The organism is Phenylobacterium sp., assembly GCF_036563385.1.
GTDB lineage: Bacteria > Pseudomonadota > Alphaproteobacteria > Caulobacterales > Caulobacteraceae > Phenylobacterium.
On sequence record NZ_DATCML010000016.1, the window covers coordinates 55,061 to 161,824 of the forward strand.

Annotated in this window: 116 protein-coding genes, 1 tRNA gene, 1 other RNA gene and 1 pseudogene (1 of these 119 running past the window's edge); 73 read left to right on the top strand and 46 right to left on the bottom strand. The window is 70.6% G+C overall.

Going from position 1 to position 106,764, the window contains the following annotated elements; translation table 11 throughout:
* Positions 1 to 154 precede the first annotated feature (154 nt).
* Both VIL67_RS17850 and VIL67_RS17855 read right to left on the bottom strand, forming a co-directional pair.
* Positions 155 to 802 (bottom strand): alpha/beta fold hydrolase, encoded by a 648-nt coding sequence (locus tag VIL67_RS17850; protein WP_332050419.1) that lies wholly within the window; start codon positions 800 to 802, stop codon positions 155 to 157.
* A gap of 262 nt (positions 803 to 1,064) precedes the next feature.
* The gene (locus tag VIL67_RS17855; RefSeq protein ID WP_332050420.1) at positions 1,065 to 1,841 is read right to left on the bottom strand and encodes a glycosyltransferase; all 777 of its coding nucleotides are present in this window, start codon (positions 1,839 to 1,841) and stop codon (positions 1,065 to 1,067) included.
* Positions 1,842 to 1,852: 11 nt separating this feature from the next.
* Here VIL67_RS17855 and VIL67_RS17860 point away from each other — a divergent pair, with 11 nt between their 5' ends.
* Positions 1,853 to 2,320 carry an ABC transporter permease gene (locus tag VIL67_RS17860; RefSeq protein ID WP_332050272.1) on the top strand — a complete coding sequence of 156 codons (468 nt, stop codon included), beginning with the start codon at positions 1,853 to 1,855 and terminating at the stop codon, positions 2,318 to 2,320.
* Complete coding sequence (locus VIL67_RS17865; RefSeq protein ID WP_332050273.1) at positions 2,317 to 3,066, top strand: ABC transporter ATP-binding protein; 750 nt, start codon at positions 2,317 to 2,319, stop codon at positions 3,064 to 3,066. Before VIL67_RS17860 ends, VIL67_RS17865 begins: the two co-directional genes overlap by 4 nt.
* On the opposite strand, the gene VIL67_RS17870 is transcribed toward VIL67_RS17865, so the two are convergent.
* Both VIL67_RS17870 and VIL67_RS17875 read right to left on the bottom strand, forming a co-directional pair.
* Entirely contained in the window at positions 3,063 to 4,283 is a 1,221-nt protein-coding gene (locus tag VIL67_RS17870) for a glycosyltransferase (RefSeq protein ID WP_332050274.1), read from the bottom strand. The two genes, VIL67_RS17865 and VIL67_RS17870, sit on opposite strands and share 4 nt — an antisense overlap.
* A complete protein-coding gene (locus VIL67_RS17875; RefSeq protein ID WP_332050275.1) occupies positions 4,283 to 5,776 on the bottom strand; it encodes a glycosyltransferase family 2 protein in 1,494 nt (497 codons plus the stop codon). The genes VIL67_RS17870 and VIL67_RS17875 overlap by 1 nt, the downstream gene beginning before the upstream one ends.
* Positions 5,777 to 6,070: 294 nt before the next feature.
* Here VIL67_RS17875 and VIL67_RS17880 point away from each other — a divergent pair, with 294 nt between their 5' ends.
* Together VIL67_RS17880 and VIL67_RS17885 are read left to right on the top strand one after the other, a co-directional pair.
* On the top strand, positions 6,071 to 6,493 hold the full coding sequence (locus VIL67_RS17880; protein WP_332050276.1) for a DUF3597 domain-containing protein: 423 nt from the start codon (positions 6,071 to 6,073) through the stop codon (positions 6,491 to 6,493).
* Between the two features lie 280 nt (positions 6,494 to 6,773).
* Entirely contained in the window at positions 6,774 to 7,211 is a 438-nt protein-coding gene (locus tag VIL67_RS17885; protein WP_332050277.1) for a response regulator, read from the top strand.
* 2 nt (positions 7,212 to 7,213) lie between these two features.
* Here the strand turns inward: VIL67_RS17885 and VIL67_RS17890 are convergent, their stop codons facing one another.
* The gene (locus VIL67_RS17890; protein ID WP_332050278.1) at positions 7,214 to 7,411 is read right to left on the bottom strand and encodes a hypothetical protein; all 198 of its coding nucleotides are present in this window, start codon (positions 7,409 to 7,411) and stop codon (positions 7,214 to 7,216) included.
* Positions 7,412 to 7,721: 310 nt separating this feature from the next.
* Here VIL67_RS17890 and VIL67_RS17895 point away from each other — a divergent pair, with 310 nt between their 5' ends.
* Positions 7,722 to 8,066 (top strand): P-II family nitrogen regulator, encoded by a 345-nt coding sequence (locus tag VIL67_RS17895; protein ID WP_332050279.1) that lies wholly within the window; start codon positions 7,722 to 7,724, stop codon positions 8,064 to 8,066.
* Between the two features lie 3 nt (positions 8,067 to 8,069).
* Here VIL67_RS17895 and metW read toward each other — a convergent pair whose 3' ends face one another.
* Both metW and metX read right to left on the bottom strand, forming a co-directional pair.
* On the bottom strand, positions 8,070 to 8,783 hold the full coding sequence (gene metW, locus VIL67_RS17900; protein ID WP_332050280.1) for a methionine biosynthesis protein MetW: 714 nt from the start codon (positions 8,781 to 8,783) through the stop codon (positions 8,070 to 8,072).
* Complete coding sequence (gene metX, locus VIL67_RS17905) at positions 8,780 to 9,937, bottom strand: homoserine O-acetyltransferase MetX (protein ID WP_332050281.1); 1,158 nt, start codon at positions 9,935 to 9,937, stop codon at positions 8,780 to 8,782. Before metX ends, metW begins: the two co-directional genes overlap by 4 nt.
* 92 nt (positions 9,938 to 10,029) lie before the next feature.
* Between metX and VIL67_RS17910 the strand changes: the two genes are divergently transcribed.
* The 4 genes from VIL67_RS17910 to VIL67_RS17925 all read left to right on the top strand — a co-directional run bounded on the left by VIL67_RS17910 (position 10,030) and on the right by VIL67_RS17925 (position 13,468).
* Entirely contained in the window at positions 10,030 to 10,527 is a 498-nt protein-coding gene (locus VIL67_RS17910; protein ID WP_332050282.1) for a SixA phosphatase family protein, read from the top strand.
* Positions 10,524 to 10,865 (top strand): DUF952 domain-containing protein, encoded by a 342-nt coding sequence (locus VIL67_RS17915; protein ID WP_332050283.1) that lies wholly within the window; start codon positions 10,524 to 10,526, stop codon positions 10,863 to 10,865. Before VIL67_RS17910 ends, VIL67_RS17915 begins: the two co-directional genes overlap by 4 nt.
* Positions 10,862 to 11,905 (top strand): quinone-dependent dihydroorotate dehydrogenase, encoded by a 1,044-nt coding sequence (locus VIL67_RS17920; protein WP_332050284.1) that lies wholly within the window; start codon positions 10,862 to 10,864, stop codon positions 11,903 to 11,905. The genes VIL67_RS17915 and VIL67_RS17920 overlap by 4 nt, the downstream gene beginning before the upstream one ends.
* A gap of 75 nt (positions 11,906 to 11,980) precedes the next feature.
* On the top strand, positions 11,981 to 13,468 hold the full coding sequence (locus VIL67_RS17925) for a sensor histidine kinase (RefSeq protein WP_332050285.1): 1,488 nt from the start codon (positions 11,981 to 11,983) through the stop codon (positions 13,466 to 13,468).
* Here the strand turns inward: VIL67_RS17925 and VIL67_RS17930 are convergent.
* Entirely contained in the window at positions 13,462 to 15,189 is a 1,728-nt protein-coding gene (locus VIL67_RS17930; RefSeq protein ID WP_414696222.1) for a gamma-glutamyltransferase family protein, read from the bottom strand. The genes VIL67_RS17925 and VIL67_RS17930 overlap by 7 nt on opposite strands.
* Before the next feature lie 96 nt (positions 15,190 to 15,285).
* Between VIL67_RS17930 and VIL67_RS17935 the strand changes: the two genes are divergently transcribed.
* From VIL67_RS17935 to VIL67_RS17950, 4 genes are all read left to right on the top strand, one after another.
* Positions 15,286 to 16,308 (top strand): P1 family peptidase, encoded by a 1,023-nt coding sequence (locus VIL67_RS17935; RefSeq protein WP_332050287.1) that lies wholly within the window; start codon positions 15,286 to 15,288, stop codon positions 16,306 to 16,308.
* 48 nt (positions 16,309 to 16,356) lie between these two features.
* Positions 16,357 to 17,625 (top strand): hypothetical protein, encoded by a 1,269-nt coding sequence (locus VIL67_RS17940; RefSeq protein ID WP_332050288.1) that lies wholly within the window; start codon positions 16,357 to 16,359, stop codon positions 17,623 to 17,625.
* Between the two features lie 289 nt (positions 17,626 to 17,914).
* Positions 17,915 to 17,991, top strand: a tRNA-Arg gene (locus VIL67_RS17945).
* Positions 17,992 to 18,248: 257 nt separating this feature from the next.
* Positions 18,249 to 18,515, top strand: a complete 267-nt coding sequence (locus VIL67_RS17950; protein ID WP_332050289.1) for a glycosyltransferase family 61 protein — start codon at positions 18,249 to 18,251, stop codon at positions 18,513 to 18,515.
* Between the two features lie 3 nt (positions 18,516 to 18,518).
* Here VIL67_RS17950 and VIL67_RS17955 read toward each other — a convergent pair whose 3' ends face one another.
* The gene (locus VIL67_RS17955; RefSeq protein WP_332050290.1) at positions 18,519 to 19,313 is read right to left on the bottom strand and encodes a crotonase/enoyl-CoA hydratase family protein; all 795 of its coding nucleotides are present in this window, start codon (positions 19,311 to 19,313) and stop codon (positions 18,519 to 18,521) included.
* Between the two features lie 98 nt (positions 19,314 to 19,411).
* Positions 19,412 to 19,870, bottom strand: coding sequence for a MarR family winged helix-turn-helix transcriptional regulator (locus tag VIL67_RS17960; protein ID WP_332050291.1), 459 nt, complete (start codon positions 19,868 to 19,870; stop codon positions 19,412 to 19,414).
* Between the two features lie 349 nt (positions 19,871 to 20,219).
* Between VIL67_RS17960 and VIL67_RS17965 the strand changes: the two genes are divergently transcribed.
* From VIL67_RS17965 to VIL67_RS18040, 16 genes are all read left to right on the top strand, one after another.
* On the top strand, positions 20,220 to 20,456 hold the full coding sequence (locus tag VIL67_RS17965; RefSeq protein ID WP_332050292.1) for a hypothetical protein: 237 nt from the start codon (positions 20,220 to 20,222) through the stop codon (positions 20,454 to 20,456).
* 3 nt (positions 20,457 to 20,459) lie between these two features.
* A complete protein-coding gene (locus tag VIL67_RS17970) occupies positions 20,460 to 20,765 on the top strand; it encodes an STAS domain-containing protein (protein ID WP_332050293.1) in 306 nt (101 codons plus the stop codon).
* A complete protein-coding gene (locus VIL67_RS17975; protein ID WP_332050294.1) occupies positions 20,762 to 21,127 on the top strand; it encodes a response regulator in 366 nt (121 codons plus the stop codon). Before VIL67_RS17970 ends, VIL67_RS17975 begins: the two co-directional genes overlap by 4 nt.
* A 14-nt stretch (positions 21,128 to 21,141) precedes the next feature.
* Complete coding sequence (locus tag VIL67_RS17980) at positions 21,142 to 23,319, top strand: chemotaxis protein CheA (RefSeq protein WP_332050295.1); 2,178 nt, start codon at positions 21,142 to 21,144, stop codon at positions 23,317 to 23,319.
* A gap of 5 nt (positions 23,320 to 23,324) precedes the next feature.
* Positions 23,325 to 23,792 carry a chemotaxis protein CheW gene (locus VIL67_RS17985; protein ID WP_332050296.1) on the top strand — a complete coding sequence of 156 codons (468 nt, stop codon included), beginning with the start codon at positions 23,325 to 23,327 and terminating at the stop codon, positions 23,790 to 23,792.
* On the top strand, positions 23,789 to 24,676 hold the full coding sequence (locus tag VIL67_RS17990; protein ID WP_332050297.1) for a CheR family methyltransferase: 888 nt from the start codon (positions 23,789 to 23,791) through the stop codon (positions 24,674 to 24,676). The genes VIL67_RS17985 and VIL67_RS17990 overlap by 4 nt, the downstream gene beginning before the upstream one ends.
* On the top strand, positions 24,673 to 25,692 hold the full coding sequence (locus VIL67_RS17995) for a protein-glutamate methylesterase/protein-glutamine glutaminase (RefSeq protein ID WP_332050298.1): 1,020 nt from the start codon (positions 24,673 to 24,675) through the stop codon (positions 25,690 to 25,692). Before VIL67_RS17990 ends, VIL67_RS17995 begins: the two co-directional genes overlap by 4 nt.
* Positions 25,692 to 26,081 (top strand): response regulator, encoded by a 390-nt coding sequence (locus tag VIL67_RS18000; protein ID WP_332050299.1) that lies wholly within the window; start codon positions 25,692 to 25,694, stop codon positions 26,079 to 26,081. The genes VIL67_RS17995 and VIL67_RS18000 overlap by 1 nt, the downstream gene beginning before the upstream one ends.
* Complete coding sequence (locus VIL67_RS18005) at positions 26,078 to 26,647, top strand: chemotaxis protein CheD (protein WP_332050300.1); 570 nt, start codon at positions 26,078 to 26,080, stop codon at positions 26,645 to 26,647. Before VIL67_RS18000 ends, VIL67_RS18005 begins: the two co-directional genes overlap by 4 nt.
* The gene (locus tag VIL67_RS18010; protein WP_332050301.1) at positions 26,647 to 26,979 is read left to right on the top strand and encodes a hypothetical protein; all 333 of its coding nucleotides are present in this window, start codon (positions 26,647 to 26,649) and stop codon (positions 26,977 to 26,979) included. The genes VIL67_RS18005 and VIL67_RS18010 overlap by 1 nt, the downstream gene beginning before the upstream one ends.
* A 3-nt stretch (positions 26,980 to 26,982) precedes the next feature.
* A complete protein-coding gene (locus VIL67_RS18015; protein WP_332050302.1) occupies positions 26,983 to 27,570 on the top strand; it encodes a response regulator in 588 nt (195 codons plus the stop codon).
* A complete protein-coding gene (locus tag VIL67_RS18020; protein WP_332050303.1) occupies positions 27,567 to 28,025 on the top strand; it encodes a hypothetical protein in 459 nt (152 codons plus the stop codon). Before VIL67_RS18015 ends, VIL67_RS18020 begins: the two co-directional genes overlap by 4 nt.
* 46 nt (positions 28,026 to 28,071) lie before the next feature.
* Entirely contained in the window at positions 28,072 to 29,016 is a 945-nt protein-coding gene (locus VIL67_RS18025; RefSeq protein ID WP_332050304.1) for an alginate O-acetyltransferase AlgX-related protein, read from the top strand.
* A gap of 62 nt (positions 29,017 to 29,078) precedes the next feature.
* Positions 29,079 to 29,294 carry a WxcM-like domain-containing protein gene (locus VIL67_RS18030; protein ID WP_332050305.1) on the top strand — a complete coding sequence of 72 codons (216 nt, stop codon included), beginning with the start codon at positions 29,079 to 29,081 and terminating at the stop codon, positions 29,292 to 29,294.
* 86 nt (positions 29,295 to 29,380) lie between these two features.
* Positions 29,381 to 29,770, top strand: coding sequence for a glycine zipper 2TM domain-containing protein (locus VIL67_RS18035; RefSeq protein ID WP_332050306.1), 390 nt, complete (start codon positions 29,381 to 29,383; stop codon positions 29,768 to 29,770).
* 6 nt (positions 29,771 to 29,776) lie between these two features.
* Positions 29,777 to 30,301 carry a hypothetical protein gene (locus VIL67_RS18040; protein ID WP_332050307.1) on the top strand — a complete coding sequence of 175 codons (525 nt, stop codon included), beginning with the start codon at positions 29,777 to 29,779 and terminating at the stop codon, positions 30,299 to 30,301.
* 9 nt (positions 30,302 to 30,310) lie between these two features.
* On the opposite strand, the gene VIL67_RS18045 is transcribed toward VIL67_RS18040, so the two are convergent.
* Together VIL67_RS18045 and VIL67_RS18050 are read right to left on the bottom strand one after the other, a co-directional pair.
* The gene (locus tag VIL67_RS18045) at positions 30,311 to 30,496 is read right to left on the bottom strand and encodes a DUF3606 domain-containing protein (protein ID WP_332050308.1); all 186 of its coding nucleotides are present in this window, start codon (positions 30,494 to 30,496) and stop codon (positions 30,311 to 30,313) included.
* 39 nt (positions 30,497 to 30,535) lie between these two features.
* Positions 30,536 to 31,291 (bottom strand): class I SAM-dependent methyltransferase, encoded by a 756-nt coding sequence (locus tag VIL67_RS18050; RefSeq protein ID WP_332050309.1) that lies wholly within the window; start codon positions 31,289 to 31,291, stop codon positions 30,536 to 30,538.
* A 78-nt stretch (positions 31,292 to 31,369) separates the two neighbouring features.
* Between VIL67_RS18050 and gloB the strand changes: the two genes are divergently transcribed.
* Positions 31,370 to 32,131, top strand: coding sequence for a hydroxyacylglutathione hydrolase (gene gloB / locus VIL67_RS18055; protein ID WP_332050310.1), 762 nt, complete (start codon positions 31,370 to 31,372; stop codon positions 32,129 to 32,131).
* A gap of 7 nt (positions 32,132 to 32,138) precedes the next feature.
* Here gloB and VIL67_RS18060 read toward each other — a convergent pair whose 3' ends face one another.
* The 3 genes from VIL67_RS18060 to VIL67_RS18070 form a co-directional block, all read right to left on the bottom strand.
* The gene (locus VIL67_RS18060) at positions 32,139 to 32,882 is read right to left on the bottom strand and encodes a DUF4908 domain-containing protein (protein WP_332050311.1); all 744 of its coding nucleotides are present in this window, start codon (positions 32,880 to 32,882) and stop codon (positions 32,139 to 32,141) included.
* Between the two features lie 89 nt (positions 32,883 to 32,971).
* Complete coding sequence (gene phbB, locus VIL67_RS18065) at positions 32,972 to 33,694, bottom strand: acetoacetyl-CoA reductase (RefSeq protein ID WP_332050312.1); 723 nt, start codon at positions 33,692 to 33,694, stop codon at positions 32,972 to 32,974.
* Positions 33,695 to 33,751: 57 nt separating this feature from the next.
* Positions 33,752 to 34,927, bottom strand: coding sequence for an acetyl-CoA C-acetyltransferase (locus VIL67_RS18070; protein WP_332050313.1), 1,176 nt, complete (start codon positions 34,925 to 34,927; stop codon positions 33,752 to 33,754).
* Positions 34,928 to 35,101: 174 nt separating this feature from the next.
* Here VIL67_RS18070 and phaR point away from each other — a divergent pair, with 174 nt between their 5' ends.
* The 4 genes from phaR (at position 35,102) to VIL67_RS18090 (ending at position 39,364) form a co-directional block, all read left to right on the top strand.
* Entirely contained in the window at positions 35,102 to 35,713 is a 612-nt protein-coding gene (gene phaR / locus VIL67_RS18075; RefSeq protein ID WP_332050314.1) for a polyhydroxyalkanoate synthesis repressor PhaR, read from the top strand.
* A 30-nt stretch (positions 35,714 to 35,743) separates the two neighbouring features.
* Complete coding sequence (locus VIL67_RS18080; RefSeq protein ID WP_332050315.1) at positions 35,744 to 36,076, top strand: hypothetical protein; 333 nt, start codon at positions 35,744 to 35,746, stop codon at positions 36,074 to 36,076.
* A gap of 118 nt (positions 36,077 to 36,194) precedes the next feature.
* Complete coding sequence (locus VIL67_RS18085) at positions 36,195 to 37,391, top strand: glycosyltransferase family 2 protein (protein WP_332050316.1); 1,197 nt, start codon at positions 36,195 to 36,197, stop codon at positions 37,389 to 37,391.
* Positions 37,388 to 39,364: a hypothetical protein gene (locus VIL67_RS18090; protein WP_332050317.1), complete on the top strand. Its 1,977-nt coding sequence runs from the start codon at positions 37,388 to 37,390 to the stop codon at positions 39,362 to 39,364. The genes VIL67_RS18085 and VIL67_RS18090 overlap by 4 nt, the downstream gene beginning before the upstream one ends.
* On the opposite strand, the gene VIL67_RS18095 is transcribed toward VIL67_RS18090, so the two are convergent.
* Positions 39,361 to 39,678 carry a DNA-binding protein gene (locus VIL67_RS18095; RefSeq protein WP_332050318.1) on the bottom strand — a complete coding sequence of 106 codons (318 nt, stop codon included), beginning with the start codon at positions 39,676 to 39,678 and terminating at the stop codon, positions 39,361 to 39,363. The two genes, VIL67_RS18090 and VIL67_RS18095, sit on opposite strands and share 4 nt — an antisense overlap.
* Positions 39,679 to 39,894: 216 nt before the next feature.
* Here VIL67_RS18095 and VIL67_RS18100 point away from each other — a divergent pair, with 216 nt between their 5' ends.
* Entirely contained in the window at positions 39,895 to 40,296 is a 402-nt protein-coding gene (locus tag VIL67_RS18100) for an SRPBCC family protein (protein ID WP_332050319.1), read from the top strand.
* Here the strand turns inward: VIL67_RS18100 and VIL67_RS18105 are convergent.
* Positions 40,293 to 41,018 carry a glycosyltransferase family 2 protein gene (locus VIL67_RS18105; protein WP_332050320.1) on the bottom strand — a complete coding sequence of 242 codons (726 nt, stop codon included), beginning with the start codon at positions 41,016 to 41,018 and terminating at the stop codon, positions 40,293 to 40,295. The two genes, VIL67_RS18100 and VIL67_RS18105, sit on opposite strands and share 4 nt — an antisense overlap.
* 55 nt (positions 41,019 to 41,073) lie before the next feature.
* Here VIL67_RS18105 and VIL67_RS18110 point away from each other — a divergent pair, with 55 nt between their 5' ends.
* Together VIL67_RS18110 and VIL67_RS18115 are read left to right on the top strand one after the other, a co-directional pair.
* On the top strand, positions 41,074 to 42,765 hold the full coding sequence (locus VIL67_RS18110) for an ArnT family glycosyltransferase (RefSeq protein ID WP_332050321.1): 1,692 nt from the start codon (positions 41,074 to 41,076) through the stop codon (positions 42,763 to 42,765).
* Positions 42,740 to 43,657, top strand: coding sequence for a hydroxymethylglutaryl-CoA lyase (locus VIL67_RS18115; protein WP_332050322.1), 918 nt, complete (start codon positions 42,740 to 42,742; stop codon positions 43,655 to 43,657). The genes VIL67_RS18110 and VIL67_RS18115 overlap by 26 nt, the downstream gene beginning before the upstream one ends.
* On the opposite strand, the gene VIL67_RS18120 is transcribed toward VIL67_RS18115, so the two are convergent.
* The 5 genes from VIL67_RS18120 to VIL67_RS18140 form a co-directional block, all read right to left on the bottom strand.
* Positions 43,658 to 44,593, bottom strand: a complete 936-nt coding sequence (locus VIL67_RS18120; protein ID WP_332050323.1) for a glycosyltransferase family 2 protein — start codon at positions 44,591 to 44,593, stop codon at positions 43,658 to 43,660.
* Positions 44,590 to 46,566 (bottom strand): threonine--tRNA ligase, encoded by a 1,977-nt coding sequence (gene thrS, locus VIL67_RS18125; protein ID WP_332050324.1) that lies wholly within the window; start codon positions 46,564 to 46,566, stop codon positions 44,590 to 44,592. The genes VIL67_RS18120 and thrS overlap by 4 nt, the downstream gene beginning before the upstream one ends.
* On the bottom strand, positions 46,563 to 46,808 hold the full coding sequence (gene yidD, locus VIL67_RS18130) for a membrane protein insertion efficiency factor YidD (protein ID WP_332050325.1): 246 nt from the start codon (positions 46,806 to 46,808) through the stop codon (positions 46,563 to 46,565). The genes thrS and yidD overlap by 4 nt, the downstream gene beginning before the upstream one ends.
* 58 nt (positions 46,809 to 46,866) lie before the next feature.
* A complete protein-coding gene (locus tag VIL67_RS18135) occupies positions 46,867 to 47,331 on the bottom strand; it encodes an iron-sulfur cluster assembly scaffold protein (protein WP_332050326.1) in 465 nt (154 codons plus the stop codon).
* Positions 47,332 to 47,763: 432 nt separating this feature from the next.
* Positions 47,764 to 48,342, bottom strand: coding sequence for a hypothetical protein (locus VIL67_RS18140; protein WP_332050327.1), 579 nt, complete (start codon positions 48,340 to 48,342; stop codon positions 47,764 to 47,766).
* A 195-nt stretch (positions 48,343 to 48,537) separates the two neighbouring features.
* Here VIL67_RS18140 and VIL67_RS18145 point away from each other — a divergent pair, with 195 nt between their 5' ends.
* A complete protein-coding gene (locus tag VIL67_RS18145; RefSeq protein ID WP_332050328.1) occupies positions 48,538 to 48,720 on the top strand; it encodes a hypothetical protein in 183 nt (60 codons plus the stop codon).
* On the opposite strand, the gene VIL67_RS18150 is transcribed toward VIL67_RS18145, so the two are convergent.
* Positions 48,717 to 49,118 carry a response regulator transcription factor gene (locus VIL67_RS18150; protein ID WP_332050329.1) on the bottom strand — a complete coding sequence of 134 codons (402 nt, stop codon included), beginning with the start codon at positions 49,116 to 49,118 and terminating at the stop codon, positions 48,717 to 48,719. The genes VIL67_RS18145 and VIL67_RS18150 overlap by 4 nt on opposite strands.
* 180 nt (positions 49,119 to 49,298) lie before the next feature.
* Between VIL67_RS18150 and VIL67_RS18155 the strand changes: the two genes are divergently transcribed.
* The 4 genes from VIL67_RS18155 (at position 49,299) to VIL67_RS18170 (ending at position 52,685) form a co-directional block, all read left to right on the top strand.
* Complete coding sequence (locus VIL67_RS18155) at positions 49,299 to 50,198, top strand: sulfurtransferase (RefSeq protein ID WP_332050330.1); 900 nt, start codon at positions 49,299 to 49,301, stop codon at positions 50,196 to 50,198.
* Positions 50,199 to 50,327: 129 nt separating this feature from the next.
* Positions 50,328 to 50,687 (top strand): response regulator, encoded by a 360-nt coding sequence (locus VIL67_RS18160; protein ID WP_332050331.1) that lies wholly within the window; start codon positions 50,328 to 50,330, stop codon positions 50,685 to 50,687.
* 130 nt (positions 50,688 to 50,817) lie between these two features.
* On the top strand, positions 50,818 to 51,984 hold the full coding sequence (locus VIL67_RS18165; RefSeq protein WP_332050332.1) for a sensor histidine kinase: 1,167 nt from the start codon (positions 50,818 to 50,820) through the stop codon (positions 51,982 to 51,984).
* 113 nt (positions 51,985 to 52,097) lie between these two features.
* Positions 52,098 to 52,685 carry a hypothetical protein gene (locus VIL67_RS18170; protein WP_332050333.1) on the top strand — a complete coding sequence of 196 codons (588 nt, stop codon included), beginning with the start codon at positions 52,098 to 52,100 and terminating at the stop codon, positions 52,683 to 52,685.
* On the opposite strand, the gene VIL67_RS18175 is transcribed toward VIL67_RS18170, so the two are convergent.
* Positions 52,675 to 52,896, bottom strand: a complete 222-nt coding sequence (locus VIL67_RS18175; RefSeq protein ID WP_332050334.1) for a hypothetical protein — start codon at positions 52,894 to 52,896, stop codon at positions 52,675 to 52,677. The genes VIL67_RS18170 and VIL67_RS18175 overlap by 11 nt on opposite strands.
* A 135-nt stretch (positions 52,897 to 53,031) precedes the next feature.
* On the opposite strand from VIL67_RS18175, the gene VIL67_RS18180 reads away from it, so the two are divergent.
* From VIL67_RS18180 to VIL67_RS18190, 3 genes are all read left to right on the top strand, one after another.
* Positions 53,032 to 54,180 carry a zinc-dependent alcohol dehydrogenase gene (locus tag VIL67_RS18180; RefSeq protein WP_332050335.1) on the top strand — a complete coding sequence of 383 codons (1,149 nt, stop codon included), beginning with the start codon at positions 53,032 to 53,034 and terminating at the stop codon, positions 54,178 to 54,180.
* Positions 54,181 to 54,193: 13 nt separating this feature from the next.
* A complete protein-coding gene (locus VIL67_RS18185; protein WP_332050336.1) occupies positions 54,194 to 54,754 on the top strand; it encodes a hypothetical protein in 561 nt (186 codons plus the stop codon).
* A gap of 94 nt (positions 54,755 to 54,848) precedes the next feature.
* Entirely contained in the window at positions 54,849 to 56,309 is a 1,461-nt protein-coding gene (locus VIL67_RS18190; RefSeq protein WP_332050337.1) for a glycoside hydrolase 5 family protein, read from the top strand.
* Positions 56,310 to 56,442: 133 nt separating this feature from the next.
* Here the strand turns inward: VIL67_RS18190 and VIL67_RS18195 are convergent, their stop codons facing one another.
* Together VIL67_RS18195 and cysS are read right to left on the bottom strand one after the other, a co-directional pair.
* Complete coding sequence (locus VIL67_RS18195) at positions 56,443 to 57,009, bottom strand: SRPBCC domain-containing protein (RefSeq protein ID WP_332050338.1); 567 nt, start codon at positions 57,007 to 57,009, stop codon at positions 56,443 to 56,445.
* Positions 57,009 to 58,442, bottom strand: coding sequence for a cysteine--tRNA ligase (gene cysS, locus VIL67_RS18200; protein ID WP_332050339.1), 1,434 nt, complete (start codon positions 58,440 to 58,442; stop codon positions 57,009 to 57,011). Before cysS ends, VIL67_RS18195 begins: the two co-directional genes overlap by 1 nt.
* Positions 58,443 to 58,613: 171 nt before the next feature.
* Here cysS and folE point away from each other — a divergent pair, with 171 nt between their 5' ends.
* Positions 58,614 to 59,240 (top strand): GTP cyclohydrolase I FolE, encoded by a 627-nt coding sequence (folE, locus tag VIL67_RS18205; RefSeq protein WP_332050340.1) that lies wholly within the window; start codon positions 58,614 to 58,616, stop codon positions 59,238 to 59,240.
* Positions 59,241 to 59,381: 141 nt separating this feature from the next.
* On the opposite strand, the gene VIL67_RS18210 is transcribed toward folE, so the two are convergent.
* Complete coding sequence (locus tag VIL67_RS18210; protein WP_332050341.1) at positions 59,382 to 60,386, bottom strand: helix-turn-helix transcriptional regulator; 1,005 nt, start codon at positions 60,384 to 60,386, stop codon at positions 59,382 to 59,384.
* A gap of 84 nt (positions 60,387 to 60,470) precedes the next feature.
* On the opposite strand from VIL67_RS18210, the gene VIL67_RS18215 reads away from it, so the two are divergent.
* Positions 60,471 to 61,046 (top strand): DUF1579 domain-containing protein, encoded by a 576-nt coding sequence (locus tag VIL67_RS18215; RefSeq protein ID WP_332050342.1) that lies wholly within the window; start codon positions 60,471 to 60,473, stop codon positions 61,044 to 61,046.
* A gap of 43 nt (positions 61,047 to 61,089) precedes the next feature.
* The gene (gene hisI / locus VIL67_RS18220) at positions 61,090 to 61,482 is read left to right on the top strand and encodes a phosphoribosyl-AMP cyclohydrolase (RefSeq protein WP_332050343.1); all 393 of its coding nucleotides are present in this window, start codon (positions 61,090 to 61,092) and stop codon (positions 61,480 to 61,482) included.
* Between the two features lie 52 nt (positions 61,483 to 61,534).
* Here hisI and VIL67_RS18225 read toward each other — a convergent pair whose 3' ends face one another.
* Positions 61,535 to 63,145, bottom strand: a complete 1,611-nt coding sequence (locus VIL67_RS18225) for an alkaline phosphatase D family protein (RefSeq protein ID WP_332050344.1) — start codon at positions 63,143 to 63,145, stop codon at positions 61,535 to 61,537.
* Positions 63,146 to 63,209: 64 nt separating this feature from the next.
* Between VIL67_RS18225 and VIL67_RS18230 the strand changes: the two genes are divergently transcribed.
* Positions 63,210 to 63,527, top strand: a complete 318-nt coding sequence (locus VIL67_RS18230) for a ferritin family protein (protein WP_332050345.1) — start codon at positions 63,210 to 63,212, stop codon at positions 63,525 to 63,527.
* A complete protein-coding gene (locus tag VIL67_RS18235) occupies positions 63,517 to 64,521 on the top strand; it encodes an RluA family pseudouridine synthase (protein ID WP_332050346.1) in 1,005 nt (334 codons plus the stop codon). The genes VIL67_RS18230 and VIL67_RS18235 overlap by 11 nt, the downstream gene beginning before the upstream one ends.
* A 182-nt stretch (positions 64,522 to 64,703) precedes the next feature.
* Here VIL67_RS18235 and VIL67_RS18240 read toward each other — a convergent pair whose 3' ends face one another.
* Entirely contained in the window at positions 64,704 to 65,177 is a 474-nt protein-coding gene (locus VIL67_RS18240; protein WP_332050347.1) for a VOC family protein, read from the bottom strand.
* A 303-nt stretch (positions 65,178 to 65,480) separates the two neighbouring features.
* Here VIL67_RS18240 and rpoH point away from each other — a divergent pair, with 303 nt between their 5' ends.
* Positions 65,481 to 66,368 (top strand): RNA polymerase sigma factor RpoH, encoded by an 888-nt coding sequence (gene rpoH / locus VIL67_RS18245; RefSeq protein ID WP_332050348.1) that lies wholly within the window; start codon positions 65,481 to 65,483, stop codon positions 66,366 to 66,368.
* Between the two features lie 408 nt (positions 66,369 to 66,776).
* Here the strand turns inward: rpoH and VIL67_RS18250 are convergent, their stop codons facing one another.
* Together VIL67_RS18250 and VIL67_RS18255 are read right to left on the bottom strand one after the other, a co-directional pair.
* Positions 66,777 to 67,598, bottom strand: a complete 822-nt coding sequence (locus tag VIL67_RS18250; protein WP_332050349.1) for a response regulator — start codon at positions 67,596 to 67,598, stop codon at positions 66,777 to 66,779.
* 234 nt (positions 67,599 to 67,832) lie between these two features.
* Positions 67,833 to 69,119, bottom strand: a complete 1,287-nt coding sequence (locus VIL67_RS18255; protein ID WP_332050350.1) for an adenylosuccinate synthase — start codon at positions 69,117 to 69,119, stop codon at positions 67,833 to 67,835.
* A 156-nt stretch (positions 69,120 to 69,275) separates the two neighbouring features.
* Here VIL67_RS18255 and VIL67_RS18260 point away from each other — a divergent pair, with 156 nt between their 5' ends.
* Complete coding sequence (locus VIL67_RS18260; protein WP_332050351.1) at positions 69,276 to 69,695, top strand: VOC family protein; 420 nt, start codon at positions 69,276 to 69,278, stop codon at positions 69,693 to 69,695.
* Entirely contained in the window at positions 69,692 to 70,690 is a 999-nt protein-coding gene (locus VIL67_RS18265) for a threonine ammonia-lyase (protein WP_332050352.1), read from the top strand. The genes VIL67_RS18260 and VIL67_RS18265 overlap by 4 nt, the downstream gene beginning before the upstream one ends.
* A gap of 32 nt (positions 70,691 to 70,722) precedes the next feature.
* Here VIL67_RS18265 and VIL67_RS18270 read toward each other — a convergent pair whose 3' ends face one another.
* From VIL67_RS18270 to VIL67_RS18280, 3 genes are read right to left on the bottom strand one after another with little or no spacing between them, the layout of a single operon-like run.
* Complete coding sequence (locus VIL67_RS18270; protein WP_332050353.1) at positions 70,723 to 73,857, bottom strand: efflux RND transporter permease subunit; 3,135 nt, start codon at positions 73,855 to 73,857, stop codon at positions 70,723 to 70,725.
* Positions 73,854 to 74,951 carry an efflux RND transporter periplasmic adaptor subunit gene (locus VIL67_RS18275; protein ID WP_332050354.1) on the bottom strand — a complete coding sequence of 366 codons (1,098 nt, stop codon included), beginning with the start codon at positions 74,949 to 74,951 and terminating at the stop codon, positions 73,854 to 73,856. The genes VIL67_RS18270 and VIL67_RS18275 overlap by 4 nt, the downstream gene beginning before the upstream one ends.
* A 7-nt stretch (positions 74,952 to 74,958) precedes the next feature.
* Positions 74,959 to 76,380 (bottom strand): TolC family protein, encoded by a 1,422-nt coding sequence (locus tag VIL67_RS18280; RefSeq protein ID WP_332050355.1) that lies wholly within the window; start codon positions 76,378 to 76,380, stop codon positions 74,959 to 74,961.
* Between the two features lie 197 nt (positions 76,381 to 76,577).
* Here VIL67_RS18280 and VIL67_RS18285 point away from each other — a divergent pair, with 197 nt between their 5' ends.
* The 4 genes from VIL67_RS18285 (at position 76,578) to VIL67_RS18300 (ending at position 81,183) form a co-directional block, all read left to right on the top strand.
* On the top strand, positions 76,578 to 77,345 hold the full coding sequence (locus VIL67_RS18285; protein WP_332050356.1) for a TetR/AcrR family transcriptional regulator: 768 nt from the start codon (positions 76,578 to 76,580) through the stop codon (positions 77,343 to 77,345).
* A gap of 250 nt (positions 77,346 to 77,595) precedes the next feature.
* Positions 77,596 to 79,248, top strand: a complete 1,653-nt coding sequence (locus tag VIL67_RS18290) for a M28 family metallopeptidase (RefSeq protein ID WP_332050357.1) — start codon at positions 77,596 to 77,598, stop codon at positions 79,246 to 79,248.
* Positions 79,249 to 79,252: 4 nt separating this feature from the next.
* The gene (locus VIL67_RS18295; protein ID WP_332050358.1) at positions 79,253 to 80,074 is read left to right on the top strand and encodes a DUF72 domain-containing protein; all 822 of its coding nucleotides are present in this window, start codon (positions 79,253 to 79,255) and stop codon (positions 80,072 to 80,074) included.
* A gap of 275 nt (positions 80,075 to 80,349) precedes the next feature.
* Positions 80,350 to 81,183: a flagellin gene (locus VIL67_RS18300; RefSeq protein ID WP_332050359.1), complete on the top strand. Its 834-nt coding sequence runs from the start codon at positions 80,350 to 80,352 to the stop codon at positions 81,181 to 81,183.
* Positions 81,184 to 81,219: 36 nt separating this feature from the next.
* Here VIL67_RS18300 and VIL67_RS18305 read toward each other — a convergent pair whose 3' ends face one another.
* Both VIL67_RS18305 and VIL67_RS18310 read right to left on the bottom strand, forming a co-directional pair.
* A complete protein-coding gene (locus VIL67_RS18305) occupies positions 81,220 to 81,639 on the bottom strand; it encodes a DUF6491 family protein (protein ID WP_332050360.1) in 420 nt (139 codons plus the stop codon).
* A gap of 99 nt (positions 81,640 to 81,738) precedes the next feature.
* Complete coding sequence (locus VIL67_RS18310; protein WP_332050361.1) at positions 81,739 to 81,993, bottom strand: DUF378 domain-containing protein; 255 nt, start codon at positions 81,991 to 81,993, stop codon at positions 81,739 to 81,741.
* A 238-nt stretch (positions 81,994 to 82,231) separates the two neighbouring features.
* Here VIL67_RS18310 and VIL67_RS18315 point away from each other — a divergent pair, with 238 nt between their 5' ends.
* The 10 genes from VIL67_RS18315 to VIL67_RS18360 all read left to right on the top strand — a co-directional run bounded on the left by VIL67_RS18315 (position 82,232) and on the right by VIL67_RS18360 (position 91,716).
* Positions 82,232 to 83,149, top strand: a complete 918-nt coding sequence (locus VIL67_RS18315) for an SDR family oxidoreductase (RefSeq protein WP_332050362.1) — start codon at positions 82,232 to 82,234, stop codon at positions 83,147 to 83,149.
* Between the two features lie 90 nt (positions 83,150 to 83,239).
* Positions 83,240 to 83,863, top strand: coding sequence for a TetR/AcrR family transcriptional regulator (locus tag VIL67_RS18320; RefSeq protein WP_332050363.1), 624 nt, complete (start codon positions 83,240 to 83,242; stop codon positions 83,861 to 83,863).
* A gap of 71 nt (positions 83,864 to 83,934) precedes the next feature.
* Positions 83,935 to 84,915, top strand: coding sequence for an NADPH:quinone oxidoreductase family protein (locus VIL67_RS18325; RefSeq protein ID WP_332050364.1), 981 nt, complete (start codon positions 83,935 to 83,937; stop codon positions 84,913 to 84,915).
* A 73-nt stretch (positions 84,916 to 84,988) separates the two neighbouring features.
* Positions 84,989 to 85,738 carry a type I methionyl aminopeptidase gene (gene map / locus VIL67_RS18330; protein ID WP_332050365.1) on the top strand — a complete coding sequence of 250 codons (750 nt, stop codon included), beginning with the start codon at positions 84,989 to 84,991 and terminating at the stop codon, positions 85,736 to 85,738.
* A 142-nt stretch (positions 85,739 to 85,880) separates the two neighbouring features.
* On the top strand, positions 85,881 to 86,015 hold the full coding sequence (rpmH, locus tag VIL67_RS18335; protein WP_068877158.1) for a 50S ribosomal protein L34: 135 nt from the start codon (positions 85,881 to 85,883) through the stop codon (positions 86,013 to 86,015).
* 126 nt (positions 86,016 to 86,141) lie between these two features.
* On the top strand, positions 86,142 to 86,552 hold the full coding sequence (gene rnpA, locus VIL67_RS18340; RefSeq protein ID WP_414696223.1) for a ribonuclease P protein component: 411 nt from the start codon (positions 86,142 to 86,144) through the stop codon (positions 86,550 to 86,552).
* Positions 86,553 to 88,367, top strand: a complete 1,815-nt coding sequence (yidC, locus tag VIL67_RS18345; RefSeq protein WP_332050367.1) for a membrane protein insertase YidC — start codon at positions 86,553 to 86,555, stop codon at positions 88,365 to 88,367.
* Positions 88,364 to 89,017 carry a ribosome biogenesis GTP-binding protein YihA/YsxC gene (gene yihA / locus VIL67_RS18350; RefSeq protein ID WP_332050368.1) on the top strand — a complete coding sequence of 218 codons (654 nt, stop codon included), beginning with the start codon at positions 88,364 to 88,366 and terminating at the stop codon, positions 89,015 to 89,017. Before yidC ends, yihA begins: the two co-directional genes overlap by 4 nt.
* A complete protein-coding gene (locus VIL67_RS18355; RefSeq protein WP_332050369.1) occupies positions 89,014 to 90,516 on the top strand; it encodes a tetratricopeptide repeat protein in 1,503 nt (500 codons plus the stop codon). Before yihA ends, VIL67_RS18355 begins: the two co-directional genes overlap by 4 nt.
* A 57-nt stretch (positions 90,517 to 90,573) precedes the next feature.
* Entirely contained in the window at positions 90,574 to 91,716 is a 1,143-nt protein-coding gene (locus VIL67_RS18360; protein WP_332050370.1) for an acyl-CoA dehydrogenase family protein, read from the top strand.
* A 173-nt stretch (positions 91,717 to 91,889) separates the two neighbouring features.
* On the opposite strand, the gene VIL67_RS18365 is transcribed toward VIL67_RS18360, so the two are convergent.
* Positions 91,890 to 93,155 carry a Xaa-Pro dipeptidase gene (locus VIL67_RS18365; protein ID WP_332050371.1) on the bottom strand — a complete coding sequence of 422 codons (1,266 nt, stop codon included), beginning with the start codon at positions 93,153 to 93,155 and terminating at the stop codon, positions 91,890 to 91,892.
* A gap of 111 nt (positions 93,156 to 93,266) precedes the next feature.
* On the opposite strand from VIL67_RS18365, the gene argB reads away from it, so the two are divergent.
* The 3 genes from argB to dapD are packed head-to-tail and all read left to right on the top strand — an operon-like array spanning position 93,267 to position 95,685.
* Complete coding sequence (argB, locus tag VIL67_RS18370) at positions 93,267 to 94,181, top strand: acetylglutamate kinase (protein ID WP_332050372.1); 915 nt, start codon at positions 93,267 to 93,269, stop codon at positions 94,179 to 94,181.
* Complete coding sequence (locus VIL67_RS18375) at positions 94,178 to 94,846, top strand: pyrimidine 5'-nucleotidase (RefSeq protein ID WP_332050373.1); 669 nt, start codon at positions 94,178 to 94,180, stop codon at positions 94,844 to 94,846. The genes argB and VIL67_RS18375 overlap by 4 nt, the downstream gene beginning before the upstream one ends.
* Positions 94,843 to 95,685, top strand: a complete 843-nt coding sequence (gene dapD, locus VIL67_RS18380) for a 2,3,4,5-tetrahydropyridine-2,6-dicarboxylate N-succinyltransferase (protein ID WP_332050374.1) — start codon at positions 94,843 to 94,845, stop codon at positions 95,683 to 95,685. The genes VIL67_RS18375 and dapD overlap by 4 nt, the downstream gene beginning before the upstream one ends.
* A 13-nt stretch (positions 95,686 to 95,698) precedes the next feature.
* On the opposite strand, the pseudogene VIL67_RS18385 reads toward dapD, so the two are convergent.
* Positions 95,699 to 96,161: pseudogene (locus VIL67_RS18385) on the bottom strand (cupin domain-containing protein).
* A gap of 44 nt (positions 96,162 to 96,205) precedes the next feature.
* Between VIL67_RS18385 and dapE the strand changes: the two are divergent.
* Entirely contained in the window at positions 96,206 to 97,360 is a 1,155-nt protein-coding gene (dapE, locus tag VIL67_RS18390; RefSeq protein WP_332050375.1) for a succinyl-diaminopimelate desuccinylase, read from the top strand.
* A 28-nt stretch (positions 97,361 to 97,388) separates the two neighbouring features.
* Here dapE and truA read toward each other — a convergent pair whose 3' ends face one another.
* The gene (gene truA, locus VIL67_RS18395; protein WP_332050376.1) at positions 97,389 to 98,126 is read right to left on the bottom strand and encodes a tRNA pseudouridine(38-40) synthase TruA; all 738 of its coding nucleotides are present in this window, start codon (positions 98,124 to 98,126) and stop codon (positions 97,389 to 97,391) included.
* Entirely contained in the window at positions 98,126 to 99,052 is a 927-nt protein-coding gene (fmt, locus tag VIL67_RS18400; protein ID WP_332050377.1) for a methionyl-tRNA formyltransferase, read from the bottom strand. Before fmt ends, truA begins: the two co-directional genes overlap by 1 nt.
* Positions 99,053 to 99,140: 88 nt before the next feature.
* On the opposite strand from fmt, the gene VIL67_RS18405 reads away from it, so the two are divergent.
* Positions 99,141 to 99,443, top strand: a complete 303-nt coding sequence (locus VIL67_RS18405) for a hypothetical protein (RefSeq protein WP_332050378.1) — start codon at positions 99,141 to 99,143, stop codon at positions 99,441 to 99,443.
* Between the two features lie 71 nt (positions 99,444 to 99,514).
* On the opposite strand, the gene def is transcribed toward VIL67_RS18405, so the two are convergent.
* From def to ffs, 6 genes are all read right to left on the bottom strand, one after another.
* On the bottom strand, positions 99,515 to 100,024 hold the full coding sequence (gene def / locus VIL67_RS18410) for a peptide deformylase (protein WP_332050379.1): 510 nt from the start codon (positions 100,022 to 100,024) through the stop codon (positions 99,515 to 99,517).
* A gap of 52 nt (positions 100,025 to 100,076) precedes the next feature.
* Positions 100,077 to 101,306 carry a DNA recombination protein RmuC gene (locus VIL67_RS18415; protein WP_332050380.1) on the bottom strand — a complete coding sequence of 410 codons (1,230 nt, stop codon included), beginning with the start codon at positions 101,304 to 101,306 and terminating at the stop codon, positions 100,077 to 100,079.
* 67 nt (positions 101,307 to 101,373) lie between these two features.
* Complete coding sequence (recR, locus tag VIL67_RS18420; RefSeq protein ID WP_332050381.1) at positions 101,374 to 101,976, bottom strand: recombination mediator RecR; 603 nt, start codon at positions 101,974 to 101,976, stop codon at positions 101,374 to 101,376.
* Position 101,977: 1 nt separating this feature from the next.
* Positions 101,978 to 102,304, bottom strand: coding sequence for a YbaB/EbfC family nucleoid-associated protein (locus VIL67_RS18425; protein WP_332050382.1), 327 nt, complete (start codon positions 102,302 to 102,304; stop codon positions 101,978 to 101,980).
* 141 nt (positions 102,305 to 102,445) lie between these two features.
* Positions 102,446 to 104,263, bottom strand: coding sequence for a DNA polymerase III subunit gamma/tau (locus tag VIL67_RS18430; protein ID WP_332050383.1), 1,818 nt, complete (start codon positions 104,261 to 104,263; stop codon positions 102,446 to 102,448).
* Between the two features lie 66 nt (positions 104,264 to 104,329).
* An RNA gene (gene ffs, locus VIL67_RS18435) (signal recognition particle sRNA small type) lies at positions 104,330 to 104,428 on the bottom strand.
* Positions 104,429 to 104,607: 179 nt separating this feature from the next.
* On the opposite strand from ffs, the gene VIL67_RS18440 reads away from it, so the two are divergent.
* Positions 104,608 to 106,764, top strand: partial view of a glycoside hydrolase family 3 protein gene (locus VIL67_RS18440; RefSeq protein WP_332050384.1) — the 5' portion only. It continues 492 nt past the right edge of the window; the window shows 2,157 of its 2,649 coding nt (coding positions 1-2,157); it begins with the start codon at positions 104,608 to 104,610; its stop codon lies off the right edge, out of view.

Sequence of the window (106,764 nt, forward strand, 5' to 3'; positions counted from 1 at the left end):
GGACGCGCCTTGCCGCTGGCTTGTGGCAGCACCTTGCGCAGCACGGCCAGCGCGGCTTCGTACAGACCGGCGCGGATGAGGCCATCGCTGACCGCCAGCCCATGCTCCGCGGAAAGGTCTTTGATGACGAGGTCTGGCAGGTCGCCTCCGGCCGCTAGGGGTTTGCGGACGCCGCTTCGGCGCAGGCCTGCTGCATGGCGCGCAGGAAATCCATCGGCGCTTGTCTCGGAATGTTGTGACCAACTCCCGGCAGCACCTGGGTTCGAATGCTTGGATGGGACATCAGCAGCGCGCGCGCTTCATCATCCACCAGGCTCGGTAGATGCGACAGCTCTCGCCGCGGCCACAGAGGCTCGTCTCCCAGCATGAGAATTGTCGGCGTGGTGAGACCCGCGACGAGAGCGGAGTAGTCGCGGCCCTCGATCTGGTCGCCGCGGAAACCCAGCACCTGCCAAACGAAGTTCTTCTGCATCTCGGTGAGCGGCATCTGGCCGAAGCCCTCCGCCAGAGGCCACAGATGACGCGTGAAAATGGGCGGTTCGATCGCCACGATCCGGCGGACGTTCGGGTGGCGCAGCCCAAGGGCCACAAGCGCACCGACCGACAATCCTACCACCACGATCGGCCGAGCGCCGAAAAGCTGCGTGATGGCCTCTCTAAGGGCGGCGGAGAACGCGCCGACCGAGGTGGTGATCAATGGGGGGCAGTGATTGCCCGGGAGGTGCGTTCGCAGAACGTCGCAGCCCGGGAGGAACGGAGCCGCATGCGACAGGACGTCGGCCTCCGCAAAGGTGCCGGTCACAACGATCAAGACGGGCCGCGTGGAGGACCCGGTGAGCTCCCCATGAAGCCAAATCGGCCCCAGGCTCGTGACGGTTTCTATCCTCAAACTCACTCCCCGAACCGGCGCGGTTCAAGGCCTCCAACTTATTTGTCCAGTGGCGAGGGTTTCCGTTTCGCGTGGTAGCGCTTTGGGTTAGAGTGTCGTGTCAGCCTAGCTCTCCATGGCTGTGTCGCTTTGGCCGGGCGGTGAACTGCGAGGTTCGCCGCCCGGCCGTTGGATTTCAGGAGCCTGGCTCCACGGCCGGTTCCGCTGGCGAGCGGAGGGTCACGATCCCGTAGCGCGCCAGCCAGAGCACGCCGCGGATCATGTGTGAGCGCCGGCTCGGGCTTGCCACGGCTGCGGCCAGTTCCGCGACGGTGGCGCTGGAGCGCTCGCTCAGCCACGCCACCGACTTCTTGGCTTCCTCCACGTTGGGACGGTTGAAGGCGCTGTAGCTCGCCAGGGGGCTGGTGAGGATCGGCTCCGCCATCGCCCAGTCCATCCCGGGCGCGAGTTCCACGATGTCGTGCCCGCTGGAATAGGCGGTCGGGTAGGATTTGAAGAGCGTGAACGGGTCCGGACGGAACGGATTTATCGTCGACGGCGGCTGGGGGGCGGAGGCGCGGCGCCGGGCGTTCAGTTCCTCCCAAAGCGCCTGGTACTGCGGGATGATCGCCGCCCAATCGAACACTTCCCGCGCCCGGGCCTTGGCCTGGGCGCCCATGCGCTGTCGGAGGTCGGGATTGGACACGAGGGCGAGGATGGCCGTCGTCGCCGCCCCGTAATCGATGGCCGTGAACTGGCCGGTGGCCCCCACGTAGTTGTCGTAATTGACCCAGGCGTTCGAGTACCAGTAGGCGAGGTCCGCCCCATTGCCGGGACCGGGCGCCCGGGTGGCGATGCGGAAGCCATCCTCGCCGTCCCGCACCGTGTCCTTGTACCCGTTCCAGTCGGTGACCACGCAGGGCAGGCCCGCGGCCATCGCCTCGATGGGCGTGAGCCCGAAGGTTTCCTGGATGTTGTCTGCCGATGTTCACCTTCCTCTGGCGCACGGTGCTGCGCAACGTGATCAACCTTGGCCACCACCTGGTGATCGTGGTGGCGGTCCTGCTGTGGTTCGGCGCCTGGAAGCAGGCCAACCCCGCGGTGGCGCTGGTCGGCGTCGTCTTCCTGGCGCTGAACGTCTCGTGGATGAGCATGCTGGCGGCCATCGCCTCGGCGCGCTTTCGGGACATCCCCCAGATCGTCGCCTCGGTGATGCAGTTCGCCTTCTTCATGACGCCGGTCTTCTGGCAGGCGAGCAAGTTCGGCGACAAGCACGCCTTCCTGACCCTGAACCCGTTCTACCACATGCTCGAGGCCGTCCGGGCCCCGCTGCTGGGCGCGCCCGTCTCGACGCTCAGCTACACTGTCCTGGCCGTGATGGCGCTGGGCGGCTGGGCCCTGACCTTCAGCGTCTTTGCGGTCACCCGCCGCCGGATCGTGCACTACCTATGAAGGCTCCCCCCGTCACCGTCTCCTGCCGGGAGCTGACCATCCGGTTCCCGGTCTATGGCGTCGACGCCAAGTCGCTGAAGAAGCACCTGGCGAACATCACCGTGGGCGGTCGGCTGGGCCAGCACCACGGCTCCACCGACGTCACGGCCCTGCAGAACCTGAACCTCGAGCTCAAGGCGGGCGACCGCCTCGGGCTGATCGGCCACAACGGCTCGGGCAAAACCACCCTGCTGCGGGCGCTCTCGGGGGCCTACGAGCCCGACGAGGGCCAGATCGAGGTGCGCGGCCGCATCGCCGCCCTTCTCGACCTCGGCCTGGGCATCGACCCGACCGCCACCGGCTACGACAATATCCGCCTGCGCGGCCGCATCGCCGGCCTCTCGTCCAAGGAGATCGAGGAGCGGATGGGCGAGATCGCCGAGTTCACCGGCCTCGGTCCCTTCCTGGCCATGCCGGTGAAGACCTATTCGGCGGGGATGCAGGCCCGGCTGGCCTTCGCCGCCGCCACCGCCGTGGAGGCCGACGTCCTGCTGATGGACGAGTGGATCGCGGTAGGCGACGCCGACTTCCAGAAGATGGCCCACAAGCGGCTGCTCAAGCTGGTGGAGCACGCCGGCATCCTCGTGCTGGCCAGCCACGACCACGAGATCCTGCGGCGCTACTGCAACAAGGTCATGCGCCTGGAGGGCGGCGTCGCCTCCCCCGTCACCGACATCCGCAAGCTCGACGAGCTGCTGGCGGCCTAGGCCGCCGCGGGCGACCGGAGCTGAGCCAGACCGCGGTAGAGCTGGCTATAGAAGAAGGCTTCCTCCTCGCTGCGCAGCGGCAGCGGCAGGGCCTCGCGCCAGCCGTCGAGCGCCTTCGGGCGGGCCGCGGTGTCGCCGATCGCTTCGGCCCAGGACTCCAGGCTGGAGGCCGGCGCCACGACGCGGCCGCAGCCGTGCCGGGCGACCACCTGCCCGATGTTGCCGAGATCGGAGACCAGGGCCGGCAGGCCCGCGGCGAAGCCCTCGTGCAGGGCCAGCGAGAACGACTCCGGCACCTGACTGGGGACGCAGAGCACATCGAAACCCGTCAGCACCGCCGGCACCGCGTCCGCCGCCACCGGCCCCTCCAGCGAGATCGCCGGGCCGAAGCCGCGAATCTTTTCGGCGAGCGCGTCGTCGTAGCAGGGGCCGACGATGCGCAGCACCGCACCCTGCGGCGCGGCGTGGGCGAAGGCGGCGGCCAGCAGGTCGGCGCCCTTGGCCTCCGAAACCGTGCCCAGGTAGCCGAAGGTCAGCGGGCGGTCGGCGGCGCGCGGCTGCGGCGGTCCGAATTTGAGCAGGTCGACGCCGTTGCCGACGACCAGCACCTTGAGGCCCGGAACCTGCTCCCGATAGCGCTCCGCCACGTACTCCGACACCGCAACCACCGCGGAGGCCTGGCGCAGCAGTCCCGCCAGCCGCTCGTAGCGCTCGCCGTAGGCGTCCTCCTCGACCAGGGGGATGCGGCAGTAGTTCGCGCAGGCCGCGCCGCGCTCGGGGCCGGGGCAGAGCTCGCCGTTCAGGCGGACCAGGTTGATGCGGTGGCAGATCGTGAAGAAGTCGGTCAGCGTCACGGCGTAGGGGATGCGGCGCCTCGCCAGCACCTCCACCGCCTCCACGAGCCGGAACGCGTGCATCACATGGACGGCGTCGAACCCGGGGCGGCTGTCCAGGTAGCGCTCCACGCGCTCGGTAAGGCTGCCCTCCTGGCCATACCCGAGCTGCAGCGGGGCGTCGCCGACCGCCTGGCCGATGGCGAACACCGGCACGCCTTCCACCGTGTAGCCGGGCTTCGCCGGCGCCTCGCCCACGGTGATGGTGAGCACCTCCGCGTAATGGCCGTCGCGCTGCGCCGCCTTGGCGAGGTTCAGGGTGACGTGCTCGGTTCCGCCCCCGTATTCCGGGAAGAACTGATGGACGACATAGAGGATACGCATCAGACGCCCGCGAGCATGAGGTCGTAGAGGACGCGCATGCGCTCCGGGCGGGCGCGCTCCGAGTGGCCGGCGTAGAGGTAGGCGAGCAAAGCCCCCACGGTGGACGCCAGCGTCTTCTCGACCGCCGCGCGCATTTCCACGGCCAGCGCCTCATCGGCCACGCCGTAGACGCGGCCGGCGAAGACGGCGAGGCCTTCGAGCCGGTCGGCGAACATGTTGCGGGTCAGTTCGGCGTCCCAGCGCGCGGGCTTCGCATCCTCGGCGATCGCCTCTTCGAGCCAAGGGCCGAGCGGCTCGAACCCGAAGTGGACGATGGCCGGATGCGCCTCGTCCACGTGCGCCCGACGAGCGCGGCGGGCGAACTCGGCGATCTGCTCGCCCGCGAGCTCGCCGGCGACGGGCGTCCAGCGGGCGTAGAGGGCATGCAGGGCTGCGGCCGCGGCGACGATCCCGCGCACCGACTCGACGATCGGCTGGCCGAAGTCGGGAAACACGTCGCGCAGGAACAGCACGTCCACGAAGGTGCGCTTCAGGTGATAGCGCGCAGGACGGTTGTGCGAGTGGATGATCTTCGCCGAGGAGACCATCGCCAGGCGGTGGCCTTCGCGGATCATCCGCACGCCCAGGATCAGGTCCTCGGCGTAACGCCCCTCGTACCGATAGGACTGGAAGGTCTCGGCCGGGATCAGGCAGGCCACGTCGCTGAGCTGCCCCTGCGAGCGCAGGGCCATGTGGTCGCGGCCGGTCATCTCGCCCAGCCGGTCGGAGTCGCGGCACCCCAGGAAGGCGTAGTGGGTGTCCACGCCGGCGTTGTAGAGCAGCTCGCTGTCGCGCCGCGGGAACTCCGTGCAGGAGAGCGCGGACACCCGCTCCTCCTCCGTCGCCGGCCGCAGCAGCGCGCGCGCCAGGGTGTAGAGCCAGGTGTCGCTCGACGGATAGGCGTCCTGGACGGTGAACAGGTAGAGGTCGCCGCTGGCGTTGTCGGCGCCGAGGTTGCGCGCGTGGCTGTGCGAGAACTCGCTGTTCGGGATCCGCACGACGGTGCAGCCGTGCGCTTCGGCCAGGGTGTCAGTGCCGTCGCTCGAGCCCGAATCGACGACGACGATCTCGACCCCGGCAAGGCCCCGCTGGGCCTTGAGCTTGCGCAGCAGCCAGTAGAACTCGGCGCCTGCGTTGTAGGTCGGGATGATCACTGAGACGGTGGCGTCCAGCGGCTCCAGCGCCTCTCCCGTCAGCTCCGGCAGCCATGTCAGGTTCCCCGGCAGCGGGAACTGCAGCGAACGCAGCGGCGGCAGGCTCGCCGCCGGCGTCGCAGCCAGCGATTCCCCCGGCAAGGGCCCGGGGTCGGCCGGCCAGGCGACCGGCTCCGGACGGGCGGCTTCGCGGCGCCGCAGGCCGAGCCGGGCGAAGATGTCGGCGAAGGTGATCTCGCCGCGCAACAGCAGCACCAGCGCGCGCAGCGGCCGGGTGAGCCGCCACGACGTGGAGCGCATGATCGATGCGCAGCGCCTGCTCCCGCCGGACTTCCTGCAGGATTGCGATCTCCTCGCGCAGGGCCTCGATGTGCCGCTCGGCGGCTTCGAGCCGCCGGCGCAGGAGCTCGGACTCGCTCGGACCGGTCGCGCGGGACGCGCGGCGAGCCGGGGTCGGTCGCTTCTGAGGGGAGGGGGCGGGCATGGGGCCGCTTAGCAGACGCACGCCCCTCCGCAAAGGCGGCGAACCGCCCTCCGTGGCGCCAATCCGCGGCGCGCGCGTTTCCCCGACCCCAGACTCGAATGGAGCGTCAGATGAGCGTCTTCGGCTCGATCATGTCCAAGATCTTCAAGCGCGGCGAAGCCCACGCGGCGACCCGGCCGTCCGCCGCGCCCACCACCCAGCCGCAGGTGGCTCAGCAGCCGCAGGCGCAGGCCCAGGTCGCGCAGCCCACGCCGGCCGCCGCGCCGCCCCCGATGGGCGCGGTCGATGTGGAGGCCGTGCTCAACGTGATGGCCCAGGACAATCCGCAGAAGCTGGATTGGCGCCACTCCATCGTCGACCTGATGAAGCTGCTGTCGATCGACTCCAGCCTGGATAACCGCAAGGCTCTGGCGCAGGAGCTCGGCTACACCGGCGACATGGGCGACTCCGCCACGATGAACGTTTGGTTGCACAAGGCGGTGATGCGCAAGCTCTCCGAGAACGGCGGCCTCGTTCCGGATTCCCTTCGCTAGCTTCACTGTAAAGCCCCGCGATCTGGCAAAGCTGCGCCGTATTTACGGCTCAGCTTTGCTTGCGCCGGGACGCTGCGTTACTTCCGGCGATCCCGGCTTGCTCCACGCCTACGTCTTTCCCGCGGGCAGGCGTGTTGGTGGATATGCGCGATTTGTTCTCCTCAACTGCGCAGCTGCGCCATTCTGCCGCACCGTAGGTCGCGCTGCAGTTCTGGATCGCACCCGCTGGTTGCGCCATCAATGACCGCTCGGGGGCGGTTCGTGATGCGGAGGCGGGCTGGTGCTTGTTCTCGTCGTTGAAGACGAACCCATGATTGCGGCGTCCATCGAGTGGGAGCTCTTGGACGCGGGCTATGACGTGCTAGGGCCGGCGAGCAGTGTCGCCGAGGCCGAACGCCTGGCGGCGGAGCACCGGCCGGATTTGGCCCTGGTGGACATCAATCTGGCCGGACACGACGAAGGCGTAGCCCTGGCGCGTGACCTCAAGGCGCGGCTCGGCGTGCCGTCCGTCTTCGTCACAGGTCAGCTGGCGCAGGCTCGGCAGGCCAGCGATGCGGCGCTGGGCGTGCTCACGAAGCCGTTCCACTTCGACGCCCTGGTGGAGACCGTTCCCGTCGCTGCGGCGCTCGCCCGCGGGCGCCGGCCGGCCCGGCTGCCGAGGGGCCTCGAGGTGTTCGGGGACTGGACCAGCGATCGAACCCTGGCCGCCGCGGGCTAGTCCTAATCGGGTTTGAACGTCCGGCGTTCGCCCTTCACCACGACCTTCGACTCGCCGCCGCTGGCTCGCAGGATCTTGGCGGCCTCGCCCGCCAGGCGCCGCGCGTCCCGCTTTGTTTCGGCCACCGCCAGCAGCTCACGGCCGGCGCTGACGCCCCATCGCTCGCCGGCGCGGGCCACGATAAGGTCGTTGCGGCTCACCGGCGCGCTTCGGCCTGAGCCAGGGCGGAACGCGCGGCCTTGAAGTTCCAGGAAGCCACCAGCGGAACGTATAGCCTCGCGCCGCTGGGAAGGGTGTAGACCTCCACCCGCGTCCCATCGGTCGTCCGCTTCACCTGCACGGCGCGCGCCCTTGGCGACAAGGATCTCGTCCTCTGCTTCACCCGGGGCCACCATGGCTCGGGGGACGGCTGACAACCCGGGGGAACCGGCGCGGGTTCCAGCGGGACCACTAGGCGCGGCGGCGGGAAGGCCTTAGCTTCCGAGGCGCCGAAGACTGGAGTGCCAGCGCATGAAGATGATCATCGCGATCATCAAGCCCAGCCGCCTGGATGCGGTGCTCGAAGCCGTGACGGAGGCAGGAGCCTCGGGCCTGACCGTGACCGAAGTGAGGGGTTATGGCCGCCAACGCGGCAAGACCGAGGTCTACCGTGGCGCCGAGTACGAGGTGAAGCTGCTGCCGAAGGTGAAGCTGGAGATCGCTGCGCCCTCGGACATCGTGGAGGCGGTCATCGAGGCGATCCAGCGCTCGGCCAACACCGGCAAGATCGGCGACGGCAAGGTCTTCGTCCTGGACCTGGAGCAGGCGCTGCGGATCCGCACCGGCGACCGCGACGCCGCGGCCATCGCGGGCTGACGCTCAAGCCCTCGCCTTCCGCCGCGCCCGAGCCTTCGCCGGCGCCTCCGCCTTCGGCACGGCCACCTCGCCGAACAGGTCGGTGGGAGTGGCTTCGGGCCGCGCCTCCGCGCGCCGGCTCAGCAGGAAGAGCGCCGACTCGCTGCGCCAGTTCTCCAGGGCCTTCTCGGGGTTGATGCCCCGCGCGGGCTTGCCGCTGGTGAGGGCGGCGCAGGCGTCGATCCGTAGATCAAGGTCGCGGCAGAGGTCCGTGAAGTCGCGCAGGGTGCAGAGATGGATGTTCGGCGTCGACCACCAGGGATCCGGCAGGGCGCGGGTCTCCGGCATGCGGCCGCGGGTCATCAGCGACACCCGCATGCGCCAGTGGCCGAAGTTCGGCACCGACACGATCGCCTGGTCGGCGATGCGCAGCAGCTCGTTCAGGACGTGCTTCGGCTCGCGCATCTGCTGCAGGGTCTTGGACAGGATGGCGTAGTCGAAACTGCGGGTCGGGAAGTGGTCGAGATCGCGGTCGCCGTCCCCCTGCACGACGGCGAGGCCCTTCGCCAGGCAGGCCGCCACGCCCTGCGGGCTGATCTCCAGCCCCTGGCCGTCCACCTGCTTCTCGCGGGTGAGCAGCTCCAGCAGCCCGCCGTCCTCGCAGCCCACGTCGAGCACCCGCGAGCCGGGCCGCACCAGGCGCAGGATCTCGCGGAAATCCTCACGCACGGCGCTCAAACCAGCCCTCGCGCCTGGGCCGTCGAGCTGATGAAGCCGCGCAGGGTGGCGTCAAGCTGCGGCTCGTCGAGGAAGAAGGCGTCGTGGCCCTTGTCGGTCTCGATCTCGACGAAGCTCGCTCGGCAACCGGCGGCGTTCAGGGCGCGCACGATGTCGCGGCTCTCCGCGGTCGAGTAGAGCCAGTCCGACGAGAACGACAGCACCATGAACCGCACGCCGCGCGCCTTCTGGAACGCCTGGGCCAGCACGCCCCCGTGGCTGCCGGCCAGGTCGAAGTAGTCGAGCGCCCGGGTGATGTAGAGGTAGGAGTTGGCGTCGAACCGATCCACGAAGCTGGCGCCCTGGTGGCGCAGGTAGCTCTCCACCTGGAAATCCGCGTCGAAGCCCCAGGAAAGCCCGTCCTTGCGCAGCTCGCGCCCGAATTTCCGCTGCAGGGCGGCCTCGGAAAGGTAGGTGATGTGCGCGGCCATGCGGGCCACGGCCAGGCCTTTCGATGGGCTGACGCCGGCCTTTTCGTAGTCGCCGCCCCGCCAGTCGGGATCGGCCATGATCGCCTGGCGGCCAACCTCGTGGAAGGCGATGTTCTGGGCCGAGTGACGCGCTGCCGAAGCGATGCAGACGGCGCTGAACAGCTTCTCCGGATAGTCCGCCGCCCACTGCAGAACCTGCATGCCGCCCATCGAGCCGCCGACCACCGCGAACAGCGTCTCGATCCCCATGGCGTCGACCAGCATGGCCTGGGCGCGCACCATGTCGGCGATGGTGATCATCGGGAAGCTTAGGGCGTAGGGGGCGCCGGTCTCCGGGTTGATGGAGGCGGGGCCGCTGGACCCCATGCAGCCGCCCACCACATTGGTGGCGATCACGAAGTAGCGGTCGGTGTCGAGCGGCAGGCCGGGCCCGATCACCCGGTCCCACCAGCCCGGCTTGCCGGTGATCGGATGCGGGGAGGCGGCGTGCTGGTCCCCCGTCAGGGCATGGCAGACCAGGACGGCGTTGGTCTTCGTCTCGTTCAACCGACCGTAGGTCTTGTAGGCCACCTCCAGCGGGGCCAGCGTGGCGCCGGAGTCCAGGCGCAGTGGACGGCTGGCGGGGAACTTCCAGGTTCCGCCGCCGACCTCGATCGCCGGACTCAGGGGCGAGGTGTCGTCCATGGGCTTTCAAGACGGCCAACCCCTTTCACTGTCAATGGCTTCGCAGGCGCGGCGCAGCCCGCTATGAGGACCGCCCAAGGGCTCGAATCTTCATGGACCGTCTGATCCTCCTGCGGCACGGCAAGGCCGAACCGGACTCCGCCAGCGGAGACGACTTCGACCGCCGGCTGGCCGCGCGCGGCGTCCGCGAATCGGCCGCCATGGGCGAGAACCTGGCCGACCTGGGCATGAAGCCCGACCTGGCGCTGGTCTCCCCCGCCGCCCGCACCCGCGAGACCTGGGCCGCCGCCCAGCCGGTCTTCGCCGGGGCCGAGGTGCGGTTCGAGAAAGAGCTTTACCTCGCCGACGCGGGCTCCATCCGCCAGGCGGCCGAGAAGGCTGGCAAGGCGTGCCGCACGGTGATGGTCGTCGGGCACAATCCCGGCCTGCAGGAGCTCGCCGTCGACCTGCTGACGGAAGGCCAGGCGCCCGCCGCGCTGATCGCCCGGGCCGCCCGCCACTTCCCGCCGGCGGCGGCGGCCGTCTTCCTGATCGACGCCAACGGCCGCCCGGCCTTCGACGGCCTCTTCTATCCGGAGCGTGGGGATTGAGCCGGATCTACAAGATCCTCGCCCGCGCAGAGTGGGCCGCCGCCGAAGCCGCCGGGCGGTTCGAAGGCTCCGCGGTCGACCTGAAGGACGGCTTCATCCACTTCTCCACCGCCGCCCAGGCGCAGGAGACCGCCCGCCGCCACTTCGCCGGCCAGTCGGACCTCGTGGTGCTCGAGGTCGAGGCCGGGGATCTCGGCGAGGGACTGCGCTGGGAGCCCTCCCGGGGCGGCGACCTCTTCCCGCACCTCTACGGCGCCCTGGACACCGCCCTCGTCCGCAGCGTCGCCGCCGCGCCCCTGGGCGCAGACGGCGCGCCCGTCCTGCCGGCGCTCGCATGAGCCTGCTGCACGGCCTCGCCACCCGCGCCCTTCACCGGCTCGACCCCGAGGACGCGCACGGCGCCGCCATCGCCAGCCTCAAGGCGGGGCTCGGCCCCAGGGCCGGCCGAGACGACCCGATCCTCGCCACCGAACTCGCCGGCCTGAAGCTGCCGAATCCTGTCGGCCTCGCGCCCGGCTTCGACAAGAACGCCGAGGTGTTCGCGCCGATGCTGCGGGCCGGCTTCGGCTTCGTGGAGTGCGGCACCGTCACCCCCCTCCCCCAGGTCGGCAACCCGCGCCCGCGGCTCTTCCGGCTCAGCGAAGACCGCGCGGTGATCAACCGCATGGGCTTCAACAACCAGGGCCTCGAGCCGTTCGCCGCCCGCCTGGCGCGCCGCGGCCCGGGCGTGGTGGGCGCCAACATCGGCGCGAACAAGGACTCCGCGGACCGCGTCGCCGATTACGTGAGCTGCCTGCGCCGGCTTTGGGGCCTGGCCAGCTACTTCACCATCAACATCTCGTCGCCGAACACGCCGGGCCTGCGGGCCCTGCAGACCCGGGCGGCGCTGGAGGAGTTGCTCGGGCGCCTGGCCGAGGCGCGCGACGCCCTGCCCGCGGAGGGGCGGGCGCCGATGTTCCTCAAGGTCGCGCCCGACCTCGCCGACGGCGAGGCCGAAGCCATCGTCGAGACGGTGCTGGGCGCCGGCCTCCAGGGGATCATCGTGTCCAACACCACGATCGGCCGGCCGGAGCTGCGCTCGCCCTTCCGGGACGAAACCGGCGGCCTCTCCGGGGCCCCGCTCCAGGCGCTCTCCACCGGCATGCTGGCGCGCTTCTCGGCGATCGCAGACGGCCGGCTCGTGCTGATCGGCGCGGGCGGCGTCGACAGCGGCCAGGCGGCGTACGCCAAGCTGCGGGCCGGCGCGGCCGCGGTGCAGCTCTATTCCGCCCTGGTCTACGAGGGCCCAGGCCTGGTCGCCCGCATCAAGCGCGAGCTCGCCCAGATCCTGCGCGCCGAGGGATTTCGCGCGGTGGGCGAAGCCGTGGGCGCAAACTGAGCAATCGGCTAAGAGCCAACCAACCCAGCCGGGGCGCGTTGCCCAAGCTAGTCCAGTGATTTAACGGGAGTGTCCATGGCGGACGCGCCCACGCCGCAGGAACTTCCCAGGCCGGACAGGCGCCGCCTCTTCTGGCCGGGCGGCCTGTCGGCGCGCCTGCTCACGCTCACCTTCCTGTTCGTGGCCGCCGGCGGCATGATGGCGCTGCCCCCCGCCCTGGCGGCCTACCAGGAGAGCTGGCTGTTGGACCGGGTGCGCGCCGCCGAGACCATCTCGCGCATCTCCGACATCGCGCCCGAGCGCATGACCCTTCGCCAGCGCGAGCAGCTGCTCCAGGGGGCCGGGGTGGAGTGGGTGGCGATCTCCACGCCGGACGTGGGCCTCAGGCTGGTCCTGCAGGGCGCACGCCGGCCCCAGCGCCCCTACCTGATCGACCTGCGCCAGCAGGGTCCGGGCCCCTGGCTGGTCGGCCCGTTCAACACCCTGTTCGGCGGCGAGGGCCGCTACGTGCGGGTGCGCGCCCGGCCGCGCTTCATCCAGGCCGAATACGTCGAGGTCGTCGCCCCGGACGCCGAGCTGAAGCAGGAGCTGTGGGGCTATCTCTGGCGGCTGATCATCATCGTCGCCTTCGTGTCCACCCTGGCGGGCGTGCTGGTCTACCTGTCGCTGAACCTGTTCCTGGTGCGGCCGATGCAGCGGATCACCCGGGCCATGGAGCGGTTCCGCGCCGATCCGGACGACCCGCAGGCCCGGGTGGAGCCCTCCGGCCGTCGCGACGAGATCGGCCGCGCCGAGGCCGAGCTCGACCGCATGCAGGCCGACCTGCGGGCCGCCCTGAACTCCCGGGCCCGGCTGGCCGCCCTGGGCGAGGCGGTGGCCAAGATCAACCACGACCTGCGCAACATGCTGACCAGCGCCCAGATCGCGTCCGAGCGTCTCGCCGCTCTCAAGGACCCGAAGGTCAGCCAGGCCCTGCCCCGCCTGGAGCGCGCCCTGGACCGGGCCGTGAAGCTGGCGTCCGACGTGCTGACCTACGGCAAGACCCAGGAGGCCGCGCCCGAGGCGCGGCCGGTGCGCCTGGTGGAGGCCCTGGAGGCGGCCGCCGAGGAGGCCCGCCTCTCCGACGACGGCGTGCGGCTGGTCTGCGAGGTGGCCGGCGGCGAGCAGGTCATCGCCGACCCCGACCAGCTGCACCGCATCCTGGTGAACCTGCTGCGCAATGGCCGGGAGGCCATCGAGCACCAGGCCGGCCGCACCGAGCCCGGCCGCATCCGGGTGAGCCTTGAACAAGCCGAGGCGGCGAGCCTCGTGCGCATCGCCGACAACGGCCCGGGCATTCCGGCCAGGGCCCGCGACCGCCTCTTCCTGCCCTTCGCCGGCTCGACCCGCCCCGAAGGCGCCGGCCTCGGCCTGGCGATCGCCCGGGAGCTGGCCCATGGCCATGGGGGCGACCTGTCGCTGCTCGAGACCGGCGAGGCGGGCTCGACCTTCGAGCTGCGCCTCCCGGGCGCGCCGCCGCGGGCGCCGGCCCGCAGCCGGGCCGCCCGCAGCCAGCCTCAGTAGCCCAGCGCCACCCCCTCGCGCCGCGGATCGGCCCCGCCGCGCAGCGAGCCGTCCGGCAGGCGCTCGATCCCGTGCAGGCCTGAGCCCTCGGCCCCGGCTCCGGACCGCAGCTGCACGCCGCGGGCCGCCAGCCCGGCGGCCACCTCCGGCGCGAACTTGTCCACCTCGGCGGCGTAGAAGGAGCCGGAGGCGATGAGGTTCGGCAGGTCGATCGCCGACTGCACGGGCAGCTTCCAGTCCAGCATCCCCACCATGGTCTTCAGGTTGTACGCCAGGATCGCCGGACCGCCGGGCGAACCCGCCGCGGCCACGAACCGGCCCTGCCGGTCCAGCACGATGGCCGGCGCCATGGACGACCTGGGCCGCTTGCCGCCCGCCACCGCATTGGCCGCGGGCGTGCGGTCGGCGTTCACCGGCTGGAAGGAGAAGTCGGTGAGCTGGTTGTTGAGGAAGAAGCCGGCCACCATCCGGCCGGAGCCGAAGATGCTCTCGACGGTGGTCGTCATGGAGACGGCGTTGCCCCAGGCGTCGACGATGGCGAAGTGGGTGGTGCCCGCCACCTCGGCCGTGCGGTCCGGCGCGCGAACCCCCGCGCCGCGGGGGCTTCCCGGCGGCGGCGGCGGACCGGCCTTCGCGGGGTCGATCAGCTTGGCGCGCGCGTCGAGGTAGGCGGGCTCCAGCAGCCCTTCCACCGGCACATCCACGAACGCCGGGTCGCCGATGTAGCGGTCGCGATCGGCGTACATCAGCCGGCTCGCCTGGCTGAACAGGTACCAGCCCTGCGGGTCCTGTGGCCCGCGGGACGCCACCTCGGTGCGCTCTAGCAGGCCCAGCCCCTGCAGCACCGCCGGGCCGCCGGACGGCGCGCCCGGCGTGCAGACCACATAGACCCGGTACGGCCGGCACAGGGCGGGACCCTTCTTCGGCCGGTAGGACCTGAGGTCGGCCAGCGTCATGGCGCCCGGCAGCGGGTCGCGCGCCAGCCGAGCCACGATCGCCTCGGCGATCTCGCCCTCCAAAATCGCCTTGGGACCTTCGGCTGCGATCCTGCGTACGGTGGCGGCGTAGGCAGGATTGCGGAAGGTGTCGCCGGGCCGGATCCGCGTTCCGTCCGGCTTGGTGAAGTAGGCGACGGCGTCCGGCGCCTGGGCTTGGGGGGCGCGGGAGTTGGCGGCCTCGCCCATCCGGCGCGGGACCACGAAGCCTTGGTCGGCCAGCCGCTCGGCGTCGCCGAACAGCCGGTTCCACGGCAGCCGGCCGTGCTCGGCCTGAGCCATAGCCAGCATGGCCACCGCGCCCGGCACGCCCGTGGAGCGACCGGACAGGATCGCCTCGGTGCGGTTCAGAGGCTTGCCGTCCGGGCCCAGGAACAGCTCGGGGGTGGCGGCCCGGGGCGCCGTCTCCCGCCCGTCGTAAGCGGTCACCGAACGGGTCCTGGCGTCGTAGTAGGTGAGAAAGGCGCCGCCGCCGAGCCCCGAGCTCTGCGGCTCCACCAGCCCGAGGACCGCCTGCACCGCCACCGCTGCGTCCACCGCCGAGCCGCCGGCGCGCAGGACCTTCAGCCCGGCTTCGACCGCCATCGGGTTCGCCGCGGCGACCATGGCGTGACGCGCCGCGCCCTGGGTGGCGGGCAGGCTCGCGGCGGGCGCATCAGGGGACGTCGGGTTGGTGCTGCAGGCGGCGAGCGCGCCCACGAGGGCGAGGACGGCGAGACGCTTCAGGATCGGCACTGGCAGGCGGGCTCCGGGCGTTGGGACCGCCACCTTTAAGGCCGCCTTGCGTGGACAACAAACGCCAAGCCGTGCGAGCCCTTGCCCATGCAGCTTCCAGGCCCCGGCGCCCGCAACCTGATCACCGACGTCCCCGGCCTCAAGGTGGGGCAGGCGCAGGACGCCCGCGCTCGCACCGGGGTGACGGTCATCCTTCCCGACGCGCGGGCGGTCTGCGCGGTGGATGTGCGAGGCGGGGCCCCGGGCACCCGCGAGACCGACGCCCTCGCCCCCGAGAACCTCGTGGAGGCGGTGGACGCCGTCGTGCTCTCCGGCGGCTCGGTCTACGGCCTGGCCGCGGCCGACGGCGTGGTGGCGTGGCTCGGTGCGCGCGGTCGCGGCTATGCGCTCGCCGCCCAGCCGGACGTGCCGCCCTCGCCCGTCGTGCCGGCGGCGATCCTCTTCGACATGGCCAATGGCGGCGACAAGGCTTGGGGCGAGCAGCCGCCGCACCGCGAGCTTGGCCGCGCGGCCGTCGCCGCGGCCGGAGCGGATTTCGAGCTCGGCACCGCCGGCGCGGGGTACGGCGCTATGGCCGGAGCGCTCAAGGGCGGCGTCGGCTCGGCGTCGGTGGTGAGCGCCGAGGGCGTCACCGTCGGCGCGCTCGCCGCGGTGAACTGCTTCGGCTCGGTGGTGGCCCCGGGTGGACGCACCTTCTGGGCCGGCCCCTACGAGATTGGCGACGAGTTCGGCGGCCTGGGGGGCGGCGGCCTCCGTGCGGCCCCTGACGACTGGGGGCTGTCGAAAGGCGCGGCGGCGCTGCGGAACACCACCATCGCCTGCGTCGCCACGGACGCTGCGCTCACGCCCGCTCAGGCGAAGCGGCTGGCGGTGATGGCGCAGGACGGGCTGGCCCGCGCCATCCGCCCCGTGCACGCACCGTTCGACGGCGACGTGGTGTTCGCCCTCTCCACCGGCGCGCGGGCCCTGGCCGACCCGGTCAACTTCACCTTGGCGCGCCTGGGCGCCCTGGCGGCCGACTGCCTGGCGCGCGCGGTGGCGCGGGGCGTCTACGCGGCGACGGCTTGGCCCGGCGTGACCCCGGTCACCTGGCGCGACCTTCCGGGCTGACCCGACTGCTGCTAAGCGGCGCCGTTTCCAAGGTTCGGGAGTGGCGAGATGCGGACGGGTTTGAAGGTGGTGCTGCTGGGCGGCGCGGCGGTGCTGGCGGGCGGGGCCGCCCCACAGCCGCAGCAGAAGGTGACGGGTCCCGTCGCCACCTACTGGATGAGCGCCCAGACCCACACCGGCTTCGGCATGCCCGGCGCCGGCGGCGCTCCGTCCCCCATGCAGATGATGCAGATGCTGCGCGGCGGCTCGGTCACCCGGACGCTCAGCCTGCAGCTCGGCTCGTCGTCCAAGCCGGCGGGTGAAGCCTCGGCCGAGCACCTGCCGCCTGCGGGGCTCAAGGTGGGCGCCAGCCTGCCCCTGGTCACCCCGAAGCGCCAACCGGCCCAGAAGACTGAAGACACGCCGCCGACCCCGCAGGACTTCCAGCGGCCCAAGGGCAAGATGCTGATCTTCTGGGGCTGCGCGGAACGGGCCAAGGCCGGTCAGCCGATCGTCATCGATTTCGCCAAGATGGAGCCGGGCAAGCTTCCGCCGGGCTTCGAGGCGCTGAGCCGCGGCCTGAACCTCACCGCCATGCAGCCCCCCTCCCCTGGCCGCAACGCAACCTACGGCGAATGGCCGAACGAGAAGACCCGCACCCAGGTGCCGGGCGACGGCTCGCTGGTGGGCGACCACACGGTCCGCGGCAACTACAGCCCGGAGATCCGCTTCGCGCTCAGCCAGGCGCAGGATTTCCTGGCGCCCCTGACCCTCACCACCAACGCCAAGAACCCGACGGGGTCCGGCCAGCTCGGCTGGAACGCCGTGCCCAACGCTCAGGCCTACCTGGCCACGGCCATTGGGGGCGGCCAGGACACGGTCGTCCTGTGGACGTCGTCCGAGGTGCAGTCGTCCGCCTTCAGCCTGCCCGACTATATCGCGCCGGGCGACGTGACCCGCCTCGTGGCCGCCAAGGCCCTGATAGGGCCGCAGACCACCAGCTGCACCGTCCCGAAGGAGGTGCTGGACGCCGCACCGCAGGCGATGGTGCAGCTCGCCGCCTACGGGCCGGAGGCCAACTTCGTCTATCCCCCCCGTCCGTCCGACCCGAAGGCCCCCTGGGACCGGCAATGGGCCGTGAAGGTGCGCTACCGGTCCGACACCGGGGGCCTGCTCGGCCAGCCCATGCCCGGAATGGGCGCCGGGGATGAGGATGCGGCGCGCCCCGGCCGCCGCAGCCAGCCGGCCCAGGAACAGCCGCCGTCCAAGGCCGATCGCCGCCGCCAGATCATGAAGGGTCTGGGCGGGGCGCTCGGCGTCCCGGTGCCGATCCCCTGAGGCGCGACTACAGCCCGACCCAGGCGAGTCCATCGTCGTACCCGAATGGGCCGAGCCCGGGATCCAACTCAAGTTCATCGATCCCGCTTCGCGACGAGACCGACCCCTACGCGTTGGGTCGAGGGCTCCCCATCCTGGATGTCCTGACGTGGAATTCGCCGGAGAGCCTGCGCGCACACCTCTACGGCGCCCTGGCGGCTCGATCCGGGATTCGTGACGATGGCGCGGATATGGGTTGAACGGCCCACGATCCGACGCTAGATAGCCGCCTCTCGCCGAAAGGCGGTGCGCGCCCGTAGCTCAGCTGGATAGAGCATCAGACTACGAATCTGAGGGTCGGACGTTCGAATCGTTCCGGGCGCGCCATTTCTTTCCCCTTTTCCATTGTGGCGTTCTCGGCGCGAAGGGTGCGGACGGCGGCCCCAGTTCCAGCTCGCTCGCGCGCCCGACCTCATCGCCCACCTGCAGCAGGACGGCGTCCCGATGAACCTGCTGTACCCGCCAACTACTTCCACTTTCTGCAACTTCAGCTTCAACGCCGAACACATTGCCTGCTGCGGCGGACGTTTGAAGCCCTGCAACTACCCCCCGACACCCCGCGCCGGAAGCTGTTCATCCGGCGTGTGTCCTGGGGCCGCAACCTGAGCAACGAGGACGCCGGCGCATGGTGTGCGAACCTGGTGTTCATGCGCGACGACGCCCGCGCCACCGTGCTCTATCCGGTCACCGCCCGCGCCGAGCGCTGCGCCTGGAACAGCCTTGGATCGATCTTCGGCCTGCCGGTCCAGGACGTCTACGGCGAGATCACCGCCCGGACGGCGCACCGGGCGATCCACTGGGACTTCTCGGTCCCCGAAGACGAGTTCCGCGCGCTGCTGGACTGGAGCTGAGCCTCAGTCCGCGAAACGGGGCTTCCGCTTCTCAAGGATGGCGTTGACCCCCTCCATATGGTCTTCGGTCAGGTGGCTGATCGCCTGCGCGGCGGCGCTCATCTCCATCAGGGTGTCGTAGCTGGCCGTCTGTCCCTGCTTGAGCAGGGTCTTGGCCAGCCGTAGTGCATGTGGCGGTTGCTCGGCGATGCGCGCGGCCAGTCCGAGCGCCGCGTCCATGAGGCCGTCCCGCGGCACGACCTTGGAGACCAGGCCCCAGTCGCACGCCGTGCGGGCGTCGATCACATCGCCGGTGAACAGCAGCTCGGCCGCGCGGCTCATGCCGATCGTCCGTGGCAGCAGCCAGGCGCCTCCGTCACCCGGGATCAAACCCAGCTTCAGGAAGGTGACCCCAAACTTCGCCTCCTCCGCCGCGATCCGGATGTCCGTCATGCAGGCGACATCGCAGCCCAGTCCGATCGCGGGTCCGTTAACCGCGGCGATAGAGGGGACCTCCAGGCCGTAGATCGCCCGCACGACCCGGTGGATGTTGTTGCGGTAGCCCTCGCGGATCTCCACCGCCGAGCCTGCGAACGCGCCCGTGCGGGCCTGCATCGCCTTCACGTCGCCGCCGGCGGAGAACGCCCGTCCGGCGCCGGTGAGCACGACGCAGCGGACCGAGGGGTCGGCGTTGATGCTGGCGCAGGCCGCGGCCACCTGCTCGCCGTCGCCCGGAGCGCCCAGAGCGTTCATCGCGTCCGGACGATTCAAGGTCAGCACCGCGACCTTGCCGTGTCGCTCGACGGTGATCAGCTCCATCCCTCGCTCCTGTCCTCTGCGGGCTTTTTCAGAGGCCAAATGCGACGCGAGCGCCGGAGCATCCAGCGATTTCTGCGGCGGCCCGAAGGTTGGGCGCGTCAGTCGCGGTCGAGACGCTCGGAGAGCTGGCCGAGAACGCGCAGGCAGGCGTCCAGGTCGGCGGGGTTCATGTCGGCGAACAGCTCTTCCTGCAGATCGGCGACGATCTCCTGGGCCTGCTCGATGACCGGGGCCGCCGACGGCTTGATCCGGACCACCTTGGCCCTGCGGTCGCCATGGTGGGCGCGCCGCTCCACCCAATCCTGCGCCTCCAGCGCGTCGATGAGGCGAACCACGGTGGGCTCCTCCACCCCCAGGCGCTGCGAGAGTTCGCGCTGAACGACGCCGTCCTGAGCTCCGGCGATCTCGGCCAGGGCGGCGCATCGGGCGTCGGTCTGGCCGATCACCTTCAGTCGCTCGTTGAGCCGAGCACGCCACCGGCGGCCCGCGAGCAGGAGCCCCTGAGCGAGCGCCGTGCGGATGTCGGCGTCGGAAGGAACTCGGTGACTAATGGACATCAAATGGGCTCCACCAAGAGCGACGAATGGGAGATCCGACAATCCGTGATCTGAGTAATCGTATGCCAGGTGAAGCTATACTGCGTCGTCAATGCCACAATGCGACAATGTGTCCAAACCTTGGCGTGTGAGGCTTTGAGCCCGCCACCACCGGCCGCAACACGACTTTGAGAAGCATTTTCTCCCGCTAATTCAGCAGCTACTCAGCACCTTATCTTGCTAATAATCTGCACAGTAAGCGGTTATACGCGGGTGTACTGAATGGATCAGTAATCATTTTTCAAGGACCGACCGATCAAAAGTCCAGCGTTGGCCTTTTCACGTCTTGGCCGACAGGGGGCTTCGTGCGGTGCTGCTGAACAACCTGAGGATTTCCCGAAAGATCCCGGCTGTCGCCGCGGCGGGCGTCAACTGTGCGCCGCCTGGCCAAGACCCCGCCGCCACCACCGCCGCAAAGCCGGCGGCTCGCCTTGCGGGCGCCGCGACGCCGCCGCCCGCCATGAAGACCGCCTCCGCCGACGCCGCCCCGCTGTGCTGGACGGGCCCCGCGATCGGTGCGGATGCGGACAACTGGAAAGAATTCTAGGCCATGGGCACACCCGAAGACGCAAACTCCGCCAGCTTGGAGCTGGCCCCAGTCCTTGACCTGAAGGCGGCGACCCCGCTGGCCCAGGCGCTCATGGCGCTGCGCGGTCGCGACGTCACTTTGAACGCTTCGGCCGTCCAGCGACTGGGCGCCCAGTGCCTGCAGGTGCTGCTCTCCGCCCGCAACACCTGGGCCGAAGACGGCGCGCAGTTCGCGGTCAGCGAGCCCTCGGAGCCCTTCATCGAAACCCTCGCGCTGCTTGGCGCGCCCTACCCCACCTACTTCCAACCCGCGGAGCTTGCGGCATGAGCCTGACCATCCTCACGGTCGACGATTCACGCACGATGCGGGACATGCTCCGCCTGGCCCTGGTGCAGGCGGGCTACACCGTTCTGCAGGCCGAGGACGGCCAGCATGGGCTGGAGGTGCTGGACGACGCCACGCCGGACGTCATCGTCACCGACATCAACATGCCGCGCCTGGACGGCTACGGCTTCATCGAGGGCGTCCGCGCCGACGACCGGCACCGCACCGTGCCGATCCTTGTGCTGACCACCGAGAGCAGCCCTGAGAAGAAGCAGCGCGCCCGCGACGCGGGCGCGACGGGCTGGATCGTGAAGCCCTTCAACCCCGAGAAGCTGGTGGACGCGATCCGCCGCGTCGCCGCCTAAGAGGAGTCGGTCGCTTGGACCCGATGGCGGAAATCAAGGCCACGTTCTTCCAGGAGTGCGAGGAGCAGCTCGCCGAACTGGAGTCCGGCCTGCTGGCGATGGAAGGCGGCGATGACGGCTCTGAGACCGTCAATGCGGTGTTCCGGGCCGTGCACTCGGTCAAGGGCGGGGCCGGCGCATTCGGCCTCGACGACCTGGTGCGGTTCGCCCACGTCTTCGAGACCACGCTCGACCAGGTGCGCAGCGAGAAGCTGGCGCCCACGCCTGAGCTGCTGAAGGTGATGCTGCGCGCCGCCGACGTGCTGACCGATCTGGTCCGCGCCGGGCGGGACGGCGGGACGGTCGACGAGGCGCGCACGGAGGCGATCGCTGCCGAGCTGAATGCGTTCTCGGGCGGCGAAGCCGATGCCGTGGCCGACGACGACGACGGCATGGGCGAGCTCGACTTCCAGCCGCTGGCGGTGGGCGTCCCCGCCGCGCCGCCGGCGCCTGAGGGCGGCGGATGGACCGTGCTGTTCAAGCCGAGGGCCGATCTTTACGCCAAGGCGAACGAGACCGTGCTGCTGCTGCGGGAGCTGTCTCGCCTCGGGCAGGTGGAAGTCGAGCTGGACGCCTCGGCCCTGCCGCTGCTGCCCCATCTCGATCCGGAAGGCTCCTACCTCTCCTGGACGGTGCGCCTCACGGGCGACGCCACGGAGGGCGCGGTCCGCGAGGTGTTCGAGTGGGTGGACGGCGACTGCGAGCTGCAGGTGCAGCCGGCCAGCGGCGCTGACGTCCCGGAAAAGTCGGACGCAGCGACCGCCCTGCCCGGCCCGGAGGCCGGCGGCGAGCTCGACATCGCCTCACTCATCGCCAAAGCCCAGGAAGCCGCGGTCGCGGACCCTCCCCCGGCGGCTGAGCCCACGACTGCGGACGCGCCCGGCGCGCCCGCCTCGGCCGCGGCGACGCCGGCCAAGGCGTCGGCGAACGCCCCGGCGGCCGCGGCTCAGGCCGCTCCGACCATCCGCGTCGACCTGGATCGCGTCGATCGCCTGATCGACCTGGTCGGCGAGCTGGTGATCAACCAGGCCATGCTGGCCCAGCGGGTGACCGAGGCCGGTCTCGCACGGGCCTCGAGCGTGGCCATGGGGCTGGACGAGCTGGAGCAGCTGACCCGCGAGATCCAGGACAGCGTCATGGCCATCCGCGCGCAGCCGGTGAAATCCGTCTTCCAGCGGATGCCGCGTCTGGCCCGCGAAGTGGCCAGCGCCACTGGAAAACAGGTGCGGCTGATCACCGACGGCGAAGGCACCGAGGTGGACAAGACGGTGATCGAGCGGCTCGCCGATCCCCTCACCCACATGATCCGCAACGCCATCGACCACGGCCTCGAGAAGCCGGAGAAGCGCAAGGAAGCCGGCAAGGACCCGGAAGGCGTCGTGCGGCTGTCAGCCCTCCACCGGTCGGGCCGCATCGTGATCGAAGTCGCTGACGACGGCGCCGGCATCAACCGCGAGCGGGTGAAGCAGATCGCAATCGACAAAGGCCTCATCGCACCGGAGGCGGCGCTCACCGACGAAGAGATCGACAACCTGATCTTCATGCCGGGCTTCTCCACGGCCAGCGAGATCTCCGACATCTCCGGTCGCGGCGTGGGCATGGACGTGGTCAAGCGCTCGATCCAGGAGCTCGGCGGGCGCATCTCGATCACCTCTCGTCCTGGACTGGGCTCGACCTTCACCATGAGCCTGCCGCTGACGCTGGCGGTGCTGGACGGCATGGTGGTGTCCTCCGGCGACCAGACCCTGGTCGCGCCGCTCACCGCCATCGTCGAGACGCTCCAGCCCCGCTCGTCGGAGGTGCACGGCCTGGGCGGCGGCGCACGGGTGATCTCGATCCGCGGCAGCTACGTGCCCCTCGTGGACGTGGGGGTGTCGCTCGGCTACCGGACCGAGCCGCTGGAGCCGGAAGCCGGCGTCGCCTTGCTCATCGAAGGCGAAGGCGGCGCCCGCGCGGTGCTGCTGGTGGACGCCATTCAGGGCCAGCGCCAAGTCGTCATCAAGAGCCTGGAAGCCAACTACCGCCGCGTGCCGGGCATCGCCGCGGCCACCATCCTGGGCGACGGCCGCGTCGCCTTGATCCTCGATATCGACGCCCTGGTCGCCGCCTCCCGCGCGAACGAGGCGCCGCGCCTCATGCAAGCAGCTGGATGAACCCGATGAGCGAGTCCCCCACCGGCGGCGGCCTGGGCCGCGAGCTGATCTCCTTCCGCATCGGCGCGCAGGAGTTCTGCGTGGATATCATGTCCGTGCGCGAGATCCGCGGCTGGACGCCCGCCACCGCCCTGCCGCAGGCGCCGCCCTTCGTGCGCGGTGTGATCAACCTGCGCGGCGCTGTCCTTCCGATCGTCGACCTGGGGGCTCGTCTGGGCCTGGGCGCGGCCGACCCGACGGCGCGGCACGTGATCATCGTGGCCCAGGTCGAGAAGCAGATCGTGGGCCTGCTGGTGGATGCGGTGTCCGACATCCTCACGGTCAGCGACGACATGATCCAGCCGACGCCTGACGTCGCCTCGGAGATGGTCCGCAACTTCGTCCGCGGCCTGCTCGCCATCGACGGCCGCATGGTTTCCTTCATCTCGCTCGACCGGGTGCTGCCCGAGAGCGAGCTCGAAGCTGCGGCATGAGCCAGGCCACCCTCCAGATGACCCCAGGCCAGAGCCGTAGCGAGCAGATCGTCGACGGCGAGTTCACCTTTACGTCCGAGGACTTCCGGCTGATCGCCCAGACGCTGCACGCTGCAGCTGGGATCGCTTTGCCCGACTCCAAGGCGACCCTCGTCTACTCCCGCCTGGCTAAGCGGCTGCGTGCGCTCGGCTTGGAAAGCTTCCGCGACTACTGCGCCCTGGTCTCCGGCAAGGACGGGCTCGACGAGCGTCAGCAGATGATCGTGGCGCTGACCACCAATGTGACGCGGTTCTTCCGGGAGCCGCACCACTTCGAGCACCTGAAGACGCAGGTGCTGCCCAAGCATCTGCCGGAGGTCCGCCGCGGCGGGTCGCTGCGGATCTGGTCGGCGGGATCTTCGAACGGCCAGGAAGCCTATTCGATCGCGCTGACCATCCTGTCGCTGATGCCGGATGCGCCGGAGTACGACATCCGCATCCTGGCGAGCGACATCGACACCAAGATGCTGGCGGAGGGCCGTGAGGGCCTTTACGGCAGCTCCGCCATGGCGCCGGTGCCCGGCGAACTGCGCGCCCGCTGGTTCGAGCGCGAGGGGGACCAGTGGCGCGCCTCGGAGCCGCTGCGCCGCCTGGTCGTCTTCAACGAACTCAACCTGATCGGCGAGTGGCCGATGAAGCGCCAGTTCCAGGCCGTCTTCTGCCGCAACGTGCTGATCTACTTCGAGGAAGCCACCCAGGAGCGGATCTTCAGCCGGTTCGTCCCGCTGATGGCCCCGAACGCCTCCTTGTACATCGGCCACTCCGAGCGGGTCTGCGGACCCGACGCGCATCGCTTCGCGACCGATGGGGTGACCACCTACCGCTTCACGGGGACCGGCCGATGATCCGCGTGCTCATCGTCGACGACAGCGCCACCATGCGCAGCCTGATCGCGGCCACCCTGCGCCGCGATCCCGAGATCGAGGTGGTCGGCCAAGCCGGCGACCCGCTCGAGGCGCGCGACGCGATCAAGGCGCTGAACCCCGACGTCATCACCCTCGATGTCGAGATGCCGAACATGAACGGCCTCGACTTCCTCGAGAAGATCATGCGGCTGCGCCCGATGCCGGTGGTCATGGTCTCCACCCTGACGGTGCGCGGGGCGGAGGCGACCCTCGAGGCCCTGGCCCTGGGCGCCATCGACTGCGTGGCCAAGCCGTCCACCGGCGGGCCAGATTCCTTCGACGATCTGCCCGCCAAGGTGAAAGCCGCCGCCCGTGCGCGCGTGCGCTCGACCGCCACCACCTCCGGCAGGGCGGTGGACCGGCTGGAGCACGTGGCGGACGGGCGAGTGATCGCCATCGGCTCCTCCACCGGGGGCGTCGAGGCGCTGATCACCGTGCTGTCGCGCTTCCCCGCCAACTGCCCGCCGACCGTGATCACCCAGCATATGCCAGGGACCTTCACCAAGAGCTTCGCCGAGCGGCTCGACCGCCTCTGCGCGCCGAAGTGCGAGGAGGCCCGCGACGGCGCGCCCCTGGAGCCGGGCCGCGTCTACCTCGCCCCGGGCGGCGAAGCCCACCTCGAGGTGACCGAGCAGCGCTGCCGGATCGTGCAGGGCGACCGGGTCAACGGCCATCGCCCCTCGGTGGATGTCCTCTTCCACTCCATGGCCAAGGCTTTTGGCCGCCGGGGCGTGGGCGCGATCCTGACCGGTATGGGTCGGGACGGGGCCCAAGGCCTGCTGGCCATGCGCCAGGCAGGAGCCCGCACCCTCGGCCAGGACGAGGCCACCTCGGTGGTCTACGGCATGCCCAAGGCCGCCTTTGAAATCGGAGCCGTCGAGCGCCAAGCGCCGCTCGAGCGTCTCGCCGCCGAGATGCTGAAAGCGCCCGCTACCTCTTCAGTCGAGAGAACCTGATGCCTTCCGCCGCCTCAATTAAGGTCCTCATCGTCGACGACCAGCAGACGATGCGCTCTCTTGTCCGCAACGGGCTGGAGCAGCTTGGCTTCCGCGAGTTCACCGAAGCCGGCGACGGCGAAGCCGGCCTCCGCTCGATGCTGACCGCGCCGCCAAACCTGGTCATCTCGGACTTCAACATGCCGAAGCTCGACGGGCTGGGGCTCCTGCGCGCGATCCGCAGCCACGAGCCGATCCGCAGCACAGCCTTCATCATGCTGACCGGCCGGGCGGACAAGGAACTGGTGCAGCGCGCCGTCCAGTTCGGCGTCAACAACTACCTTGTGAAGCCCTTCACGGTCGCGACCTTGAAGGGGAAGATCGAAGCGGTCTTCGGCGCCCTGACATGAGTGGCGTCGGCGCCGGCCGCTATACCGATCTGGTGAAGCGCCCCATCCACGTGGTGCAGGGCGAGCACGCCATCAGCGACGATCCGGACGCCGTGCTCACGACGATCCTCGGAAGCTGCGTGGCGGCTTGCATGCGCGATCCGGTGGCCGGCGTCGGGGGCATGAACCACTTCCTGCTGCCGGGCGGGCCGAAGACGGGCGAGACCGACGCCGAATCCATGCGCTACGGCGTGCACGCCATGGAGTTGCTCGTGAACAGCCTGCTGGCCCGGGGGGCGCGGCGCGACCGGCTGGAAGTCAAGCTGTTCGGCGGCGGCCGCCTGGTGAAGGGCCTCACCGACGTGGGCGCCTCGAACGCCAAGTTCGCCGAGGACTTCATCGCCCGCGAGAAGCTGAAGCACGTCGGCGGCTCGCTGCGCGGCGACTCCGGCCGCCGCATTCAGTACTGGCCGGTCAGCGGCCGCGCGCGCCAGGTCTTCCTGGGCGACCGGGACGCCTTCGAGGCGGAGGTCGTCGTCGCCCCGCTCCCGGCCGCCGTGCAGACCGGGGCCCTGGAGCTGTTCTGATGCCCCATTCGACCCAGCCGCTGGAAGCGGTCCTGACCGCGTGCGCCGCCGAACTCGAGGAGCTGTCGGCCCGGTGCGAGGCGCTGCAGGCGGCGCTCTCCGAAACGGTGTCCAGAGGCGGCGGGGACGCACAGGCCCTAGACCTGATCACCCAGCGCACCGCCGGCCTGGCCGACTTTCTGGAGAACGTGGCGGGGGTCATCCCCGCCGAGTGGCAGGTGGACGCCGACGCGGCCGCTCGCAAGCTCACCCTGACCGACCTGGCGAGCGCGCTCACCGGCCGGGCCCGCTTGGCCGCCGACCCTGGCGAGCTGGACTTCTTCGGGGCGTAACGGATGGCCGAGCCGCGCCTCAACCTCGGCAAGGCTACCGTCCTCCTGGTGCAGAACAGCTCCACCGAGCTCGACATCCTGGGCCAGATGTTCATCGGTTTCGGGGTGAAGGGCATCCGCAAGTGCACCAACATCGAAGATGCCGACGCGGTCGCGCAGTCGTCCGTCTTCGATCTTCTGGTGGTCGATTGTGACATTCCGGACGGAGCGGGCTTCGATTTCGTGAGCCGGCTGCGCCGGGTCGAGGAGAACACGAACCGCCTGGCGCCGGTCCTGCTGCTGTGCGGCCACACGGCGCCCGCCAACGTGGAGCGCGCGCGCGACTGCGGCGCGAACTTCGTGGTCGCTAAGCCGGTCACGCCCCCCGTGATGTTCGACCGGCTGATGTGGCTGGCGCGCGAGCAGCGGCAGTTCGTCGAGGCCGAGAGTTACGTGGGACCCGACCGGCGTCACAAGGCCTTCGGCCCTCCGCCCGGCGAGAAGGGTCGCCGCCATGACGATCTGGGCACAGAGATCGGCCTGCCGATCGGCCCCGATCTCGAGCAGGACGAGATCGACATGTTGATGAATCCCAGGAGAGCCGTGGCGTGAAACCGCCGAACATCTTCAAGTACGAGAATCGGCTGGCGAAGACCGTGGTCAAGAAGGGCGGGCTCTCGGCCGGCGAGGCGATCGCCGCGGCGGACGAGCGGGTCGAGCAAGTTCGCCAGCCGACGCTGGACGACATCGATCGCGCCCTGGGGGAGCTTGCGGCCCTGGGCTCCGAGCTCAAGGGACCCGACGCCGTCACCCTGGAGACCATGTACAGGGACGCCAACCGCATCGTCGCTGTGGCCGGGGTGTTCGGCCTGGGGGAGCTGGGAGATGCGGCCTACAGCCTGTGCGAGCTGATCAGCCGGTTCCAGGCGGGAGGACGTTTCAGCCGACCGATGGTGGACGTACACCTGGATGGCCTGAAGCTGCTGCGCCAGCCGCAGGACCATGCCGAGGATCGGCGGGCGGAGGTGCTGCGCGGGCTGCGCCAGGTGGCCGCGAGCGTGGCCTAGGTTACGCCGCTTTGGTGCGGCGCCGGGCCCATGCTAAGCGCGCGGCGTGACCGCCGCCGAACGTCTGACCCTGAGCCAAGCCGAGATCCGTGCGCTCGACCGTGACCTCGACCGCCTGGCGGCGGAGAGCCCCGCGGGGTGGCTGAAGCCGGGGGTCAGTTCGCCCGGCGGTGTCGCCGTGGCCGGGCATGACGGGTTCCTGTTCATTGGCGACGGGGCGAATCGCTGGGAGCGCCAGTACAGGCAAACCGAGCCGATGGACGCGGATTGGCTGGCCACCTGGGCGGCCGTTTTCGCCGCCCGGCAGGCGGAGGCCGGCGCCCGAGGCGTGCCGCTGGTCAACCTAGTCATCCCGGAAAAGCAGGTGGTCTATCCTGAGAAGAGGTGGGCGACCGACACTCCCAGGGGGGACCAGCGCCCGCTGCGGCAGCTGGCGCGCAGACTGGGTCCGGAGGCGCGGCTGGTTTATCCGCTGGGCGCCTTGCTCGCCTGCCGGGAGGAGGGTCCGGCCTACCCGCGGCGCAACTCGCACTGGACCGCCTCGGGCTGCGTGGCGGTGACCCACGCGGTCCTGGCCCAGGCCGCGCCAGAGGTCGAGCTGACCGCGCTGCGCTTCACCGGCGAGCGGGACGTGCAGCCGCACGATCTTACGCCGCACCTCTTCGATCCGCCGCCGCTCGACGCGGTGTTCTGGCTGGTGACCCCGGGCGAGAAGACGTTCGACAACGAGCACATGCAGCGCACCGGTCAGCAGCGCGGCACGATCTACGTGTTGGAGCATGCCGCCGCGCCAGACCCGCGCACCGTCATCGTCTTCGGCGACAGCTATTCCTACAATCTCGGCTTCACCGGCGCGCTGTCGGCGGTGTTCCGCAAGGTGGTGTTCGTCTGGTCCAAGAACGTGGTCTGGGACCTCGTCGACAGGCAGGAGGCGGGGCTTGTCGTCTGGCAAAGCGCCGAGCGCTTCCTGGCCACGACGTCGCGGGCCTGACCCCTAGTCGTGGCGGCGCAGGTGTCGTAACCCGCCTGCACGATCGCCGCTGGTGACCCTGGATGACGAAATCCCTCGCCGAATTCATCGACCTGCCCGTGGTCTCCGATCCGCGGGGCAACCTCTGCTTCGCCGAGAGCGAGCGACACGTGCCGTTCGAGATCCAGCGAGTTTACTACCTCTACGATGTCCCGAGCGGATCTTCCCCACCGAGCGCCGGCGGGCGGTGGAGATCGCGCTCGCGTGGATGGCCAAGCTCGGGATGGTCGACTGGCTGACATAGCCGGGCGGCACAAAAACCGCCGCTCGTTCGTTCTCCCCTGCCGAGCCTCCAGGCGCGAGGCTCCAGTCAGAGGAGAGAGACATGCGCCGGATCCTGATCGCAACGGGCGCCGCGGCCGTGATCGCCGCCCCTGCCGCCACCCCCGCCTATGCGGGCTGCAAGACCACCGGCACGGTGGTGGGCGGCCTGGCCGGCGGCCTGCTGGGCAACGCCGTGGCCGGCCGGGGCGCGCGGACCGAAGGCACGGTCCTGGGCGCCGGCGTTGGCGCGCTGGTCGGCCGGCAGGTGGCCAAGAGCAACTGCAACAACAATCGCCGAGCCGCCTATCGCGCCCCGCGGACCGCCTACCGGGCGGCGCCGGTGAGCTCCGCCCGCTATGCCAGCTATGCGCCGCGCTGCCGGATGGAGACGCGGGCCTACTACAATCAGTGGGGCGAGCTGGTGTACGCGCCCACCCAGGTCTGCCGGTAGCCGCCCATGGCCATCCGCAAGCTGACGGCCGCCGCGGCCCTGGGGGTCGCGGCGCTGACGCTCACCGCCTGCAACGAGAACGAACGCCGGGCGACCGCTGGCGGCGGGGCTGGCGCCCGCCTGTGCATGCCGTTCGCTGGCGAGACGACGGGCCGCGGCCAGGGCGCCGCCCCCATCCCGCCGTCGCCGAGCGGCCCGTCCGGCATGATGGATGACTGCCTGCACCGCTGGGGCTACGCCCTGGCCGCCTCGCCCGATCCAGCGGACCAGGTGGCCGGGGCGGTGGTCGCCGCCTGCATGCCGACCCTGTCGCGTTGGAACCAGCAGGCGCTGGCCCCCACCGGCCCGGGCGGCGCAGCGCCGCCCGCCCAGGCGCAGAGCCTGATCACTGGCGAAGAGACCAACGCCATGGCCGAGCGGTACCGCTACGTCGAAGGCCGTGCGCTGTTCTACGTGGTTCAGGCGCGGGCCGGAAAATGCCCGGCGCCGCCGATGACCAACGGGGCTCCCACGGGGGGCGCCGCCGGCTGACCGGAGCCGTCAGGACTGGGCCGGCTGGCCAAGGTAGAGCCCCACCGCGGTGCGATTGGGGCCGACCTTCTCCACCGCGTCGGCCAGCTCTTCGGGTGAGGCCTCGAGGCGCTCGGCCCAGTAGCGAACTTCCTCGGCATCGCCGAGGTCTATGTCGCCCGGCCCGTCGAAGCTGCGCTCTTCATTGGGTCGCATCGGGAGCTCCTGGTCCCAGCCAATGACAGAACCCCTTCGTCAGGTGGGCCGTTCCAGCCGCCGGCGGAGCTTGCGCGAGGCGGAGGCGACCCCCGAGGCGGGGACGAGCACCGGGCGGGCCGCACGGGCCCGGACCCCCTTCGGCTTCACCGCGAACGTCTGCTTGACGGCTTCCATCAGCACGATCCCGGCGAACCCCGGCCAGAGCCGCGACCCCACCTGTTCGAACCCCTCGGCCCAGCCGGCGAGCCAGGCCAGCGGCGGCACGTACAACGCCCGGGTCCACCCGGAGGGCTCGAGCTCGGCGTCCCGCAGCAGCTCGGCAAGTTGGCTGCGGCTGTAGGGTCGACCATGCCCGAACGGCGTCTTCTCGGCGTCGGCCCACAGCCCATTGCGCGCCGCCACGGCGACGATCACCCGGCCTGACGGCGCCAGCACCCGCCACACCTCGCGCAGCATGCCCACCGCGTCGGGGCTCTCCTCGATGGCATGCGCGAGCAGGATGCGGTCGAACAGCGCATTGGGGAACGGCAGGGCGTCCTCGGCGGCCAGGGCCGCGCGATTGTGGCCGCCGGGCCAGACCTCGACGCCCTGCTGGGCGGGCATTGCGGCCACCACGCGCCGGGCGCTGTCATGCAGGTGGCCGACGAAGGGCGTCGCGTAGCCCAGGGCGAGCACGTCGAGGCTGTGCGCGTCGCCCCAGGCCTCCAGGACCTTGCGGCTCACCATCGCCCGAGCCGCCTGCCCAAGGGGCGAGGCGTAGAACTGGCGGAGTTCCAGGACGTCACGACGCATACCGGCGAGAGCTATGCTCGACTTGGGCCCGCCGTCGACCTTAAATCAGCGCGCCAGCCTCCCGATCCAGAGGGCCAGATGCCGCTCACGGTCCACCAGTTCCCCTGCCTGTCCGACAACTACGGCTTCCTGGGCCGCGACGAGGCCTCGGGCCTGGCTGTGTGTGTGGACACGCCGGAGGCCGGCGCGATCCTGCGAGAGGTGGAGCGGCTCGGCTGGAAGCTCGACCTCATCCTCAACACCCACTGGCATCCCGACCACGCGGGCGGGAACGCCGAGATCAAGGCCGCCACCGGCGCGCGGGTGGTCGGGCCCGCCGAGGTGACGCGCATCTCGCCCCTGGACCGGGAGGTGCGCGGCGGCGATTTCGTGCTGCTCGGCGAGACACGCTTCGAGGTGCTGGAATCCGGCGGCCACACGCTCGGCCACCTGGCCTACTACGATGCTGATGACGGCGTCGCCTTCGTGGGGGACACCCTCTTCGCCCTCGGCTGCGGCCGGCTGTTCGAGGGCAAGCCCGAACAGATGTGGGCGAGCCTGCAGCGTCTTGCGGCGCTGCCCGACGACACCCGGGTCTATTGCGCCCACGAATACACCGCCTCCAACGCGCGCTTCGCCCTTTCGGTCGACGACGACGCGGCCCTGCAGGCCCGGGCGGCGCGGATCTTCGCCGCTCGCGAGCGCGGCGAGCCCACCGTGCCGACCACCATCGGCCTTGAGAAGGCCACCAACCCCTTCTTGCGCGCGCCGCTGCTGGCGGAGCGGGTGGGCGCCGCGGGCAAGCCGGACCACGAGGCGTTCGCCGCCGTGCGGGCCGCCAAGGACATGTTCCGGGGCTGACGGCCGCCTAGTGGTCGCCGGGCGTGTTGGCCACCGCGACGATGCGCTCGGAGGACGGCCGGCCCGCCAGGCCTTGCTGGGGCGCCACCATGACGATCAGGACGCCTCGGCTGATCTCGGCTCCCGCGCGCCGGCCTTCCACCAGGCGAACGCGGCGGATACGGTCCAGCAGGGCCCGGCTGCGCGGGGACCGGCTCATCCGCATCATGGCCTCGCTGGTCACGATCGCGGCGTCGGCGATCAGGGCCGAGGACGCCGGCGAGGCCTCTGCGTCGAACGGGATCAGCCGCCGCGTCGCACGGCTCGCCCGGGCGCTGGCCTGGGCCAGCTTCTCCAGCAAGGCCTGCGGCCCAAGCGGCGCCAGACGCAGGGGCGCGCCGCCCCCCGCCAGAGCCGCGGCCGAGCCGGCCGGCCGTCCCGGCGTGAAGACCGTCAATCCGCCGAGGCGGGTGGCGCGGATGACCGGCTGGCCCAGGTCGTTCTTGTAGATGACGTCGCCGCGCGGCGCCGGCTGAGGGTTCAGCGCCCACACCTCGGGGCTGTTGTCGAACTTCAGCAGGGGACGCGCCTGGGTGCGGTCGAGGGTGAAGGCGACGCCGTCCTCCGAGACGTAGCGCGCCACGGGCGGGGCCGTGAACTGGCGGCCATCCGGCGCCTTGCGGCCGAACAGGCCGTCGCGCAGCCGCGGGGCGGAAGCCTCGGCCGGATAGGCGCAGGCGAGCGCGGTGACGCAGAGCGCCAACGCGGTCACCGCCCTCCGAAACGCCGTTGGCTCGCCCGTCATGATCGGATGTGAGATGCCGTGGGATCAGGGCGCTTTTTGGACGCCCCGACCAACGGTCAAGCCATATACTGGCCGCCGTTGAGCGTCAGCGTCGAACCCGTCACATAGCCCGCCCGCTCGCCCGCGAGGAACGAGACCATGTCGGCGATCTCCTCGCCGCGCCCGAGGCGGCCCACCGGGATCTGGGCGACAATGCCCTCCAGCACCTTCGGCGGCACCGCCTGCACCATCTCGGTGTCGATGTAGCCGGGCGCGATGCAGTTCACGGTGATGCACTTCTTGGCGTTCTCGAGCGCGAGCGCCTTGGTGAAGCCGATCATGCCGGCCTTGGCCGCGGAGTAGTTGGTTTGGCCGATCTGGCCCTTCTGGCCGTTGATCGAGGAGATGTTGATGATCCGGCCCCATTCGCGCTCGCGCATGCCCTCGATCACCTGACGGGTCATGTTGAAGAGCGAGTCCATGTTCACCCGGATCACCTCGCCCCACTGCTCGGGGCTCATCCGGTGGAAGACGCCGTCGCGGGTGATGCCGGCGTTGTTGACCAGGACCTCGATCGGTCCGAGTTCGGCCTCCACGGCCTCCGCGGCGCGCCGGCAGTCGTCGAAGACGCCGACATTGCCCTTCACCACCATCACATCCAGCTCGCGGGCGCAGGCCTCGGCCGCCGCGTCGTTCCCCGAGTAGCCGGCGGCGACCTTCATGCCGTCGGCCTTGAGCCGTTCGACGATCGCTCGACCGATGCCACGGGTCCCGCCCGTGACCAACGCAACCCTGGCCATCTGCAACTCCCTATGATGACGGACGCCGGTTGATCCGGCGCTCCGTAGTCAGAACGCTCAGACTTGCTCGACGCACATGGCCACGCCCATGCCGCCGCCGACGCAGAGCGTCGCCAGGCCACGAGACGCGCCGGACCGCTTCATCTCGTGCAGCAGGGTGGTCAGGATTCGCGCCCCGGAGGCGCCGATCGGGTGGCCGATGGCGATCGCGCCGCCGTTGACGTTCACCTTCTCCGGATCAAGGCCGAGGTCGCGCACCACACAGATCGACTGCGCGGCGAAGGCTTCGTTGGATTCCACGAGGTCGAGGTCCCCCACGCTCCAGCCCGCCCGCTCCAGGGCCTTGCGGCTGGCCGGGATCGGACCCGTACCCATGATCTCGGGATCCACACCGGCATGAGCCCAGGACGCGATGCGCGCGAGCGGCTTCAGGCCGCGCTTCTGCGCCTCGTCGGCGCTCATCAGCACGAGGGCCGCGGCCCCGTCGTTGATGCCCGAGGCGTTGGCGGCCGTGACCGAGCCCTCCTTGTTGAAGGCTGGCTTCAGGCCGGAGACGCTGTCCAAGGTGACGCCGTGGCGGATGTACTCGTCCTGGTCGACGACCGTGTCGCCCTTGCGCCCCTTGATGGTCACGGGCGCGATCTCGTCGGCGAACTTGCCGGCCTTCTGCGCGGCCTCGGCGCGGTTCTGCGAGGCGACGGCGAAGCGGTCCTGGTCTTCCCGGGTGATCTGCCAGCGGGCCGCGATGTTCTCGGCCGTCTGGCCCATGTGGTAGCCGTGGAAGGCGTCCCACAGCCCGTCCTTGATCATGGTGTCGACGAAGCCCAGGTCGCCCATCTTTTGGCCGTTGCGCAGGTTGGCGGCATGCGGCGACTGGCTCATGCTCTCCTGGCCGCCGGCCACCACGATGGCGGCCGAGCCGTCCTGGATCTGCTGGGCCGCAAGCGCCACAGCACGCAGCCCGGAGCCGCAAAGCTGGTTCAGGCTCCACGCGGGCGCCTCCGCGGGCACGCCCGCGTTGATCGCCGCCTGCCGGGCCGGGCCCTGGCCCGCGCCGGCCTGCAGCACCTGCCCCATGATGACTTCCTGCACATCGGCGACGGCGATGCCGGCGCGCTCCACCGCGGCTTGGATGGCTACCTTGCCGAGCTCATGGGCGGGGAGGCTGGAGAGCGCCCCGTTGAACGACCCTACGGGGGTGCGGGCGGCGGAAACGATGACGACGTCGCTCATGCGGCGGCTCCTGAACCTGGGGGACGGCCCTGGAAGTCATATCAGCCCGTGGCGATGCCTGGGCAAGGGCAAGCTTTCAAAACCCCAGCCATTTGCCAATAAGCTCGCATCCGCGATACTGCGCTGCAGAAGAAGGCCCCGCCGACGCCCGGCGCAGGCCAAAAAGGATCAGGGATGGCCGACACCGAAGGGACTGGCGGCGCGGGTCAGGGCGAGCGCGTCGTGATCAAGAAGTATGCGAACCGGCGGCTCTACAACACCGCCTCGTCGAGCTACGTGACGCTCGAGCACCTGGCGGACATGGTGAAGAAGGGCGTCGACTTCGTCGTCTATGACGCCAAGACCAACGAGGACATCACCCGCACGGTTCTGACCCAGATCATCTTCGAGGAGGAGAGCCAGGGGCAGAGCCTGCTGCCGATCCAGTTCCTGCGGCAGCTGATCGGCTTCTACGGCAACTCCATGCAGGCCTTCCTGCCGAGCTACTTGGAGCTGTCGCTAGCGAGCTTCACCCAGCAGCAGGAGCGGATGCGGCAGCAGTTCCAGGCGCTCGGCCACGGTGCGGCCCTGCCGAGCTACGAAGACCAGATCCGCCAGAACATGCAGCTCTTCGACCGGGCGATGAAGATGTTCTCGCCCTTCGCCTACGCCAAGCCGGAGGAGCCCGCCCAGGCGCCCGCCGCTGCGAAGGCCGATCCCGCTCCGCCGGCCGACGATGCGCTCGCCGACCTGCGCAAGCGGATGGAAGAGATGCAGGCGCAGATCGAGAAGCTCGCCAAGCGTTGAACCTGGCTTATGGTTTGCAGTTCGGTAAGCATGATGTCCCGAATTGATCCGATCCGCAGGGCCGCCCTTGTCCGCCGCGCCGTCAGGACCGAGGCGGACGAGGCTGTCGAGCCGCAGGAACCCTACAGCGCGAACCTGCCCGTGCCGGTGGACGCACCGCGCAACGTCCCGCCGCGGAACGCCGGCGCCCAGGGCGAGGCCGCCTTCGCCGCCCAGCTGCTCGGACAGGACGGCCAGAAGCGGGGCCTGCGGGCCGGCGCCGAGCTGATCGACCACGCCAAGACCTCCTACGTGCGCACCGAGTGGTCCGGCTCCTACGACCGCCGCGCGCGCAAGGGCCGGTTGACCAACACCGAGCTCTGAGCCCTGGGCGCCACCCTGGCTGGCGCCGCTGGGGTGTTGTGGTACAGTTTATACGCAATGTGATCGGGGCGGGCGTGCGTATCCTGGTGTCGGGAGTGACGCGCCGGGACGGAGGCGCATGGACGGGGGAAGCACGAGCGCGACGGCCGATGAGGTCGAGCTTACGATCCTGATGCCCTGCCTCAACGAGGCCGAGACGCTCGCCGCCTGCATCGCCAAGGCGAACGGCTTCCTCGAACGCGCCGGGGTCCGCGGCGAGGTGCTGATCGCCGACAATGGCAGCACCGACGGCTCACAGGAGATCGCGCGGAGTTTGGGCGCGCGCGTGGAGCCGGTGGCGCAGAAGGGCTACGGCGCCGCCTTGCTTGGCGGCATCGCGGCCGCGCGCGGCCGCTTCATCGTCATGGGCGACGCGGACGACAGCTACGACTTCAGCCGGCTCGACAGCTACCTCGAGCGCCTGCGCGGAGGCGCGCAGCTTGTGATGGGCAACCGCTTCCAGGGCGGGATCGGGGCTGGCGCCATGCCGCCGCTCCACAAGTACCTTGGCAACCCGGTGCTGAGCTTCATCGGGCGGCTGTTCTTCCGCATCCCGGTGGGCGACTTCCACTGCGGCCTGCGCGCCTTCGACGCCCGCGCCATCCGGAGCCTCGGCCTGCAGACCACCGGCATGGAGTTCGCGTCTGAAATGGTCGTGCGAGCGGCCCTGGCCGGGCTCCGTATCGAGGAGACGCCGACCACCCTGCAGAAGGACGGCCGCAGCCGACCGCCGCACCTGAAGACCTGGCGCGACGGCTGGCGGCACCTGAAGTTCCTGCTGATGTACAGCCCACGGTGGCTGTTCTTCTATCCGGGCTTCATGCTGACGGCGGTCGGGGCCGGGCTGGGCGCGGCGCTGTTCCCAGGGCCGTTGCGGCTGGGCGGCGGCGTGACCATGGACCTCAATGCCTTCGTCGCCGCCTGCTTCATGATCGTGTCCGGGGTCCAGCTCGTCACCTTCGGCGTGCTGTCCCGGGTCTATGCGGCGATGACGGGCTTCCTACCGTCCAGCCCAAGGTCCGAAGCCCTCGAGCGTCATGCCAACACGGACCGGCTGGCGCTGGTCAGCCTGGTGCTGCTGCTGGTCGGCCTGGGCGCCTTCGGCTTCGCCCTGGTGAGCTGGGCGCAGCGCGACTTCGGACAACTCACCGACCCTCTGATCCCCCGCCTGGTGATCTCAGGCTTGGCGCTCGTCGCCGTGGCGCTGCAGACCTTCTTCTCCGCGTTCCTGCTGGGCACCCTTTCGATCCCCAAGATCGGAGGGACCCGGCGTTGAGCGCCGCTGAGATGGCGCCGCGGCGCGGCCGGAGGAACGACCAGCTGAGCACCGCGGTAGGGGCCGCGCTGATCATCGGCTTCGTGATCGCTTTCGCTGCACGACCCGTCGTGTTCTTCAGCTCGGCCGGTCTGGACGACGCCCTCTTCATGCGGCTGGGGCAGTCGCTGGCCAGCGGCCGATGGCTCGGGCCCTACGACCAGAACACCCTGGTGAAGGGCATGGGCTTCCCCGCCTTCCTGGCCCTCTCGAACGTGCTCGGCCTGCCCTTCGGCCTGGCGTTGGCGATGTTCCACGCCGCCTGCGCAGCCTTCGCCGCCCATGTGGTCGGACGGCTGCTGAGCTCGCGGTTTATGGGCGTCGCCCTGCTGGCGAGCCTGTTGCTGTTCCCCACGCTCTACATGGGCGACCAGATGCGGGTGATCCGCGACCTCTTCTACACCTCGCTCGGCGTGGCGCTGGTCGCCGCCGCCATCGCCGTCGCCTCGAGGCGTGGCGCGCCCCGCCCGCTGGCCATCGGGCTCGCAGGCGCGCTGGGCGCCTGGTGGTGGCTGACGCGCGAGGAAGGCGTGTGGCTGATTCCGACACTGGCGGTCATCGCCGCGCTGCCGCTGGTTGCGCCCGGCGCGCTGCGCAAGGGGTGGCGGGGCGCCGTGACCGCGCTCGCGCCCTCGGCGGCTGCCGCAGCGATCGCGGTGGGGCTGGTGGCGGGCGTGGCTGCCATCAACGCGGCGGTCTACGGACGCTTCGTCGTCAATGAGATCAAGGACGACGCCTTCGAAGGCGCGCTTTCGGCGGTCCAGGAGGCCAGCGCGCCCTATGCCCGCGAACGGGTGCCCGTCCCCGCGGCCGCCCGGGAGCAGATGTACCGGGTCAGCCCCGCGTTCGCCTCGCTGCGCCACCTCGACGGGCCAGGCGGAGCCGGCCTGAAGTCGGTCGGCTGCGAGGCGGACCCTAGAATCTGCGGCGACTTCGGGGGCGGGTGGTTCTTCTGGGCCATGCGGGAAGCGGCCGCAGCGACGGGGCGCCACCGCTCGCCCGACGAGGCGGCGGCCTTCTACAGCCAGCTGGAGCGCGAGGTCGAGGACGCCTGTGAAGCGGGCCGCCTGAAGTGCACGGACTGGCACGTCCCCCTGGTCCCGCCTATGCGCGCCAACCAGCTGGACGACGTGGCGCTGTCGATGGCCAACACCACAAGGGTCATGTTCTTCCACCAGCCGTACTGGACGGGGGTCCTGCCGTCGGAACTGGGCGCGCCCGACGCCGAGGCCCTCCTCGCATTCCTGAACCATCCCGCCTATACGCCCGACCGGCTGCGCCGACAGGTCTCCGGCTGGTTCGTGGGCCGCGACGCGGAGTGGTTCGAGCTCGCGCCGGGGGCGGGCGTCGAGCTGCAGCCGGTGACCCGCTCCTTCAGCCCCGACCTGGTCGCCCATTTCTCGAACCCGGCGCTGACCGACCAGCGGTTCGCGCTCGCCGCCATGTGCCCGCTCGAGGCCTGTCCGGTGACCCTGCGGCTCGCGGACGGCGCGAGCTTCCCCATCGACCTGAACAGGCTCGAGCTTGGCCCACACAAGTTCGGCCGCGCGCAGCTGTTCGTCGACGCGGTGGGACCCGAGCCCGCACGGCCGCTGCTGAAGACCCGGTTCTCGCAAGCGTGGGTGAGCTTCGCGGTCGGCTTGACGCCGCTCTTCCAGGCGCTCGCCGTGGCCGGGGTGGCCTCCGCCCTGGCGGTGCTGGTGATGGCGGCGGCGCGGCGGCGGCTGACCCTGGCGGCGGTGCTGTGCGTGGCTCTGGGCGGGGCCGTGGCGGCGCGGATCCTGATCCTGGGGCTGATCGACGCCCTCTCCTTCCCGGCGGCCAACAACGTCTACGCGCTGCCCGCCATCCCCCTGCTGCTGATCCTGTGCGTCATCGCCCTGCACGCGGCGCTGGCGCCGGCCGCGGCGCGGCTCCGTCGCCGGAAGAGCTAGACCCGCCGTAGGCGCGCCAGCTCCGCCTCCAGCGCCGCCACGCGTCGCTCCAACGCGGCGAGCCTTTCGTCCACGGGGGAGGCCTGGCCGGGGGTTGGCGTGGAGATCCCGGCGCGGTCGGCCACTTCGCGAGCGTCGACCCCCAGCAGTTCGGCGAAGACGCCCACCTCCCCGGCAGAAAGCTCCCGCTGGTCCTTGAAGGCCAGGTTGATGTCCGCCTCGCTCATCCCGGCCGCGGCCGCCAGCACACGGCGCGAGAGTCCGCGCTCGGCGAGACGGGCGTCGAACCATTCAGCGTCGAAGAACAGGGCCATGGCCGCTCCGGAACGTCTGGCGCGGGACTTGCTTAACCGTGATCGCATCGTCCGACCACGGGGTCCGCATTGGCCAGGCTCACCTCCCGCTTCATCGACGTCGCCGTGGTGGCCCTGATCTTCACGGTGTTCATCGGCGGCTGACCCCGTCCGGATCCCGCCAGCCGCGCCGATCGACGTCTGCCAACCTCTCCAGGTCAGCAAGGAGAGCCCCACATGGCTTCGATCATCAGGCAGGTGGAGATTGACGCGCCGGCTGCGGCCGTCTGGGACGCGGTCGCCGACTTCGGCGCGGTTCACCGCCGCTTCGCGCCGGGCTTCGTCACCGACGTGCAGCTGGTCCCCGGCGCGCGAATGGTCACCTTCCACAACGGCCAGACGGTGAAGGAGCTGTTCCTTGGCCGGGACGACACAGCCCGGCGGCTGGCCTACGCGGTGGTGAGCGAGCGGCTGGCGCACCACAGCGCCGCGTTCCAGGTCGTGGAGCTCACCGGTGACCGATGCCGGGTGGTGTGGACGGCCGACCTGCTGCCCGACGAGATGGCGCCCTATATCGCCGGTGAGATGGAGAAGGGCCTCGACGCTGCGAAAGAGGTCCTGGGGCGCGTCCCCGCCTAGACCTCGTCGGCGCCCTGCGGATCGCGGGCGCGGGACTGCAGCCACATGACCCCCAGCAGGTCCGATAGCGAGACCCAGAGGCGTCCGAGGTTGGTGTATTTCGAGACGCCGGTCTCGCGGTTGCGGTGGTTCACTGGCCGGAACGCCGTCTGGTAGCCCTCGCGCAGCATCAGCGCCGGCAAGTAGCGGTGGATGTGGTCGAAGTAGGGAAGCCGCAGGAAGGCCTCGCGCCGGAAGGCCTTCAGGCCGCAGCCGGTGTCGTTGGCCGTGTCCTTCAGCAGGCGCTTGCGGACGCCGTTGCCGAGTTTCGAGGCGATCTTCTTGGCCCGGGTATCCTGGCGCTTGACCCGCTCCCCGCCCACCAGGGCGAGGTCCGGCGGCCCGGCCAGCAGGGCGTCCACCAGCCTGGGGCCATCCGCCGGGTCGTTCTGGCCATCGCCGTCGAGGGTGACGATCACCTCGCCGCGGGCCGCGAGGATGCCGGTGCGGATGGAGCGGCTCTGGCCCGAGTTCTTGCGGTGGGCCAGCACCCGCAGCTGGGGGATCTCGGCCTGGAGCGCCTTCAGCGCGGCCCGCGTCCCGTCCCGGCTGGCGTCGTCCACGAAGATCATCTCGTAGTCCCGGCCGGCGAAGGCCTGGGCGATCTCGCGGGCCAGGGCGGGCGCGGCGCCCTCCTCGTCGAAGACCGGGACCACCACGGAGATCTGGGGCGCTTGAGCCATGGACCTCCCTTAGCCGAAAAGGCGAGTCACGTAAGGATCATGCTATCAGGGCCAAATGACGCTCGAAGGTGAACTGGCGCGCTGGAGCCGCGGCTGGCGCGCGCCGGCCGTGGCGGCCCTGATCGCCTTCCTGGCGGGGCTGCCCGGCGTGTTCGCCATGCCGCCGCTGGACCGCGACGAGTCGCGCTTCGCCCAGGCCACGGCCCAGATGCTGGAGACCGGCGACTACGTGGTCATCCGCTACCAGGACCAGCCACGCTTCAAGAAGCCGGTGGGGATCCACTGGCTGCAGGCGACCAGCGTCTCCCTGCTCTCCAGCCCGGAGGCCCGGCAGATCTGGGCCTACCGCATCCCCTCGCTGCTGGGCGCCATGCTGGCGGCGGCGGCCTGCGCCTGGGGGGCGGCGGCGTTCTTCGGCGGGCCGGCCGGCCTGGTGGCCGGCGCCATGCTGGGGACCAGCTTCCTGCTGTCGACCGAGGCGTTCATCGCCAAGACCGACGCGGCGCTCTGCGGCTTCACCACCCTGGCCCTGGCGGCGCTGGGGCGGATCTACAGCGAGGCGCGCGGCGGCCCTCCGGCGGGAAAACGCGCGACGCTGCTGTTCTGGCTGGGGGTCGGCTTCGCCACCCTGATCAAGGGGCCGGTGGGGCCGCTGATCGTCGGGCTGACGATGATCGTCCTGTGCCTGGCCGATCGGCGACCGCGCTGGCTCGCCCGGCTGAACTGGTACTGGGGCCTGCTGCTGGTGCTGCTGATCGTCGGTCCCTGGGCCGGGGCGGTGACGGTGGCCACGGACGGCGGCTTCTGGGTCACGGCCCTGGCGGGGGACCTCGCGCCCAAGCTGGCCGGCGGCCAGGAGACGCACGGCGCGCCGCCCGGCTACCACACCCTGCTCGCCCCGCTGCTGACCTTCCCCATGACCCTGCTGCTGCCGGCGGCGGCGGTGGTCGCCTGGCGACGGCGGCGGGAGCCAGGGGTTCGCTTCGCCCTGGCCTGGTTCGTGCCTGGCTTCCTGTTCTTCGAGCTGCTGCCGACCAAGCTGGTGCACTATCCGCTGCTGACCTATGGCGCCCTGGCCTGGCTCGCGGCTGCGGCGCTGGCGGAGCCGTTGAGCGAGCGGGTGCGCTGGGCGGGCGGGGCGCTGGGCGCCTTCGCCGGCGTCGTGCTGGCGGGCGGCGCGGTCTATCTGCTGTCGGAATACGGCGATCCCACCGACCTCGCCGCCGGTGTGCTCACCGCAGCCCTGCTGGCCGCCACGGGCCTGGTGGGCGGCTACATGCTGGTCAGCCGCGCGCCGCGAGGCGCCTGGGCGGCGGCGCTTAGCCTGGGCGTGCTGGGCCACGCCGCCCTCGCGGCCGCCCTGGCCCCCAGGCTCGACCCCCTGTGGCTGTCCGACCGCACCGAGCATGCCCTGGCCGCGGCGCGCCTGCTGCCGAGCCAGGGCGTGGCCGAGGCGCCCGTGGCGGTGGCGGGGTTCGCCGAGCCCAGCCTGGTGTTCGCGCTGGGCACGCCCACCGAGCTGGAAGACGCCGAGGAGGCGGCGACCGCCATCGCCGAAGGACGGCCAGCCGTGGTCGAGGCCCGGGAGGAGGCCGCCTTCCGCCGGGCCCTGGGCGCCGTTGGCGCCGAGGCGCGGGTGGTCCGCGAAATCCGGGGCTTGGACTATTCCAACGGCGATGAGATGACGCTCCGCGTCTACCAGTCCGTCCGGAGAGCGCCCGATGAGCCGCCGCATCGAGATCGTTGAAGTGGGCCCGAGAGACGGGCTGCAGAACGAGAAGACGCTGCTCGAGATCGACCAGAAGCTGGAGCTGATCCAGCGGCTGGAGGCTGCGGGCGCCCGGCGCATGGAAGTGGTCTCCTTCGTCAACCCCAGGCGCGTGCCGCAGATGGCGGGGGCCGAGGAGATCATGGGCGCCCTCCCCCGCCAGGCCGGCCGCAGCCGCATCGGGCTGGTGCTGAACATGAAGGGCTGGGAGCGCTGCGTGGGGGCCGGCTGCGACGAGGCCAATGTGGTGGTCTGCGCCAGCGACGGTTTCGGCATCCGCAACCAGGGCGCCTCGGTGGCCGAGCAGGTGGAGGCGCTGCGCGGCATCATGGCGGTTCGCCGCAAGGAGGACCCGCCGGTCACGGTCACCATCTCGGTGGCCTTCGGGTGCCCGTTCGACGGCGAGGTCTCCGAGGAGCAGGTGATCGACATCGTGTCGGCGGCGGCCGACCTGCGGGTCCCGGAGATCGCGCTGGCCGACACGATCGGCGTCGCCGATCCGTGGACGGTGCGCCGGCGGATCGAGGCGGCCCGCAAGGCGGCGCCAAATGCGCGGCTGAGGATGCACTTCCACGACACCCGCAACACCGGCCTGGCCAACGCCTTCGCCAGCGTCGAGGCGGGGGTGGACGTGCTGGACGCCAGCGTCGGCGGGCTGGGCGGCTGCCCGTTCGCGCCGAACGCCACGGGCAACATCGGCACCGAGGACCTGGTCTACATGCTGGAGCGAGCCGGCTACGAGACGGGCTACGACCTCGACCAGCTGATCGGCATCGGGAACTGGGTGTCCGAGCTGCTGGGCAAGCGGGTCGCGTCCTCCGTCGGCCGGGCGGGCGGTTTCCCGTTCAAGCGGGAAGAGGCGGCGGCCTAGCTAGGCGCGGCCCTTCAGGCGCCACATCAGGGGCCGGGCCAGCGCGGTGCCGATGATCACCGGCGTGAGCAGCAGGGCGAGCGCCCGCTGGCCGACGCCCTGGGCGCGCTTCTGGAAGTAGCGGGCGAGGCCGACGCCCTTGTGGAACTCGACCTTCAGAGGGCTGGTCTGGCTGGTGTGGCCGAGATGGACCACCTCGGCGCGGGGGTGGAAGAGGACAAGGCCGCCCTGCTCGCGCACCCGCCAGCAGAGGTCCACATCCTCCACGTGCAGGAAGTACTTCTCGTCGAAGCCGCCCACGGCGTCGAAGTCTTCGCGCCGCATGCAGAAGCAGGCGCCGGAGATGGTCGGCACCGGGGTGATCTGGTCGGGGGCGGCGTCGCCCTCCCAGTGCACCTCGTAGCGCCGGAAGGCCGGCACGCGCTGGGCCAGCCTGGACAGCGACATGAGCGCGGTCACGGGGGTGATGTCGCCGCGCCGGGCGCCCCGCTGCTCGGTCCGGTCGGCGTTCAGCACCCGGCCGCCGACGATGCAGGGCACCGGCCGGCCCTCGATCTCGCGCACCAGCTCGCGGATGCAGCCGGGTTGCAGGAAGGCGTCGGGGTTGAGGAAGACCAGCACCTCGCCCTGGGCCGCCCGGGCCCCGAGGTTGGCGCCGCGGGCGAAGCCGACGTTGCCGTGGCCGGAGATCAGCCTCACCCGCCGGTCGCTGGCGGCCACCTGCGCCAGGCGCGCCTGCTCAGCGCCGGTGGAGCCATTGTCCACGATGACGAACTCGCCGACCTCGGGGTCGGCGAGCACGCAGGCGACGCTTTCCTCGAGCGCCTCACCGGTCATGTAGACGACCATCACCACTGAGACGCTGCGGCGAAGCCGCAGGTCGGCGGGCGCGGGCGCAGGCTCTACAGCGACGATCGGTGCGGCGACGCCGTTCATCCAGCCTCCTTCGCCCCAACCTCAACCGGCGCAGACCGCGCCCCCGCGGCCCTGGCAAGATCAGGCGGACTCGCCTGCAAGGCAAGCAGGTTCGCGGCCTCATCCAGGGCGAGAATCTCCTGCCGGTCGGAGCCGAGGCGGCGAAGCGCCACCTTGCCCTCTTCCGCCTCGCGGCGGCCGACCACGGCGATCACGGGGACCTTCGCGAGGCTGTGCTCACGAACCTTGTAGTTGATCTTCTCGTTCCGCAGGTCGGTCTCGACGCGCAGGCCTCGGGCGCGAAGCTGCTCGGCGGCCTTGAGCGCGAAGTCGTCGGCGTCGGAGGTGATCGTCGCCACCACCACCTGGGTGGGCGCGAGCCACAGCGGGAACGCACCGGCGAAGTTCTCGATCATCACCCCGATGAACCGCTCCATGGAGCCGCAGATGGCGCGGTGGAGCATCACCGGCCGCTGCTTGGAGCCGTCCTCGGCCACGTACTCGGCGTCCAGCCGCTCGGGCAGGACGTAGTCGAGCTGCAGCGTGCCACACTGCCAAGTGCGGCCGATCGCGTCCTTCAGGTGGAACTCGAGCTTCGGGCCGTAGAAGGCGCCCTCGCCCGGCAGGTGCTCCACCTCGGAGATGCCGGCGGCGCGGGCGGCGCGCTCCAGCTTGGCCTCGGCCTCGTCCCACACCTCGTCGGTCCCGAACCGCAGCTCGGGGCGCAGGGCCAGCTTCACCGCGTGCAGCTCGAGGCCGCAGTCCCGGTAGACCTGCTCCAGCAGGCGGATGAACTTGGTGGACTCCGCCTCGATCTGGTCCTCGCGGCAGAAGATGTGCGCGTCGTCCTGGGTGAAGGCCCGCACGCGGAAGATGCCGTGCAGGGCGCCGGACGGCTCATACCGGTGGCAGGAGCCGAACTCGGCCATGCGCAGCGGCAGGTCGCGGTAGCTCTTCTGGCCGTGGTTGAAGATCTGCACGTGGCCCGGGCAGTTCATCGGCTTGACGGCGAGGACCTCGCCCTCCTCCGTCTCGCAGGTGAACATGTTCTTGCCGAACTTCTCCCAGTGGCCGGACTTCTCCCACAGCACCCGGTCCATGATCTGGGGCGCCTTGACCTCCACATAGCCGTCGGCGTCGAGCATGCGGCGCATGTAGCTCTCGACCGAGCGGTAGAGCGTCCAGCCCTTGGGGTGCCAGAAGATCATCCCCTTGGCCTCTTCCTGCATGTGGAAGAGGTCCATGGCCTTGCCGATCTTGCGGTGGTCGCGCTTCTCGGCTTCCTCGAGGCGCGTGATGTAGGCCTCGAGCTCGGCCTCGGTGGCCCAGGCCGTGCCGTAGATCCGCTGCAGCATCGGGTTGCGGTGGTCGCCGCGCCAGTAGGCGCCCGCCAGCTTGGTCAGCTTGAACGCCTTGCCGGCCAGCTTGGTGGACGGCAGGTGCGGGCCGCGGCAGAGGTCCTTCCACTCGCCCTGCTTGTAGACGGTGATCTTTTCGCCGGCCGGGATGCTCTCGATGATCTGGGCCTTGTACTCCTCGCCGATCTCGCGGAAGTGCCGGATGGCCTCGTCGCGGTCCCACTCCTCGCGGCGGATCGGCTCGTCGCGGTCGACGATCTCCTTCATCCGCTGCTCGATCTTGGCCAGGTCGTCGAGGCTGAACGGCTCCTCGCGGGCGAAGTCGTAGTAGAAGCCGTCCTCGATCGCCGGGCCGATGGTCACCTGGGTGCCGGGGAACAGCTCCTGCACGGCTTCGGCGAGGATGTGGGAGACGTCGTGGCGGATGGTCTCCAGCGCTTCGGGGTTCTCGCGCGTGATGATCTCGAAGCGGCCGCCCTTCTCGAGCGGCCGGTCGAGGTCGAGCAGCTCGCCGTCGAGCTTGATGAGCGCGGCCTTCTTCTCCAGCGACTTGGAGATGCCTGCGGCGATGGTGCGGCCCGTGACGCCCGCTTCGAACTGGCGTTTGGAGCCGTCGGGGAAAATCAGGTCGATCATGTGTTCAACGTATTCCGGGTCGGGGGCGGCGGCGGGTCGTAGCCCGCCGGGCCCCAGGGATGACAACGGCACACCCGGCGCGCGCCCAGCCAGGCGCCGCGCCAGGGACCATGGCTGATCAGGGCCTGCGCCGTGTACTCCGAACAGGTCGGAAGGAACCGGCACTGCCGCCCGATCAGCGGCGAAAGCGTCAGCTTGTAGGCGCGAAGGGCGCCCCTGACGCACCTCTCGTAGAAAGTCATGCCGGCTACGGGATGGAGACTTGGCGTCGGGCGGGCTTACGCCGCGCCCACGAGAGGATCAAGCCGCGCCGGCGGGGCTAGTTCGCCCACCGCCCTGCGACTCTTGCGCCTGCCGCACGGCCTCGGTCACCGCCTCGAACGCGAGGAGCGTGGAGGCGTGGCGGGCCGGGTAATCCTTCACGGGCGCGAGCATCTCTAGATCCGAAAACCGTCCAACGGGCGGCGAACCACCGTCCTTCAGCATAGCACGGAACTGCGCGCGGGCCATTTCGAGTTCCGGCAGCGTCGCGCCGACCACGTGGGCCCCGAGCACGGCGGCCGCGGCCTGGCCGAGCGCGCAGGCCTTCACCTCCTGGGCGAAGTCGGCGACGGCGCCGTCCGCCACCTTCACGTCCACCAGCACCCGGCTGCCGCAGAGCTTGGCGACCTTCTCGACCGTGGCGTCGGGCGCATCGAGCCGGCCGACCCTAGGCAGGTTGGCCGCGAGCTTCAGCAGCTTCGCCGAGTAGAGGTCGTCGATCATGGGGGGATAGGTCGGGTGTGGCGGGCGCTCTGTCAAATGGCGGCGGCGGGGGAGAGGGGGCTGGCGGGCGGTGAGAGGGGAACCACCAAGGACACCAAGGTCGCCAAGGGCGCACAGGGGCGTCGTCTCCTTGGCTGTCATACCGGTTTCGGCGCGGCCGAAGACCGGGACCTCTGTACGCGGCGGTTGGGGGGTGCGGCGGCGGGCGGTGGCGGCTTGAAGGGGGTGGATGCGGAGCTGGAGGTCCCGGTCTTCGCTCCGCGAAACCGGGATGACAGGAGGTGGGGGGTGAGCGCGCAGGCGTGATGAGGCGCGGCCTGTGAGGGGGCCCGCCATCTGTGTGGGTCTGTGTGGGTCTGTGGTTCTTCGCGCGATAGCGCGGGGGCTGACTCGGCTTGGGTCCCGGCTTTCGCCGGGATGAGCGGAGGGGGGTTAGCTGGAGTCGGGCGACACCGGCTCGGGCGCTTCGTCGTCGTCGAAGATGTAGAGCTCGCGGGGGTCCTTGCCGGCGACTTGGCAGGCTTCGATGATCAGGTCGTCGAGGTCGGCGGTGGTGAAGTCGGGGCGCTTGGCGGCCTCCTGCAGCCATAGGCCGTAGGTGTTGTAGGCGCGGCCGGCGGACTCTTCGTCGAAGTCGTCAGGCTCGTCCTCGTCGCGTTCGGCCTCGCCCCAGATCACCCGGTCCATGACCTGGCCGATCTCTTCCTTGCGCCGCCAGATCGCGGCCGGAATGCCGCCGATCGTCTCCTCGCGGGGCTTGGGCGGCGGCGGCGGGTTGGCGGCGCGCGCCAGCTCGGCCTTGAAGCGGATGACCTTCATCTCCAGCGCGAGCGTCTGGCGCAGGCCGCGGGAGACCTGGTGGAAGGCGGCGGCGAGCTTCACCGCGTCGTCGTCGTTCTCGGCCTCCAGGGCGCGGTTGGAGAGGTCGCGAGCCAGGGTGAAGGTCATGGCGGCCAGCTGCTTGAGCATCTGGCTGTGCCGGTCGTCGGCGTCTGTGGTGTCGATCGCCATGAGAACATAACGGGAACATACACGGGGTGGAGAGTCAAGGAAAACCGTCCCCATGGCCCTCCCCGTCCGAGCGCCCTTCCCGGCGCGGGTGGAATTGAAGCTGCGACAATCCGCCGTTTCGGCGTGGCCATGGATCGGCCGCTATCGGTCACCGCGGGAGAACGGCCGGTTGGCCCGGCGTGGGAGACGACGACGGTGGCGCGTACTGTGCTTTATGGGCTGAGCCCCGACGGGAGCGTGCAGCACTCCGAGAACCTGCCCGACACGGACAAGGTCGCCCGTAAGCGCCTGGCCGAGAGCTACCTGGACAGGTTTCACGCGGTGGAACTGTGGGTGGAGTCGGTCTGCGTCGTGCGGGTTCGCCGGCCGGCGACCTAGTCGTCGTTGTCGCCGACGAGCATGTTGAGCCTGGCCAACAGCTCGTCGCTGCTGAACGGCTTGGGCAGGAAGAGGCTGCCCGGCACGCCGTTCTTGTGGAAGGACTCGGGCGAGGTCTGGCCGCTGACGAAGATGATCGGCAGGGCGCCGTCGATCTGCCGGGCGAAGCGCGCCACGTCGTAGCCGGTGGTCCCGGTCCCCAGATTCACATCGATGATCATGCAGGCGTAGGCGCCGTCGTGCTCCAGCGCCCGATAGGCGTCCTGATCGGTCTGGACGCAGCGGGTCGCAAAGCCCTCGGCCTCCACATAGTCGGTGATGAGCGCGCAGATCTGCGCCTCGTCTTCGACGACGAGCACGGTGCGGGCGCGGGAGAGGTCGGAGGCAGGCAGGGGCATTCGGGAATTCGACTAGCGGCGCTCCAACCCACGACAACTACGTAGTGTTCCCGACATAACTCAGGGCTGCACCGGGCCGCAACACCGCGCCCGAACTCGCACGTCATCCGCGCCGCTGCGGCGTACTCGGGCGGCCGGTCATGGCGTAGGATGGGCGGCGCGGATGCGAGGGAGGCCATGATGCGGGCGATGATCGCGGCGGGTTTGGTGGCGCTGGCGGCCCCGGCCTGGGCGGAGGCGCCGCGGGCGCGGCTGGTGGCCACGCCCACCTGGCTGGCGGCCCAGATCGGCAAGCCCGACCTCGTGGTGCTGCAGGTGGGGGACCGGGCCGCCTATGCGGCGGGCCACATTCCCGGGGCGCGGCTGGTGATGCTGTCCGACCTCGCCGCGCCCATGGGCGGCGAGGCCCTGACCCTGGAGCTGCCCGACGCCGAGGCGCTGCGGACCAGGCTGACTGCCCTGGGGGTCTCGGATCGCTCGCAGATCGTCGTCGTGCCGACGAAGGAGGCCGGGATCCAGTCGGCGACACGGGTGATCTTCACGCTCGACGCCGCCGGCCTGGGCGGGCGGACCCGGCTGCTCGAGGGCGGGACGCGGGCCTGGACCGCCGAGGGGCGGGCGCTGTCGGCCGAGACGCCGGCGATCACGCCGGGCAAGCTGTCGCCCATCCGCTTCCGGCCGCTGGTGGTGGACGCCGACTTCGTGCGCCGGCACGCCCGCGCGCCGGGCTACCGGATCGTGGATTCGCGGGCTCCGGAGTTCTACTCCGGCGCGCGACCGGGCGGTCCGCCGGCCCGGCCGCACAAGCCCGGCCGCGTCGCTGGCGCGGTGAGCGTGCCGTTCTCCAGCGTCACCACGCCGGACCTGAAGCTGGCCCCGGCCGAGGAGATCGCCGCCCGATTCAAGGCCGCGGGCGTGAAGCCCGGGGACACCGTGATCGCCTATTGCCACGTGGGCCAGCAGGCCACAGCGACCCTGTTCGCCGCGCGCGCCCTGGGCCTGGACGTGAAGCTCTACGACGGCTCTTTCGAGGAGTGGTCCCGGTTGAACGGGGCGGTGGAGACCGGGGAGGCGCGCTGAGGCCGGCGTCAGAGGTCCAGGGGCGCAACCCCAAGCTGCGGCGCGTGCGAAAAAAAAGACCGGCGTTCCGAACTTGACCGCCGCCTCGCGCTCCGCAAGAAGGCCGCCCTTCAACCCCACGGAGCGCCGATGCCGCACGCCCTGATCATCGAAGACGAGATGATCATCGCGATCGAGCTGGAACACCTCCTGCGTGAAGAGGGCTACGACAGCTTCGACATCGCCGACTCGCCCCCCGCGGCCCTGGAACAGGCGCTGCGCAGGCGACCGGACCTGATCACCGCCGACGTGCGCATCATCGGCGGCACAGGCATCGAGGCCGTCGCCGAGATCGAAGCCCGCCTGGGCAAGATCGCGGTGGTCTATGTCACCGGCAATGTCGACATGCTCCGGAGCCTGGAGGCGCCGGCTGTCGTCGAGAAGCCGATCTCGCCGCGGGCGCTGACCAAGGCCTGCCGCGAGGCCCAGTCGGTGGCCGGCGGGCTGTAGGGGCGCGCCGCCGCCCGAGATTCGACCCAGCCGGAACTGCGGCGCCGCTTGCCCGGTTCTCCGATTTGCGGCCAGACTTGGGGCCTGCACCCGCTCGGCCGAGACCGCAACGACCCGCCACCGCTCCCGCATGACAGGACACGACGACCCCAAAGCGCGCGCAAACTTCCGCCGCACGCCGGCCGGTGGACTGGTGGAGGCGATCGAGCGCCTGGCCAGCGCCGGGTCGGCCGACGACATCGTCGAGGTGGTCCGCACCACCGCCCGCCGGCTGATCGGCTCGGACGGCGTCGCGGTCATCCTGCGGGAGGGCGACGAGTGCCGGTACGTCGAGGAGGACGCGGTCGGCCCACTGTGGAAGGGCCGCAACTTCCCGCTGTCGTCGTGCATCAGCGGCTGGGCGATGCTGCACCGCCAGACCGTGGCCATCCCGGACATCCGGCTGGACGAGCGCATTCCGCAGGACCTGTACCGCAACACCTTCGTGCGCAGCCTGCTGATAGCCCCCGTCCGTTCGGACGATTCGATCGGCGCCATCGGGGCCTACTGGGCCCAGGTCTACGAGCCCTCGGCGGACGAGGTGGAGGTGCTCGAGGCGCTGACGCGCGCCACCGCCACGGCCATGGAGAACGTCCGCCTGGTCACCGCCCTGTCGCGGGCGCTGGAGGAAGCGGAGCTTGCCCGGGACGAGCTGCGGCACCGGGTGAAGAACGCCTACACCGCCACCCAGGCGCTGGCCGCCCTGACGCTGCCGGCCGAGCATGCCCGCGCCCTGTCGGCGCGCATCGGCGCGCTCGCCCGCGCGCACGACCTGCTGGACCGCAAGCTGGCCCGGCAGGATCGCATCACCCTGCGCGAACTGGTGGACGCCGAGCTGGAGCCCTACGGCGTGGACGCGCCGGGCCGCTTCACGATCTCCGGCCCGGAGGTCACCCTTCCGAGCCCCCAGGCCCTGGCGATCGGGCTCGTGCTCAATGAACTGGCCACCAACGCCCTGAAGTACGGGGCGCTGTCCGTCCAGGCCGGCCGCCTCGACGTCAGCTGGCGGATGGACGGCGGACACCTGGTGATCGAGTGGCGGGAGTCGGATGGGCCAAAAGTGCAGGGCGCCGCGCTGGAAAGCTTCGGCTCGCGGCTGCTCAAGCGGCTCGTGGAGGGCCAGCTGGGCGGCTCGATCCAGCGCCGGCTGCATCCGGCGGGCGTGAGCTGCGTCGTCGAAGTCCCCGGCCCGGGGGCGGCTGGCCTGCTGCCGGACGCCGCCGCCGGGTCGGCCGCGCCGCAGCGCCGGGACCTCTGAGCACCGCCGGCCCAGGCTGGCCGCCTGCCGAAACTCCACGAACAAAAGATCCCGCGGGGAAACCGACGCCGCACCTCTGCGCTCCTCCTTCACCCGCTTGGAAGGACGATGGCTTGAGTTCGGAGATACTGGAGCAGGACCGCGCCGCGGCGCCGACGACGGCTCCGGCGCGGGAGGGGCGGATCCGGATTTCCCTGCACCACTCCACCCAGCTGTTCAGCTCGATCGACCCGTCGCCCTTCGTGGAGCGCAACCTCGATCACGCGGCGGAACGGTTCATCGTCAACTGGGCGCGGGAACAGCCCCGCAACCGCGATCTCCAGCTGGAGATCGCCCTGCTCGACGAGCCGGACCCCGACGACGCCTGCGAGCGCGAGATCACCGAGGCGGTGCGGTTGCACTTCGGCCGCCGGGCCGACGGGCGCACGCGCGAGCTGCGGGAGCTGCTGCGCCGAGGGCGGCGCAGCCTGCTGATCGGGGTGGTGTTCCTGTCGGTCTGCCTGCTGGCGGGCGACATCGCGGCCGAACGGCTGGCGGGCCGCCTGGGAACGGTGATGAAGGAGGGGATGACCGTGGCCGGATGGGTGGCCATGTGGCAGCCGATGAACATCTTCCTCTACGGCTGGTGGCCGATCACCGGGGAAAGGCAGCTGTTCCGGCGCCTCAGCCGGATGGCCGTGCGCCTGCGCATCACCCGCTGAGCGCCGTGCGAGGCGGGGCCTGGGCGGCTCCGGTGGCCTCGGGGGACCTCCGCTCCAGCTCTTCGCGCAGCCAGTTCACGGCGGGGGCGACCGCGGCGGCGGTCAGCAGGAAGGCGATCAGCCCCCAGGCCAGCACCGTGAGGCGCGGCCGCCGGATGGCGGCGGGGCGCGGGCGCCCCCCTGTCGTCTGGCCGTTTCGTCCTGTCGCCATGGCGCGCTCCCTTCCGCTGCAGCAAGCCTCGGAACGCCCGCGCCGGCCGTCCGCTCCGCCAGGGCGGCGGCTCGACCGTAGGAACAGATGGCGGGCGCCCCCTGTTGGGAGGCCCGAGACACCGAGGGACCAAATATGCTCGCCATGGACTACCGGGGGCCGATGCGCGTGCGCGTCACGCAGAAGGCCATGCCCACCATCCAGCATCCGCAGGACGCCATCGTGCGCGTCACCCGATCCTGCATCTGCGGCTCGGACATCCACCTCTACTGCGGGATGGTGCCCGACACCCGCGTGGGCATGACGTTCGGCCACGAGTTCACCGGCATTGTCGAGGAGGTCGGGTCCGAGGTGCGGAACCTGAAGACCGGCGACCATGTGCTGGTGCCGTTCAACATCGCCTGCGGCCGCTGCCACTTCTGCAAGCAGGGCCTGTTCGGCAACTGCCACGAGGCCAACCCGCAGGCGACGGCGGTGGGCGGCATCTTCGGCTATTCCCATACGGCCGGCGGCTATGACGGCGGCCAGGCGCAGTACGTGCGGGTGCCCTATGCGGACGTGGGCCCGACGGTGATCCCCGACTGGATGGACCCGGACGACGCGGTGCTGCTCACCGACGTGGTGCCGACCGGCTACCAGGCCGCCGAGATGGGCAGCATCCAGCCCGGCGACACGGTGGTGGTGTTCGGCGCCGGTCCGGTCGGCCTGCTGGCCGCCAAGTCCGCCTGGCTGTTCGGCGCCTCGCGGGTGATCGTGCTGGACCACCTGGACTACCGCCTGGAGTTCGCCGCCCGCTTCGCCAACGCCGAGGTCTACAACTTCCTGAGCATGGACGACCCGGTGGTCTTCCTGAAGAAGACCACGGACTCGCTGGGCGCCGACGTCTGCATCGACGCGGTGGGCGCGGACGCCTCGGGCAATCCGCTGCACACCCTGCTCGGCAAGAAGCTGAAGCTGGAGGCCGGCTCGGCGGTGGCCCTGCACTGGGCCATCAACTCGGTGAAGAAGGGCGGCGTGGTCTCGATCGTGGGCGTCTACGGCCCGACGGGCAACATGATCCCGATCGGCAATGTCGTGAACAAGGGCATCACCATCCGGGCCAACCAGGCCTCGGTGAAGCGGCTGCTGCCGCGGCTGATCGAGCACGTGAAGGAAGGCCGGCTGAACCCGAAGGAGATCATCACCCACCGGTTGCCGCTGGAGGAGGTCTCCGAGGGCTACCGGATCTTCACCTCGAAACTCGACGGCTGCATCAAGCCCGTCCTCTACCCCAATGCGGCCTGAGGCGCTGACCCCCATGGAAAACGAACTCATCCCGACGACCGAGCGCGTGCCGGCCAACCGCCCGGCGGCGGCGCGGAGCGACATTCCCGGCTGGGGCGTCGACGCCGACCGGCGCAACGACGCCACCTATCCCATGCGCGACCGCGATGCGGACGACTCGCCCGGCATGAACTGGGAGCGCCCGACGCAGCAGACCTCGGACGTGGAGATCCTGCAGTCGGTGGAGCACAACCGCCGGCCGGCGGTGTTCGGCGTCTCGACCCCGCCATCCGGCCTCAGCGGCGTGATCCGCCGCACGGCGTTCGGCTACAGCGAGAGCCAGTGGGCGCACTGGCTGCTGCTGATGCTGGCCGACCGGATCAACGAGGCGGAAGGGGTGCTGGGCGACCTGGCCCAGGGCAAGGTCCCGAACCTGGTGGAGGAGATGGGGCTGGCGGCGGAGTGGAAGTACAACCGCGAGGCCTACGTCCGGAAGGTGGCCACAGGCGTGGTGGTGGCCGGCTCGATCGCCGGCCTGGGCTATCTGCTGCTCCGCCGGTCGCGGCGGACGCAGGTGACGCTGGCCACCGACTGAGATCGCGCCCGGCCTGGGCGTCAAATGCGAAAGGCCTGAGCGCGGCGATCTGCTAGCCGTGCGGGCCTCCCACCTCGCGTAGAGCCCGCGCCCCATGAAGCCTTCGCCCTGGCCGCTCGCAGCGGCGGCCGAGCCCGCGCCGCGCCCCCTGCCCTGGATTCGGCGGGCGGCGGGCGCGCCCTACTTCGAGGACGAGGCGGGGCAGGCCTTCACGCCGGTCGGGCAGAACGACGCGATCAGCTGGGTGGAGCTGAAGGGGCTGCTCCGGCGGCGCGACGTGGCGGGGGTCGAGCGGCACCTGGCCTGGCTGGCAGACCACGGGGTCACCGTGCTGCGGCTGATGCTCGAGTACGCCGAGCGGCCGTCGTTCTACTTCGAGAAGACGGCCGGCGTCTGGAACCCGCCGGTGGTGCAGCTGTGGGACGACCTCTTCGCGCTCTGCGAGCGGTACGGGCTGCGGATCCTGCTGACGCCGTTCGACACCTTCTGGACCTGGCTGAAGTGGGACCGGCACCCCTACAACCGGGCGAACGGAGGGCCGCTGGACCATCCCTCGCGGCTGCTGCTGTGTCCGGAGACCCGGGCGCTGATCAAGGCGCGGCTGGTGTTCGCGGCCGAGCGCTGGGGCGGGTCGGGGGCGCTGTTCGCCTGGGACCTCTGGAACGAGATCCACCCCGCGCAGGCGCAGGACGGCGCTGACTGCTTCGGGGAGTTCATCGCCGACCTGAGCGGGTCGGTGCGCGCGGCGGAGACGGCGCGCTTCGGGCGCAGCCATCCGCAGACGGTGTCCCTGTTCGGGCCCGAGCTGGTGCTGAAGCCGCACCTGCCGATGCGCGAGCCGATCTTCCGGCACCCGGACCTCGATTTCGCGACGCTGCACATCTACGCCACCGGCAGCATCGACCATCCGCGCGACACGGTGGCGGCGGCGCTCGCCATGGGGGCGATCGTGCGCGAGAGCCTGGCCGAGATCACCGACGGGCGGCCGTTCCTGGACACCGAGCACGGCCCGATCCACACCTTCAAGGACAAGCGCCGCACCCTCCCCGAGGCGTTCGACGACGAGTACTTCCGCCACCTGCAGTGGGCGCACCTGGCGAGCGGCGGAGCCGGCGGCGGCATGCGCTGGCCGAACCGGCATCCGCACACGCTGACGCCGGGGATGCGGCGGGCGCAGGGGGCGATGGCGCGGTTCCTGCCGCTGATCGACTGGACCTCGTTCCAGCGGCGCAATCTGAACGCCGAGATCGTGACGACCCACCGGCAGGTGGCGGCCTTCGGCTGCGGGGACGAGACCCAGGCGCTGGTCTGGCTGCTCAGGCGCGGGCCGAAGACCAAGGCCGGGCTGCTGGACCGCGAGGCCGGCGAGGTGCGCACGCTGGTGCGCGTGCCGGGGCTCGCGCCGGGCCGCTACCGGGTGACCGCCTGGGACACGGCGGCGGGGGCGGCGGTGGAGAGCTTCGAGGCCCAGGCGTTCGGCCAGGCGATGCGCTTCGAGGCGCCCGCGTTCAACGGCGACCTGGCGCTGGCGGTGCGGCGGGCGGAGCAAGCCTGAGCCCATCTGCGAATCTGCAGCGGCTCGGCGCGCACACCACCACCCAACCCTCCTCCATCGAGGAGGAGGGCTTTTCAGGGGAGGGCCGCGCCGGTTGGGCGCCTGAACCTCATGGCAGCCAGTCTGCCGCGCGTCAGCCCTGCCTTTGCCGCCAGAGCTCTTCGGCGCGGGCTTTGAGGGCCTCGTTCATCTGACCGAAGCCGCGGTGCACGGCGCGGCCCATCTGGCGCAGCACCGTCTTGGCCATCAGGCCCTGGAACAGCTCGCCGTTGTTGACGATGCAGCCGGTCTCGGAGAGCGCGTCGATCTCGATGAAGCGGATGGTCTTCACCAGCCCGCCCATCAGCGTCAGGCGCCAGTGCAGCTGCTCGTTGGGCACCCAGTCCAGCACCACCGGCTGGATCTGGCGCTCGGGCTGGCCGGGCACGGCCAGGGTAAGGTCCAGGGTCTTGCCGATGCCCACCTGGCCGGCCGCGCGCGGGTAGAGCGGGTTCCATTCGTGCCAGCGCTCGATGTCGTGGATGACCTCCCAGATCACCTCGGCCGGCGCCTGGACGCCGATGCGCTGCTCCACGCGGATGCCGGCCGGGCCCTTGGGCTTCGGCGCCTTGGGGAGCACGCCGGTGGGGTTCGGGCCGGCGGCCGGGCCGCGAGCGCCGAACAGGCCGGACTTGAGTTGCGGGGGCGGCGTGAAACCCATCAGGCCTGTTCCTTGATCCTCCAGGTGGCGCCGGTCGGGCCGTCCATGACCTCGACGTTCAGCGCCGCCAGCTCCGCCCTGATACGATCGGCTTGCGGCCAATCCTTGGCGGCCCGCGCAGCTTGCCTCGCCTGGAGCAGCTCTTCCACCCTGGCCTTGAAGCTCTCGTCGGCGCCGCCCTGGAACCAGGCCTGCGGATCGGCCTGCAGGAAGCCCATCAGGCCGCCCACCTCCACCAGCAGGTCGCGCCCATGGGCCGCGCGGCCCACGTCCTTCGCCATCACCGCCGCGCGGACCTCGTCGGCCAGCTGGAAGAGGGCGGCGAAGGCGCCGGCGGTGTTGAGGTCGTCCTCCAGGGCGGCGAACACCGCGTCGGCCGCCTTGCGCGCGGCGTCGGACGCGCGCGCGCCGACCGGCGGCTCGCCGGCCCCGGACAGGAAGCGTGCGGTGTCGTCGAGCACCCGGTAGAGCCGGTCGAGCGCGTTGCGCGCCTGGTCGATCAGCTCGCCGTTCCACTCCAGCGGCGCGCGGTAGTGGCCGACCAGCAGGGCCCAGCGCAGGGCCTCGCCCGGGTAGTCCTGAAGCAGGTCGTGGGCCAGGGCGACGTTGCCCAGGCTCTTGGACATCTTCTCCTCGGCCATGTTGAGGAAGCCGTTGTGCAGCCACCACGCCGCATAGGTGTGGTCGTGGCTGGCGCAGACGCCCTGGGCGCGCTCGTTCTCGTGGTGCGGGAAGACGAGGTCGATGCCGCCGCCGTGGATGTCGATGGGCAGGCCGAGCGCCTGCTCGATCATGGCGGTGCACTCGATGTGCCAGCCCGGCCGGCCCGGGCCCCAGGGGCTGTCCCACTGCGGTTCGCCCGGCTTGGAGGGCTTCCAAAGCACGAAGTCGGCGGGATGCTGCTTGTAGGGCGCGACGTCGACCCGGGCCCCGGCGATCATCTCGTCCATGGGGCGGCCCGAGAGCTTGCCGTAGTCGCCGTAGGCCTGGGTGTCGAAGAGGACGTGGCCCTCGGCGGCGTAGGCGGCCTTGTTCTCCACCAGGCGGCCGATCATCTCGATGATGGCCTCCATGGTGTCGGTGACGCGCGGCTGGAAGGTGGGCCGCAGCGCCCCCAGGGCTTCGGCGTCGGCGTTGTAGGCGTCGAGGTAGCGGTCGGTGATCACCTGGATCGGCACGCCCTCGGCCGCGGCCTTCTGGTTGATCTTGTCGTCCACGTCGGTGACGTTCGCGGCGTAGAGGACGTGGTCCTCGCCGTAGACGTGGCGCAGCACCCGATAGAGCAGGTCGAAGACCACCACGGGGCGGAAGTTGCCGATGTGGGCGTAGTTGTAGACCGTCGGCCCGCAGACATACATCGTCACCCGCTCGGGATCCTTGGGCACGAAGTCCCGCTTCTCGCGGGTCATGGTGTCGTAGAGCTTGAGGGTCATGAGGGTCCGGTAACGCAGCGTGACGGTTGCCGCCGGAGGCGGCCTGCCCATATACAGATCGCCCGGACGGGAAGCCATTGGCCTGATCCCGCCCGTAGAGGAAGGGTGGCACGCGTCATTTCCGGGACCCTCGTCCCGGCGCAACTCAGCCCTGGAAAGACCAAGTCACGCATGGATGCTCCTGCCCGCGACCGGACCCTGATCGGGACCGACGACCTGGAACCCGCCAAGCGCCCGACCCGCGAGGAGGCGATGGAGGCCGTCCGGACGCTGATCGCCTGGGCCGGCGATGACCCGCGCCGGGAAGGCGTGATCGACACCCCAAAGCGGGTGGTCGACGCCTACGCCGAGTGGTTCGAGGGCTACCAGCTCGACCCGGCCAAGGAGCTGTCGCGGACCTTCGAGGACGTGCAGGGCTACGACGATATCGTCATGCTGCGCGACATCGAGGTGGAGAGCCACTGCGAGCACCACATGGCGCCCTTCCTGGGCAAGGCCTACGTGGCCTACATGCCGACCAACCGGGTGGTGGGGATCTCGAAGCTGGCCAAGGTGGTCGAGATCTTCGCCCGCCGTCTCCAGACCCAGGAGACCATGACCCAGCAGATCGCCGACGCGATCACCGACAGCCTGCGTCCCGCCGGCGTGGCCGTGCTGATCGACGCCGCCCACCAGTGCATGACGACCCGCGGCGTGCACCACCGGCACGTGTCGACGATCACCACCCAGTTCACCGGCGTCTTCAAGACCGACCCGACCCTGCGCCAGCGCTTCCTGGACTTCGTGAACCGGAAGTAGGGCTGAGAGGAACCAAGGAAGACACGGAAGACACGGAAGGGCGCCGAGCGCACGCCGCGTTGGTCCTTGGGGTCGGTGTCTTCCGTGGTTTGCTATCTGGCGCGCTGACGCGCGGGGTGCGCGGAGAGGTCGGCGCGACCCTCATCCGTCGGCTGCGCCGACACCTTCTCCCGCAGGGGGAGAAGGGTAGAGGGCGGCCATGGCGGCTGAGGTCTCCGCCATCCGCGCCCGCAGATCGGGCGGCTCCAGCACCTCCGCGTGCGGGCCGAGCCTGAGGAGCTCGGCGGCGGCGTGGTCGAGGGAGTCCAGCTCCACGGGGATCACCGCCTCGCGCCAGCCTGCGGCGTCGGGATCGGTGGCTGTCTGGCGGGCCATGTCGGCAGCCATGGGGATGAGGGCGGCCAGCCGTCGCAGCCCCTCGTCGGTGAGGCGCAGACGGGCGCGGCCGCGGTAGAGGCGGGCCTCGAAGTCGGACGCCCAGGCGGTCCAGTAGGCGGCGAGGTCGAAGGGCGGGCGCTCGAAGACGGCGTCGGTGACCTCCAGGGCCTGGATGGCGGCGACGCGGTAGGTCCGCGGCTTGCCCCCGGACAGAGCGACCAGATACCAGGCGCCGCCCTTCAGCACGAGGCCCAGCGGCTCCAGCTCGCGCTCCACCACCGCCTGCCAGCTGTCGTAGCGGATACGGACCCGGCGCGCGCCCCAGACGGCATCGGCCAGCGGCGGCAGGAGCTCGGCGCGCTCGGGGCCGCGGTACCAGCTGACCGTATCCAGGTGGAAGCGGGCGGCCAAACGGCCGGCTCCGTCACGGTAGCCGTCCGGCAGGGCGGCGAGCAGCTTGAGCTGGGCGGCGGCCATGGCCTCGCCGACGCCGAGGTCCGCCGCGGGTCCGGGCAGGCCGGAGAGGAACAGGGCCTCGGCCTCGGCAGGCGTCAGGCCGGTGAGCCGGGTCCGGTAGCCGTCGAGCAGCTGGAAGCCCCCCGAGGGCCCACGGTCGGCGTAGACCGGCACGCCGGCTGCGCTGAGCTGGTCCACGTCCCGATAGATGGTGCGCACGGAGACCTCGAACTCGTCCGCGAGCGCCTGGGCGGTCATCCGGCCGCGCGTCTGCAGCAGGAGGAGGATGGAGAGCAGGCGGCCGGCGCGCATGACGCAAGGCTCTACCATAATTCCTGACACAGGCTGACAGGTATGCCCCCGTAGAATGGTCGCCTCACTTCCGAGGGACCTCAGATGACCCAAGACCAGACCCGCCGCAGCGTCCTCGCCGCCAGCGTCCTTGCGGGGGCCGCCACCGCCCTGCCCGCGACGGGCCAGCCCGCGCTAGCCCCCCGCCCCACCGGCCACGAGCAGGACTTCGCCTGGCTCGCCGGGCGCTGGAAGGTCCGCCACCGGCGGCTGAAGGGGCGGCTGGTCGGCTCGACGGAGTGGGAGCCCTTCGAGGGGACCAGCACCTGCTGGCTGACCCTGGGCGGGCTTGGCACCTGCGACGACAATGTGATCGAGCTGCCGGCCGGGACCTACCGGGCCATGGGCATCCGCGCCTTCGACGCGAAGACCGGCAAGTGGGCCATCTGGTGGCTGGACGAGCGTTACGCCGACCGCATCGAGCCGCCGGTTTTCGGCGGCTTCGCCAACGGCGTCGGGACCTTCGAGGGCGACGACACCCTGAACGGCAAGGCGATCAAGGTGCGCTTCCAGTGGTCGAGGATCACCAAGACCTCCGCAAGGTGGGAGCAGGCCTTTTCATCCGACGGTGGGAAGACCTGGGAGACCAACTGGGAGATGGACTTCACCCGGCTCGCCTGAGCCGGGCTTGGCCTGGCGGGGGGCGGCGTCGCATAAGGCGAAGATGACCAGCTTCCCCACCGCCGCCTCCAAGCACGAGCTCGAGGAGAGCGAGACGCTCAGCCCCAGGTTCGACGCGGCCGGGCTGATCGCCGCCGTGGCCACCGACGCCGAGACCGGCGAGGTGCTGATGCTGGCGTGGATGAACGCCGAGGCGCTGCAGAAGACGATCGACACCGGCGAGGCGCACTACTGGAGCCGTTCGCGCGGCGAGCTCTGGCACAAGGGCGCCACCAGCGGCCAGGTGCAGAGCGTGGTCGAGCTGCGGGTGGACTGCGACCAGGACGCGGTCTGGCTGAAGGTGCGCGCCGGCGGCGACGGCGGGGCGTGCCACACCGGCCGGCGGTCCTGCTTCTACCGCGCGGTGGAAGGCGGCAGGCTGGTGGAGAAGGCGTAGGCGGTCAGCCCGCTCCTTGATCCTGCCCCTCCCGCCAAGCGAGGGACGGCGATCACGCCAGGGCCGACACCCCCTGCCCCTCGGGCTTCGCGCGGAAGGTCTTCACGGCGCGTGTCTTGAAGCGGCGGTCATGGATGGTGGAGACCGCGACCATGTCCGCGCGGGCTTCGTTGCGGGTCAGCGTCAGCAGCACGAAGCCGTGGGCGGTCTGATTGTTGTAGCGGACCTCCTTGTTGGCCCGGGCCACCACCTCGCCCCAGTCGAGGCCGGGGGCGAGTTCGCCGGCGCCTGGACTGGTGATGCTGGTGGTCCCGAACTCGCAGGCCACCCGGCGACCGGAGTCGTCGTGCAGCTCGTTGGCCCAGAAGGAGTGGCTGTCGCCGCTGAGCACCACCGGGCGGGCCTTCGCCTGGCGGAACAGGCCGTAGAGCCGCTCGCGGTCGAGGGGATAGCCGTCCCACATGTCGAGCGCGACGGGCACGCCCAGGGCGGCGATCTCGGCCCGCTCGTCGAACCGGCGCTTGGCGGAGGGCGAGATCTTCGCGGCTTCGGCGGGTTTCAGCACCTTGTTGGGGGAGCCGTCGACGCGGGCCATGACCACCTGGTTGCCGATCACCTGCCAGGCGTGGCCGGCGTTCACGGAGGCGGCCAGCTCCTGGGCGATCCAGGCTTCCTGGGCCGGGCCCATCATGCGCCGAGCCGGGTCCCGCAGCTTGCGGCGGAAGCCCTCCAGGTCCAGCCGGCCGCCGGGGAACAGGTCGCTCTTGTGCGTGAGCTGCTTGTCGCGCGCGGCGAGCCGGGTCTCGATCATGATCAGCTGGGCGAGGTCGCCGAAGCGGAAGGCGCGGCTGGAGGCCTGGACGAAGTCCTGGCCCGGCGCGGGGTCGCGGATCGGCATCCACTCGAAGTAGGCCTTCAGCGCCGCGGCCTTGCGCGCGTTCCAGTCGCCTTCGGACGCGGCGGTGTGGTTCTCGGCGCCGCCGGAGAAGCTGTCGTTGGCGGTCTCGTGGTCGTCCCAGGCGACGATCCAGGGGGCGCGGGCATGGGCCGCCTGCAGGTCGGGGTCGGACTTGTACTGGGCGTGGCGCGCCCGGTAGTCCGCCAGGCTGACGATCTCGCGGTCGGGTTCGTGCGGCCGCAGCGACGCCACGGGCGAGCGCATGCCGTAGGAATCGCGGCCGCCGTACTCGTAGATGTAGTCGCCCAGGTGCAGCACCGCGTCCACGCGCGGCAGGTCGGCGATGGCGCGATAGGCGTTGAAGTAGCCGTTGGGGAAGAGCGTGCAGGAGGCCACGGCCAGCACGACGTCCCGGGTGGCGCCGGCCGGCAGGGTCTTCGTGCGGCCCTCGGGCGAGCGGACGCCGCCGGCCTCGAAGGTGAAGCGGTACTCCTGGCCCGGCTGCAGGCCCGTGACGTCCACCTTCACCGTGTGGTCGCGCTCGGGACCGGTGACGCCCTCGCCCGACCGGTCGCCCAGCCGCCAGCGGTAGGGCGTCTGGCCCGTGGCGCCGCTGATGCGCGTCCAGATGACCACCCGGTCCTGCAGCGGATCGCCCGAGGCGACCCCGTGCCGGAAGGCGAGCTGTTCCGCGGGTTGCGCCTTGGCAGGCGCCGCGGCGCCCAGGCCCAGCAGGGCGAGCGCCCTGCGCCGATCGATCCTCATGGCCGTTCCCCCCGTCTGCGCCACGTCGTAAGAACCGCGGCGACACAACAGGAGCATGACAGGCATGTCGAAGGAAGGCCTCCACGTCCCGCGCGAGAAGCTCAGCCGCGACACGCTGAACAAGCACTACGCCATCACCTCGATCATCGAGGAGCTGGAGGCCGTGGACTGGTACCGGCAGCGGGCCGACGACTGCGACGACGCCGAGCTGAAGGCCATCCTGCTGCACAACGCCCGCGAGGAGCTGGAGCACGCGGCGATGGTGCTGGAGTGGCTGCGCCGCAACGACAAGGAAGCTCACGAGCAGTTCGAGGAGTACCTGTTCAAGGACGGGTCCATCGCCGGCCACGAGGAAGGCGCCAGCGAGAAGCATGGCCTCTGAGGACGAGCTCGACGCGGAGCCGGCCAGCGAGGCGGCCGGTCGGCTGACCGTCGAGATCGGCGCGGGCGAGGCCGGCGAGCGGCTGGACAAGGCCCTGGCCGCGCGGTTGCCGGAGCTGTCCAGGGCCCGGCTGCAGGCGCTGATGGCCGAGGGGCGGGTGAGCTTTCAGGGCCGGCCGGTGACCAGCGGCTCGGGCAAGACCCAGCCGGGGAGCTATGCGGTGGACGTGCCGCCGCCGGAGCCCGCCGAGCCGCAGGCCGAGGCGATCCCGCTGGCCATCCTCTACGAGGACGCGCACCTGATCGTCATCGACAAGCCGCCCGGCATCGCCATGCACCCGGCGCCCGGCAGCGAGACGGGGACGGTGGTCAACGCCCTGCTGCACCACTGCGGGGCGAGCCTGTCGGGGATCGGCGGGGTGGCCCGGCCCGGCATCGTCCACCGCATCGACAAGGAGACCTCGGGCGTGGTGGTGGCGGCTAAGAGCGACGCCGCCCACCAGGGGCTGTCGGCCCTGTTCGCCGCCCACGACATCGAGCGGGCCTATGTGGCCCTGACCCGGGGCGCCCCCTACCCTGCCCGCGGGACCATCGAGGGGGCGATCGCGCGCTCGACCAGCGACCGCAAGAAGATGGCGCTGGTGAAGACCGGCGGCCGTCATGCGGTCACCCACTACAAGGTGGAGCAGACGTTCGGGCCGCAGGAGAAGCCGCTGGCCGCCCGGGTGGCCTGCCGGCTGGAGACCGGGCGGACCCACCAGATCCGGGTGCACCTGGCCAGCAAGGGGACGCCCTGCCTGGGCGACCCGGTCTATGGCTCGGGCTCGCCGGCGCCGGTCGTGCGCGCGGCCATGGCCCAGGCGGGGCTGTCGCGCCAGGCGCTGCACGCTGCGGTGCTGGGATTCCGCCACCCGGTGACGGGGGAGACGATGCGCTTCGAGAGCCCGCTGCCGGCGGACATGGCGGCGCTGGAGCGGTTGCTGGGGGAGGTGTGAGGGCCGGTCCTCTCCCGCCGCGGCGCGGTGGGAGAGGGTAGGGTGAGGGCCGGCAGGGATCGTTGATCCACTCCGGATGCACGCCCGAGGGCCCTCGATCTCTCATCCGGCGCGAGGCGACTGCACGAGCCGGCCCTCACCCTACCCTCTCCCGCGAGCGGGAGAGGAAGTCGTGGATGGACCTACCCCTGCGCGGCGGCCTCGAGCTTGGCGACGTCGAGCTTGATCATCTGGAGCATGGCGGCGGTGACCCGCTGGACCACCTGGGGGTCCTTGTCGGTCATCAGGTCGACGAGGCGCTGGGGGACCACCTGCCAGCTGAAGCCGAACCGGTCCTTCAGCCAGCCGCACTGGCTCTCGCGGCCGCCGTCCTGCAGCAGCTTCTCCCAGTAGTAGTCGACCTCCGCCTGGTCCTTGCAGCGGATCTCCATGGAGACCGCCTCGCTGAAGGTGAACATCGGGCCGCCGTTGATGCCGACGAAGGGCTGGCCGTCGAGCTCCCACTCGACGGTGACCGCGGTTCCGGCCGGGCCCGGGCCTGCCTCGGTGTAGTAGGCGATCTTGCCGACCTTCGAGTTCGGGAAGATCGAGACGTAGAAGCGGGCGGCCTCCTCGGCGTTGGCGTCGAACCACAGGTTGGGGGTGAGCTTGGGCATGGCGGGTCTCCTTGTCCTACGTCCCAAGGACGTCCGGGCCGGCGCCCTCCCGACAGCGACCGCCGATTTGTGACACAAGCTTTGCTGAAGGGCCTGCGAGTTTCTTTGCCTTGAAGGCGCCACGGTCGGGGCGTAGAAAATCCGACTAGAGCAGTCGGACATTTCGGGCCCCGTTTCCTCCCAAGAAGGCGGCCTAGCTTCACCGCAACCTCGTACCTATCTGAATGGTTGGAGGGGGCGGATGGTCCTCGCGCCTGGTCGCGCCGTGACCCGAACGTCCGGGAAATTATGAGGGGATAGACCATGGCCGCCAACGCGCTTGCCGTGATGTCGCCGGAAGGCGGCCTCAGCCGGTATCTCTCGGAGATCCGGAAATTCCCGATGCTGGCCAAGGACGAGGAGTTCATGCTCGCCAAGGCCTGGCAGGAGCATCAGGACCCCGAGGCGGCCCACCGCCTCGTGACCAGCCACCTGCGCCTCGTGGCGAAGATCGCCATGGGCTACCGCGGCTACGGCCTGCCGATCGGGGAGGTGATCTCCGAAGGCAACGTCGGGCTGATGCAGGCGGTGAAGAAGTTCGACCCGGACAAGGGCTTCCGCCTGGCCACCTACGCCATGTGGTGGATCCGCGCCTCGATCCAGGAATACATCCTTCGCAGCTGGTCGCTCGTTAAGATGGGCACCACCGCGGCGCAGAAGAAGCTGTTCTTCAACCTGCGCAAGGCCAAGTCCGAGATCGCCGCCCTGCAGGAGGGCGACCTGCGCCCCGACCAGGTGAGCCAGATCGCCACCAAGCTGGGCGTGCTGGACGAGGAAGTGGTGAGCATGAACCGCCGGCTCAGCGGCGGGGACGCCTCGCTAAACGCGCCGCTGCGCTCGGAGTCGGAAAGCGAATGGCAGGACTGGCTGGTCGACGACCAGACGCCCAGCCAGGAGGCTGTGATCGCCGACACCCAGGAGAAGAACATCCGGATGAGCCTGCTCGAGGAGGCGATGACGGAGCTCACCGACCGGGAGCGCCACATCCTGACCGAGCGGCGGCTGAAGGACGAGCCGACCACCCTGGAAGAACTGGCCTCGCAGTACGGCGTCAGCCGCGAGCGGGTGCGCCAGATCGAGGTCCGCGCCTTCGAGAAGCTGCAGAAGTCCATGCGGGCCGCGGCGGAAGAGCGGAACCTGGTGGACGCGTAAGCGCCAGCCGGGCTGCAGAGATCGGGAGGGGCGTCGGGCGACCGGCGCCCCTTTTCGTTGGGGGTTGGGTGTGCTGCGAAGGCGGGCAACCTCGGCTGCCGGGCGCCCACTCGCGCCGTCTGCCGCATCGCGGTGCGACCACCACCACCCAACCCTCCTCCATCGAGGAGGAGGGCTTCAAAAGCCGCTCCCGTGCTTGAACCTCATGGCAGCCAGTCTGCCGGCCTCTCCAGCTTGCTCAAGGACCGGCCGAAGGCCGGCCGCGGCGCGGCGCGTCCTGCAAGGACGCGTCCTTGACCAAGCTGGAGAGGCCGGCTCGCATCCACCATGAGGTTGAAGCCTACCTCTCCTCCGAATGGAGGGAAGCTCCCTGAGGTGTAGGCGACTTTCGCGCGTTGCCGTGGGCCTCTACAGCCGCACGACCCGGCGTTCGTCGAGGTCGCGGGGGAGGTAGGCCATCAGGGGGACGGCGCGGCGCTGGAACTCGACCTTGTCGAGGTGTTCGCGGCCGGACGCCTCGAACAGGAAGTGATGGAAGGCGGTGGCGGCGGCGACCAGCTTGTCGTCGCCCAGCGCCTTGCCGGCCTCGATCAGCTCGTCGGCCTGCGCGCCCAGCGCCCGGAGCGCCTGGCGGCGGTCGTCCTCTACGGCCTCGACCGCGGTGGCGACGATCTTCAGGGCCTGGGCGATGCGGGCGGCCTCGGGCGTCGCGCCGGTGTCAGCGTGGCGCTTCAGGGGGCCGGAATAGTCGCCGGAGTTGAAGCGGCGGCGGTCGGGGCCGACGTAGTGCACGGCCTCGACCCAGTCGCGCCGGTTGAGGGTGACGGCCTCCAGCCGCTTGACCAGATCCTTGACGGTGAACGGCTTGCGCAGGAACTCATGCACGCCCGCGTCGCGGGCCGCGAGGATCGAGGCGGCCGTGGCCTGGCCGGTGAGCAGGATGACGGGCGCCTTGCGGCAAGCGGAGTCGGAACGGCGGAGGCGCCGGGTGAAGGCCACCCCGTCCACCTTCTCGGCCGCCAGTTCGCAGAAGATGATCTGCGGGTTCACCTTGTCGGCGATCTTCAGCGCCTTGTCGGTGGTGGGCGCGGTCCACACCTCGGGCTTGGCGACGGTGCGCATCAGGTCGCCGATGACGCGCGCGCCGGTCGGCTGCGGATCGACCACCAGCACGCGCGACAGCATGGGCGCCATGCGCTGGATGGTTCTGTTGTCGTTGTTGGCGAACACGTCGATCTCCCCCGGCGCAATGGTTAGGCTGCGCTGGTAAAGAACGCCTTACGTGACCGGCGTTCTTTGAGGGATTGGTCGGGTGGAATTGCGCCCAACGAGCCCGCTGCGTCAGCTCATTGCCTCCACCACCATCCCCTCCGCCTCGATGGAGGAGGGTTGGGTGGTGGTGTGCGCACGGCCTCGACGGCTTTGCGCCGGTGGGCGCCCTGGCCCCTCAGGCGCTTCGCCCGGCTAGTCCTGGAACGGGTCGCGCATGAGGATGGTGTCGTCGCGCTGGGGGCTGGTGGAGAGCAGGGCCACGGGGGCGCCGATCAGCTCCTCGATGCGGCGGACGTACTTCACCGCATTGGCCGGCAGGTCGCGCCAGGAGCGGGCGCCCTGGGTGGTCTCGCTCCAGCCGTCCATCTCCTCGTAGACGGGGGTGAGCTGGGCCTGCGCCTTCAGGCCCGCGGGCATGTAGCCGATCTCCTGGTCGCCCAGGCGGTAGCCGGTGCAGATCTTCAGCTTGGGCAGGCCGTCCAGCACGTCGAGCTTGGTGAGCGCCACGCCGGCGATGCCGTTCAGGGCCACCGACTGGCGGACCAGGGCGGCGTCGAACCAGCCGCAGCGGCGCGAGCGGCCGGTGACGGTGCCGAACTCGCGACCCACCGTGCCCAGGTGCTGGCCCACCTCGTCGAACAGCTCGGTGGGGAACGGCCCCTCGCCCACCCGGGTGGTGTAGGCCTTGACGATGCCCAGGACGTAGCCGGGGCCCTTAGGCCCGAGGCCGGAGCCGGCGGCGGCCTGGCCAGCGACAGTGTTGGACGAGGTCACGTAGGGATAGGTGCCGTGGTCCACGTCGAGCAGGGCGCCCTGGGCGCCTTCGAACAGCACGCGGCGGCCGGCCTTCACCTGCTCGTCCAGCAGCAGCCAGGCGGGGCGGGCGAAGGGCAGGATCTGCGGGGCCAGCGCCTCCAGCTCGGCCAGCAGGGCCGCGCCGTCGTACTCCGGCAGGCCGAGGCCGCGGCGCAGCGGCGTGTGGTGGGCGAGCAGGCGGTCGATCTTGGCCTCCAGCGCCTCGCGGTCGGCGAGGTCGGCGACCCGGATGGCCCGGCGGCCGACCTTGTCCTCGTAGGCCGGGCCGATGCCGCGGCCGGTGGTGCCGATCTTGTTCTTGGCCGCGGCCTCGCGCGCCTGGTCGAGGTCGCGGTGCAGGGGCAGGATCAGGCAGGCGTTGTCGGCCACCACCAGCAGGTCGGGGGTGATGGCGATCCCCTGCTCGCCGATGCCGGCGATCTCCTTGAGCAGGTGCCAGGGGTCGACGACGACCCCGTTGCCGATCACCGAGAGCTTGCCCTGGACCACGCCCGAGGGGAGCAGGGACAGCTTGTAGGTCTGCTCGCCCACCACCAGGGTGTGGCCGGCGTTGTGGCCGCCCTGGTAGCGCACGACCACGTCGGCCCGGTTGGACAGCCAGTCCACCAGCTTGCCCTTGCCCTCGTCGCCCCACTGGGCGCCGATCACGGTGACATTGGCCATGGATACGATCTCCCGACCTGCCCGGGAGGAGGCCCGCCGCCCTTCGACAGGTGCTCGACGGGGGGCCTTGGATCGATTGTCGGGGCGGGGATTAGAGCAATGACAGGGCGGGTTCAAGACTAGCCGCACGCGGCGCGGCGGGAGTATCACGCGACCATGGACATCCCGCGCTTCCACCTGGCGTTCCCCGTGCGTGACCTCGAGGAGGCGCGGGCCTTCTATGGCGGCCTGCTGGGCTGCCCGGAGGGGCGATCGAGCCCTGAGTGGGTGGACTTCGACTTCTACGGCCACCAGATCGTCGCCCACCTGTCGCCCGACGAGGTCGGGCACAAGGCGACCAATGCGGTGGACGGGCACGAGGTGCCGGTGCGCCACTTCGGGGCGATCCTGACCCTTGCGCAGTGGGAGGCGCTGGCGGAGACGCTGAAGGCCGCCGGGACGCAGTTCGTCATCGAGCCGAACATCCGCTTCAAGGGCCAGCCCGGGGAGCAGGCGACCATGTTCTTCCTCGATCCCTCGGGCAATGCGCTGGAGTTCAAGGCCTTCGCCGACGACGCCATGGTGTTCGCGAAATGAACGCCGTGGTCCCCACCGTCACCTTCGCCGACATCGAGGCCGCCGCCGTCCGCATCGCCGGCCAGGCCATCGAGACCCCGCTGATCGAGAGCCCGGCGCTGAACGAGCGGGTGGGCCTGCGAGTGCTGATCAAGGCCGAGACCCTGCAGCGGGTGGGCGCCTTCAAGTTCCGCGGCGCCTACAACCGGCTGGTCCAGCTGAGCGACGAGGAGCGGGCCCGCGGCGTCGTGGCCTTCTCGTCGGGCAATCACGCCCAGGGGGTCGCCCTGGCGGCGAAGCTGCTGGGCATCCCGGCGGTGATCGTCATGCCGGACGACGCGCCCGGGGTGAAGGTCGAGGCCACCAAGGGCTACGGCGCGGACGTCCGGTTCTACAACCGGCTGGCGGGCAAGACGCGGGAGGCGATCGCCGCCGAAATCGCCGCCGAGCGCGAGGCGGTCGTGGTGCCGGCGTTCGACGACCCGCACATCGTGGCGGGCCAGGGCACGGTGGGGCTGGAGATGGTGCGGCAGGCGCAGGCCATCGGCGCCAAGCTGGACGTGGTGGCGGCGCCGATCAGCGGCGGCGGGCTGCTGGCCGGCATCGCCACGGCGGCGAAGGCTCTGTCCCCCGAAACCGCGGTGGTTGGCGTGGAGCCCGCCGCCTTCGACGACACCCTGCAGTCGCTGCGCAAGGGCGAACGGGTGACGATCAAGCCGCAGGGACGCAGCTACTGCGACGCCCTGGAGAGCCCCTTCCCCGGCGAGATCACCTTCCCGATCATGCACCGGATGGTGGCCGACGTGGCGACGGTCACCGACGCCGAGGTGGCCGAGGCCATGCGCGTGGCGTTCTCCACCCTGAAGCTGGTGGTGGAGCCCGGCGGCGCCGCGGCCCTGGCGGCCCTGCTGGCCGGCAAGGTGCAGATGTTCGGCGGCCACACGGTGGGGATCGTGCTGTCCGGCGGCAACGTGGACCCCGAGTTCTTCGCCAACGTCCTGCGCGGCAAGGCCTAGCTCCCTCTCCCGCGAGCGGGAGAGGGAGGCGGCTAGAGCCTGTCCTCGGGCGCGGGCTGCAGCGGCAGATCGCGGGGCGTGATCAGCTTGCCGAGGCGCGGGCGGAGCCAGTTCTCGAAGTCGTCCACGAAGCGGTAGACGACCGGCACCAGCACCAGCGACAGCAGGGTCGAGGTGATCAGGCCCCCGATCACCGCCACGGCCATGGGCTGGCGGAACTCGGCGCCCTTCTCCAGGGCGAAGGCGGTCGGCAGCATGCCGGCGGCCATGGCCACCGTGGTCATGATGATCGGCCGCGCCCGCTCGCGGCACGCCTCGATCAGGGCGTCGTGCTGGCTCATGCCCTCGCGCTCGCGCTCGATGGCGTACTCCACCAGCAGGATCGAGTTCTTGGCCGCCAGACCCATCAGCATCAGGAAGCCGATCAGCGAGGGGATCGACAGGCTGGGGTTGAAGATCAGCAGGCCGATGAACGCCCCGCCCACCGCCAGCGGCAGGGCCGCCAGGATGACGATCGGCTTGAAGAAGCTCTGGAACAGCAGGACCAGCACGGCGAACATCAGGAACACCGCGGTCGCGAAGGCGACGATGAAGCCGCCGAACATCTCCTGCATGGCCTCGGCGTCGCCGACGGCGCCCGGCTCCACGCCCTTGGGCAGGTTCTTCATGATGGGCAGGGCGGCCACCGCCTGGGTGGCCTCGCCGAGCTCGACGCCGTCGGCCAGCTCGGCCTGGACGGTCACCTGGCGCTGGCGGTTCAGGCGGTCGATCCGGGCTGGACCGGCCTGGAACTCCACGTCGGCCACGGCGCCCAGGGTGGTGGTCCCGCCGCTGGCGGTGGCCAGGCGCAGCTGCTTGATCTGCTCGATGTCGGCGCGGGCCGCCTCGGGCAGGCGGATGCGGATCGGGATGCGCCGCTCGCCCTCGTTGAGCTTGGGCACGTTGGCCTCGATGTCGCCGACGGTGGCGACGCGGGCCGCCTGGGCGATGGCGGTCACGGAGACGCCGAGGCGCGCAGCCTCGTCCGGCCGCGGCCGGATCACGACCTCGGGCCCGACGGGCGCGTTGGCGGGCCGCGGATCCACGACCTCCTTCACGCCACGCATCTGCCGCTCGAGCTCCAGCGCCGCGCGGTCGAGGGCCACGGGGTCCTGGCCGGTGAGCACCTGCTGGAAGCCCGCCGAGCCCTGGAAGTCGAGGAAGTTCAGCCGCACGTCGGGGATGGCGGCGATCTGGGCGCGGACCCGGTCCTTCAGCTCGTTGCCGGTGACGCCGCGGTCGGCGCGCAGCAGGACGGTGATGGTGCCGGAGCGCACGTCGCTGGCGCCGGGGCCGCCGCCGGGGCCGAAGTTGGCCACGGTGGAGCCCACCTGGGTGAAGACGTCGGTGACTTCCGGCTGGGCCTTCATCACCCGGGTGACCGCCTGGGTCGCCCGCTCCATGTCGGTGAGGGTGGCGCCCGGCGGTCCCTGGACGTTGACGTAGATGTAGTCGGGGTCGCCGGGCGGCTGGAAGCCCTGGGGCAGCAGCGGCACCAGCATCACGGAGCCCACGAACAGCACCAGGCCGGCGATGGCCGCCACGATGCGGTGCGCGAGCGCCCACTCCAGTATGTCGCGGTAGAAGCCCTCGAACGGCTTGCGGGCGTGAGGCTTGGTGCTGGGCTTCAGGAAGTAGGCCGCCATCAGCGGCGTGATCAGGCGCGCCACGAGCAGCGAGAACAGCACCGCCACGCAAACCGTCAGGCCGAACTCCTTGAAGAACTGGCCCGGAATGCCCGGCATGAAGCTGACCGGGGCGAACACCACCACGATGGCGAAGGTGGTGGCGACCACCGCCAGGCCGATGGCGTCGGCGCCCTGCAGGGCGGCCATGTAGGGCCTGGCGCCTCGGGCCACCCGCTTCTCGATGTTCTCGATCTCGACGATGGCGTCGTCGACCAGGATGCCGATGACCAGCGTCAGGGCCAGCAGGGTCACAAGGTTCAGCGAGAAGCCCGCCAGCCCCATGATGAAGAAGGTGGGGATCAGCGAGATCGGCATGGCGAGCACGGTGATCAGGGTCGCCCGCCAGTCACGCAGGAAGATCAGCACCACCAGGGCGGCCAGGAACATCCCCTCGAGCAGCACGTGCTGGGTGGCCCGGAAGTTGGCGCGGGTCTCGTCCACGGAGGCGTAGATCTTGGTGAACTTCACGCCCGGATAGGTCTGCTCCATTTGGCGCAGCTTGACGTTGACGGCGTCCTCCACGTCGACGTCGGAGGCTTCCTTGGTCTTGGCCACCTGGAAGCCGACCACAGGGCGGCCGTTGAGGCGCGCGAAGCCGCGCGGCTCGGCGGCGCCGTCGCCGATCTCGGCCACGTCGGTCAGCCGCACATAGCCGCCGGCCCCCGTGGGGATGGTCATGGCGCGCAGCTGACCCACCGTCTCGACGGAGCCGAGGACACGCAGGGTCTGCTCACGGCCGCCGACCTCCAGCCGGCCGCCGGGGGCGTCGGTCTGGAAGCTGGCCAGGGCGTTGTTGACCTGAGCGGCGGTCAGGCCGCGGGCGGCCAGCCGCACCGGGTCGACGATGACGTTGATCTCGCGGGCCACGCCGCCCACGCGGGTGACCTGGGCCACGCCCTTGGCGGTCTGCAGCTCGCGGCTGATGGTGTCGTCGACGAACCAGGAGAGCTCCTCGTCGCTCATCCGTTCGGCGGCCACCGCGTAGGTGATGATGGGGAAGGCGCTGTCCACCTCCACCTGGGTGATCTGCGGCTCGTCGATGTCGCGCGGCAGGACCTGGCGGGCCTGGTCGATCTTGGCCCGGACCTCGTCGGTCTTCTTCTGCAGGTCCTCGCCCATGTTGAACTGGATCGAGGTGGTGGAGACGCCCTGGGTGACCACCGACTGGACGTTGTCGACGCCGGTGATGCCGGCGATGGCGTCCTCCACCGGCCGGGTGATCTGGGTCTCCATCTCGCCGGGCGCCGCGCCCGACTGGGTGACGGTCACCGCCACCACCGGGAACTGGATGTTCGGGAACTGCTTCACCGGCAGGCCGGCGTAGGCGATCAGCCCCGCGATCACGAGGCCGATGAACAGCAGGGCCACCGGGACGGGATTGCGGATCGCCCAGGCGGAGATCGGGAAGTTGGAGGCGCCGCCGCCGGGATGGGGACTCATTGCCGGGCTCCGGCGTTCGGGACTGCGGCGGCGCGCGCGGGCGCCGCTGGCTGGGCTGCGCCGGCCAGGGTCGGGCGGACGAGGTCCCCGTCGAGCAGGAAGGCGGCGGCGTTCTGCACGACCTGGGCGCCCTGAGGCGGACCGCGGAGGATCTCCACCAGGCCCGCGCCGCGGGCGCCGGTCTGCACCGGCACACGGCGAACGCGATTGTCGGCGCCGACCACCATCACGCTGGCGCCGTTGGCGTCGTAGCGGATGGCCGACTCCGGCAGGGCCGGCGTGGCGCGGCCGACATCGTCGAACACGGCCCGGGCGAAGCCGCCAGAGCGGATGTCGCCGCGCACCGGCAGGGTGACGCGGACGACGCCGAGCTTGGTCTGGGGGTCGATCTGCGGGCTCACGATGCGCACCGTGCCGGGCGCGGTGGCGCCGTTCGGCATGGTGACCATGGCGCGCTGGCCGGGGCGAATACGGGCCAGGTCATCCTGTGAAACCTGGGCGGCGAGCTCCACCTGGCCTTCGCGGGCCAGCCGGAACCAGGGCGTCGCCCCGCCGGCCGAAAGGTCGCCCGGCCGCACCGTGCGTTCGAGCACCAGGCCGGAGACCGGCGCCACCACCGACATTTTGCGCATGCGCGCCTGCAGGTCGCGCAGGTTGGCGCGGGCGACCTCGGCCTGGAAGCGCCGCTGGGCGATCTGCTCCTGGGGCAGGACCCCCTGGTTGTCGAGGCCCGCGACGCGGCGGGCCTGGTCTTCGGCCTGGGCGGCCTGCGCCTGCGCTTGGGCGAGCTGGGCCTGCAGGAGGGTCGGGTCGAGCTGCACCAGGGTTTGGCCGGCGCGCACGTAGTCGCCCACGTCGGCCAGGACGCGCTGGACGCGGTAGCCGGTGACCTCGGGCATGACCGCCGCCTCCTCGCGGGGCAGCAAGTCGCCGGATGCGGTGAGCGAGCCGGTCATGGCCCGCGGTTCGAGCCGGACCACGGTCACCGACCGCGCCGCCTGGGCCTGCGCCGGACGCGCCGGCTCCGGCTTGTGGCACCCGGCGAGCGCCAGGGCGGCGGCCAGCGGGACAAGGGCGAGAGGGGAGAGTCTCATGCGGGGCTCAGCGGGCTTTCGCGAGGGGAGAGGGTTGCTGCGGGTTCCAGCCGCCGCCCAGCGCCCGGTAGGCCTGGACGGTGCGGCGGAGGGCCTGCACCTGGGCCGAGGTCAGCTGAGCGCGGGTGGCGCGCCAGGACTGCTCGGCGGACAGGACGGTGTTGAGGTCGATGAGGCCGCGGGCGTAGCCGGTGCGGCCCGCCTCGAAGGCGCGGCGCGCGCGGGCTTCGCCGTCGGCCAGCAGGGTCACGCGGCGCCGGTCCGCGTCCAGCCGGACCAGCGCGCCCTCGGCCTCGCCAAAGGCGGTCTGGACCACGCGCTCGTAGTTGATCACGGCCTGCTCGGCGCGGGCGTTCTCGGCCTTCAGGTCGGCCAGGCGACGGGGGATCGACAGGATCGGCTGGGTGATGCTTCCGCCGATCGACCAGTTCCAGGTCTCGCTTTCGAAGCCGGGCTGTTCCTGGCGCTGCCAACCGATGCCGGGCGTCAGGTTGAAGGTGGGCAGGAAGGCGCGCTCGGCGATGTCCTGGCGGGCGGCGGCCGAGCGCACGCGAAGCTGGGCCTCGCGAACGTCGGGGCGGCGGCCGAGCAGCTCGCCGGGGATGGTGGCCGGCACAGGCGGCAGGACGCCCACCGCCGCTGGGGCGGAGACGCTGGCGGTGGGGTCGGCGGGCCGTCCGGTGAGGATCAACAGGGCGCGACGCTGAGCCTGCAGCTCGGCCTCCAGCGCCGCCACCTGGGCGTCCGCCTGGGCCAGGTCGCCCGCGATCCGGTCCGGTTCTGACGAGGCGGCGAGGCCGGCGCGGGCGCGCTTGCTGGCAAGCTCGTAAAGCGAGCGCTGGATGCGCGCCGTCTCGCGGGCGTCCGCCAGCTGGATGGCCAGGCCGCGGGCCTGGAAGAAGGAGTCGGCGACCTGGGCGGCGACGGCTGCGCGCGCCCCCTCATAGGCGAAGCGCTGGGCCGCCACGTCGGCGTTCGCGCCCCGGGCGGCCGCGAAGCTGCGCCCGAAGAGGTCGAGCTCCCAGCTGACATTGAAGTTGGCGCTGTAGGCCTCGCTCACGCCGCCGGTGGAGAAGCCCGGGAAGGTGATGTCCGTCCCCGAGATCTGATTTGTGTCGGTGCGCCGGCCGGAGCCCGTGGCGTCGCCCTGCGGCAGCAGGCTGAAGATGGCGCTGTTGCGCTGGGCGCGGACTTCCTGCAGGCGCGCCGCCGCCGTGCGCACGTCGGTGTTGGCCGCCAGCGCCTGGTCGACCAGCGTCGTCAGCTCGGGCTCGTTGAAGGCGGTCCACCACTGGTCGAGCGCCACCGCACCCGCCTGGCCTGCCGGCGCCTCGAAGGCCTGCGGCAGGGTGAGGTCGGGCGTACGCGGCGTGGCGCATGCCGCAACGGAAAGCGCCAGGGCGACGGCGATCGGAAGTTGGGGGCGCATCGGGGTCGCTTCGGATGATCGCTCGGGTTGGGGCCGGCTTGATGAACACAGTTAGACAACGGCGCTATGTCCGCGCCGCAACACTGCCCATCCTATTGTCGCGCTCCCGGCCGGAGCCTCTTTCGGGCGCCTGGCGAAGCTGCGTGTGCCGCAAACTCCGTATCATGTAAAGTGTTTTTCCTGTAATGTGCGCGACGATGTCCGAAGACACCCCGAACGCAACCGATCCCCGCCGCAGCATCCGGCTGCTGTGGGCCGCCCAGGAGCCGCCGCGGCGCGGACCAAAGCCGAAGCTCAGCCGCGACGAGGTGCTGGCCGCCGCCATGACCCTGGCCGATCGGGAGGGGCTGGAGGCGCTGTCCATGCGCCGGGTCGCCGAGGCGGTCGGGCTGTCGCCCATGGCGCTCTACACCTACGCGCCGTCGAAGGCCGAGCTGGTCGAGCTGATGTACGACCGGGCGCTCGGCGAGATGCCGGAGCCCGGGCCGGAGCTGGGGGACTGGCGCGCCCGGCTGGAGTTCATCGCCCGCAGCTACTGGACCCTCGGCCACCGCCACCCCTGGATGCTGCAGATCTCCACGGCGCGACCCACGTTGGGGCCAAACTTCCTGAACCGCATGGAGAGCATGCTGCGGGCGCTGGACGGCACCGGCCTGACCGAGGTGGAGATGGAGCTCGTGGAGGGCCTGCTCACCGACTATGTGCGCGGCGCCGTGCGCTCGGCCCTGCAGGCTCAGGAGGTGGAGCAGCGCACCGGCCTCACCGACGAGCAGTGGCAGGCCCTGGCGGTCCCCACATTGCAGGAGATCATCGCCCCGGACGCCTTCCCGGTTCTGCGGCGGGTTGGCGAGGCCTGCACCACGGCCTACGGCGCCGCCTGGCCGAGGGACCGCGGGTTCGAGTTCGGCCTGCAGCGGGTGCTGGACGGCTTGGCGGTGTTCATCGCGCGCAAGCAGGGGGCGTAAAGAGCGTCCTCGATGAGGAGGGTTGGGTGGTGGTGGGCGCGCCGCCGGGCCGCAGACCGCGGTCGTGGACGCAGCGCCCAACGGCGCCATCTGCCTCGGCGCCCTGCACTCACCACCGTCCCCCGCCCTTCCTCCATCGAGGAGGAAGGGGGCGCGCACCGCAGCGGTGCGTAGCGAGGAGATCGGCCTAGCGGAGCTTTTCGGGAGGCAATAGGGTCGGCGCACTTTCGTGCCTCATTCGAGTGACCTGATGAAAAAGCTTCTCCTCGGCGCGGCCGCGCTCAGCGTGCTGGCCGCCCTCCCTGCCTACGCCGCCGATCCGTTGGACGCCCAGCGGATGGCGCAGGACATCAAGGTCCTGTCCTCCGACGCGTTCGAAGGCCGCGCCCCGGCCAGCGAGGGCGAGAAGAAGACCGTCGCCTACCTCGTCGAGCAGATGAAGGCCGCCGGCCTGCAGCCGGGCGGGGACCTGAAGAACGGCCAGCGCGCCTGGACCCAGGACGTGCCGCTGGCCCGCTTCACCACCAAGGGCCCGGTGAACGTCAGCGTGAAGGCCGGCGGCGAGACCCAGGCCTGGGCCCAGGGCGAGCAGATCGCCATCCGCGCCGCCCAGACGGGCGTCGATCGCCTGACCATCAAGGACGCCCCGGTGGTGTTCGTGGGCTATGGCGTGAAGGCCGGCGAGCGCAACTGGGACGACTTCAAGGGCATGGACCTGAAGGGTAAGGTCGCGCTGGTGCTGGTGAACGACCCCGACTTCGAGACCGGCAAGGGCGACTTCGGCGGCAAGGCGATGACCTACTATGGCCGCTGGACCTACAAGTACGAGGAGGCCGCGAGGCAGGGCGCGCTGGGCTTCCTGGTGATCCACGAGACCGCGCCGGCCTCTTACGGCTGGGCGACCGTCAAGAACTCCAACACCAACGAGATCTTCGACGTCATCCGCCAGGACCCCACCAAGGCGCACGCGCCGCTGGAGGGCTGGATCCAGCGGGACAACGCCGTCGACCTGTTCAGGAAGGCCGGCCTCGACTTCGAGGCGCTGAAGAAGCAGGCGCAGACCCGCGACTTCCGGCCGGTGACGCTGAACGGCGTCACCTTCTCCACGGACTACGCCATCGACGCCCAGAAGGTGGTGTCAAAGAACGTCGTCGGCTTGCTGCCTGGGAAGGCGCGGCCGCAGGAGCGGGTGATCTATTCCGGTCACTGGGACCATCTGGGCGTCGGCTTGCCCGACGCGAAGGGCGACCGGATCTATAACGGCGCGGTGGACAACGCGTCCGGCATCGCTGCGCTGCTCGAGCTCGGCCGCGCCTTCGCAAAGGGACCGCGGCCTGATCGATCGATCGTCTTCCTGGCGGTGACCGCCGAGGAGAAGGGGCTGCTGGGCTCCGAGTACTACGCGGACAACCCGCTCTACCCGCTGGCCACCACCGTGGGCGTGCTGAACATGGACGGCATGAACCTGCTGGGCCCGGTGAAGGACGTCACCATGTCCGGCGATGCGCCGCTGACCTTGCAGGACGACCTTGTGAAGCTGGCCGCCGAGCGTGGCCTGTCGTTCAGCCCCGATCCGAACCCGCAGGCGGGCAGCTTCTATCGCTCGGACCACTTCCCGTTCGCCAAGCGCGGCGTGCCGGCGATCTCCTTTGGCGCAGGCGAGAACCTGGCCAAGGGCGGCGCGGCGGCGGGCAAGGCCGCGGCCGAGGCGTACATCAAGGACCGCTACCACCAGCCGGCCGACGAGTACGACGCCAGCTGGGACCTGACGGGCCTGACCCAGGAGGTGGGGCTGTTCTACGAGATGGGCCGCCGGCTGGCGAACTCCACCGCCTGGCCGGAGTGGAAACCGGGCGCGGAGTTCAAGGAGGCCCGCGACCGGACCAAGGCGCAGAGGAAGTAGCACCATGGCGGGCGGCGTCATCCGGACGGGCATCGGGGGCTGGACCTTCGAGCCCTGGCGCGGGGTCTTCTATCCCAAGGGACTGAAGCACGCCGAGGAGCTGGCCTACGCCGCCCGCCACCTGGCCACCATCGAGATCAACGGCACCTACTATTCGAGCTTCAAGCCGGACAGCTGGGCCAAGTGGAAGGCGGCGACGCCCGACGGCTTTCGCTTCGCGGTGAAGGCTTCGCGGTTCTGCACCAACCGCAAGGTCCTGAAGGACGGCGCGGGCTCGATGGAGATCTTCCTGAACCAGGGCCTGGTGGAGCTGGGCGACCGGCTGGGACCGATCCTGTGGCAGTTCGCCCCCACCAAGAAGTTCGACCGCGACGAGTTTGCGGGCTTCCTCGACCTGCTGCCCCGCAAGCTGCACGACCTGCCGCTGAGCCACGTGGTGGAGGTGAGGAACGCCAGCTTTGCAGACGAGAAGTTCGTGGCGCTGTGCCGGGACCACAACGTGGCGATCTGCAACTCGGAAAACGAGAACTACCCCTACATCCCCGACGTGACGGCGGACTTCGTCTACATGCGGCTGCTGTCGGCCAACGACGAGATCGAGACGGGCTACACGCCCGAGGAGCTGGACCTGTGGGCCGGCCGGTTTCGGGAGTACGCGGAGGGCAAGGTGCCGGCCGATTTCCAGCCTCTGGACCGCACGGGCCTGCCGGAGACGCCGCGTGACGTCTACGCCTACGTCATCCATGAGGGGAAGGTCCGCGCGCCGCGCGCCGCCATGGAGCTGCAGGCGCGCTGCGGTGGAGCCCTGGCCGCCGAGAAACAGTAGATTGCAAGTTCTTGTTGACAGCAATAGTTGTCACGCTTAGTATATCTGGGCAGCAATTGCCCACAGGTAGGCAATTCCGATTCAGCGGTCGGCAAATCGTGCCGCGACAACTTGAATCGGCCGGGCAGTGACTGCCTAGCGCCTCCCCTTCGCCAGGAGTAATTCGCCGCAATCCGCCGGGTTGGCCCGGCCCTTGCGACGCCGTGAGCGGGCAAAACGCCCCGGCCGCCAAAACGGCGGTCGCTTCATAACCCTAAAAGAAAGGGCCCGCGTTCATGCCTATGAACAGCGTCAATACGAACGTGGGGGCGATGGCCGCCCTCCAGAACCTCAATTCGACCAACTCCGACCTGCAGGTCACCCAAAGCCGCATCAACACTGGCAAGCGGGTGGCGAGCGTGAAGGACAACGGCGCCATCTGGGCCATCGCCCAGAACCAGCGTGCGACGTCCAACTCGCTGAACGCGGTGAAGGAATCGCTCCAGCGCGGTCAATCGACCGTCGACGTGGCGATCAACGCCGGCGAGACCATTTCCGACCTCCTCATCCGGATGAAGGAAAAGGCCCTGGCCGCGTCAGACTCCACCCTGGACGCCAACAGCCGAACCGCCCTGAACGACGACTTCGCCTCGCTTCGCGACCAGATCGCCAAGGCGGTCGAAAACGCCGTGTTCAACGGCGCGAACATGGTCCAGAGCGGCGGCGCCACCGTCGAAGCCCTGGCCAACGCGGACGCCAGCTCGGTCATCACCGTCGCAGCCCAGGACCTCTCCCTCGGCGGCACGGCGCTCGGGACCCTGACGGCGGCTTCCTCCATCGGCACCCAGTCGGCCGCTTCGGCCATGATCGGCACGCTCAACACGGCCATCATCAACGTCTCCAGCTCGCTGTCGAAGCTGGGCACGGGTTCGAAGTCGCTCGAGTCGCACCTGAACTTCGTCATGAAGCTGCAGGACACGCTCGACGCCGGGGTGGGCAATCTGGTGGACGCCGACCTGGCGAAGGAAAGCGCCAAGCTCCAGTCGTTGCAGACCAAGCAGCAGCTGGGCATCCAGGCGCTGTCGATCGCCAACCAGGCGTCGTCGACCCTGCTCAGCCTGTTCAGGTAAGACGACCCGTCCGGCCGGGCGTCCGCGAGGCTCTGATCAGGGTCGCGCGGCGTCCGGCAGGGCGGCGACTTCCGGCGGCGTCAGCCGCCGGACCGTCCGCACGTGGCAGCGCTGGGGACCGATGGACGTGGGCGCGATCAGCACCGCGTCGAGGCCCGTGCAGATGCTGTTCCCGCCCCGCGACTGGATGCCGATCTGGCTGGCCCAGTCGACCTCCGGACAGGGGCCGATCAAGTCCAGCTGATAGATGTCGCGCACGCCCACGCGGAGATTGACCGTGCGGTCGTCCACCGCCCGGAAGCCGTTCACGCTGCTGGCCCAGAAGCACTGGCGCCCGCCGGTCCGCTGCGGGGCGCCCTCGGCGCTCATCCGGGCTCCGGCCGTACAGCCCGCCAAAGTCATGGCGCCGAGCGCCAGGGCGGCGAGCGCCCCAGCCGGCGCGATCCAGGTCGTCATGGCATGTCCCTCCGCCCCGCCGGCCGGCGAGGCCCCGTCCAAACGCAAGCGCCGGCCCCGCGGCGGAGCGCGGAGCCGGCGTCGAGACTTTACTTCAGACTAGCGCGTCGTGTGCAGGTCGCGGTGACCCGCTTCGGCGTGGTGCTCGCCCATGCTGAGCGACTTGACCCAGGGCATGATCTGCCAGAGCGCCGACAGGCCGACGAGGCCGTAGACGACCTTAGCCAGGGCCGCGTCGTCGCCGCCGAACAGATTCGCCACCAGGTCCATCTCATGGCCGCCCATGGCCACGAGGCCCCAGTTCACACCGCCGACGATCAAGAGCAGCAGGGTGACGATGTTGAGCCATTTCATGGTGATATTCCCGTACCTGGAGTTCTGATAGCGGCGTAATCCGTCGAGCGCTCACATGTTCCGCAAGAGCGACTGGCCACATCATTTGAGGTCGAGATTTCGATGCCGCATGGCCAAGTTCTCGCACGCGCGTGACCTGGCAGACGACTTTCGGCCCTGTGGCGTGCGGCCGGCGCTTGACCGCCGCAGCGTCAGGGGCGTGTGCTCGGGGTCCAGACAGAAGATGCGGGAGGCGCCTGTGGCCGAATTCGAGATGGACGACCTGATGTTTCGGCCCGGCCTGATGAAGGGCCAGCGGGTGCTGATCACGGGCGGCGGCACGGGTCTGGGCAAGGTGATGGCCGAGGCCTGCCTGATGCTGGGCGCTGAGGTCTACATCTGGGGCCGGCGGGGCAATGTCATCGAGGACGCCGCCAAGGAGCTGATGGACGCGCACGGCGACAAGGGCGGCCGCTGCGTCGGCCGGGCCTGCGACATCCGGGTGCCGGAGGCGATCCACGAGGCCATGGACGAGATCTGGGCCGACGGCGGAGCGCTCACCGGCCTGGTCAACAACGCGGCGGGCAACTTCATCAGCCGCACCGAGGACCTGTCCCCGCGCGGGTTCGACGCGATCTCGAACATCGTCTTCCGCGGCTCGTTCTTCGTCACCCTCGACGCGGGCAAGCGCTGGCTGGCGGAAGGGAAGAAGGCCTCCGTGGTCTCGATCCTCACCACCTGGGTCTGGCACGGCGGGCCGTTCACCGTGCCGTCGGCGATGTCGAAGGCCGGCCTCAACGTCATGACCCAGTCGCTGGCCATCGAATGGGGCAATCGCGGGGTGCGGTTCAACGCCATCGCGCCGGGTCCCTTCCCGACCGAGGGGATGAGCGCGCGGCTGAACCCCGGCGGCGGCAATCGGCAGGCGCATTCGGACCCGCTGGTCCCGCTCGGCCGCAACGGCGAGATGCGCGAACTGGCCAACCTGGCCGTCTACCTGCTGGACCCGGGCTCGGCCTATGTGAACGGCCAGACCATCGCCATCGACGGCGGCTCGCACCTGATGACCGGCGGCGGCTTCTCGCGGCTGGCCAGCTGGGGCGACGCGGAGTGGGAGCAGGCGCGCAACGCCATCAAGGCGACCAACGAGAAGGACCGGGCGCAGCGGACGGTCTGACGGGATCGAAACTCCGGCATGCTCGCGGTTGGCAAGCGGCGCGAAGGGCCTAGAATGACTCGCGTCATCTTTGTGAGTCAGTCCAGGTCCATGTCGAAGGTCGCCTATCTCCCGGTCGGCAAGCGCGAGCAGACGAAGGTCCAGAACCGGCAGGCGATCCTCGACGCGGCCCGCGAGGTCTTCGGCGAGCTGGGCTACGACACCGCCACCGTGCGCGACATCATCCGGCGCACGGGCCTCGCTGCGGGCACGTTCTACAACTACTACCGCTCGAAGGAGGAGGTGTTCGCCGCCCTCGCCGACGACGGCGCCCGGCGCTTCGCGCCGGTGCTGAAGAAGCTGCGCGCGGAAGCGCCGGGGATGGAAGGCTTCATCCGCGCGGCGCTGGACGCCTACTTCCGGTTCCTGGCCGACGAGCACACCAGCTGGCTGGCGCAGCGCCCGCCCGGAGAGCCGCACCCGCACATCCACGGGGAGACCCCGGAAATGGCCGCCGTCTTCGCCGAAGTGCGCGACGCCATGCAGGAGGCGATCGCCCGCCACGACGGGCCCGAGGCGGACCCCGACTACATGGCGGCGGCCTGCATCGCCGTGGCCCGGGAGGTCGGCGACAAGATGCTGGCGCGCAGGCCGGTGGACGTGGCGGGCGCGGTGGAGTTCGCCGCGGCGATGATCCTGGGCGGGCTGCGCGCCCTTCCCAAGGCGAAGGCCTAGATGGCCTCGGGCGCCCAGCCACGGCGGCAGACGGCCCACGCCCCGCTTTCCCTGCCAGGACGGATCTGCTGATGCGCGCCCTCGTCGTCGAACGCCTGGCCCCAGACTACGCAGGTTGCCTGGTCAAGGAGATCCCAACGCCGGAGCCGGGACCGGGCGAGGTGCGGATCCGCGTCCGGGCGTCGGCGGTGAACTTCCCCGACCTGATGCAGACCCGCGGCGAGCATCAGCACAAGCCGCCGGTCCCCTTTACGCCCGGCATGGAGCTCGCCGGAGAAGTGGATGCGGTGGGCGAGGGCGTCACCGCCTGGAAGGAAGGCGACCCGGTGGCCGGCGGCGGCCGCGGCGGCATGGCCGAGTACGCCGTCCTCCCGGCGGCGGGCCTGCATCGCGTTCCGAGCGGGATGAGCTTCAGCCAGGCCGCGGGCTATCCGGTCGCCTACCTCACCGCCTATGTGGCGCTCGAACGTTGCGCGCGCCTGCAGGCCGGCGAGTGGGTTCTGGTGCACGGGGCCGCCGGCGGTGTCGGCCTTGCGGCCGTGGACCTGGCCCAGGTGATGGGCGCCAAGGTGATCGCCGCCTCGGCGTCCGACGAGAAGCTGGCCGTGATCGCGAAGGAGTATGCGGCGGACGCCACGGTGAACGTGTCCCAGGGCTTTCGCGAGCGGGTGAAGGCGCTGACCGGCGGGCGCGGGGCGGACGTGATCTACGATCCGGTCGGCGGCGACGTCTTCGACGAGTCGATCCGCTGTATCGCCTTTGGCGGCCGCATCCTGTCGATCGGCTTCACCTCCGGCAGGCTGCCGGTGCTGCCGGTGAACATCGCGCTCATCAAGGGCTTCTCGGTCATGGGCGTACGGGCCGGGGAATACGGCCGGCAGTTCCCGGAGAAGGGCCGCGAGAACCACGCGGCCATCTGGAAGCTGGCCGAAGAGGGCAAGGTGCGACCGCGGGTGGACAGGGAGTACCCGCTCGACGACTGGCGCGACGCGTTCGAGACCCTGGCGCAGCGCACCGTCGTCGGGAAGACCATCGTCCGGCCGGATCTCTGAGCCGCATCAGCCGTCTCCAGGCTTTGCGTGGCGAGCCGGCGCGCGCCACAATCGCGGCAGAAGGAGCCCGCCCATGACCGTCGGCAGCGAGGAAGAGCTGGAGAGGCTGAAGGCCGTGGGGCGGCTGGTGGCGCGCACGCTCCAGGCCATGGGTCAGGCGCTGGAGCCGGGGATCACCACCCGCGAGCTCGACGAGCTGGGCCGCCGGATGCTCGAGGACGCGGGCGCGCGCTCGGCCCCGGAGCTGTCCTACAACTTCCCCGGCGCGACGTGCATCTCGGTGGCGCCGGACGTCGCCCACGGCATTCCTGGCGAGCGCCGGGTGCAGGCGGGCGACCTGATCAACATCGACGTGTCCGCCGAGCTGGACGGGGTGTTCGCCGACACCGGCGCCTCGTTCGCGGTGCCGCCGGTGACCCCGAAGGTGGAGCGGCTGTGCCGCGACGGCCGACGTGCGCTGTGGAGCGGCATCCGGCAGGTGCGGGCCGGCGCGGAGCTGGCCGCCATCGGCAAGAGCATCGAGGCCTTCGCGACGAAGAACGGCTACACCCTGGTCCGTAACTTGGCCAGCCACGGGGTGGGGTCGTCCCTGCACGAGGAGCCGACCGAGATCGCCACCTGGCACGATCGCTCCGAGCGGCGGAAGATCCACGACGGGCTGGTGTTCACCATCGAACCGTTCCTGTCCCTGGGAGCCGACTGGGTGGACGAGGCCGACGACGGCTGGACGCTGTTCCCGCCCGGCGGCGAGCCCACCGTTCAGTACGAGCACACGCTGGTGGCGACGCCACGCGGCGCGGTGGTGGTCACCCTTCCCGACTGACCCGCAGCGAGGATCGACCTGCTGAGCCCGGTCTGGGCGCTCGCGGACCTCGTCGCCTTCGCCCACGGGGAACCCGGCTGTTGACACCTCCGATGGGTTCCACTATCCACCGCGCCTCGAATTTCGACCCGGAGCTTTTCTCGTGAAGCGCACCTTCCAGCCCTCCCGCCTCGTGCGCGCGCGTCGTCACGGCTTCCGTCTGCGCATGTCGACGAAGAACGGCCAGAAGATCCTTGCTCGCCGCCGCGCCAAGGGCCGCAAGCGCCTGAGCGCCTAGGGCCGCCGCCCCGGTCCGCCCAAGGCGAGCCGGGCCTCATGCACATGAGCTTTCCAAGAACGGACGCAGCGGCGACGCGGCGTCCGCTTCTTTTTGCGCCGCGCTGCGGCGGGACGCCGCGGTAGGATCCCTGCCGTGACCGACGCCTTCCCGATCGCGCGGCTGAAAACGCGCGCAGAGTTCCTGGCCTGCGCCCAAGCGCCCTCCACCGCCAAGGGCGCGGTGGTGGTGCAGGCCAGGCCGCGCGGCGACGCCCAGCCCCTCGTGCGCGCCGGCTTTACGGCCACCAAGCGGATCGGCGGGGCCGTGGAGCGCAACCGCGCCAAGCGGCGAATGCGCGAGGCCGCCCGGCTGCTGCTGCCGGCCTTCGGCAAGCCCGGCGTGGACTATGTCTTCATCGCCCGCGGCGGCGTGACCAGCCGCCCCTGGGACCGTTTGCTTGACGACGTGAAAACCGCGCTGTTAAGGCTCGCCGCCGACCGCGAGAGCCCCGAGGCGCCGGGCCCGCGCCCCTCCTCCACGGACCGCACCCCCTGAATGCAACGCGACGATAACACCCGCAACACGATCATCTTCATCGTCGCGGCCATGCTCCTGTTCGTGGGCTACCAGTACTTCGTGCTGAGCCCGGCCCAGAAGCGCGCCGAGGCCCAGGCCGCGCGCCAGTCGTCCGCGGGGGCGGCCGCGCCGGCCAGCGCCGGGGGCGTGCGCCCGCCCGCGACGCCGCAGACCGTCACCCGCCAGCAGGCCGCCGGGGCGAGCCCGCGCCTGCCGATCGACACGCCGGCCCTGAAGGGCACCCTGTCGCTGCGCGGTGCGCGTATCGACGACCTGTTCCTCACCGAATACCGCCAGACGGTGGACCGCAACTCGCCGCCGGTGGAGCTGCTGCGCCCCGAAGGCGCCCGCCACGCCTGGTTCGCCGACATCGGCTGGACCGGCGCCAACGTGCCCGGCCTGCCCACGCCCGACACGGTCTGGAACGTGGTGCAGGGCGGGGCGCTCGCGCCCGGCCGGCCGGTGGTCTTGCAGACGACCAACGGCGCCGGCCTGACCTTCACCCGCCGCGTGGAGGTGGACGAGCACTTCCTGTTCACCGTCACCGACACGGTGGCGAACGCCGGCCCCACGCCGGTCACCCTGGTCCCATACGCCTCGGTGCAGCGCCAGGGCGTTCCGGCCGACCTCGGCGCCAACCAGATCGTCCATGAGGGCGCGGTGGGCTGGCTGGACGGCAAGCTCAGGCAGGTGAAGTACAAGAAGTGGCAGAAGGACGGGGGCGGTCCCGCCTATTCCTCCACGGGCGGCTGGCTCGGCATCACCGACAAGTACTGGCTGACGGCGCTGGTGCCCGGCCAGGGCGAGCGCATCTCCGGCCAGTTCCGCCGGACCGACGTCGGCGCGACCCAGGTGCTGGACGCCACCTTTACGGGCGAGCCCAAGACCGTGGCCCCCGGCCAGCAGGTCACCGAGACCACCCACTTCATCGCCGGCGCGAAGCGGGTGCCGCTGCTGCGCCAGTACTCCGCCAAGCTGAACGTCGAGCGCCTGGACTGGTCGGTGGACTGGGGGAACTTCTGGTTCCTGACCCGGCCGATCTTCTCGTTCCTGGCCTTCATCTCGCAGCACGTCCTGAACTTCGGCGTGGCGATCCTGCTGCTGACCGTGGTCGTGCGGGCGATCTTCTTCCCGCTGGCGAACAAGCAGTACGAGTCGCTGACCAAGATGAAGAAGGTGCAGCCCCAGATGGAGGAGCTGCGCAAGAAGTACAAGGATGATCCCGCGAAGCAGCAGCAGGAGCTGCTGGCCCTCTACCAGCGCGAAAAGGTCAATCCGCTGGCGGGGTGTCTGCCGCTGCTGCTGCAGATCCCGGTGTTCTACGCCCTCTACAAGGTGCTGACGGTCACGATCGAGATGCGGCACGCGCCCTTCGTGGGCTGGCTGCGGGACCTGTCGGCCCCGGATCCCACCAACATCTGGACGCTGTTCGGCCTGATCCCCTGGGATCCCGCGGCCGTGCCGCTGATCGGCTCCATCATCGGCAACACCGCCGGCCACCACGGCTTCCTGGCGCTCGGCATCCTGCCGCTACTCTACGGGGTGACCATGTGGCTGACCACGGCCATGAGCCCGCCCGCGCCCGATCCGGTGCAGCAGAAGATCTTCCAGCTGATGCCGATCATGTTCACCTTCATCATGGCCCCGTTCGCTGCCGGCCTGCTGCTCTACTGGACCTGGTCGAACGTGCTGACGATCCTCCAGCAGTGGGTGATCATGCGCCGCTTCAAGGTGGACAACCCGATCGACAAATTGATCCGGAAAGTCACCGGCAAGCCGGACCCGGTCACATGAGCGACGCCGCCTTCGACGCGGAGGCGCTGGAGGCGGCGCGCAAGCTCTTCGCCGGCGAGGCGCGGTTCATGATGGGCGCCGTCAACATGGCGGGCCTGCCCGACACCGACCTTCCGGAAGTGGCCTTCGCCGGCCGCTCCAACGTCGGAAAGTCCAGCCTGATCAACGCCGTCACCGGCCGCGGCCACCTGGCGCGGGCCTCGAACGAGCCCGGCCGGACCCGCGAGGTGAACTTCTTCGTCATCGCCGAGCGGCTGCGCCTGGTCGACCTGCCGGGCTACGGCTTCGCCCGCGCGTCCAAGGGCGAGGTGAAGAAATTCCAGAACCTGGGGCGCGACTACCTCCGGGGCCGGCCGAACCTGAAGCGGGCCTTCCTGCTGATCGACGCGCGCCATGGCCTGAAGCCGGTGGACGAGGAGGCCATGGCGGCCTTCGACGTCGCGGCGGTGAGCTACCAGATCGTCCTGACCAAGGCCGACAAGCTGAAGGCGTCCGAAGTGGCGGCGGTGACCGAACGCACCACAGCCCAGATCGCCAAGCGGCCGGCCGCCTTCCCGCGGGTCCTGGCCACGTCCTCTGAGAAGGGGGCCGGCATCCCTGAGCTGCGCGCCGAGATCGCACAGGCGACGGCGGTGTTCGAGGGGCCATGAACACCGCGGACGCCGAGCCGCTTTTCCGCTCGGCGCTCGCGCGGCTGAAGGCTGGCGACCCCACCGGCGGATTGGCCGAACTCGACCGGCTGCTTGCGGCGCGGCCCCAGCATGTGGGGGCCCTGGTCAGTCGAGGCTCGGCGCTCGCGGCGGTGGGCCGCGCGGACGAGGCGGAGGGCAGCTTCCGGGCGGCGCTGGACCTGCAGCCGGGGCAGCCCACAGCGCTCTGGAACCTTGGCCTGCTGCTGATCGAGCGCGAAGCCTTCGAGGCCGCCCTGGCGCTGGCGCAGGCCGCCTTGGACGCCAACCCCGCCAACACCACAGCGCGGCTGCTGCTCGGCGATGCGCTGACAGGGCTTGGGCGGTTCGAGGCGGCCTGCGACGCTTATCGCGCGGTGCCGCCGGACGATCCCGAGGCGCGACCCGCGCGCTCCAAGCTGGGCCAGGCCCTGGCGGCCATCGGCGACCCTGCCGCCGCCCTGCCCCTGCTGGACGCGGCGGTGGCGGCCGACCCGCAGGACGCGTTCGCCCGATATCGCCGCGGGATCGTTCGCCTGTCGCTCGGCGACTTCGCCGGCTGGCCGGACTACGAGCACCGCTGGAAGACCAAGCCGTTCCTGGCCCGCTCAGCAGGGGTGGTGGCGCCGGCGCTGGCGCCGCGTCTGGCGCTCGCGCCGACCAAGGCCGATCTCGCCGGACAGCGCGTGCTTCTGCTGGGCGAACAGGGGATCGGCGACCAGATCATGTTCGCCAGCATGGTCCCCGACCTTCTGGAGGTGGCGCGTTCGGTCACCTGCGTGGCGGAGCCGCGGCTCGAGCGCCTGTTCGCCGGCTCCTTCGCGACGGGCCTGTTCACCGGCCCGGCGCAGGCCCGGGTGCGGCAGGGCGACGTGGACCGCATCGTCGCCCTCGGCAGTCTGGGCTGCGCCTTCCGCCCCGATCGGGCGAGCTTCCCCGGGCGACCGTACCTGCGTCCCAGCGCCGAAGCGCAGGGGCGCTGGGCGGCGCGGCTGGGCCCCAGGACCACGCGGCTGCGCATCGGCCTGTCCTGGCGCGGCGGCGTGGCCACCACGGGCCGGACGCGCCGCTCGCTCGACCTCCACCAGCTGCGGCCGCTGCTGGCGCTCGAGGACTGCGAAGTGGTCAGCCTGCAGTATGGCGAGGTCGCCGAGGAGCTGGCGCAGGCGAACGCCGGGCTGGCTCGGCCGATCCGCAGCTTCGCCGCCGACGAACTCGGCGACATGGACGACCTGGCGGCCCTCGCGGCGCAGCTCGACGCGGTGGTCTCGGTGCAGACGGCGCTGGCGCACCTGTGCGGGGCGATTGGCCAGACGTGCCTGGTGCTGCTGCCGTCCACCCCCGAGTGGCGCTATGGCGCCGAGGGCTCGGAGATGCCCTGGTACGGTTCGGTCCGGCTGTACCGGCAGACCGAGCGGGGAGAGTGGGGCCCTGTGGTGGAGGAGGTCGTGCACGCCGTGCGGCACGGCTCGACGGCCTAGGCGGACGCCGCGTCAGGCGGCTAACTGGAGGCGGAAAACGCCTGCAGGATCCGTCAGATGCTCACCACCGACACGCGCACCGTCTACGACGAGGACATGAACCTCTTCCGCGACCAGGTGCGGAAGTTCTTCGACCGCGCGCTCACGCCGAACCTCGACCGCTGGGAGGAGGAGGGCGTCGTCGACCGCGGGTTCTGGAGGGCTTGCGGCGAGGCGGGCCTGCTGTGCCCCACCGTGCCGCCGGAGTACGGCGGCCTCGGCCTCGATTTCCGCTACAACGCGATCATCGACGAGGAGCTGGCTTATGCGGGGTCCAGCGCGGGCATCACCCTGCAGTCCGACATCGTCGCCGACTACATCGCCAACTACGGCTCGGAAGAGCAGAAGCAGAAGTGGCTGCCGAAGATGGTCTCCGGCGAGGCGATCACCGCCATCGCCATGACCGAGCCCGGCACCGGCTCGGACCTGCAGGGGGTGCGCACCACCGCCCGCAAGGACGGCAACCACTATGTGGTCAACGGCTCCAAGACCTACATCACCAATGGCCAGAACGCCGACCTGATCGTCGTGGTGGCCAAGACCGACCCCAATGCCGGCTCCAAGGGCGTGTCGCTGATCCTGGTGGAGGCTGACCGCGAAGGCTTCAAGCGCGGCCGCAACCTCGACAAGGTGGGGCAGAACTCGGCCGACACCTCGGAGCTGTTCTTCGAAGACGTGCGGGTGCCGATCACCAACTGCCTTGGCGAGGAGGGCCGCGGCTTCGCCTACCTGATGCAGCAGCTGCCGCAGGAGCGGCTGGGGATCGCCGTGTCCGGCCAGGCGGGGGCACAGCGGGCCTTCGACGAGGCGGTGAAGTTCACCAAGGAGCGCAAGGCGTTCGGGCAGTCGATCTTCGACTTCCAGAACACCCGCTTCACCCTGGGCGGGCTGAAGGCCAAGCTGCAGGCCGGCTGGGCGCACCTGGACTGGTGCATCGCCCGCCACCTGGAGGGCAAGCTGACCGCGGCCGAGGCCAGCGCCGCCAAGCTGTTCCACACCGAGCTGCAGTGGGAGGTGGTGGACGCCGCCCTGCAGCTGCACGGCGGCGCGGGCTACATGAACGAGTACCCGGTGGCCAGGCTCTGGCGCGACGCGCGGGTGCAGCGGATCTACGGCGGGACGTCGGAGATCATGAAGGAAGTGGTCGCGCGGTCGATCTGACTCCCTCCTCTCCCGCGCCGAAGGGCGAGGGAGAGGGTGGGGTGAGGGCCCGGCTCATGCAGCTGGATCGCGCCGGATGAGAGCGCGAGGGCCCTCGGGCCCGCATCCGGAGTGGCGGTGAGGTCCCAGCCGGCCCTCACCCTACCCTCTCCCGCAAGCGGGAGAGGAGGCGGTTAGCGCTTCACCACCTCGCCGCCCTTCATCACGAAGACCGGGCGCTCCAGCACCGTCACGTCGGCCAGCGGGTCGCCGGTGACGCCGACCAGGTCGCCAAAGGCGCCGGGCTTCACCTGGCCCACGTCCTTTTCCTGGCCAAGCGCCTGGGCCGCTACCACCGTGGCCGACTGGATGGCCTGCAGCGGGGTGGCGCCGTAGCGCACCATGACGGCGAACTGGCGGGCGTTCTGGCCGTGCGGGTAGATGCCCGCGTCCGAGCCGAAGACATGCTTCACGCCGGCCTTGAGGCTCTTTCGGAAGTTCTCCCGCTGGATGTCGGCCACCTCGCGGTCCTTGGCCAGGTTGGCTTCGAGCACGCCGTTCTTCTTGCCCTCGGCCTGGGTGTAGTCGGTGTTGAAGATGTCCATGCTGAAGTAGGCGCCGCGCTCGCGGGCGAGCCGGATGCCCTCGTCGTCCACCAGGCTGACGTGCTCGATGGTGTCGACGCCGGCGCGGATCGCGTCCTTGATCCCGGCGGCGCCGTGGGCGTGGGCGGCGACCTTCAGGCCGGCCATGTGGGCCTCGTCCACCACGGCCTTCATCTCGTCGAGGCTGAGCTGCTGGGCCCCAACCGAGGGGCCGCGGGAGAAGACCCCGCCGGTGGCACAGATCTTGATCACCTGGGCGCCGTACTTCTTGGCCAGGCGGACCTTGGCTCGGGCCTCCTCGGCGCTGTCGATGGTGAAGGGGCTCTTCTCCCCCATCGAGGGCGGGAAGAAGGTCGAGTCGCAGTGGCCGCCGGTGGCGCCGAGCGCATAGGTGGCCGTCACGACCCGGGGGCCCGGGATGTAGCCGCCGTCGATCGCCTCGCGCAGGCCGACGTCGGCGTAGAATTCCGAGCCCACGTTGCGCACGGTGGTGAAGCCGGCTTCGACGGTGTCCTTGGCGTGGCGGGTGGCCACCGCCGTCCAGAAGGCGTCGGAGTATTCCAGGTAGTTGTAGCCGCCGATCTTGGCCACGCTGGTCAGGTGGACGTGCATGTCGATCAGGCCCGGCAGCAGGGTGACGCCCGGCAGGTCGACGCGCTTGGCCCCGGCCGGGACCGCATCGCCCTGGCGAGCCACCGAGACGACGCGGCCGTCGGTGATGACGACCAGCGGCTTTTCCACGTAGCGTCCGGTGGCGACGTCCAGCAGCCGGTCGGCCGAGACCGCCACCGTCGCCGCCTGCGCTGCGCCCGCCGTCATCGACGCGGCGATCGCCGCCGCAACCCACGCCTTCATCGCAGCCCCCCTCACGCCGGAACAGGCTGCAGCCTTAGCACGGCGCGCGGCGGGTGACAGAGGGGGCCTCGTCCGCTATCGGAACCCGCCGGAACGAGGAGCGGGCGAGCAGTGGCGGACGAGACGAACGGCCAGGGTTGGGCGACGGCCAAGACGCTCGCCGAGGCGCTGCCCTACATCCAGATCTACGACCGCGAGACGGTGGTCATCAAATACGGCGGCCACGCCATGGGCGAGGAGCAGGTGGCCAAGCTGTTCGCCGCCGACGCCGTGCTGCTGAAGATGCTGGGCGTCCATCCGGTGGTGGTGCACGGCGGCGGGCCGCAGATCTCGGCGTGGCTCTCCAAGGCGGGCGTGAAATCGACCTTCGTGGACGGCCTGCGGGTGACCGACGAGGCCACCATGGAGGTGGCCGAGATGGTGCTCTCCGGCGCGATCAACAAGGAGATCGCCAACTGGATCACCCAGGCCGGCGCCGAGGCCGACGTGCGCGGCGTGGGCCTGTCGGGCAAGGACGCCAAGCTGATCGTGGTCGAGAAGGTCACCCGCACCAAGAAGGCGCCCGACTCCGACGAGGAGCAGATGGTCGACCTGGGCTTCGTGGGCGAGCCGAAGAAGGTGGATCCGAAGCTGATCGAGGCCCTGCTCTACGCCGAGGAGGACTACATCCCGGTGGTGGCGCCGATCGGGGTGTCCGACACCGGCGAGACCTACAACATCAACGCCGACACGGTGGCCGGCGCCCTGGCTGGCGCGCTGAACGCCAAGCGCATGCTGCTGCTCACCGACGTGCCGGGGGTGCTCGGCAAGGACGGCGAGCTGATCCGCCAGATGACCGTGGCCGAGGCCCGGGCGGCGATCGCCGACGGGGTCGCCACCGGCGGCATGATCCCCAAGCTGGAGACGGCCATCGGGGCGGTGGAGGCCGGCGTGGAGGCGGTGGTCATCCTGGACGGCCGTCGTCCCCACGCCATGTTGGTGGAGCTGTTCACCGAGCACGGCGCGGGCACCCTGATCTGCGAATGACCGAGCCGGCGGACCTCAGGCACGTCGACACCTGGCTGTTCGACCTCGACAACACCCTCTACCCGGCCGAGTCCGGCTTCATGGGAGAGATCGAGCGGCGGATGACGGCCTTCGTGCAGAAGGTCACCGGCCTGCCGCGCGATGACGCCTACCGGCTGCAGAAGGACTATCTGCGCGAGCACGGCCTGACCCTGATCGGGCTGATGAAGCACCACGGCGTGGAGCCCGCCGAGTTCCACGCCCTGTTCCACGACCTGTCGCTGGAGGCCCTGGCGCACGACCCCGAGCTGCTGGCGGCGCTGGAGCGGCTGCCGGGCCGGCGGCTGATCTTCACCAACGCCGACGACGTCCACGCCGAGCGGGTGCTGGCCCGGCTGGGCCTCGCCGACCTGTTCGACGACGTCTTCCACATCGGCCTGACCGACTACCGGCCCAAGCCCGACCCGGCGGCCTTCGCGGCGATGAACGCCGCTCATGGGATCGCGCCGGCCACCGCCGCCTTCTTCGAGGATTCCGAGCGCAACCTCGCGCCGGCCGCCGAGCTCGGGATGACCACTGTGCTGGTGGGCCCGCACGCGCCCGCCTCCGCCGCCCCGTTCGTCCACCACCGCACCGCAAGGCTCGCGCCGTTCCTGGCCGCGGCCCAGGTCAAGGAAGCCGCATGACCACCATCACCGCCGACGACCTGAAGACCGAGATCGAGGCCGCCTGGGCCGCCCGCGACGGGATCAACACCGCCACCAAGGGGCCGGTGCGCACCGCCGTCGACGAGACGCTGAACCTGCTGGACGCCGGCAAGCTGCGCGTGGCCCATCGCGGCGCCGACGGCCACTGGGTGGTGAACCAGTGGGTGAAGGAGGCGATCCTGCTCTCCTTCCGGCTCAATGCGAACCAGGTGATGCACGCCGGCGCGCCCGGTCCCTACTGGGACAAGGTGCCCACCAAGTTCCACGGCTGGGACGCACCGCAGTTCGAGGCCGCGGGCTTCCGGGCCGTCCCGGGGGCCATTGTGCGCAAGGGCGCGCACATCGGCCGCAACGTGGTGCTGATGCCCTCCTTCGTGAACATCGGCGCCTTCGTGGACGAGGGGACGATGATCGATACCTGGGCCACTGTCGGCTCGTGCGCGCAGGTGGGGAAGAACTGCCACATCTCCGGCGGCGCCGGCCTGGGCGGGGTGCTGGAGCCCCTGCAGGCCAACCCGACGATCATCGAGGACAACTGCTTCATCGGCGCCCGCGCGGAGGTGGCCGAGGGCGTGATCGTGCGCGAGGGGAGCGTGCTCTCCATGGGCGTGTTCATCACTTCCACGACCCCGATCATCGACCGCCGGACCGGAGAGGTCCGCACGGGCGAGGTGCCGCCCTATTCGGTGGTGGTGTCGGGCTCGCGGCCGAACCCGCACGACCCGGCCCTGCCGTCCACCTACTGCGCGGTGATCATGAAGACTGTGGACGAGCGGACGCGGTCGAAGACCTCGATCAATGAGCTGCTGCGCGACTGAGGGAGGCTCCCCCTCAGGGGGAGCGCTCGGGATAGGGCGCGCCGTCGCGGTGGCGGTAGACCTCGTCGGGGCCGACCACCATGTCGAGGTCGGGGTAGTCGCAGCGGTCGGCATCGGGACGGCGCGAGCCGACCTCGAGCAGCAGGGCCGGGCGGTCGCTGCGGTTCTGCAGGTGGTGGCCGTTGGCGACGCCGGCCGGGAAGCCCGCGCAGTCGCCGGCGCGCAGAACCTGCTCGCCGTCGTCGGTGACCAGCACCACTTCGCCGTCCACGATCCAGACGAACTCGTCCTCGTGCGTGTGCCAGTGCCGCTGGGACGACCAACCGCCGGGCTTCAGGGTCATCAGGTTGACCCCGAACTGGGTGAGGCCCGCTGCGTCTCCCAGCCGCTGGCGCGCCCGGGCAAGGCTCGTGGTGCGGGGCGGGATAGCCCGACCCTTCCAGCACCGGCACGCTCGCCACGTCGATCTTCGGCATGTCGTCCCCTCGCCTCTTGCGTCCAGGAGAGGTAGAGCCTCGCCATGTCCGCCGCCATAGACGCCGTCGAACTCACCCGCGAGCTGATCCGCCGCCCGTCCGTCACGCCGGCCGACGCGGGCGCCATGGAGATCGTGGAGCGGACCCTGGAGGGGCTCGGCTTCGCCTGCCGACGGATGCGGTTCGGGGAGATCGAGAACCTCTACGCCCGCTTCGGGACAGGGCGACCGAACCTCTGCTTCGCCGGCCACACCGATGTGGTGCCGGTGGGCGACGCCGCCGCCTGGTCGAAGGACGCCTTCGCCGCCGAGGTGGTGGACGGAGTGCTGATCGGGCGCGGCGCCGTGGACATGAAGAGCGCCATCGCCGCCTTCGCCGCCGCCGCGGCCAGGGCGATCGCGGCCGGCGAGGTGAAGGGCTCGCTCTCCTTCCTGATCACCGGGGACGAGGAGGGCGTGGCGCTGGACGGCACCAAGAAGGTGGTCCAGGCGCTGCAGGCGGAAGGCGAGGCGATCGACCACTGCGTGGTGGGCGAGCCGACGAGCGCCGAGTCGTTCGGGGACATGGTCAAGGTCGGCCGCCGCGGCTCGATCAACGCCGAGATCACGGTGGAGGGCGTCCAGGGTCACGTGGCCTATCCGCACCGGGCGGCCAACCCGACACCGGTGCTGGTGAGGCTGCTGGCCGCCCTGCAGGCGCGGGTGCTGGACGAGGGCTATCCGGAGTTCCAGCCGTCAAACCTGGAAGTGACCATGATCGACGTGCCGAACACGGCGACCAACGTGATCCCCGGCCTGGCCAAGGCGCGGCTGAACATCCGCTTCAACCCGAACCACACCGGCCAGGCCCTGGCTGACTGGATCAAGGCGGAGGCCGAGAAGGCCGGCGAGGGTTTCAGGGGCAAGGTGACCGTCGTCCCGCAGATCAGCGGCGAGGCCTTCCTCACCGAGCCTGGGCGGTTCACCGAGGTCGTGGCCGCGGCGGTGGAAGAGGCTGCGGGCCAGGCGCCGGAGCTCTCCACGTCCGGAGGCACCAGCGACGCCCGCTTCATCCGCGCGCTCTGCCCGGTGGTGGAGGTGGGCCTGGTGGGCCGTACCATGCACCAGGTGGACGAACGCGCGCCGGTGGAGGAGATCCGCCAGCTGCAAGCGGTCTACGAAGCGCTGATCCGGCGGTACTTCGCGGCGTTCGGCGCCTGAGATCCTCTCCCGCTTGCGGGAGAGGAGACTAGTACCCCACGTGCGTGAGGTAGAGGCCGTCGGAGGGGGCGACGGGGCCGCAGGCCTTGCGGTCTTTCGCCTCCAGGGCGGCGCGGAGATCGTCCCGGGTCCAGCGGCCGAGGCCGACCTGCGCCAGGCTGCCGGTCATGGAGCGGACCTGACGGTGCAGGAAGCTGCGCGAGGCGAACTCCAGGTGGACCTCCTCGCCCACACGGGACACGCGCGCCACGTCCAAGGTCTTCATCGGGCTCTTCGCCTGGCACCCCAGGTCGCGGAAGGTTGTGAAGTCGTGGTGGCCGACCAGCACCTGAGCGGCCTCGTGCATCGCCTCGGCGTCGAGCGGCTTCTTCACGTGCCAGACGCGGCCCTTGTCCAGGGCCGGCGGGCCGAGGCGGTTCAGGATCCGGTAGAGGTAGCGCCGCTCCTTGGCCGAGAAGCGGGCGTGCCAATCGCCCTCCGCCACACCGGCCTCGAGCACCGAGACCCGCTCGTCCACGAGGTAGGCGTTGAGCGCATTGCGGACCGTCTCGGCGGGCCAGTCCTTGGCCAGGTCGACGTGCACCACCTGGCCGGTGGCGTGGACGCCGGTGTCGGTGCGACCGGCGGCCTGCAGGCGCAAGGTCTCGCCCGAGAAGGCCTTCACGGCCGCCTCGATCGCGCCCTGCACCGAGGGCAGGCGCTCCTGCGCCTGGAAGCCGTGGTAGGGGCGGCCGTCGTATTCGATGGTGAGGCGGTAGCGGGGCATCAGCCGAGCTTGGTTCCAGGCGGGACCGGCGCGCCGTTCAGGAAGGCCTCGGCATCCTGCGGGCCGCGGCCCTCGCGCTGCACGCGCAGCAGGCGCACCGCCCCGCCCCCGCAGGCGACTAGCAGGCGGTCGTCCAGGGCGGCGCCGGGCGTCCCGTCCACGTCCTCGAAGGCCGACAGCAGGGCCTTGACCCGGACGGGGCCCTTCTCGGTCGGCAACTCGAACCAGGCGCCGGGGAAGGGCGAGAGGCCGCGGATCTTGCGGTCCACCTCTTCGGCCGGCTTGCCCCAATCGATCCGCGCCTCCTTCGAGCGGATCTTCTTGGCGTAGGTGATCCCCTCCTCAGGCTGCGGGGTCTCCACGGCGCGGCCAGCCTCGATCTCGGGCAGGGTGCGGGCGATGAGCTCGGCGCCGGCGGCCGCCAGGCGATCGTGCAGGGTGGCCGCGGTGTCGGAGGCGCCGATCCGCACGGTGGCGGTCGCCAGCACCGGCCCCTCGTCGAGGCCCTCGGTCATGCGCATGACCTGCACGCCGGTGATCGGGTCGCCGGCCATGATCGCCCGCTGGATCGGCGCGGCGCCGCGCCAGCGGGGCAGCAGGGAGGCATGCACGTTGAACGAGCCGAGGCGCGGGGCCTCCAGCACATCGCGCGGCAGGATCTGCCCGAAGGCGACCACCACCGCGGCGTCCAGCGCAAGCGCCCGGAAGGCCTCGATCTCGGCCGGGTCGCGCATGGAGGCGGGCGTGCGCACCGGGATGTCGCGCGCCTCGGCGAAGGCGTGCACCGGCGAGGGCTTCAGGGCCTGGCCGCGCCCGCGCGGGGCGGGCGGCTGGGAATAGACGCAGGCGATCTCGTGGCCCGCGTCCACGAGGGCCTGGAGCGCGGCGACGGAGAAGTCGGGGGTGCCGAGAAAGGCGAGGCGCATGATGCGGGGGGCTTTACCCCGTCCCCCTTCCCAAGGGAACTTGGCCGCAAGCGCCGCCGTTCAGCGGCCGACAAATAGGGAGCCTCGAATGAGATCGATCGCCACCGCCGCCGTGCTCGGCTTCGCCCTGGCCATCGCCGCCTGCAGCCAGTCCGAGCAGGACAAGACGCAAGCCGAGGCGAACGCGGCCGCCTCCGACGTGAAGACGGGCGCCGTGGAGGTGGGTAGCGAGATGGAGGCCAACCTCGACAAGGCCGGCGAGGAGCTGAAGGAGATCACCAGCGACCCCGACGTGAAGAAGGCCGGAGACGAGGCGGAGGCCGCGCTGAAGAGCCTGGGCTCGGCGATCAAGGACGCTTCAAACGAGGACGCGCCGGCGGAGAAGAAGTAGAGCGCGACGCGGCTCAGCGGCGGGCGGTTCCGACCCGGCGTCCTGGGCTTGCGCCCGCGTGGGGGGGGCCGTCAGGCCGCCTTGCTGATCTTCTTGACCTTCTTCACCGCCTGCTCGCGCTTCAGGCGCGACAGGTGGTCGATGAAAAGCACGCCGTTCAGATGGTCCATCTCGTGCTGGATGCAGACGGCGTAGAGGCCGTCGGCCTCCTCCTCGACCAGCTCGCCCTGGTAGTTCAGGTAGCGCAGCTTAACCCGGGCGGGGCGCTCCACCTCGTCGTAGTACTCCGGCACCGAGAGGCAGCCCTCCTCGTAGGGGGCGGTGTCGTCGGAGGACCAGAGGATCTCCGGATTGACGAAGTAGCGCGGCTGCTTGTCTTCCTCAGGGCGCGCCAGGTCCATGACGATGATGCGCTTGGGGACCCCGATCTGGATGGCGGCCAGGCCGATCCCGGGCGCCGCGTACATGGTCTCCAGCATGTCATCCATGAGCGCGCGGGTCTCGTCGGTCACCTCGGTGACGGGTTCGGAGACCTGCTTCAGGACCGGGTTCGGGACCGTGAGGATTTCGCGGATGGCCATGGCGGGGAGGTAGGGTGGCTATTTCCGAGCGTCAAGGTCGGAGATCATAGGCTCAGGCGTCCTCACCCGCCACCAGCCGGACCTGCGGCCCTTCGGCAGGATGCAGCTTCACGAGCGGACGCACCGACGCCTCCACCGGCGCGATCTCCGCGATCTCCTTACCCTGGTGATCGACCTTCAGGTCCTCGAACCGCTTGGCCTGGGTAAGCACCTGGGTCTCGAGCGAGGCGACCATCTGGTTGTAGCGGTCCACCGCGGCGGTGAGCGCCTTGCCCACCGAAGAGGCGTGGCCGCCCATGACGGCGATGCGCTTGTAGAGCTCGCGGCCGAGGTCGGCGATCTTGCGGGCGTTGGCCGCCTGGTCCTCGACTCGCCAGCCATAGCTCACCGCCTTGCAGAGGGCGAACAGCGTGGTCGGGGTGACGATCACCACCCGCCGGTCCATGGCCTCGGTGAGCAGGTCCGGCGCCCGGTCGAGGGCGGCGGCGAGCGCCGAATCCAGCGGCACGAACATGGCGACGAAGTCCGGGGAGCTCTCGAACTGGTCCCAGTAGGCCTTGGCTGACAGGCCCTGGATGTGGCCGCGGACGCTCTGCACGTGGCGCAGGCCGCAGGCGTCGCGGGCCAGGTCGTCCGCCGCGTCCTGCAGCTCCAGGAAGGCGTTCAGCGAGCACTTGGCGTCGATCACGAACAGTCCGCCGCCCGGCAGGCGAATGGTGACGTCGGGCCGGCGCCGGCCCTCCTCCGTGTCGGTGGAGGTCTGCTCATCGAAGTCGTAGCGCTTTGATAGGCCGGCGGCCTCCAGCACGTTGCGCAGGGTCTGCTCGCCCCAGCGGCCCTGGACGCCGGCCCCGCGGCGGAGCGCCGCCGACAGTTTGCGGGCCTCGTCCTGGGTGGCCGTGGAGGCGGCGAGCAGCTGGGAGATCTGCTGCTTCAGGCCGCCGGTTTCCTCGGCGCGCTGCTTCTCCACCGCGGCCACCTGCTCCTGGAACTTCTGCAGGGTCTCGGCCACCGGCTTCAGTTGGGCCTCGATGCGCGCCTGGGCCAGCTGCTCGCGATTACGGAAGGTCTCCTCGGTCTGCTTGACCAGCGCCTCGGCCACGGCGTTGGCGGACTGGGCGGCCTGCGCCTTCAGGTACTCGGCGTGGGCCTCGGCCTGGCCTTCCAGCAGGGAGATGCGGGCCTCGGCGACGGAGGCGCGGACCCGTTCCTTCAGCGCCCAGGCGACGGCGGCCGCAGCCAGGGCGGCGAACAGAACGGCGGCGAGGATGGCGATGTTCATGCTGCGTTCTTAGCGCGAACGGTGAGTCGGTTCTACCGCCCCGGCGTCGCAGGGCTCCCGGGCGGCGCTAGGCCGGCCTGCGCGCCCGCATGGCCTGGGCGATGGTGCCGTCGTCCAGCCAGTCGAGCTCGCCACCGACCGGCACGCCGCGGGCGAGCATGGTCACCGAGACCTCGGCGTTCTCGAGGCGGTCGGCGAGGTAGTGGGCGGTGGTCTGGCCGTCGACGGTGGCCGGGAGCGCCAGGATCACCTCGCGCACCGCCGGGTCGGCGGCGCGACCCACCAGCGGGCCCACGCGCAGGGCTTCCGGCCCCACCCCGTCGAGCGCCGAGAGCAGGCCGCCCAGCACGTGGTAGCGGCCGCGGAAGGCGCCCGCCCGTTCCATGGCCCAAAGCGCCCCCACCTCCTCCACCACGCAGATCAGCGCGGCGTCGCGCTGCGGGTCCGAACAGATGGCGCAGGGGTCCTGGGTGTCGAGGCTGCCGCAGACCTGGCAGGTCTTCACCCGCTGGGCGGCTTCCGAGAGGGCGTCGGCCAGCGGGTTCAGCAGCTGGTCGCGCCGTTTCAGCAGGGCCAGCGCGGCGCGCCTCGCCGACCGCGGCCCGAGCCCCGGCAGCTTGGCGAGCAGGCCGATCAGCCGCTCGATCTCGGGTCCGGCGGATGCGGCCAAATCAGAACTTCGGCATGCCCGGCAGGCCCATGCCGGCCAGAGGACCGGCGGCCTCGCGCATCATCTCCGCCTGCTTCTCGTCGAGCTTGCGCTTGGCGTCGGCGTGGGCGGCGACCACCAGGTCGGAGATCACCTCGCCCTCGCCCGGCTGGATCAGGCTCTCGTCGAGGTCGACACGGGCGAGCTCGCCCGAGCCCTTGAGGGTCACCTTGACCATGCCGCCGCCGGAGGTGCCCTCGACGTTGAGCTCGGCCAGCCGCGCCTGGGCGTCGGCCAGCTTCTGCTGCATGGCCTGGGCCTGCTTCATCAGGGCGTTGAGGTCCTTCATTGCACGACCTTCTCACTCAAAGGCGCCTCAGGCGCCTGGAATTGAAACCACCAGGAGCACCAAGGACACCAAGGCGCCCTGACACGCCAGTCCCTTGGTGCGCATTGCGCCCCGGGTGGTGATGGAAATGCGGCTTCGCCGCTAGTCCTCGTCGGCCTCTTCCTCGGGCGGCGGCGCGCCCTCGGCCTGAGTTTCCGGCTGCGGCTGGTTTCGGATGGAGACGATCTCGGCGCCGGGGAAGGCCTGCAGCACAGACTGGACGAAGGGGTCCTGCTCGATCTGGGCGCGCACCTCGCGCTGCTCGCGCTTCTGCTTCTCCCAGAGGCTCTCGGCCCCGCCGCCGCCCTGGGCGACGATCAGCCAGCGCTCGCCAGTCCACTCCTTGAGGCGCGCCACGAGGCGCTGGGCGAGGTCGCGCGGCGCGCCGGGCGCTGGCTCGTATTCGATCGCGCCCGTGCGGAAGCTGATCGGGCGGACGTAGCGCTCCACGTCCAGCTTCAGGGTGATGTCCCGGCGCTTTTCGATCAGCGCCATGACGTCGTCGAAGGACTGCAGGGTGGGCGCCGGCTCGGCCGCCTGCGGCTGGGCCATAGGCTGCCGGGCCACGGCCGAGGCCGCTCCCCCGCCAGCGCCAGCGCCGCCGCCGCCGCCGCCGCCGGAGGGCATTGCTCCGCCGCCGGACCCGCCGGAGATCGGCTCCCCGGCGCGCAGCTTCTTCAGCGCCTCTTCCGGCCCGGGCAGGTCGGCGGCGAAGGCCATGCGGATGATCGCCATGTCGGTGGCGGCCGCGGCGTCGGGCGCGCGACGGACCTCCTCATACGCCTTCAGCAGCAGCTGCCAGAGCCTGGAGAGCACGCCGGCCGACACCGAGGCGCAGATGGCGGCCAACCGGGCGGCCTGCTCCTTCGGCATCACCAGGGCCTGGGGCCCGATGGCCTTGGCGACGGATGCGCCGTGGCAGTGGTCCAGCAGGTCCAGCATGACCTGGTCGGGATTGGCGCCGTAGCCGTAGAGCGTGCGGAAGGTCTCGATGGCCGGGCCGGCCTGGCCGCGCATGATCTCCTCGAACAGTGCGATGGTCTGCGCCCGGTCGGCGAGGCCCAGCATGTCCCGGATGCTCTCGGCGGTGACGGTCTGCCCAGGCTCGGCCTGGACGATCGCCTGGTCGAGCATGGACTGGCCGTCGCGCACCGAGCCTTCGGCGGCGCGGGCGATCAGCATCAGGCCCTCCTGCTCGACGCGCGCGCCCTCGTTCTCGCAGATCATCTCGAGGTTCTTGAGCAGGACCTCGGGTTCCACCCGCCGCAGGTCGAACCGCTGGGTGCGGGACAGGATGGTCACCGGCACCTTGCGGATTTCGGTCGTGGCGAAGATGAACTTGGCGTGCGGCGGCGGCTCTTCCAGCGTCTTCAGGAGCGCGTTGAACGCCCCCGTCGACAGCATGTGGACCTCGTCGATGATGTAGACCTTGTAGCGAGCTTCGACGGGCGCATAGCGGACGCCGTCCAGCAGCTCGCGCATGTCGGCCACCCCGGTCCGCGAGGCCGCGTCGAGCTCGAGCACGTCCATGTGCCGGCCCTCGATGATCGCCCGGCAGTGCCGCCCCTCGCCCTTGAAGTCGAGGGTCGGCTCGTGGATGTCGTCGGTCTCGTAGTTCAGGGCGCGGGCCAGCAGGCGCGCCGTCGTGGTCTTGCCGACCCCGCGGACGCCGGTGAGCATGAAGGCGTGGGCGATCCGGCCGGTGGCGAACGCATTGCGCAGCGTCCGCACCATGGCCTCCTGGCCATAGAGGTCCTCGAAGGTCTTCGGCCGGTACTTGCGGGCGATGACGGTGTAGGCCGCGCCCTCGTCGGTCCCCTGTGCGGGGGCCGGCGGCTTCGGCTCGTCGCCGAACATGTCCCCCGTGTTCGGATCCCGCTCCGGCGGGTCGGAATCGAGCGTGAAGTCTTCGTCCGCCATGCGGCTACTTAAGGGGACGCCTGCCGTCGGGAAAAGGGGAAAGCCCTGCGGCCAATGGCCGAAACGAGGTGGAGACCGGACGCCGACCCGAAGGGGATCTCGTTGTGGCTGCTGCCTTCCGGCCCTGACCAGGTTGGCGAGGCCTTCGCCCGTCGCCGATCTCCGGGCGGGTATATGGCCGCTGGCGGCGGCCGGCGCAACAGGAACCGCCTGCCGCGTCCGATCCTGGCGGGCCAGGCTGAAGCCGGCTCGACAGCTGCGCCGGAAGGATGTTAGCGGTAACGCAACACGACAGATCGCGGCTCCCGAACGGACGCTGCGGCGCAAGACCCGGAGGAAACACGGTGGTTCGCAAGGCCCTGCTTTTGTGCGCGTGGCTGGTTTCCGTAGGCCTGGCGGAGGCCGCGCAGGCGCAGCCCGCCGCCGGTCCCTCGCGGCTGCGCGACACGTCCCTGAGCCCCGAACAAAGGGCCGCCGACCTCGTCTCGCGGATGACGCTCGAGGAGAAGGCGCGCCAGCTCGGCCACGACGCGCCCGCGATCCCGCGGCTGGGCGTGCCCAAGTACAACTGGTGGAACGAGGGCCTGCACGGCGTGGCCCGCGCCGGCTTCGCCACGGTTTTCCCGCAGGCGATCGGCATGGCCGCCACCTGGGACCCGCAGCGGATGCAGGCGGCGGCCGACGTCATCAGCACCGAGTTCCGGGCCAAGTACGCCGAGCGGGTGGGCCCCGACGGCGGGACGGACTGGTACCGGGGGCTCACCGTCTGGTCGCCCAACATCAACATCTTCCGCGACCCGCGCTGGGGCCGGGGCCAGGAGACCTATGGGGAGGACCCCTACCTGACCTCGCGGATCGGCATCGCCTTCATCCGCGGCCTGCAGGGGGACGACCCGAAGTACTTCAAGACCATCGCCACTTCGAAGCACTACGCGGTGCACTCCGGGCCGGAGTCGAACCGCCATCGGGAGGACGTTCACCCGAACCCGAAGGACCTGGAGGAGACCTACCTGCCGGCGTTCCGGGCCACGGTCACCGAGGGCAAGGTGCAGGCGGTGATGTGCGCCTACAACGCGGTCGACGGCATCCCGGCGTGCGCCAGCGAGGACCTGCTGGAAACCCGGCTGCGCAAGGCCTGGGGCTTCAGGGGCCACGTGGTCTCCGACTGCGGCGCGGCCGCGAACATCTACCGGGAGGACAGCCTCCGCTATGTGAAGACGCCGGAAGAGGGGATCGCCCGGGCGCTCGCGGCCGGCATGGACGTGGTCTGCGGCGACTATCGCGCCGACTGGAACATGGAGGCCGGCGCGGTCGTCTCGGCGGTCCGCAAGGGTGTCATGCCGGAGGCGCTGCTGGACCGGGCGCTCGTGCGCCTGTTCGCCGACCGCATCCGTCTGGGCCTGTTCGACCCGCCCGCCGCCGTGCCGTTCTCGAAGATCACCGCCGCGCAGAACGACACGCCCGAGCATCACGCGCGGGCGCTCGAAATGGCCAAGGCCTCCATGGTGCTGCTGAAGAACGACGGCCTGCTGCCCCTGAAGGCTGCGCCGCGCCGCATCGCCGTCGTGGGGCCGAACGCCGACAGCGTCGACGCCCTGATCGGCAACTACTACGGCACGCCTTCGAAGCCGGTGACTGTGCTGGCGGGGATCAAGGCCCGGTTCCCGAGCGCCGAGATCGTGCACGTGGAGGGCGTGGGCGTGGTCGGGCCGGCGGCCGCGCCCGTGCCTGACGCGGCGTTCTGCATGGATGCGGCGTGCACGCAGCGCGGCCTGCGCCAGGAGACCTTCCGCAACCTGCGGGCCGAGGGCGCCCCGGCGGAGACCCGGACGACCGCCAACGCCGCCTTCGACTGGACCGGGGAACGCGAGAGCTCGATCCGCTGGAGCGGCTTCATCACCGCGCCGGCCACGGGCGAGCACCGGTTCCGGCTGGCCAGCGACAACGGCTACCGGGTGTTCATCGACGGCAAGCCGGTGGTCGACGAGTGGGGCGTGGGCGACGCGCCTTCGATCCTGGACGGCGCCGTGCGGCTGGAGGCCGGTAAGCGCTATCCGATCCGCGTGGAGGGCTTCCAGCGGGGCGTGAAGGGCCGTCAGCGCCTGGTGTGGAGCCTGCCCGGCGACGAGGGCCAGGCGGCGATCGACGCCGCCCGCAACGCCGACCTTGTGGTGTTCGTGGGCGGCCTCTCGGCCAGGGTCGAGGGCGAGGAGATGAAGCTGCAGGTGCCGGGCTTCTCCGGCGGGGACCGCACCAGCCTCGACCTGCCGGCGCCGCAACAGAGATTGCTGGAGCGGCTGCACGCCACGGGGAAGCCCGTGGTGCTGGTGCTGATGAACGGCAGCGCGCTCTCGGTGAACTGGGCGGACGCCAACCTGCCGGCCATCGTCGAGGCCTGGTATCCCGGCGGCGAGGGCGGCCATGCGGTGGCCCAGCTGCTGGCTGGCGACTACAGCCCCGCCGGGCGGCTGCCCGTGACCTTCTACCGCTCGGCGGACCAG

Excerpts from the sequence above, each read along its gene's own strand:
- VIL67_RS18000 (WP_332050299.1), top strand. The coding sequence starts at position 25,692 with ATGCCTTCCGCCGCCTCAATTAAGGTCCTCATCGTCGACGACCAGCAG.
- VIL67_RS18225 (WP_332050344.1), bottom strand. The coding sequence starts at position 63,145 with ATGAGGATCGATCGGCGCAGGGCGCTCGCCCTGCTGGGCCTGGGCGCC.
- VIL67_RS18110 (WP_332050321.1), top strand. The coding sequence starts at position 41,074 with ATGACGCTCGAAGGTGAACTGGCGCGCTGGAGCCGCGGCTGGCGCGCG.
- VIL67_RS18305 (WP_332050360.1), bottom strand. The coding sequence starts at position 81,639 with ATGACGACCTGGATCGCGCCGGCTGGGGCGCTCGCCGCCCTGGCGCTC.
- VIL67_RS18195 (WP_332050338.1), bottom strand. The coding sequence starts at position 57,009 with ATGGGTTTCACGCCGCCCCCGCAACTCAAGTCCGGCCTGTTCGGCGCT.
- VIL67_RS17990 (WP_332050297.1), top strand. The coding sequence starts at position 23,789 with ATGAGCCAGGCCACCCTCCAGATGACCCCAGGCCAGAGCCGTAGCGAG.
- VIL67_RS18115 (WP_332050322.1), top strand. The coding sequence starts at position 42,740 with ATGAGCCGCCGCATCGAGATCGTTGAAGTGGGCCCGAGAGACGGGCTG.
- VIL67_RS18375 (WP_332050373.1), top strand. The coding sequence starts at position 94,178 with ATGACCGAGCCGGCGGACCTCAGGCACGTCGACACCTGGCTGTTCGAC.
- VIL67_RS18190 (WP_332050337.1), top strand. The coding sequence starts at position 54,849 with ATGAAGCCTTCGCCCTGGCCGCTCGCAGCGGCGGCCGAGCCCGCGCCG.
- VIL67_RS18255 (WP_332050350.1), bottom strand. The coding sequence starts at position 69,119 with ATGGCCAATGTCACCGTGATCGGCGCCCAGTGGGGCGACGAGGGCAAG.
- VIL67_RS18085 (WP_332050316.1), top strand. The coding sequence starts at position 36,195 with ATGGACGGGGGAAGCACGAGCGCGACGGCCGATGAGGTCGAGCTTACG.
- VIL67_RS18035 (WP_332050306.1), top strand. The coding sequence starts at position 29,381 with ATGCGCCGGATCCTGATCGCAACGGGCGCCGCGGCCGTGATCGCCGCC.
- VIL67_RS17895 (WP_332050279.1), top strand. The coding sequence starts at position 7,722 with ATGAAGATGATCATCGCGATCATCAAGCCCAGCCGCCTGGATGCGGTG.
- VIL67_RS17940 (WP_332050288.1), top strand. The coding sequence starts at position 16,357 with ATGCGGACGGGTTTGAAGGTGGTGCTGCTGGGCGGCGCGGCGGTGCTG.
- def (WP_332050379.1), bottom strand. The coding sequence starts at position 100,024 with ATGGCCATCCGCGAAATCCTCACGGTCCCGAACCCGGTCCTGAAGCAG.
- yidD (WP_332050325.1), bottom strand. The coding sequence starts at position 46,808 with ATGACTTTCTACGAGAGGTGCGTCAGGGGCGCCCTTCGCGCCTACAAG.
- VIL67_RS17920 (WP_332050284.1), top strand. The coding sequence starts at position 10,862 with ATGAGCCTGCTGCACGGCCTCGCCACCCGCGCCCTTCACCGGCTCGAC.
- fmt (WP_332050377.1), bottom strand. The coding sequence starts at position 99,052 with ATGCGCCTCGCCTTTCTCGGCACCCCCGACTTCTCCGTCGCCGCGCTC.
- VIL67_RS17995 (WP_332050298.1), top strand. The coding sequence starts at position 24,673 with ATGATCCGCGTGCTCATCGTCGACGACAGCGCCACCATGCGCAGCCTG.
- VIL67_RS18425 (WP_332050382.1), bottom strand. The coding sequence starts at position 102,304 with ATGAAGGACCTCAACGCCCTGATGAAGCAGGCCCAGGCCATGCAGCAG.
- yihA (WP_332050368.1), top strand. The coding sequence starts at position 88,364 with ATGAGCGACGCCGCCTTCGACGCGGAGGCGCTGGAGGCGGCGCGCAAG.
- yidC (WP_332050367.1), top strand. The coding sequence starts at position 86,553 with ATGCAACGCGACGATAACACCCGCAACACGATCATCTTCATCGTCGCG.
- VIL67_RS18040 (WP_332050307.1), top strand. The coding sequence starts at position 29,777 with ATGGCCATCCGCAAGCTGACGGCCGCCGCGGCCCTGGGGGTCGCGGCG.
- hisI (WP_332050343.1), top strand. The coding sequence starts at position 61,090 with ATGACCAGCTTCCCCACCGCCGCCTCCAAGCACGAGCTCGAGGAGAGC.
- VIL67_RS17865 (WP_332050273.1), top strand. The coding sequence starts at position 2,317 with ATGAAGGCTCCCCCCGTCACCGTCTCCTGCCGGGAGCTGACCATCCGG.
- VIL67_RS17925 (WP_332050285.1), top strand. The coding sequence starts at position 11,981 with ATGGCGGACGCGCCCACGCCGCAGGAACTTCCCAGGCCGGACAGGCGC.
- VIL67_RS18320 (WP_332050363.1), top strand. The coding sequence starts at position 83,240 with ATGTCGAAGGTCGCCTATCTCCCGGTCGGCAAGCGCGAGCAGACGAAG.
- VIL67_RS18100 (WP_332050319.1), top strand. The coding sequence starts at position 39,895 with ATGGCTTCGATCATCAGGCAGGTGGAGATTGACGCGCCGGCTGCGGCC.
- VIL67_RS18155 (WP_332050330.1), top strand. The coding sequence starts at position 49,299 with ATGCGGGCGATGATCGCGGCGGGTTTGGTGGCGCTGGCGGCCCCGGCC.
- VIL67_RS18275 (WP_332050354.1), bottom strand. The coding sequence starts at position 74,951 with ATGAGACTCTCCCCTCTCGCCCTTGTCCCGCTGGCCGCCGCCCTGGCG.
- VIL67_RS18160 (WP_332050331.1), top strand. The coding sequence starts at position 50,328 with ATGCCGCACGCCCTGATCATCGAAGACGAGATGATCATCGCGATCGAG.
- phbB (WP_332050312.1), bottom strand. The coding sequence starts at position 33,694 with ATGGCCAGGGTTGCGTTGGTCACGGGCGGGACCCGTGGCATCGGTCGA.
- folE (WP_332050340.1), top strand. The coding sequence starts at position 58,614 with ATGGATGCTCCTGCCCGCGACCGGACCCTGATCGGGACCGACGACCTG.
- cysS (WP_332050339.1), bottom strand. The coding sequence starts at position 58,442 with ATGACCCTCAAGCTCTACGACACCATGACCCGCGAGAAGCGGGACTTC.
- VIL67_RS18360 (WP_332050370.1), top strand. The coding sequence starts at position 90,574 with ATGCTCACCACCGACACGCGCACCGTCTACGACGAGGACATGAACCTC.
- VIL67_RS18120 (WP_332050323.1), bottom strand. The coding sequence starts at position 44,593 with ATGAACGGCGTCGCCGCACCGATCGTCGCTGTAGAGCCTGCGCCCGCG.
- VIL67_RS18045 (WP_332050308.1), bottom strand. The coding sequence starts at position 30,496 with ATGCGACCCAATGAAGAGCGCAGCTTCGACGGGCCGGGCGACATAGAC.
- VIL67_RS17910 (WP_332050282.1), top strand. The coding sequence starts at position 10,030 with ATGGACCGTCTGATCCTCCTGCGGCACGGCAAGGCCGAACCGGACTCC.
- VIL67_RS17960 (WP_332050291.1), bottom strand. The coding sequence starts at position 19,870 with ATGTCCATTAGTCACCGAGTTCCTTCCGACGCCGACATCCGCACGGCG.
- VIL67_RS18210 (WP_332050341.1), bottom strand. The coding sequence starts at position 60,386 with ATGCGCGCCGGCCGCCTGCTCTCCATCCTCCTCCTGCTGCAGACGCGC.
- VIL67_RS18230 (WP_332050345.1), top strand. The coding sequence starts at position 63,210 with ATGTCGAAGGAAGGCCTCCACGTCCCGCGCGAGAAGCTCAGCCGCGAC.
- VIL67_RS18260 (WP_332050351.1), top strand. The coding sequence starts at position 69,276 with ATGGACATCCCGCGCTTCCACCTGGCGTTCCCCGTGCGTGACCTCGAG.
- VIL67_RS18080 (WP_332050315.1), top strand. The coding sequence starts at position 35,744 with ATGATGTCCCGAATTGATCCGATCCGCAGGGCCGCCCTTGTCCGCCGC.
- gloB (WP_332050310.1), top strand. The coding sequence starts at position 31,370 with ATGCCGCTCACGGTCCACCAGTTCCCCTGCCTGTCCGACAACTACGGC.
- VIL67_RS18050 (WP_332050309.1), bottom strand. The coding sequence starts at position 31,291 with ATGCGTCGTGACGTCCTGGAACTCCGCCAGTTCTACGCCTCGCCCCTT.
- VIL67_RS18290 (WP_332050357.1), top strand. The coding sequence starts at position 77,596 with ATGAAAAAGCTTCTCCTCGGCGCGGCCGCGCTCAGCGTGCTGGCCGCC.
- VIL67_RS17875 (WP_332050275.1), bottom strand. The coding sequence starts at position 5,776 with ATGCGCTCCACGTCGTGGCGGCTCACCCGGCCGCTGCGCGCGCTGGTG.
- dapE (WP_332050375.1), top strand. The coding sequence starts at position 96,206 with ATGTCCGCCGCCATAGACGCCGTCGAACTCACCCGCGAGCTGATCCGC.
- VIL67_RS18310 (WP_332050361.1), bottom strand. The coding sequence starts at position 81,993 with ATGAAATGGCTCAACATCGTCACCCTGCTGCTCTTGATCGTCGGCGGT.
- map (WP_332050365.1), top strand. The coding sequence starts at position 84,989 with ATGACCGTCGGCAGCGAGGAAGAGCTGGAGAGGCTGAAGGCCGTGGGG.
- metX (WP_332050281.1), bottom strand. The coding sequence starts at position 9,937 with ATGGACGACACCTCGCCCCTGAGTCCGGCGATCGAGGTCGGCGGCGGA.
- VIL67_RS18180 (WP_332050335.1), top strand. The coding sequence starts at position 53,032 with ATGCTCGCCATGGACTACCGGGGGCCGATGCGCGTGCGCGTCACGCAG.
- VIL67_RS18135 (WP_332050326.1), bottom strand. The coding sequence starts at position 47,331 with ATGATCGACGACCTCTACTCGGCGAAGCTGCTGAAGCTCGCGGCCAAC.
- VIL67_RS18415 (WP_332050380.1), bottom strand. The coding sequence starts at position 101,306 with ATGAACATCGCCATCCTCGCCGCCGTTCTGTTCGCCGCCCTGGCTGCG.
- VIL67_RS18175 (WP_332050334.1), bottom strand. The coding sequence starts at position 52,896 with ATGGCGACAGGACGAAACGGCCAGACGACAGGGGGGCGCCCGCGCCCC.
- VIL67_RS17880 (WP_332050276.1), top strand. The coding sequence starts at position 6,071 with ATGAGCGTCTTCGGCTCGATCATGTCCAAGATCTTCAAGCGCGGCGAA.
- VIL67_RS18285 (WP_332050356.1), top strand. The coding sequence starts at position 76,578 with ATGTCCGAAGACACCCCGAACGCAACCGATCCCCGCCGCAGCATCCGG.
- VIL67_RS17870 (WP_332050274.1), bottom strand. The coding sequence starts at position 4,283 with ATGCGTATCCTCTATGTCGTCCATCAGTTCTTCCCGGAATACGGGGGC.
- VIL67_RS18430 (WP_332050383.1), bottom strand. The coding sequence starts at position 104,263 with ATGGCGGACGAAGACTTCACGCTCGATTCCGACCCGCCGGAGCGGGAT.
- VIL67_RS17975 (WP_332050294.1), top strand. The coding sequence starts at position 20,762 with ATGAGCCTGACCATCCTCACGGTCGACGATTCACGCACGATGCGGGAC.
- VIL67_RS18240 (WP_332050347.1), bottom strand. The coding sequence starts at position 65,177 with ATGCCCAAGCTCACCCCCAACCTGTGGTTCGACGCCAACGCCGAGGAG.
- truA (WP_332050376.1), bottom strand. The coding sequence starts at position 98,126 with ATGCCCCGCTACCGCCTCACCATCGAATACGACGGCCGCCCCTACCAC.
- VIL67_RS17970 (WP_332050293.1), top strand. The coding sequence starts at position 20,460 with ATGGGCACACCCGAAGACGCAAACTCCGCCAGCTTGGAGCTGGCCCCA.
- phaR (WP_332050314.1), top strand. The coding sequence starts at position 35,102 with ATGGCCGACACCGAAGGGACTGGCGGCGCGGGTCAGGGCGAGCGCGTC.
- VIL67_RS18325 (WP_332050364.1), top strand. The coding sequence starts at position 83,935 with ATGCGCGCCCTCGTCGTCGAACGCCTGGCCCCAGACTACGCAGGTTGC.
- VIL67_RS17955 (WP_332050290.1), bottom strand. The coding sequence starts at position 19,313 with ATGGAGCTGATCACCGTCGAGCGACACGGCAAGGTCGCGGTGCTGACC.
- dapD (WP_332050374.1), top strand. The coding sequence starts at position 94,843 with ATGACCACCATCACCGCCGACGACCTGAAGACCGAGATCGAGGCCGCC.
- VIL67_RS18365 (WP_332050371.1), bottom strand. The coding sequence starts at position 93,155 with ATGAAGGCGTGGGTTGCGGCGGCGATCGCCGCGTCGATGACGGCGGGC.
- VIL67_RS17860 (WP_332050272.1), top strand. The coding sequence starts at position 1,853 with ATGTTCACCTTCCTCTGGCGCACGGTGCTGCGCAACGTGATCAACCTT.
- VIL67_RS18105 (WP_332050320.1), bottom strand. The coding sequence starts at position 41,018 with ATGGCTCAAGCGCCCCAGATCTCCGTGGTGGTCCCGGTCTTCGACGAG.
- VIL67_RS18405 (WP_332050378.1), top strand. The coding sequence starts at position 99,141 with ATGAGATCGATCGCCACCGCCGCCGTGCTCGGCTTCGCCCTGGCCATC.
- VIL67_RS18295 (WP_332050358.1), top strand. The coding sequence starts at position 79,253 with ATGGCGGGCGGCGTCATCCGGACGGGCATCGGGGGCTGGACCTTCGAG.
- VIL67_RS18185 (WP_332050336.1), top strand. The coding sequence starts at position 54,194 with ATGGAAAACGAACTCATCCCGACGACCGAGCGCGTGCCGGCCAACCGC.
- VIL67_RS18070 (WP_332050313.1), bottom strand. The coding sequence starts at position 34,927 with ATGAGCGACGTCGTCATCGTTTCCGCCGCCCGCACCCCCGTAGGGTCG.
- VIL67_RS18010 (WP_332050301.1), top strand. The coding sequence starts at position 26,647 with ATGCCCCATTCGACCCAGCCGCTGGAAGCGGTCCTGACCGCGTGCGCC.
- VIL67_RS18015 (WP_332050302.1), top strand. The coding sequence starts at position 26,983 with ATGGCCGAGCCGCGCCTCAACCTCGGCAAGGCTACCGTCCTCCTGGTG.
- VIL67_RS18280 (WP_332050355.1), bottom strand. The coding sequence starts at position 76,380 with ATGCGCCCCCAACTTCCGATCGCCGTCGCCCTGGCGCTTTCCGTTGCG.
- VIL67_RS18265 (WP_332050352.1), top strand. The coding sequence starts at position 69,692 with ATGAACGCCGTGGTCCCCACCGTCACCTTCGCCGACATCGAGGCCGCC.
- thrS (WP_332050324.1), bottom strand. The coding sequence starts at position 46,566 with ATGATCGACCTGATTTTCCCCGACGGCTCCAAACGCCAGTTCGAAGCG.
- VIL67_RS18215 (WP_332050342.1), top strand. The coding sequence starts at position 60,471 with ATGACCCAAGACCAGACCCGCCGCAGCGTCCTCGCCGCCAGCGTCCTT.
- VIL67_RS18235 (WP_332050346.1), top strand. The coding sequence starts at position 63,517 with ATGGCCTCTGAGGACGAGCTCGACGCGGAGCCGGCCAGCGAGGCGGCC.
- VIL67_RS17935 (WP_332050287.1), top strand. The coding sequence starts at position 15,286 with ATGCAGCTTCCAGGCCCCGGCGCCCGCAACCTGATCACCGACGTCCCC.
- VIL67_RS18270 (WP_332050353.1), bottom strand. The coding sequence starts at position 73,857 with ATGAGTCCCCATCCCGGCGGCGGCGCCTCCAACTTCCCGATCTCCGCC.
- VIL67_RS18355 (WP_332050369.1), top strand. The coding sequence starts at position 89,014 with ATGAACACCGCGGACGCCGAGCCGCTTTTCCGCTCGGCGCTCGCGCGG.
- VIL67_RS18140 (WP_332050327.1), bottom strand. The coding sequence starts at position 48,342 with ATGGCGATCGACACCACAGACGCCGACGACCGGCACAGCCAGATGCTC.
- rpoH (WP_332050348.1), top strand. The coding sequence starts at position 65,481 with ATGGCCGCCAACGCGCTTGCCGTGATGTCGCCGGAAGGCGGCCTCAGC.
- VIL67_RS18030 (WP_332050305.1), top strand. The coding sequence starts at position 29,079 with ATGACGAAATCCCTCGCCGAATTCATCGACCTGCCCGTGGTCTCCGAT.
- VIL67_RS18300 (WP_332050359.1), top strand. The coding sequence starts at position 80,350 with ATGCCTATGAACAGCGTCAATACGAACGTGGGGGCGATGGCCGCCCTC.
- VIL67_RS18150 (WP_332050329.1), bottom strand. The coding sequence starts at position 49,118 with ATGCCCCTGCCTGCCTCCGACCTCTCCCGCGCCCGCACCGTGCTCGTC.
- VIL67_RS18165 (WP_332050332.1), top strand. The coding sequence starts at position 50,818 with ATGACAGGACACGACGACCCCAAAGCGCGCGCAAACTTCCGCCGCACG.
- VIL67_RS18005 (WP_332050300.1), top strand. The coding sequence starts at position 26,078 with ATGAGTGGCGTCGGCGCCGGCCGCTATACCGATCTGGTGAAGCGCCCC.
- VIL67_RS17985 (WP_332050296.1), top strand. The coding sequence starts at position 23,325 with ATGAGCGAGTCCCCCACCGGCGGCGGCCTGGGCCGCGAGCTGATCTCC.
- VIL67_RS18095 (WP_332050318.1), bottom strand. The coding sequence starts at position 39,678 with ATGGCCCTGTTCTTCGACGCTGAATGGTTCGACGCCCGTCTCGCCGAG.